Origin of the sequence: Thalassococcus arenae (genome assembly GCF_019104745.1) — a bacterium.
GTDB classification, from domain to species: Bacteria; Pseudomonadota; Alphaproteobacteria; order Rhodobacterales; family Rhodobacteraceae; genus Thalassococcus_B; species Thalassococcus_B arenae.
Genome location: NZ_JAHRWL010000002.1, coordinates 730,188 through 841,095, shown reverse-complemented (window position 1 = coordinate 841,095; position 110,908 = coordinate 730,188). Strand labels below are relative to the sequence as shown.

109 protein-coding genes, 2 tRNA genes and 1 pseudogene (2 of these 112 only partly in view) are annotated in these 110,908 nt (G+C 65.6%); 50 read left to right on the top strand and 62 right to left on the bottom strand.

The genetic code is table 11. The features are described from left to right. On the top strand, positions 1–2,045 hold the 3' portion of the coding sequence (locus tag KUH32_RS15410) for a ComEC/Rec2 family competence protein (protein ID WP_217779488.1). 25 nt of this gene lie to the left of the window's left edge; the window shows 2,045 of its 2,070 coding nt (coding positions 26–2,070); its start codon lies off the left edge, out of view; the stop codon is at positions 2,043–2,045. On the opposite strand, the gene lexA is transcribed toward KUH32_RS15410, so the two are convergent. The 7 genes from lexA to KUH32_RS15375 form a co-directional block, all read right to left on the bottom strand. Next, positions 2,039–2,731 (bottom strand): transcriptional repressor LexA, encoded by a 693-nt coding sequence (gene lexA / locus KUH32_RS15405; protein ID WP_217779487.1) that lies wholly within the window; start codon positions 2,729–2,731, stop codon positions 2,039–2,041. The genes KUH32_RS15410 and lexA overlap by 7 nt on opposite strands. A gap of 83 nt (positions 2,732–2,814) precedes the next feature. After that, on the bottom strand, positions 2,815–3,981 hold the full coding sequence (locus KUH32_RS15400) for a molybdopterin molybdotransferase MoeA (protein WP_217779486.1): 1,167 nt from the start codon (positions 3,979–3,981) through the stop codon (positions 2,815–2,817). Beyond that, positions 3,978–4,454, bottom strand: coding sequence for a cyclic pyranopterin monophosphate synthase MoaC (moaC, locus tag KUH32_RS15395; RefSeq protein WP_217779485.1), 477 nt, complete (start codon positions 4,452–4,454; stop codon positions 3,978–3,980). The genes KUH32_RS15400 and moaC overlap by 4 nt, the downstream gene beginning before the upstream one ends. Continuing rightward, complete coding sequence (gene trpC / locus KUH32_RS15390) at positions 4,451–5,254, bottom strand: indole-3-glycerol phosphate synthase TrpC (protein ID WP_217779484.1); 804 nt, start codon at positions 5,252–5,254, stop codon at positions 4,451–4,453. Before trpC ends, moaC begins: the two co-directional genes overlap by 4 nt. Beyond that, positions 5,251–5,913 (bottom strand): uracil-DNA glycosylase, encoded by a 663-nt coding sequence (locus KUH32_RS15385; RefSeq protein WP_348541126.1) that lies wholly within the window; start codon positions 5,911–5,913, stop codon positions 5,251–5,253. Before KUH32_RS15385 ends, trpC begins: the two co-directional genes overlap by 4 nt. Further along, complete coding sequence (gene trpD, locus KUH32_RS15380; protein ID WP_217779483.1) at positions 5,910–6,929, bottom strand: anthranilate phosphoribosyltransferase; 1,020 nt, start codon at positions 6,927–6,929, stop codon at positions 5,910–5,912. Before trpD ends, KUH32_RS15385 begins: the two co-directional genes overlap by 4 nt. After that, a complete protein-coding gene (locus tag KUH32_RS15375) occupies positions 6,926–7,507 on the bottom strand; it encodes an anthranilate synthase component II (RefSeq protein WP_217779482.1) in 582 nt (193 codons plus the stop codon). The genes trpD and KUH32_RS15375 overlap by 4 nt, the downstream gene beginning before the upstream one ends. Before the next feature lie 109 nt (positions 7,508–7,616). Between KUH32_RS15375 and KUH32_RS18595 the strand changes: the two genes are divergently transcribed. Beyond that, complete coding sequence (locus KUH32_RS18595) at positions 7,617–9,209, top strand: divergent polysaccharide deacetylase family protein (RefSeq protein WP_217779481.1); 1,593 nt, start codon at positions 7,617–7,619, stop codon at positions 9,207–9,209. Position 9,210: 1 nt separating this feature from the next. Here the strand turns inward: KUH32_RS18595 and KUH32_RS15365 are convergent, their stop codons facing one another. From KUH32_RS15365 to KUH32_RS15355, 3 genes are all read right to left on the bottom strand, one after another. Next, positions 9,211–9,861, bottom strand: coding sequence for a DUF1638 domain-containing protein (locus KUH32_RS15365; protein ID WP_217779480.1), 651 nt, complete (start codon positions 9,859–9,861; stop codon positions 9,211–9,213). After that, a complete protein-coding gene (locus KUH32_RS15360) occupies positions 9,842–10,015 on the bottom strand; it encodes a hypothetical protein (protein WP_217779479.1) in 174 nt (57 codons plus the stop codon). The genes KUH32_RS15365 and KUH32_RS15360 overlap by 20 nt, the downstream gene beginning before the upstream one ends. Before the next feature lie 116 nt (positions 10,016–10,131). Further along, positions 10,132–10,833 carry a corrinoid protein gene (locus tag KUH32_RS15355; RefSeq protein WP_217779478.1) on the bottom strand — a complete coding sequence of 234 codons (702 nt, stop codon included), beginning with the start codon at positions 10,831–10,833 and terminating at the stop codon, positions 10,132–10,134. 178 nt (positions 10,834–11,011) lie between these two features. On the opposite strand from KUH32_RS15355, the gene KUH32_RS15350 reads away from it, so the two are divergent. After that, positions 11,012–12,097, top strand: a complete 1,086-nt coding sequence (locus KUH32_RS15350; RefSeq protein WP_217779477.1) for a PA0069 family radical SAM protein — start codon at positions 11,012–11,014, stop codon at positions 12,095–12,097. 70 nt (positions 12,098–12,167) lie between these two features. On the opposite strand, the gene KUH32_RS15345 is transcribed toward KUH32_RS15350, so the two are convergent. The 3 genes from KUH32_RS15345 to guaA form a co-directional block, all read right to left on the bottom strand. Beyond that, complete coding sequence (locus KUH32_RS15345; RefSeq protein ID WP_217779476.1) at positions 12,168–12,398, bottom strand: N-(5'-phosphoribosyl)anthranilate isomerase; 231 nt, start codon at positions 12,396–12,398, stop codon at positions 12,168–12,170. 42 nt (positions 12,399–12,440) lie between these two features. Continuing rightward, complete coding sequence (gene bmt, locus KUH32_RS15340; protein WP_217779475.1) at positions 12,441–13,457, bottom strand: betaine--homocysteine S-methyltransferase; 1,017 nt, start codon at positions 13,455–13,457, stop codon at positions 12,441–12,443. A gap of 161 nt (positions 13,458–13,618) precedes the next feature. Further along, positions 13,619–15,184, bottom strand: coding sequence for a glutamine-hydrolyzing GMP synthase (gene guaA / locus KUH32_RS15335; protein ID WP_217779474.1), 1,566 nt, complete (start codon positions 15,182–15,184; stop codon positions 13,619–13,621). Positions 15,185–15,238: 54 nt separating this feature from the next. Here guaA and KUH32_RS15330 point away from each other — a divergent pair, with 54 nt between their 5' ends. The 3 genes from KUH32_RS15330 (at position 15,239) to KUH32_RS15320 (ending at position 17,835) form a co-directional block, all read left to right on the top strand. Continuing rightward, complete coding sequence (locus tag KUH32_RS15330; RefSeq protein ID WP_217779473.1) at positions 15,239–15,583, top strand: Lin0512 family protein; 345 nt, start codon at positions 15,239–15,241, stop codon at positions 15,581–15,583. Beyond that, positions 15,580–15,951, top strand: a complete 372-nt coding sequence (locus KUH32_RS15325) for a Lin0512 family protein (protein ID WP_217779472.1) — start codon at positions 15,580–15,582, stop codon at positions 15,949–15,951. Before KUH32_RS15330 ends, KUH32_RS15325 begins: the two co-directional genes overlap by 4 nt. Before the next feature lie 339 nt (positions 15,952–16,290). Continuing rightward, positions 16,291–17,835 carry a trimethylamine methyltransferase family protein gene (locus tag KUH32_RS15320; protein WP_217779471.1) on the top strand — a complete coding sequence of 515 codons (1,545 nt, stop codon included), beginning with the start codon at positions 16,291–16,293 and terminating at the stop codon, positions 17,833–17,835. Positions 17,836–17,845: 10 nt separating this feature from the next. Here the strand turns inward: KUH32_RS15320 and KUH32_RS15315 are convergent, their stop codons facing one another. After that, the gene (locus KUH32_RS15315; protein ID WP_217779470.1) at positions 17,846–18,133 is read right to left on the bottom strand and encodes a DUF6477 family protein; all 288 of its coding nucleotides are present in this window, start codon (positions 18,131–18,133) and stop codon (positions 17,846–17,848) included. A gap of 220 nt (positions 18,134–18,353) precedes the next feature. On the opposite strand from KUH32_RS15315, the gene KUH32_RS15310 reads away from it, so the two are divergent. After that, positions 18,354–19,457 carry a DUF6456 domain-containing protein gene (locus KUH32_RS15310; protein WP_217779469.1) on the top strand — a complete coding sequence of 368 codons (1,104 nt, stop codon included), beginning with the start codon at positions 18,354–18,356 and terminating at the stop codon, positions 19,455–19,457. 219 nt (positions 19,458–19,676) lie between these two features. Further along, on the top strand, positions 19,677–20,627 hold the full coding sequence (lipA, locus tag KUH32_RS15305) for a lipoyl synthase (protein WP_217779468.1): 951 nt from the start codon (positions 19,677–19,679) through the stop codon (positions 20,625–20,627). Positions 20,628–20,631: 4 nt separating this feature from the next. On the opposite strand, the gene KUH32_RS15300 is transcribed toward lipA, so the two are convergent. The 3 genes from KUH32_RS15300 to KUH32_RS15290 all read right to left on the bottom strand — a co-directional run bounded on the left by KUH32_RS15300 (position 20,632) and on the right by KUH32_RS15290 (position 22,919). After that, complete coding sequence (locus KUH32_RS15300) at positions 20,632–21,513, bottom strand: c-type cytochrome (RefSeq protein ID WP_217779467.1); 882 nt, start codon at positions 21,511–21,513, stop codon at positions 20,632–20,634. Positions 21,514–21,519: 6 nt separating this feature from the next. Continuing rightward, the gene (locus tag KUH32_RS15295; RefSeq protein ID WP_217779466.1) at positions 21,520–21,978 is read right to left on the bottom strand and encodes a c-type cytochrome; all 459 of its coding nucleotides are present in this window, start codon (positions 21,976–21,978) and stop codon (positions 21,520–21,522) included. A 113-nt stretch (positions 21,979–22,091) separates the two neighbouring features. Next, a complete protein-coding gene (locus KUH32_RS15290; protein ID WP_217779465.1) occupies positions 22,092–22,919 on the bottom strand; it encodes a LytTR family DNA-binding domain-containing protein in 828 nt (275 codons plus the stop codon). 431 nt (positions 22,920–23,350) lie between these two features. Between KUH32_RS15290 and KUH32_RS15285 the strand changes: the two genes are divergently transcribed. Then, positions 23,351–23,427 (top strand) — tRNA-Asp (locus tag KUH32_RS15285). 36 nt (positions 23,428–23,463) lie between these two features. Beyond that, positions 23,464–23,540 (top strand) — tRNA-Asp (locus KUH32_RS15280). A 119-nt stretch (positions 23,541–23,659) separates the two neighbouring features. Here the strand turns inward: KUH32_RS15280 and mepK are convergent. Continuing rightward, positions 23,660–24,226, bottom strand: coding sequence for a peptidoglycan L,D-endopeptidase MepK (mepK, locus tag KUH32_RS15275; protein ID WP_217779464.1), 567 nt, complete (start codon positions 24,224–24,226; stop codon positions 23,660–23,662). 323 nt (positions 24,227–24,549) lie between these two features. Between mepK and KUH32_RS15270 the strand changes: the two genes are divergently transcribed. From KUH32_RS15270 to KUH32_RS15255, 4 genes are read left to right on the top strand one after another with little or no spacing between them, the layout of a single operon-like run. Beyond that, on the top strand, positions 24,550–26,190 hold the full coding sequence (locus KUH32_RS15270) for a L,D-transpeptidase family protein (RefSeq protein ID WP_217779463.1): 1,641 nt from the start codon (positions 24,550–24,552) through the stop codon (positions 26,188–26,190). A gap of 34 nt (positions 26,191–26,224) precedes the next feature. Next, positions 26,225–27,316 (top strand): UDP-3-O-(3-hydroxymyristoyl)glucosamine N-acyltransferase, encoded by a 1,092-nt coding sequence (gene lpxD / locus KUH32_RS15265; RefSeq protein ID WP_217779462.1) that lies wholly within the window; start codon positions 26,225–26,227, stop codon positions 27,314–27,316. A 38-nt stretch (positions 27,317–27,354) separates the two neighbouring features. After that, positions 27,355–27,615, top strand: a complete 261-nt coding sequence (locus KUH32_RS15260) for an acyl carrier protein (protein WP_217779461.1) — start codon at positions 27,355–27,357, stop codon at positions 27,613–27,615. Beyond that, entirely contained in the window at positions 27,612–28,820 is a 1,209-nt protein-coding gene (locus tag KUH32_RS15255) for a beta-ketoacyl-[acyl-carrier-protein] synthase family protein (RefSeq protein ID WP_217779460.1), read from the top strand. The genes KUH32_RS15260 and KUH32_RS15255 overlap by 4 nt, the downstream gene beginning before the upstream one ends. A 264-nt stretch (positions 28,821–29,084) precedes the next feature. On the opposite strand, the gene mnmA is transcribed toward KUH32_RS15255, so the two are convergent. Then, on the bottom strand, positions 29,085–30,221 hold the full coding sequence (mnmA, locus tag KUH32_RS15250) for a tRNA 2-thiouridine(34) synthase MnmA (protein ID WP_217779459.1): 1,137 nt from the start codon (positions 30,219–30,221) through the stop codon (positions 29,085–29,087). A gap of 121 nt (positions 30,222–30,342) precedes the next feature. Here mnmA and sciP point away from each other — a divergent pair, with 121 nt between their 5' ends. The 5 genes from sciP to KUH32_RS18590 all read left to right on the top strand — a co-directional run bounded on the left by sciP (position 30,343) and on the right by KUH32_RS18590 (position 35,921). Beyond that, on the top strand, positions 30,343–30,621 hold the full coding sequence (sciP, locus tag KUH32_RS15245) for a CtrA inhibitor SciP (protein ID WP_217779458.1): 279 nt from the start codon (positions 30,343–30,345) through the stop codon (positions 30,619–30,621). Between the two features lie 97 nt (positions 30,622–30,718). Further along, positions 30,719–31,435 carry a response regulator transcription factor CtrA gene (ctrA, locus tag KUH32_RS15240; RefSeq protein WP_217779457.1) on the top strand — a complete coding sequence of 239 codons (717 nt, stop codon included), beginning with the start codon at positions 30,719–30,721 and terminating at the stop codon, positions 31,433–31,435. A gap of 68 nt (positions 31,436–31,503) precedes the next feature. Further along, positions 31,504–33,615, top strand: a complete 2,112-nt coding sequence (gene ligA, locus KUH32_RS15235; protein WP_217779456.1) for an NAD-dependent DNA ligase LigA — start codon at positions 31,504–31,506, stop codon at positions 33,613–33,615. Further along, positions 33,612–35,702: an ATP-dependent DNA helicase RecG gene (recG, locus tag KUH32_RS15230; protein ID WP_217779455.1), complete on the top strand. Its 2,091-nt coding sequence runs from the start codon at positions 33,612–33,614 to the stop codon at positions 35,700–35,702. The genes ligA and recG overlap by 4 nt, the downstream gene beginning before the upstream one ends. A gap of 96 nt (positions 35,703–35,798) precedes the next feature. Next, on the top strand, positions 35,799–35,921 hold the full coding sequence (locus tag KUH32_RS18590; RefSeq protein ID WP_284438345.1) for a hypothetical protein: 123 nt from the start codon (positions 35,799–35,801) through the stop codon (positions 35,919–35,921). A gap of 173 nt (positions 35,922–36,094) precedes the next feature. Here the strand turns inward: KUH32_RS18590 and KUH32_RS15225 are convergent, their stop codons facing one another. Together KUH32_RS15225 and KUH32_RS15220 are read right to left on the bottom strand one after the other, a co-directional pair. After that, positions 36,095–37,498, bottom strand: coding sequence for a methyl-accepting chemotaxis protein (locus tag KUH32_RS15225; protein WP_217779454.1), 1,404 nt, complete (start codon positions 37,496–37,498; stop codon positions 36,095–36,097). A gap of 64 nt (positions 37,499–37,562) precedes the next feature. Then, a complete protein-coding gene (locus KUH32_RS15220) occupies positions 37,563–38,009 on the bottom strand; it encodes an iron-sulfur cluster assembly scaffold protein (protein ID WP_217779453.1) in 447 nt (148 codons plus the stop codon). Between the two features lie 69 nt (positions 38,010–38,078). Here KUH32_RS15220 and hisI point away from each other — a divergent pair, with 69 nt between their 5' ends. Beyond that, entirely contained in the window at positions 38,079–38,441 is a 363-nt protein-coding gene (gene hisI, locus KUH32_RS15215; RefSeq protein ID WP_217779452.1) for a phosphoribosyl-AMP cyclohydrolase, read from the top strand. 36 nt (positions 38,442–38,477) lie between these two features. Here hisI and gluQRS read toward each other — a convergent pair whose 3' ends face one another. The 3 genes from gluQRS to KUH32_RS15200 all read right to left on the bottom strand — a co-directional run bounded on the left by gluQRS (position 38,478) and on the right by KUH32_RS15200 (position 41,609). Further along, a complete protein-coding gene (gluQRS, locus tag KUH32_RS15210) occupies positions 38,478–39,362 on the bottom strand; it encodes a tRNA glutamyl-Q(34) synthetase GluQRS (protein WP_217779451.1) in 885 nt (294 codons plus the stop codon). A gap of 8 nt (positions 39,363–39,370) precedes the next feature. Continuing rightward, positions 39,371–40,738, bottom strand: a complete 1,368-nt coding sequence (gene trmFO / locus KUH32_RS15205) for a methylenetetrahydrofolate--tRNA-(uracil(54)-C(5))-methyltransferase (FADH(2)-oxidizing) TrmFO (RefSeq protein WP_217779450.1) — start codon at positions 40,736–40,738, stop codon at positions 39,371–39,373. Positions 40,739–40,826: 88 nt separating this feature from the next. Then, positions 40,827–41,609: an enoyl-CoA hydratase gene (locus tag KUH32_RS15200; protein ID WP_217779449.1), complete on the bottom strand. Its 783-nt coding sequence runs from the start codon at positions 41,607–41,609 to the stop codon at positions 40,827–40,829. A 56-nt stretch (positions 41,610–41,665) separates the two neighbouring features. Between KUH32_RS15200 and KUH32_RS15195 the strand changes: the two genes are divergently transcribed. Continuing rightward, entirely contained in the window at positions 41,666–42,088 is a 423-nt protein-coding gene (locus KUH32_RS15195; protein WP_217779448.1) for a PaaI family thioesterase, read from the top strand. 77 nt (positions 42,089–42,165) lie between these two features. On the opposite strand, the gene KUH32_RS15190 is transcribed toward KUH32_RS15195, so the two are convergent. After that, positions 42,166–42,957, bottom strand: coding sequence for a crotonase/enoyl-CoA hydratase family protein (locus KUH32_RS15190; protein ID WP_217779447.1), 792 nt, complete (start codon positions 42,955–42,957; stop codon positions 42,166–42,168). Positions 42,958–43,092: 135 nt separating this feature from the next. Further along, positions 43,093–43,320 carry a DUF1127 domain-containing protein gene (locus KUH32_RS15185; RefSeq protein WP_217779446.1) on the bottom strand — a complete coding sequence of 76 codons (228 nt, stop codon included), beginning with the start codon at positions 43,318–43,320 and terminating at the stop codon, positions 43,093–43,095. 94 nt (positions 43,321–43,414) lie between these two features. Between KUH32_RS15185 and KUH32_RS15180 the strand changes: the two genes are divergently transcribed. The 6 genes from KUH32_RS15180 to KUH32_RS15155 all read left to right on the top strand — a co-directional run bounded on the left by KUH32_RS15180 (position 43,415) and on the right by KUH32_RS15155 (position 48,193). After that, a complete protein-coding gene (locus tag KUH32_RS15180; protein WP_217779445.1) occupies positions 43,415–44,824 on the top strand; it encodes an aminotransferase-like domain-containing protein in 1,410 nt (469 codons plus the stop codon). Beyond that, positions 44,824–45,345 (top strand): GNAT family N-acetyltransferase, encoded by a 522-nt coding sequence (locus KUH32_RS15175; RefSeq protein WP_217779444.1) that lies wholly within the window; start codon positions 44,824–44,826, stop codon positions 45,343–45,345. Before KUH32_RS15180 ends, KUH32_RS15175 begins: the two co-directional genes overlap by 1 nt. Positions 45,346–45,492: 147 nt before the next feature. Continuing rightward, positions 45,493–45,951 (top strand): 50S ribosomal protein L13, encoded by a 459-nt coding sequence (gene rplM, locus KUH32_RS15170; RefSeq protein WP_217779443.1) that lies wholly within the window; start codon positions 45,493–45,495, stop codon positions 45,949–45,951. A gap of 2 nt (positions 45,952–45,953) precedes the next feature. Next, complete coding sequence (gene rpsI / locus KUH32_RS15165; RefSeq protein ID WP_217779442.1) at positions 45,954–46,445, top strand: 30S ribosomal protein S9; 492 nt, start codon at positions 45,954–45,956, stop codon at positions 46,443–46,445. Positions 46,446–46,624: 179 nt separating this feature from the next. After that, complete coding sequence (locus KUH32_RS15160; RefSeq protein ID WP_217779441.1) at positions 46,625–47,026, top strand: hypothetical protein; 402 nt, start codon at positions 46,625–46,627, stop codon at positions 47,024–47,026. A gap of 120 nt (positions 47,027–47,146) precedes the next feature. Next, a complete protein-coding gene (locus KUH32_RS15155) occupies positions 47,147–48,193 on the top strand; it encodes a glycosyltransferase family 2 protein (protein ID WP_217779440.1) in 1,047 nt (348 codons plus the stop codon). Here KUH32_RS15155 and KUH32_RS15150 read toward each other — a convergent pair. The 11 genes from KUH32_RS15150 to KUH32_RS15100 all read right to left on the bottom strand — a co-directional run bounded on the left by KUH32_RS15150 (position 48,180) and on the right by KUH32_RS15100 (position 57,632). Further along, entirely contained in the window at positions 48,180–49,040 is an 861-nt protein-coding gene (locus KUH32_RS15150) for a sulfotransferase family protein (protein WP_217779439.1), read from the bottom strand. The genes KUH32_RS15155 and KUH32_RS15150 overlap by 14 nt on opposite strands. Next, complete coding sequence (locus KUH32_RS15145; RefSeq protein ID WP_217779438.1) at positions 49,037–49,654, bottom strand: TetR/AcrR family transcriptional regulator; 618 nt, start codon at positions 49,652–49,654, stop codon at positions 49,037–49,039. Before KUH32_RS15145 ends, KUH32_RS15150 begins: the two co-directional genes overlap by 4 nt. After that, a complete protein-coding gene (ppk2, locus tag KUH32_RS15140) occupies positions 49,647–50,516 on the bottom strand; it encodes a polyphosphate kinase 2 (protein WP_217779437.1) in 870 nt (289 codons plus the stop codon). Before ppk2 ends, KUH32_RS15145 begins: the two co-directional genes overlap by 8 nt. A 45-nt stretch (positions 50,517–50,561) precedes the next feature. Next, positions 50,562–51,497 carry an alpha/beta fold hydrolase gene (locus KUH32_RS15135; protein WP_254899182.1) on the bottom strand — a complete coding sequence of 312 codons (936 nt, stop codon included), beginning with the start codon at positions 51,495–51,497 and terminating at the stop codon, positions 50,562–50,564. Between the two features lie 15 nt (positions 51,498–51,512). Beyond that, a complete protein-coding gene (locus KUH32_RS15130; RefSeq protein ID WP_217779435.1) occupies positions 51,513–52,463 on the bottom strand; it encodes a homoserine O-succinyltransferase in 951 nt (316 codons plus the stop codon). A 162-nt stretch (positions 52,464–52,625) separates the two neighbouring features. After that, positions 52,626–53,492, bottom strand: coding sequence for an ATPase (locus KUH32_RS15125; RefSeq protein WP_217779434.1), 867 nt, complete (start codon positions 53,490–53,492; stop codon positions 52,626–52,628). Positions 53,493–53,544: 52 nt separating this feature from the next. Next, positions 53,545–54,453, bottom strand: a complete 909-nt coding sequence (locus tag KUH32_RS15120) for a DMT family transporter (RefSeq protein ID WP_217779433.1) — start codon at positions 54,451–54,453, stop codon at positions 53,545–53,547. 109 nt (positions 54,454–54,562) lie between these two features. Further along, complete coding sequence (locus KUH32_RS15115; protein ID WP_217779432.1) at positions 54,563–55,843, bottom strand: OmpP1/FadL family transporter; 1,281 nt, start codon at positions 55,841–55,843, stop codon at positions 54,563–54,565. 120 nt (positions 55,844–55,963) lie between these two features. Continuing rightward, a complete protein-coding gene (locus KUH32_RS15110) occupies positions 55,964–56,848 on the bottom strand; it encodes a DMT family transporter (RefSeq protein ID WP_217779431.1) in 885 nt (294 codons plus the stop codon). 72 nt (positions 56,849–56,920) lie between these two features. After that, complete coding sequence (locus KUH32_RS15105; protein WP_217779430.1) at positions 56,921–57,277, bottom strand: hypothetical protein; 357 nt, start codon at positions 57,275–57,277, stop codon at positions 56,921–56,923. A 40-nt stretch (positions 57,278–57,317) separates the two neighbouring features. After that, positions 57,318–57,632: a DUF1476 domain-containing protein gene (locus KUH32_RS15100; protein WP_217779429.1), complete on the bottom strand. Its 315-nt coding sequence runs from the start codon at positions 57,630–57,632 to the stop codon at positions 57,318–57,320. Positions 57,633–57,802: 170 nt separating this feature from the next. Here KUH32_RS15100 and purC point away from each other — a divergent pair, with 170 nt between their 5' ends. From purC to KUH32_RS15070, 6 genes are all read left to right on the top strand, one after another. Beyond that, complete coding sequence (gene purC, locus KUH32_RS15095; protein WP_217779428.1) at positions 57,803–58,564, top strand: phosphoribosylaminoimidazolesuccinocarboxamide synthase; 762 nt, start codon at positions 57,803–57,805, stop codon at positions 58,562–58,564. A gap of 23 nt (positions 58,565–58,587) precedes the next feature. Beyond that, positions 58,588–58,818 (top strand): phosphoribosylformylglycinamidine synthase subunit PurS, encoded by a 231-nt coding sequence (purS, locus tag KUH32_RS15090; RefSeq protein ID WP_217779427.1) that lies wholly within the window; start codon positions 58,588–58,590, stop codon positions 58,816–58,818. A gap of 4 nt (positions 58,819–58,822) precedes the next feature. Continuing rightward, positions 58,823–59,326, top strand: a complete 504-nt coding sequence (locus tag KUH32_RS15085; protein WP_217779426.1) for a hypothetical protein — start codon at positions 58,823–58,825, stop codon at positions 59,324–59,326. Between the two features lie 395 nt (positions 59,327–59,721). Then, positions 59,722–60,390: a phosphoribosylformylglycinamidine synthase subunit PurQ gene (gene purQ, locus KUH32_RS15080; protein WP_217779425.1), complete on the top strand. Its 669-nt coding sequence runs from the start codon at positions 59,722–59,724 to the stop codon at positions 60,388–60,390. A 35-nt stretch (positions 60,391–60,425) separates the two neighbouring features. Next, positions 60,426–62,207 (top strand): sensor histidine kinase, encoded by a 1,782-nt coding sequence (locus KUH32_RS15075; protein WP_217779424.1) that lies wholly within the window; start codon positions 60,426–60,428, stop codon positions 62,205–62,207. Between the two features lie 4 nt (positions 62,208–62,211). Next, the gene (locus KUH32_RS15070; protein WP_217779423.1) at positions 62,212–63,546 is read left to right on the top strand and encodes a sigma-54-dependent transcriptional regulator; all 1,335 of its coding nucleotides are present in this window, start codon (positions 62,212–62,214) and stop codon (positions 63,544–63,546) included. Positions 63,547–63,752: 206 nt separating this feature from the next. Here KUH32_RS15070 and gap read toward each other — a convergent pair whose 3' ends face one another. Beyond that, positions 63,753–64,757: a type I glyceraldehyde-3-phosphate dehydrogenase gene (gene gap, locus KUH32_RS15065; RefSeq protein ID WP_217779422.1), complete on the bottom strand. Its 1,005-nt coding sequence runs from the start codon at positions 64,755–64,757 to the stop codon at positions 63,753–63,755. Positions 64,758–65,011: 254 nt separating this feature from the next. Between gap and KUH32_RS15060 the strand changes: the two genes are divergently transcribed. Next, positions 65,012–65,983: a DUF808 domain-containing protein gene (locus KUH32_RS15060; protein WP_217779421.1), complete on the top strand. Its 972-nt coding sequence runs from the start codon at positions 65,012–65,014 to the stop codon at positions 65,981–65,983. 91 nt (positions 65,984–66,074) lie between these two features. Here the strand turns inward: KUH32_RS15060 and tkt are convergent, their stop codons facing one another. Beyond that, a complete protein-coding gene (gene tkt, locus KUH32_RS15055) occupies positions 66,075–68,120 on the bottom strand; it encodes a transketolase (RefSeq protein ID WP_217779420.1) in 2,046 nt (681 codons plus the stop codon). Positions 68,121–68,377: 257 nt separating this feature from the next. Between tkt and KUH32_RS15050 the strand changes: the two genes are divergently transcribed. Both KUH32_RS15050 and KUH32_RS15045 read left to right on the top strand, forming a co-directional pair. Continuing rightward, positions 68,378–69,010: a hypothetical protein gene (locus tag KUH32_RS15050; protein ID WP_217779419.1), complete on the top strand. Its 633-nt coding sequence runs from the start codon at positions 68,378–68,380 to the stop codon at positions 69,008–69,010. Then, positions 69,007–69,408 (top strand): cell division protein ZapA, encoded by a 402-nt coding sequence (locus KUH32_RS15045; protein ID WP_217779418.1) that lies wholly within the window; start codon positions 69,007–69,009, stop codon positions 69,406–69,408. Before KUH32_RS15050 ends, KUH32_RS15045 begins: the two co-directional genes overlap by 4 nt. Positions 69,409–69,412: 4 nt before the next feature. On the opposite strand, the gene KUH32_RS15040 is transcribed toward KUH32_RS15045, so the two are convergent. From KUH32_RS15040 to KUH32_RS15005, 8 genes are all read right to left on the bottom strand, one after another. Beyond that, complete coding sequence (locus KUH32_RS15040; protein ID WP_217779417.1) at positions 69,413–70,495, bottom strand: alpha/beta fold hydrolase; 1,083 nt, start codon at positions 70,493–70,495, stop codon at positions 69,413–69,415. Between the two features lie 153 nt (positions 70,496–70,648). Next, entirely contained in the window at positions 70,649–71,008 is a 360-nt protein-coding gene (gene grxD / locus KUH32_RS15035; RefSeq protein ID WP_217779416.1) for a Grx4 family monothiol glutaredoxin, read from the bottom strand. A gap of 128 nt (positions 71,009–71,136) precedes the next feature. Continuing rightward, complete coding sequence (locus KUH32_RS15030) at positions 71,137–71,373, bottom strand: BolA/IbaG family iron-sulfur metabolism protein (protein WP_217779415.1); 237 nt, start codon at positions 71,371–71,373, stop codon at positions 71,137–71,139. A gap of 147 nt (positions 71,374–71,520) precedes the next feature. Continuing rightward, on the bottom strand, positions 71,521–72,525 hold the full coding sequence (locus KUH32_RS15025; RefSeq protein WP_217779414.1) for a GIY-YIG nuclease family protein: 1,005 nt from the start codon (positions 72,523–72,525) through the stop codon (positions 71,521–71,523). 139 nt (positions 72,526–72,664) lie between these two features. After that, positions 72,665–74,824, bottom strand: a complete 2,160-nt coding sequence (gene purL, locus KUH32_RS15020; RefSeq protein WP_217779413.1) for a phosphoribosylformylglycinamidine synthase subunit PurL — start codon at positions 74,822–74,824, stop codon at positions 72,665–72,667. A gap of 60 nt (positions 74,825–74,884) precedes the next feature. Further along, positions 74,885–75,436 carry a DUF6151 family protein gene (locus tag KUH32_RS15015; protein WP_217779412.1) on the bottom strand — a complete coding sequence of 184 codons (552 nt, stop codon included), beginning with the start codon at positions 75,434–75,436 and terminating at the stop codon, positions 74,885–74,887. Positions 75,437–75,454: 18 nt separating this feature from the next. Further along, the gene (locus KUH32_RS15010) at positions 75,455–75,838 is read right to left on the bottom strand and encodes a YbaN family protein (RefSeq protein WP_254899181.1); all 384 of its coding nucleotides are present in this window, start codon (positions 75,836–75,838) and stop codon (positions 75,455–75,457) included. A 345-nt stretch (positions 75,839–76,183) separates the two neighbouring features. Continuing rightward, positions 76,184–77,089: a LysR family transcriptional regulator gene (locus KUH32_RS15005; protein WP_217779411.1), complete on the bottom strand. Its 906-nt coding sequence runs from the start codon at positions 77,087–77,089 to the stop codon at positions 76,184–76,186. Positions 77,090–77,256: 167 nt separating this feature from the next. Here KUH32_RS15005 and KUH32_RS15000 point away from each other — a divergent pair, with 167 nt between their 5' ends. The 5 genes from KUH32_RS15000 to ccmE all read left to right on the top strand — a co-directional run bounded on the left by KUH32_RS15000 (position 77,257) and on the right by ccmE (position 84,203). Then, a complete protein-coding gene (locus tag KUH32_RS15000) occupies positions 77,257–80,673 on the top strand; it encodes an indolepyruvate ferredoxin oxidoreductase family protein (RefSeq protein ID WP_217779410.1) in 3,417 nt (1,138 codons plus the stop codon). An 87-nt stretch (positions 80,674–80,760) separates the two neighbouring features. Then, complete coding sequence (locus KUH32_RS14995; RefSeq protein WP_217779409.1) at positions 80,761–81,666, top strand: lysophospholipid acyltransferase family protein; 906 nt, start codon at positions 80,761–80,763, stop codon at positions 81,664–81,666. An 18-nt stretch (positions 81,667–81,684) separates the two neighbouring features. Next, positions 81,685–82,497, top strand: coding sequence for a glutamate racemase (gene murI, locus KUH32_RS14990; RefSeq protein WP_217779408.1), 813 nt, complete (start codon positions 81,685–81,687; stop codon positions 82,495–82,497). Between the two features lie 46 nt (positions 82,498–82,543). Continuing rightward, positions 82,544–83,572 carry an N-acetyl-gamma-glutamyl-phosphate reductase gene (gene argC, locus KUH32_RS14985; protein WP_217779407.1) on the top strand — a complete coding sequence of 343 codons (1,029 nt, stop codon included), beginning with the start codon at positions 82,544–82,546 and terminating at the stop codon, positions 83,570–83,572. Between the two features lie 181 nt (positions 83,573–83,753). Further along, positions 83,754–84,203 (top strand): cytochrome c maturation protein CcmE, encoded by a 450-nt coding sequence (gene ccmE, locus KUH32_RS14980; RefSeq protein ID WP_217779406.1) that lies wholly within the window; start codon positions 83,754–83,756, stop codon positions 84,201–84,203. Positions 84,204–84,215: 12 nt separating this feature from the next. Here ccmE and KUH32_RS14975 read toward each other — a convergent pair whose 3' ends face one another. From KUH32_RS14975 to KUH32_RS14950, 6 genes are all read right to left on the bottom strand, one after another. After that, positions 84,216–84,374 (bottom strand): hypothetical protein, encoded by a 159-nt coding sequence (locus KUH32_RS14975; RefSeq protein WP_217779405.1) that lies wholly within the window; start codon positions 84,372–84,374, stop codon positions 84,216–84,218. Between the two features lie 179 nt (positions 84,375–84,553). After that, on the bottom strand, positions 84,554–85,828 hold the full coding sequence (eno, locus tag KUH32_RS14970; RefSeq protein WP_217779404.1) for a phosphopyruvate hydratase: 1,275 nt from the start codon (positions 85,826–85,828) through the stop codon (positions 84,554–84,556). Positions 85,829–85,903: 75 nt separating this feature from the next. Then, on the bottom strand, positions 85,904–86,776 hold the full coding sequence (locus KUH32_RS14965; RefSeq protein ID WP_217779403.1) for a DMT family transporter: 873 nt from the start codon (positions 86,774–86,776) through the stop codon (positions 85,904–85,906). A gap of 6 nt (positions 86,777–86,782) precedes the next feature. Then, positions 86,783–88,408, bottom strand: a complete 1,626-nt coding sequence (locus tag KUH32_RS14960; protein ID WP_217779402.1) for an alpha-D-glucose phosphate-specific phosphoglucomutase — start codon at positions 88,406–88,408, stop codon at positions 86,783–86,785. A 77-nt stretch (positions 88,409–88,485) separates the two neighbouring features. Continuing rightward, complete coding sequence (locus KUH32_RS14955; protein ID WP_217779401.1) at positions 88,486–89,454, bottom strand: glucokinase; 969 nt, start codon at positions 89,452–89,454, stop codon at positions 88,486–88,488. 93 nt (positions 89,455–89,547) lie between these two features. Further along, on the bottom strand, positions 89,548–90,573 hold the full coding sequence (locus tag KUH32_RS14950; RefSeq protein ID WP_217779400.1) for a substrate-binding domain-containing protein: 1,026 nt from the start codon (positions 90,571–90,573) through the stop codon (positions 89,548–89,550). Positions 90,574–90,810: 237 nt separating this feature from the next. On the opposite strand from KUH32_RS14950, the gene KUH32_RS14945 reads away from it, so the two are divergent. The 6 genes from KUH32_RS14945 (at position 90,811) to uvrA (ending at position 100,204) form a co-directional block, all read left to right on the top strand. Next, the gene (locus KUH32_RS14945; RefSeq protein WP_217779399.1) at positions 90,811–92,169 is read left to right on the top strand and encodes an ABC transporter substrate-binding protein; all 1,359 of its coding nucleotides are present in this window, start codon (positions 90,811–90,813) and stop codon (positions 92,167–92,169) included. Positions 92,170–92,232: 63 nt separating this feature from the next. Then, positions 92,233–93,234, top strand: coding sequence for a carbohydrate ABC transporter permease (locus tag KUH32_RS14940; protein ID WP_217779398.1), 1,002 nt, complete (start codon positions 92,233–92,235; stop codon positions 93,232–93,234). Positions 93,235–93,247: 13 nt separating this feature from the next. After that, positions 93,248–94,396 (top strand): carbohydrate ABC transporter permease, encoded by a 1,149-nt coding sequence (locus KUH32_RS14935; protein ID WP_217779397.1) that lies wholly within the window; start codon positions 93,248–93,250, stop codon positions 94,394–94,396. Positions 94,397–94,425: 29 nt separating this feature from the next. Beyond that, complete coding sequence (gene bglA, locus KUH32_RS14930; RefSeq protein ID WP_217779396.1) at positions 94,426–96,066, top strand: beta-galactosidase BglA; 1,641 nt, start codon at positions 94,426–94,428, stop codon at positions 96,064–96,066. Between the two features lie 24 nt (positions 96,067–96,090). Then, positions 96,091–97,185, top strand: a complete 1,095-nt coding sequence (locus KUH32_RS14925; protein WP_217779395.1) for an ABC transporter ATP-binding protein — start codon at positions 96,091–96,093, stop codon at positions 97,183–97,185. A 118-nt stretch (positions 97,186–97,303) separates the two neighbouring features. Continuing rightward, entirely contained in the window at positions 97,304–100,204 is a 2,901-nt protein-coding gene (uvrA, locus tag KUH32_RS14920; RefSeq protein WP_217779394.1) for an excinuclease ABC subunit UvrA, read from the top strand. Between the two features lie 173 nt (positions 100,205–100,377). On the opposite strand, the gene KUH32_RS14915 is transcribed toward uvrA, so the two are convergent. From KUH32_RS14915 to KUH32_RS14885, 8 genes and pseudogenes are all read right to left on the bottom strand, one after another. Further along, positions 100,378–100,584: a YgaP family membrane protein gene (locus KUH32_RS14915; RefSeq protein WP_217779393.1), complete on the bottom strand. Its 207-nt coding sequence runs from the start codon at positions 100,582–100,584 to the stop codon at positions 100,378–100,380. 69 nt (positions 100,585–100,653) lie between these two features. Continuing rightward, positions 100,654–101,310 carry a Crp/Fnr family transcriptional regulator gene (locus tag KUH32_RS14910; protein WP_217779392.1) on the bottom strand — a complete coding sequence of 219 codons (657 nt, stop codon included), beginning with the start codon at positions 101,308–101,310 and terminating at the stop codon, positions 100,654–100,656. Continuing rightward, positions 101,307–102,179 (bottom strand): 3-hydroxyisobutyrate dehydrogenase, encoded by an 873-nt coding sequence (mmsB, locus tag KUH32_RS18640; protein ID WP_348541140.1) that lies wholly within the window; start codon positions 102,177–102,179, stop codon positions 101,307–101,309. Before mmsB ends, KUH32_RS14910 begins: the two co-directional genes overlap by 4 nt. Positions 102,180–102,266: 87 nt before the next feature. Next, a pseudogene (locus KUH32_RS18635) lies at positions 102,267–103,220 on the bottom strand (enoyl-CoA hydratase/isomerase family protein); the annotation flags it as partial. Positions 103,221–103,295: 75 nt separating this feature from the next. Further along, positions 103,296–104,435 (bottom strand): acyl-CoA dehydrogenase family protein, encoded by a 1,140-nt coding sequence (locus KUH32_RS14900; protein WP_217779390.1) that lies wholly within the window; start codon positions 104,433–104,435, stop codon positions 103,296–103,298. 130 nt (positions 104,436–104,565) lie between these two features. Further along, positions 104,566–105,699 (bottom strand): glycosyltransferase, encoded by a 1,134-nt coding sequence (locus KUH32_RS14895; RefSeq protein ID WP_217779389.1) that lies wholly within the window; start codon positions 105,697–105,699, stop codon positions 104,566–104,568. 55 nt (positions 105,700–105,754) lie between these two features. After that, positions 105,755–106,873 carry a carboxylate-amine ligase gene (locus KUH32_RS14890; RefSeq protein WP_217779388.1) on the bottom strand — a complete coding sequence of 373 codons (1,119 nt, stop codon included), beginning with the start codon at positions 106,871–106,873 and terminating at the stop codon, positions 105,755–105,757. A 67-nt stretch (positions 106,874–106,940) separates the two neighbouring features. After that, positions 106,941–107,240: a hypothetical protein gene (locus KUH32_RS14885; protein WP_217779387.1), complete on the bottom strand. Its 300-nt coding sequence runs from the start codon at positions 107,238–107,240 to the stop codon at positions 106,941–106,943. Between the two features lie 201 nt (positions 107,241–107,441). Here KUH32_RS14885 and KUH32_RS14880 point away from each other — a divergent pair, with 201 nt between their 5' ends. Then, positions 107,442–107,927, top strand: coding sequence for a hypothetical protein (locus KUH32_RS14880; protein ID WP_217779386.1), 486 nt, complete (start codon positions 107,442–107,444; stop codon positions 107,925–107,927). A 122-nt stretch (positions 107,928–108,049) separates the two neighbouring features. On the opposite strand, the gene KUH32_RS14875 is transcribed toward KUH32_RS14880, so the two are convergent. After that, positions 108,050–109,549: a CoA-acylating methylmalonate-semialdehyde dehydrogenase gene (locus KUH32_RS14875; protein ID WP_217779385.1), complete on the bottom strand. Its 1,500-nt coding sequence runs from the start codon at positions 109,547–109,549 to the stop codon at positions 108,050–108,052. 90 nt (positions 109,550–109,639) lie between these two features. Between KUH32_RS14875 and KUH32_RS14870 the strand changes: the two genes are divergently transcribed. After that, the gene (locus KUH32_RS14870) at positions 109,640–110,584 is read left to right on the top strand and encodes a LysR family transcriptional regulator (protein WP_217779384.1); all 945 of its coding nucleotides are present in this window, start codon (positions 109,640–109,642) and stop codon (positions 110,582–110,584) included. Positions 110,585–110,645: 61 nt separating this feature from the next. After that, a protein-coding gene (locus KUH32_RS14865) for a CBS domain-containing protein (RefSeq protein WP_217779383.1) crosses the window boundary here: on the top strand, positions 110,646–110,908 show its 5' portion. 172 nt of this gene lie beyond the right edge of the window; 263 of the gene's 435 nt are visible here — the first part of the coding sequence; the start codon lies at positions 110,646–110,648; its stop codon lies off the right edge, out of view.

Below are 110,908 nucleotides of genomic sequence, written 5' to 3'. Positions count from 1 at the left end.
CCGCGATATTGCCGGACCAGCGCGGGTTTCTCTTTCCCTGGGCGCCGGTCTGCTTGGCCTGCGGCATCGGCTTTTACTTTGCACTCAGGGTCGAACCGCCGGTCGCGGCGCTGTGGCTGGCGGCGCTGTCCGGAGCGGCGCTGGTCGGGCTGGGCCTGCGGGCCAATGCGGTGGCCGGGCCGTTGCTGATCGCGGCGGGGCTGGTGGCGGCGGGTTTGGCGCTGGCCGGCGCGCGCAGCCACACGGTCGCGGGACCGTTGCTGGATTTCCGCTATTACGGTCCGATCCAGGGCCGGGTCGTCGGGATAGACCGTTCGGCATCCGATGCGGTGCGCCTGACGCTGGACTGGGTGGTGCTGGACCGCATGGCGCCAGCCGACACGCCGGCCCGCGTGCGCGTGGCGTTGCACGGACAGCAGGGATACGCCGATCCCGCGCCCGGCGCCACGGTGATCCTGACCGGACATCTGTCGGCGCCGGGCGGCGCGGCCGAACCCGGCGGCTTCGATTTCCGCCGCCATGCCTGGTTCCTGCGGCTGGGCGCCGTGGGATATACCCGCACGCCCGTCCTGCTGCTCGAGCCGCCGCAGGGCGGGCAATGGGTGTTCCGGGCGCGGATGTGGCTTTCCGAACGGGTCAAGCGGACCCTGCCCGGGGAAACCGGTGCCTTTGCCGCGGCGGTGATGACCGGGGACCGGTCGGGGATGGGGCAGGCCACGCTGGACCAGCTGCGCGACACCAATCTCGCGCATCTGATCGCCATTTCGGGTCTGCATATGGGGCTGCTGGCCGGAACGGTCTTTGCCGCGCTCCGCCTGGGCCTGCTGCTGATCCCGGCGGTGCGGCTGACCTGGCCGGTCAAGAAACTGGCCGCGGCGGGCGCGTTGTTGGCCGCCGCCGGTTACCTTGCCCTGTCGGGCGGCAACGTGGCCACCGAACGCGCCTTCGTCATGGCCGCCGTGGCGCTTCTGGCGGTGATGCTCGACCGGCGCGCGCTCAGCCTGCGGGCGGTGGCGCTGGCCGCGCTGATCATCCTGTCGCTGCGGCCCGAGGCGCTGCTGGGGCCGGGGTTCCAGATGTCGTTCGCCGCCACCACCGCGCTGGTCGCGGTGTTCGAGGCGCTGAGCCGGGCCGACGGTTTGCAGCGTGCGCCGCGCTGGCTGCGCCCCGTTCTGTCGCTCGTGATCTCATCGGCGGTGGCCGGCGCGGCGACGGCGCCCATCGCGATGGCGCATTTCAACCAGGTCGCGCATTACGGCCTGCTGGCCAACCTCGTTTCGGTTCCGGTCATGGGGGCGGTGGTGGTGCCAATGGCGGTTCTGAGCGCGGTGCTGTTGCCCCTGGGTCTGGACTGGATCGCGCTGTGGATCATGGGGCTGGGCCTGGACTGGATCTTGGCCGTGGCGCACCATGTCGCGCAGTGGGACGGCGCGGTGGGCGCGGTCGTGGCGCCGGGCCCGGCAGTTCTGCCGCTGATCGCCGCGGCGGGTCTGATCGCGGCGATCTGGCGGGGCCGGGGTCGGGCCGCGGCCGCGCTTCCGCTTGCGGTCGCTGCGGGCTTGTGGATGTCGGCCGAACGGCCCGCTCTGCTGGTGGCCGAGGATGGCGGGCTGGTCGGAATCCTGACGCCGGAGGGCCGCGCGCTGTCTCGTGACCGGGGGTCGGGATTCGTCGCCGGGATCTGGCTGGAAAACGACGGGCAGGGCGGCGATCAAGCCGGTGCGGCGGCGCGCTGGCCCGGGCAGAATGCCGACCGGATCGCCCGCGCCAGCCTGGGCGGTGTCGAGATCGTCCACCTGCAGGGCAAACGCGCCGCCGCCGCATTCGCGGGCTGCACACCCGGCGCCATCGTGGTCGCAACCGTCGATCTTCCGGCGATGACCGGTTGCACGGTGTTCGATCCGAAAACGCTGAGGGCGACCGGCGCGGTGGCGTTCTGGGACAACAAGGGGGCGCTGCGGTTCGACAGCGTGACGGCGCGCAGCGGCCAGCGACTGTGGCACGGAGCCGGGCCCGCGCCGCTGCGTCTGGCGAAAGCTCAGTAGGTGCGGATCAGCCCGACCAGCTTGCCCTGCACCTTGACCGCCCCGCGCGGCAGCACGCGCGGTTCATAGGCCGGGTTCGCGGCTTCGAGCACGATCATGTCGCCCTTGCGCTTGAAATATTTCAGCGTCGCCTCGTACCCTTCGACCTGGGCCACAACGATATCGCCGTTGTCGGCATCCGATGCCTCGCGGATGACCACGACATCGCCGTCGTTGATCCCGGCGTCGATCATCGAATCGCCCTTGACCTCGAGCGCGTAATGCCGCGCCGAACCGGACAGCATCTGTCCGGGGACGGCGATCTGGGGCGGGTTGTCGGCGATGGATTCGATCGGCACGCCGGCGGCGATCCGGCCCATCAGCGGCAATTCCTGCGCGTGCAACGGGCTGACCGTCATCGCGCGCGACGGCGGGTCGGCGCGGTCGCCCTCGATCACCTGCGGAACGAAACCGGCGGGCGCCGAGCCCAGGCTTTCAGGCAGCTTGACGATTTCCAGAGCGCGGGCCCGATGCGGCAGCCGGCGGATGAAGCCGCGTTCCTCGAGCGCGGTGATCAAACGGTGGATGCCGGATTTCGAACGCAAGTCCAGCGCGTCCTTCATTTCGTCGAAACTGGGCGGCACCCCGTCACGGGTCATCCGCTTGTTGATGAAGTCCAGCAGATCCAGCTGTTTCTTGGTCAGCACGGCATCTCTCCCACAGCGCCTGTCTTTGGTTTGTTCTAGACATGTTCCCGTTTTGTGTCAACGGGCCTGTGGATAAGTGCGGGTCACAGCGGCAGATACGCCACCCTGTCTCCGGCGTTGCGCGCCGGATCGTTTGGTGGCCGCACGACCAGCGCGTTCGAGGCCGCCAGCAAGCTGAGCAGGCTCGAATCCTGGTTCGCGGCGATCCGGATGCCATCGGGGCCAAGCGTGGCGCGCATGTAATGCTCGCGCGGGCCGTTGGCGGGGGCCACGTCGGCCAGCGGTGCGGTCCGGCGCGCAGCCGGATGCGCGCCGAGGCCCAGCATCGCCCGAACCACCGGCGCAAGAAAGACATGGCCGCATACCATGGCCGAAACCGGGTTGCCCGGCAGGCCGACCATCATCGCATCGCCCAGCCGCCCCGACATCAGCGGCTTGCCCGGGCGCATGGCGACCTTGTGAAAGGCCCGCTCCAGCCCCATTTCACCCGCCACCTGCGCCACCAGATCGTGATCGCCGACCGAAGCGCCGCCGATCGTGACCACCAGGTCGGCATCGTCGACAAGACCCAGGACAAAGCGCAGGCTGTCGGGATTGTCCCGGGCGATGGGCAGGATGCGGGGCGACGCGCCCAGATCGCGCAGCAAGGCGTGCAGGCCAAACGTGTTCGACGCGACGATCTGGTCGGGGCCGGGGTCTTCGCCCGGCTGCACCAGTTCGTCGCCGGTCGAGATCAACGCGACCACCGGCCGCCGCGTGACCGGCAAGGTGGCGTGGTTCATCGCAGCCAGCAGCGCGATGTCCTGCGGAACGAGCCGTTTCGGCGCGGCGAAGGTGAAATCCCGGCCGAAATCGCCGCCGGCGGGGCGGATATGGGTGCCCTGGTCCAGGGTTTCGCCCAGCGTGATCGTGTCGCCGTCGCGGGTGACGTCCTCTTGAATGACGATGCGGGTCGCACCGTGCGGGACGGGCGCGCCGGTGAAGATGCGCACGGCTTGGCCGTCTGCAACCGGGCCGTCGAACCCGCTGCCCGCCGCGGCCTCACCGATCACGGTCAACGTCGCGCCGGGCGTGGCGTCGGTCACGGCATAGCCGTCCATGGCCGAGGCGGAAAAGGGCGGCTGCGTGCGGCGGGTGAGCATGGGATGGGCCAGCACCCGTCCCGCGGCTTCGACCAGCGGCACATCCTCGGACGGCAAGACGGGCGCGAGTGCGAACAGGCGGTCGAGGGCCTCGGCGACGGAAATCATGTCGCCTCGTAGCGCCCTGATTTTCCACCATCCTTCAGGATCACGCGGATGCCGCCGATCTCCATTGCCTTGTCCACGGCCTTGGCCATGTCATGCACCGTCAGCGCGGCCGTCGACACGGCGGTGAGCGCTTCCATCTCGACGCCGGTCTGGCCGGTGGTCTTGACGGTGGCCTCGATGCGCAGGCCGGGCAGATCGGGATCGGGGGTGATTTCGACCGACACCTTGGTGATCGGCAGCGGATGACACAGCGGGATCAGCTCGGCGGTCTTCTTGGCGCCCATGATGCCGGCCAGTCGCGCGATGCCGATAACGTCGCCTTTCTTGGCGCGCCCTTCGATAATGATGTCATAGGTTTGGCGCGCCATCTTCACCCAGCCTTCGGCGATGGCGATGCGCGCCGTGACGGCCTTGTCCGAGACATCGACCATATGTGCCGCGCCCTGGTCGTCGAAATGAGTGAGCCCGCTCATGCCGGCACCGGGTTCTCGAGGATGGCGCGGGTCGCGGCCGCGACATCGCCCTGCCGCATCAGGCTTTCGCCGATCAGGAAGGCGCGGGCGCCGTGCGCGGCCATGTTGGCCAGGTCGGCCGGTGTGTTCAGGCCCGATTCCGAGATCAGCATCCGGTCGGACGGCACCCGCGCCGAAAGATCCCGGGTTGTCTGCAGGCTGGTCTCGAAGGTCTTGAGGTTTCGGTTGTTCACCCCGATCAGCGGCGATTTCAGGCGCAGCGCGCGGTCCAGTTCCGGGCCGTCATGAACCTCGATCAGCACGTCCATGCCCCAGCCGAGCGCCGCGTCCTCGAGTTCGGCCGCCTGTATGTCTGACACGCTGGCCATGATGATCAGGATGCAATCGGCGCCCAACGCGCGCGCCTCGGCGACCTGGTAGGGGTCGTACATGAAATCCTTGCGCAACGCAGGCAGCGCGGTCGCAGCGCGGGCTTGCGTGAGAAACGGTTTGGCCCCCTGGAAGGACGGCGTGTCTGTCAGCACCGAAAGGCAGGTGGCGCCCCCGGCCTGATAGGCGCGGGCCAGTGTCGCGGGGTCGAAATCGGCGCGGATCAGCCCCTTGGAGGGCGAGGCCTTCTTGATCTCGGCGATCAGGCCGTAGCCGGTTTTCGCCGCACGCCGCAAAGCCTTGGCGAAGCCCCGGACGGGATCGGCTTCGCGCGCCTCGGCCTCGATCTCGGCAAGCGGTTTGGCGGCCTTGTCGGCGGCGACTTCTTCGAGCTTGTAGGCCTTGATCTTGTCGAGGATCGTGTCGGTCATGGCGTCGTCCAGTTGATCGGCGTGTCCCCCTTGGCTTTAAGCCAGTCGTTGACGCGGGAAAAGGGGCGCGAGCCGAAAAACCCCCTGCGCGCGGACAGCGGCGAAGGATGGGCGCTGCGCAGGATCAGGTGTTCGGGGCCGGCGATGTGATGGGCCAGGCCCTGCGCATGGCCGCCCCACAGGACGAAGGCGCGCGGTGCGTCCGACAGGCGGTGCAGGACCTCGGTCGTCAGTTTCCACCAGCCCAGCTTGGCATGCCCGCCCGCATCGCCCGCCGGGACGGTCAGCGCAGTGTTGAGCAGCAGCACGCCCTGCGCCGCCCAGAACCGCAGATCACCGTTCGGGGGCGCGGCGCCAAGATCGTCCTGCATCTCTCTGAAGATATTCGACAAAGATCGGGGAAGGGGTTTGACATCGGGAGCCACGGAAAAGGCAAAGCCATGGGCGTGCCCCGGCGTCGGATAGGGGTCCTGGCCCAGGATCACGACACGGGTGGCATCGGGTGGGCAGGCGGCAAGCGCGGCGAAGACTTGGTCGGCGGGCGGCAGAACGGGCCGTGTCTCGGCCTGCAGCGCCAGCGAGATCACCAACCAGTCGCGCCGGAAGAACGGCAGATCGTGCCAGCCAGCGGGCGGGATGGCAAAGGGCGGTTGGCTCACGCCGCTTGCGTCGCGGCGGCCAGTCCTTCGACCTTGGCCCGGGCCGCGCCGCTGTCGATGCTGTCGCGCGCAAGCGCTACGCCGTTGCGCAGATCGTCGACCTTGCCGGCCACGACCAGCGCCGCTGCCGCGTTGAGCAGAACCGCGTCGCGATAGGCCGACGGCGCACCGTCCAGCAGGGCGCGGAACGCGGTGGCGTTTTGTTCGGGCGTGCCGCCCAGCAAGTCATCGAATGCGTGCACGGGCAGGCCGGCGTCTTCGGGGTGCAGCTCGGCCTCGCGGATGCTGCCGTCTTCTTCCAGCGCGGCGATCCAGCTGACGCCGGCGATCGACAGCTCGTCGGTGCCGTCGCCGCCATGCACCAGCCAGGCGCGTTCGGACCCAAGCGCGCCCAGCGTTTCGGCCATCGGGCGGATCAGGTCGCGGGAAAAGGCGCCGGTCAACTGGCGCTTGACACCGGCGGGATTCGTCAGCGGGCCGAGAATGTTGAAGATCGTGCGCGTGCCCAGTTCCGTGCGCACCGGCATGACATGTTTCATCGCCGGATGATGCATGGGCGCCATCATGAAGCATATACCAACGCTTTTGAGTGCCTTTTCAACGGCTTCCGAGCCGATCATCACGTTGATGCCAAGCTGACCCAACGCATCCGCAGCGCCTGATTTCGACGACAGGTTGCGGTTGCCATGCTTGGCCACGGTCACGCCGGCACCGGCCACGACAAAGGCCGTGGCGGTCGAGATATTCAGCGTGCCCTTGCCGTCGCCGCCGGTGCCGACGATGTCCATCGCACCGGCGGGCGCGGCGACCTTGTGGCACTTGGCGCGCATCACCGCGGCGGCCGCGGCGTATTCGTCCACCGTTTCGCCGCGGGTACGCAAGGCCATCAGCAGGCCGCCCATCTGCGCCGGCGTCGCCTCGCCCTCGAACAGCACCTCGAAGGCGGCTTCGGCTTCGGCGCGGCTCAGCGGGCGGTCGGCGGCGGCGCCGATCAGCGGTTTCAGTCGGTCGCTCATGCCGGGGCTTTCATGGTGTCGAGGAAATTGCGGATCAGCGCGTGACCGTGTTCCGAGGCGATGGATTCGGGATGAAACTGCACGCCGTGGATCGGCAGCGTCTTGTGGCGCAGGCCCATGACCGTGCCGTCCTCGAGCCAGGCGTTGACCTGCAGGCAATCCGGCACGCTGTCGCGGTCGACCACAAGCGAATGATACCGCGTGGCCGAAAAGGGCGAGGGCAGCCCGGCGAAGACCCCGCTGCCGTCATGGTGCATCGTGCCCATCTTGCCGTGCACGATTTCGGAATGGCGCACAACGGTGCCGCCGAATGCCTGACCGATGGTCTGGTGGCCGAGGCAGACGCCGAAAAGCGGTGTGCCGGTTTCGGCCGCGGCCTGCGTCAGGGCCAGGCAGATGCCCGCCTGATCGGGGTCACAGGGGCCGGGCGACAGCAGGATTCCGGCGGGATTCAGGCCCATCGCCTCTTGCACGTTCAGCGCATCGTTGCGGCGCACGACGACCTCGCATCCCAGCTCGCCGACATAGTGGACGAGGTTATAGGTGAAGCTGTCGTAGTTATCTATCAGCAGAAGCATGGCTTTTGTCGTCTCGGGGCTGGAAGCGGCGGGTCGCCTCGCGGTATACATGCACAAGGGAAAAGACCAGCGTCAAGGGCGCGGCGGCAGAGCAGCAAGGGGGTGGGCCATGGCTCGGGGATTTCTGGCAGGCGCGATCTGGGGCACGGCGGTGGCCGCGGTGGGGCTGGGAACCGTGTCGGTCATGACCGGGACGCCGCGCACAGCACCAATGCCGGACAAGCCCGCGGCAGAGGTTGCGCCGCCCGTAGCGGCCGATCCGGCGCCGTCGCCGACCGCGACTCAAGAGGCGGTCGCGCAAGACGCCGCCGAAGAACCGGTACCCGCCACCACGACAGACGAGCCGGCACCCGCCGATACTGCGCCAACCCCGGTCGAAACCGCCGAGCGACCCGCCCCCAAGGCACCGGCCGAGCCTTTGTCGAAACCCGATCCGGGTGTCGTTCTTCCCGGGGCCGGCGCGCTGGCGCAACCGCAGGACGGCAGCAGCCCGCCGCTGGACACCGCGACCGGCCCGACCCCCGAGGTTTCGACGGACATCGCCGCCTTGCCCGAGGCCAAGGACGATGGCCAGGCCGCGTCGGTGCCTGCTGCGGTCGATGCGACCCCGCGTGCCGAGCCGCTGCCGGGGCCCGTATCGCCGGTACCGGAAACCACCCCGACCGGCATTTCCACCGAACCCGCGCAGCCTCCGGCTCCTGACCTGCCCGGCGACGACAGTGCCTTTGGGATGGCAAGCGAACCGGCAACCGAGGCCGAACCCGACGTCGCGGCGGACGACGGACCGGCGACGGCGGACATCGGGGCGGAACCCGGGGTCGACGATACCGCTCCGCGCCAACCGGCACTGCCCAGCCTCGCAGGGGACGACAACGAAACGGAGACGCCCCTGCGGCCGCAGATCGGCGAACCCGCCGTGTCGTTGCTGAATCGCGAACAGGCGGTGCCGACGCGGCGGATCGGGCAGGACGAGGAAAATCCCGAGGCCGCGACGGACGACACCGAAACCGACGCCGCCGCGCAGCCACCGCTGATCCGCTACGCCGCCCCCAGCAGCGCTGCGGCGACCCTTCCGCGGCTCGCGGTCGTGCTGATCGACGACGGCAGCGGCCCGTTGGGCCCGGCGGTTTTCAAGGCGTTTCCGTTTCCGATCAGCATTGCCATCGACCCGTCTCACCCCGACGCGGCGGGTGCCGCGGCTGCCTACCGCGCCGCGGGGCTGGAAGTGCTGGCGGTGGCGCGGGTGCCGCAAGGTGCGACGGCCACCGATGTCGAGATTGCCCTGGCCGGGGTGATCGACGCCGTGCCCGAAGCCGTCGCTGTCATCGAAGATCCCGCCGGCGGGATGCCCGGGGATCGCGCGGTGTCAGACCAGGTTGCCGCTTTTCTCAAGGCGTCGGGTCATGGGTTGCTGATGCAGGCCCGGGGTTTGAACACCGCGCAGCAGCTTGCGGCGCGCGCGGGCGTTCCGTCGGCCCCGCTGTTCCGCGATATCGACGGGCAGGGCGAAAACGCCGCGGCGATCCGCCGGGTCCTGGACCAGGCGGCGTTCAAGGCCCGCCAGGATGGTGCGGTGACGTTGCTGGGCCGCTTGCGGGCGGATACGGTATCGGCCCTGGTGCAATGGGGTTTGCAGGACCGGTCGGGCGAAATCGCGCTGGTGCCCGCGTCGCTGATCTTGCGGGAATCGGTATCGGAATAGATCAGACGGGCGCGGCGGCCCAACCGGCCAGCGTTGTCTCCAGATCGCCGTACCCGGTCATCCTGCGTTCAAAGCGCAGCCGCAGCCGCGCCGCCTGTTCGCGGGCCTTTTCCGTCAGCGCCGGGTCGTCGGTCTGGGCCAGATAGACCAGCGTTTCGTAATGCCCGAAATACAGGTCGCGCAGATCGGGGTGCCGATCCAGGCCCAGCGGTTTCCAGACGAAGGCGTCGAATTGCCGGACCAGGAAATCGGTCAGGTAGAAGGCCGTGATGTCGTCGCGCGTCTCGAACCGGGCGAGGCCGTCGAAGAAGGCATAGCAATGCGGCCCCGCGACCATCTCGACTCCCATCTCGGCGCAGGCGGCCTGCAACAAGCCACCGGTGCCGCAATCGGCATAGACGACATGGATCGCATCGTAGTTGTCGCGGTGTTTGACGACGGCGTCGCGGACAGCGCCAGTGATCTTTTCGGGATGGTTGTGCAGAATGGCCGGAAGGCAGGCCAGATCGATGTGATCCCAGCGATTGCGCGCCTTGAGGTCGAGGATCTCGCGCGCCAGGGCGCCGCAGGCCAGCAGCAGGATGGTCCCGCGCCCCGCAGGCGCGACGCCTTCGGCAGTCAGGCGGTCCGGATCAGGGTTTTGCGTCGTCATGCGGCACGTGCGCCAGACCCCAACGGGCCAGAAGCGCCAGCACCGCCAGCAGTGGCAGCATGGTCACGGACCCCCAGCTGCTGAAACCCCAAACGGTTAACGCCGCGGCGGCCAGAACGCCAACCACCAAAAGGGCGAAGGATGTCACAGGCATACCGAACTCCTCTCGCCTCCAATATGGGGCAGATTCGGGTAAAGAAAAAGGGGCCATGCATGGCACGACCCCCTGAAAATGCCTGATGGCGCGCGGCTTTGCGCGACAATAGTGCGTTACCCCGCGGCAAGTTGGTTGTGCTTGCGCGCGATGAAGTCCTTGGCGGTCTCGACCGCGACGGCGGCATCGCGGCAATAGGCATCGGCGCCGATGGCGCGACCGAATTCCTCGTTCAGCGGTGCGCCGCCCACCAGCACGATGTAATCGTCGCGGATGCCCAGTTCGACCATCGTGTCGATCACCACCTTCATGTAGGGCATCGTGGTGGTCAGCAGCGCCGACATGCCCAGGATGTCGGGTTCTTCGGTTTTCAGCGCCTCGAGATAGTTCTCGACGGGGTTGTTGATGCCCAGGTCGACCACTTCGAAGCCGGCCCCTTCCATCATCATCGACACCAGGTTCTTGCCGATGTCGTGGATGTCGCCCTTGACGGTGCCGATGACCATCTTGCCCATGCGCGGCGCGCCGGTTTCGGCCAGCAGCGGCTTGAGAATGGCCATGCCCGCCTTCATCGCGTTGGCGGCCAGAAGCACCTCGGGGACGAACAGAATCCCGTCCCGGAAATCCTTGCCGACGATGGTCATGCCGCCGACCAGCGCCTCGGTCAGGACACGGTAGGGCGCCCAGCCCCGTTCGAGCAGGATGTTCACGCCTTCCTCGATCTCCTCCTTGAGACCGTCGTAAAGGTCGTCGAACATCTGTTGGACGAGTTCCTCGTCGTCGAGTTCGGACAGGATGATGTCGTCTTCGTCGGACATGGGCATGTTCCTTGTGTGGCCCGTACCGGCGGGCCGCGGTTTTTGTTGATTACTAATCGAATGTTTGCGCCTGACCCACTAGGCCGATTGCGACATGGCGCAAAGCGCAACCGACGCAGGCGCCGGTTCCCCACAGCGCGCCCTTGTCGATGTTCCCGATGTGTTCTAGTTTCGCGTCATGCGCCCAGGAGCCCGATATGTCGACCCCGAGAACCGGCGCGGACGCGGCGCGGCAAGCCGCGAAACCGGCCGGTTCGAACGCTATGCGCATGTCGATGCCGATGATGGTTGGGGCATCGCACCGGACATCGCGCCGCTGCGCACCGAGGTGACCGAAGAACGACCGCGCAGCATGATCAACTTCGTGCGGTCGCCCGACCTGCCATTCGATCGGACCCTGAACCCCTATCGCGGCTGCGAACATGGCTGCATCTATTGCTTTGCCAGGCCGACCCATGCCTGGCTGGGCCTGTCGCCGGGCCTGGATTTCGAAACCAGGCTGGTGGCCCGGCCGGACGCGCCCGCGGTGCTGCAACGCGAATTGCGTGCGCCGCGTTACCGGGTCGCGCCGATCGCCATCGGCACCAACACCGATCCGTATCAGCCGGTGGAACGCGACCGCGGTATCATGCGCGGCTGCCTGCAGGTGCTGCACGATTGCGACCATCCGGTCGGGATCGTGACGAAAGGCACGCTGATCGAACGCGACATCGACATCCTGTCGCCGATGGCGGCAAAAGGGCTGGTGCGCGTCGGCATAACGGTGACGACGCTGGATGCGGATCTGTCGCGCCGGATGGAGCCGCGCGTGCCGCTGCCGGCCCGCCGGTTGCAAACGATCCGGCGCCTGAGCGAGGCCGGGATCGAGGTGCGGTTGATGGTGTCCCCGGTCATTCCGGCGCTGACCGATCCGGAGCTGGAACGCATTCTCGAAGCGGGGGCCGAAGCCGGCGCGACGGCCGCCAGCTGGATCATGTTGCGCCTGCCGCTCGAGGTTTCGCCGCTGTGGCAGGATTGGCTGGCCGAGCATTATCCCGATCGCGCCAGACGCATCATGGCGCGGCTGCGCGAGATGCATGGCGGACGGGATTACGACGCGCGCTGGCACCACCGGATGCGTGGCGAGGGCCACTATGCGACCCTGATCGCGCACCGATTCCGCCGAGCGACGCGAAAGCTTGGGCTGGATCGGACGCTGCCGGAGCTGCGCCGCGATCTGTTCCGCCCACCGGCTCTTCCCGGTGATCAACTCGCGCTGTTCTGAAAGCTGCGGGGCAAATCTCTGGTCAGAGATTTGCATATTCCTGGCCAGGAATTTGCGGCCCGCGGCGATGTCAGCGCAGGACGCGGATCGGTTCGCGATTGCAGAAGATGATCGTCTGGCCGCCGTTTTCGACCGCACGATATCCGCGCCGGTCCAGTTCGGCCAGGAACCGCGCGCGACCGACGAAACGGTCGATATCGGCGGATTTCCGGCGCACGACACCGCCTTCGGCCGCGGCGCGCGAGGCGAAGATACGGCGAATCCAGTCTTCGGGACGACAAGGCAATTCGGCATGGGGCATGGCGCGATCAGGTCGCGAAAGGGTTGCAATCGGGTTAGTGTCTCATGCGCGGCGCCGTCCGCGCCGCGCCCGGACAGGAGCACCGCCGCCGCCTCCGGTGCCGTCGCTTTCGGACGAGAACCCGCCCAGGGTCTCGGCGATCCGGTCCAGCGTCGGTGCGGCGCCGCGCGGCCGGGTTTCCAGCGCCGCGCGCATCGCATGCAGATGCTCGGGCATGGTGCCGCAACAGCCGCCGATGATCCGCGCGCCGCAATCGCGCGCCATCACCGCGTATTCGGCCATCAGCTGCGGGGTGCCGTCATAGTGGATATGGCCGTCGACATATTTCGGAATGCCGGCATTGCCCTTGGCGATGATCGGCCGTTCGGTGCCCTGCGCGACGAAACCCAGTACCGTTCTCAACAGGTCGGACGCACCGACACCGCAATTGGCGCCGAAGGCGATCGGCGGGTTCGGCAGGCTTTCGACCAGGCCGATCATGTCCGCGGACGTGACACCCATCATCGTCCGGCCGGCCGTGTCGAAGCTCATGGTGCCGCACCAGGGCGCGCCGATGTTTCCAAAGGCTTCGGCCGCGGCCTTGTATTCCTCTGGCGCGCTGATGGTTTCCAGCCAGAGCACGTCTGCGCCGCCATCCATCAAACCCTTGCCGGTTTCCTCGAACATCGCCACGGCGTCTGCGTGCGACAGCGTTCCGACCGCGCCCATGATCTCGCCCGTGGGCCCGACCGACCCTGCGACGATCACCGGACGTCCCGCCGCGTCGGCCACCTCGCGACCCAGTTCGGCGGCCAGCTTGGACAGGTCATAGGCTCTGTGGGCGGCGTCGTGCAGTTTCAGCCGTGACGGGTTGGCGCCGAAAGAATTGGTGAGGAACAGGTCCGACCCCGCCTCGACCGCGCCGCGATAGAGCGCGCGGATCTTGTCCGGTGCGGTCTCGTTCCAGAACTCGGGCGCGTCGCCGCTGGTCAGACCCATGTTGAACAGGTTGGTGCCGGTGGCGCCATCGGCGAGCACCCAGTCACGGTCGGCCAGCATCCTGGTCAGCGCGTCGGTCATCATCCTGCCCTTTGTCGTTCGGCCATCGTCTGCCATACGCGAATGGGTGAAGCAAATTCATAATGTGCATGTTTTTCATGAAGCGCGCACAAGAACAGGCCGCGCGCGGGTGCTTGGCCGGTGGCCGCGTATTTTTCAAAGAGAAGAAGACCGGGCCGATCCTATTCCCATTCGATCGTGCCCGGCGGTTTGCTGGTCACGTCATAGGTCACGCGGTTGATGCCCTTGACTTCGTTGATGATCCGCGTCGCGGTTTCGCCCAGGAATTCGTGGCTGAACGGGTAATAGTCCGCGGTCATTCCGTCGACCGAAGTCACTGCGCGCAGGGCGCAGGCGTAGTCGTAGGTGCGCCCGTCGCCCATCACGCCCACGGTGCGCACCGGCAGGATGGCGACGAAAGCCTGCCAGATCTCGTCGTAGAGACCGTGCTTGCGGATCTGGTCGATATAGACCGCATCCGCCTTGCGCAGGATGTCGAGCTTTTCGCGGGTGATCTCGCCCGGGCAGCGGATGGCGAGGCCGGGACCGGGGAAGGGGTGGCGACCGATGAAATGGTCGGGCAGGCCCAGTTCGCGGCCAAGCGCGCGCACCTCGTCCTTGAACAGTTCGCGCAGCGGCTCGACCAGTTTCAGGCCCATCTTCTCTGGCAGGCCGCCGACATTGTGGTGGCTCTTGATCGTCACCGAAGGGCCGCCGGAAAACGACACCGACTCGATCACGTCGGGGTAAAGCGTGCCCTGGGCGAGATACTCGGCGCCGTCGATCCGGTCGGCGTATTTCTGGAACACCTCGATGAAGAGCCGCCCGATGATCTTGCGCTTGGTTTCCGGATCGCCGACGCCCTCGAGTTGGCCAAGGAACAATTCCTGTTCCTGGGCATGGATCACCTGCAGGTTCATGTGGTCGCGGAACATCGCCACCACCTCGTCGGCCTCGTTCAGCCGCAACAGGCCGTGATCGACGAAGACGCAGGTCAGCTGGTCGCCCACGGCCTCGTGGATCAGCGCCGCAGCGACCGAGCTGTCGACGCCGCCCGACAGGGCGCAGATGACCTTCTTGTCGCCGACCTGGTCGCGAATGCGCGCAACGGCTTCTTCGCGGTAGGCGCCCATGGTCCAGTCGCCCTGGAAGCCGGCCATCCGGACAAAGTTCTGATACAGCCGTTTGCCGTTCGGGGTGTGATGGACTTCGGGGTGGAACTGCACCGCGTAAAAGCGGCGGGATTCGTCTGCGGTGATGGCAAAGGGCGCGCCGGGCGATGTGCCCAGAACCTCGAAACCCGGTGCGATTTCAGCGACATGATCGCCATGGCTCATCCAGACCTGTTCGCGCCCCTCGGCGAACCAGCCCGCCAGCAGCGCCGATTTCGCTGCCGCGGGCGTCACATAGGCGCGGCCGAATTCCGCGGTGGCCTGTTCGCCCGCTTCGACGCGGCCACCGAGGTCTTGCATCATCACCTGCTGGCCATAGCAGATGCCCAGGATCGGCACGCCCAGGTCGTAGGCGGCTTTGGGCGGGCGGGGCGAGCCGTCGCGCATGACCGAATCCGGACCGCCGGAAAAGACGATGGCGCGGGGGGCGAAATCGCGCAGCCATTCATCGGTAACGGCCTGGTAGGGGTGGATTTCGCAATAGACGTTCAGTTCGCGCAGGCGCCGCGCGATCAGCTGCGTCACCTGGCTGCCGAAATCGATGATGAGAAGGCGGTCATGCTGGGCTTGGGTCATGCGTCCTGATAGGCACGGGTTTGAAAAAGTGCAACGGCTGTTGGAGGGTTGGAAATGCGCATCCTGACCGAGTTCGGCATGGGCACGTCGCTGCGGCGCGGCGATTACACGGGCGCTGCGCGGCGGGCGATCGAGGACGCCCTGTGGCGCAACTCGATCAACGCCGCCGAGTTGTTCGGCTTCGACAAGACCGACATGCGGCTGACCGTCGAGATCGGCGTGCAGCAGCCGGACGACGTGGATGCGGATACCCTGGCGTCGGTCTTTCCCTATGGCCGGCCGACAATCCGCGTCGTCACCGGCGGGTTGGATATCCCGAGGCCCGACGGAACGGGCAACCCCACGATCATCGCCAATGCCGCGATTTCGGTGTCCTTCGACATGGAGCCCGCGACATGAGCCTGCAGCGACTGATCATCGAAATGGGCATGGGTGTCGATCTGCACGGCCAGGACCACACAAAGGCTGCCAGACGCGCTGTCGAGGATGCGCTGCGCCATTCCTCGATGCCGGTGCTGCGCGCTATCGACGGGCTCAAGGCCCAGGCGCGGGTCAAGGTCACGATCGGCGTGCCGCGGCCCGATGCCGTCGACCGCGAGGCAGTGGCGTGCGTCTTGCCGCATGATGGGGTCGAAATCGTCGTGGTCGAGGGTGGGCTGAGCGTCGCCGACGCGGCCTATGGCGGCGCGCATGTCATCGCCAGCGCCGCGGTGGAGCTGTTCCTGCCGCGGCAACATGGCTGGCGGCTCGGTCGGTCGGAAGTCTGACGATCCGCGCGCCTGTGTTCCAGATGCGCAGGACCGGGGTGATCGACGTGCCAAGGCGGGAAAAAACCGCGAACGATTCCGACCACGGCGGCAAAGACGCCCGATCCGCCGACCGGCTGCATCCATTGGCGCCTGCGATTGCCGCGTTTCAAGTTTGCCGCCCTTTGCCTTGCGTCGCATGTCGCCGGACTTGCCTTCACCGGTCGCAAGGCAGGCCGGTCCGATGTCGCTTTCGCGATCCACGCGCCGGATTCCGCAAACGCGCGTCGCGGGACGCAGGCTAGAACGGGGCGAGTTGTGGGGCGCCGCGCGCCCCTTGCATGCATGAGGGCTGAGGTCATGGCAGAAGCAGAAACCCGCAGACGTGCCCGCGGGGGCGGTGGTGCGGCCCGGCGCGCCGAGCGCAGCGCGGTAAGCGTCGAGACGGCGAAATACATCCGACGCAATATTCCCAACCTCGACATCCTCAACGACGAGGCGCTCGAGATCATCGAGGCCAATGCCGAAACGGTCTTGCAGGAAATCGGGGTCAACTTCGCCAACAATCCCGGCGCCCTGGCGCTGTGGCGCGATGCCGGCGCCGATGTCGACGGCGAACGGGTGCGCATCCCCAAGGGCCTGGCGCGCAAGTTGTGCAGCACGGCGCCGTCCACCTACACCCAACATGCGCGCAATCCCGACCGTTCGGTCGAGATCGGCGGCCGCAACCTGGTACTGGCGCCGGTCTACGGCCCGCCTTTCGTGCACGATCTGGAAACCGGCCGGCGCTATGCCACGATGGCCGATTTCCGCAATTTCGTGAAGCTGGGCTACATGTCGAAATGGCTGCACCATTCCGGCGGCACGGTTTGCGAACCCACCGACGTTCCGGTAAACAAGCGCCACCTGGACATGCTGTTGGCGCATATGACGCTGTCGGACAAGCCGTTCATGGGCTCGGTCACCGAACCCAGCCGCGCCCAGGACAGCGTCGAGATGTGCGAGATCCTGTTCGGCAAGGATTTCGTCCAGCAGAACACGGTGATGACTTCGCTCATCAACATCAACTCGCCGTTGACCTTCGACGACGTGATGATGGGCGCGATGGAGGTCTATGCCCGCAACAACCAGGCCTCGATCATCTCGCCCTTCATCGTGGGCGGTGCGATGGCGCCGGTTTCGGTGGCCGGCACGCTGACCCAGGTTCTGGCCGAGGTTCTGGCCGGGATCGCCTATTCCCAGCTGGTCCGGCCCGGCGCGCCGGTCATCATGGGCGCCTTTGTCACCTCGATCGACATGAACTCCGGCGCGCCCACCTTCGGCACGCCCGAGGCCGCGCATATCACCTATGGCGTGGGGCAACTGGCGCGCCGGATGAACCTGCCATACCGGTCGGCCGGGTCGTTCTGCGGCTCGAAACTCCCTGATGCCCAGGCCGCTTACGAGACGGCGAACAGCCTGAACATGGGGCTGTTGTCAGGGGTGAACTTCATGTTGCATGCCTGCGGTTGGCTGGAAGGCGGGCTGGTGTCGTCCTACGAGAAATTCGTCATGGATGCCGACCAGCTGGGCGCGCTGCACAAGATGGCCGAAGGCATCGCGATGGATGAAAACGGCCAGGCGATGGACGCGATCCGCGAAGTGGGCCCCGGCGGGCATTATCTGGGCTGCGCGCACACCCAGGCGAATTTCAAGTCCGCCTTCTGGCGCACCGACCTGTTCGACTACAAACCCTACGAAACCTGGGCCGAAGAGGGCGCGCGCGACACGGTTGCCCTGGCGCGCAACCGGGTGAAAAGGCTTTTGGACACGTACCAGCAGCCGCAGTTGGACCCGGGTATTTCCGAGGCTCTTTCGGACTACGTCGCCAGGAAAAAGGCGTCTATGCCCGACGCCTTCGGCTGAACAGACGCAGTCAGCGCGGTGCGTTGCGCAGCAATTGCGCCTCGCCCATCATCGCCATCAGAACCTCGACATGCCGGCTGACGGAATAGCCGGCATCGTCGTTGCGGCGCTTTTCGTCTAGATCGGCCTCGACTTCGATCAGGCGCATGAGCGCGGCGCCGGATCGCGGCAGGCTGGAATAGCCCAACAGCCGGTGCAGATGCGTGTCGCGGCGGTAATTGACCGCACCGATGCGGGCCGCGCGGATCAGCAGACGTGGGCGGCGCAGATGGGCCAACAGCCCCAAGATATCCCTCATGACAAGTCCCTCTGGTTGATTCCAGTGGACCATGACACGGCGCCGATGGCTGTTGCCCGCTGCCGCCGAGCGCCGCGCGCTGCCTAAAGAACTGTTTATCAAATACAAACAATCATCCTTGCACGGTTCTTCTGTTAACCCACCGGTAACAAACACACGGATAGGTTGCGCTGCCTGTGGAAAAGACTGTGAACAAGACTGGCACGAAGGGGACGGGACGATGGCACCGAGCGCGTATCACTCGGGATCGGAAAACTTGCCGGGCTGGGTTCCGGAAGCGGCACGGCTGTATCTCGCACATACCGAAAATGGCCGGCCGATCCGCGCGTTGGCACGCGAACTCGGATGCCACGCGTCAACCGTCTTGCGCAAGGTGCGCAAGATCGAGACCCGCCGCGACGATCCGTTGGTCGACGCCGCGCTGCGGCAGCTTTGCCTTCCGCCGGATCCCAACGGCAAGAAGGAATGCGAGATGACCAGGCATAACCAGACCGACGCGGTCGCGCTTGACGAGGCCACATTGCTGCGAGAAGCGCGCCGGGTCTTGCATCGACTTTGCGAGAGCGGCGCGATGCTGGCAGTGGCCGCGGATATGGAAAAGGCGGTTGTGGTCCGCGACAACGGCGAAGGCTCGACCATGCGCACCGCCGTTGTGGATGCGCCCGTCGCCGAGGCGATGGCGTTGAAGGCGTGGATTCACTGTGATGCTCCGGGGCGCATCTCGCGCTACCGCATCACCGCATCGGGCCGGGCGGCGTTCAACAGGATCGTGGCGGAAAAGGAAAGCCGGATCCGCGGGTTCGCGGAATCCCAGGCGGGGTTCGAAAACAGCCGCGCGGTCGAACAGGCGCTGGACGACATGGAACGCGATCCCGCGACGCGCCGGGGACGGTCGGGCGCCGCCGAAAGCCCGCTGGCGATCTTGTCGCGCCGTCGCGACAAGACCGGCAAACCGTTCCTCGAGGAAGCCCTGGTTGCGGCGGGTGAACGGCTGCGCGAGGACTACGAACTGGCGCAAGTCGGTTTCGACGAAGACGAAAGCTGGGCAGAGCTTGTCGCCGGCGATCGCTGGACGGACGCCGCGGCAGCACAACCGGGATCGGCGCGGGCCCGCGAACGGATGCTGTCTGCACTGCGCGACCTCGGCCCCGGTCTGGGCGATGTCGCGCTGCGCTGCTGTTGCTATCTCGAGGGGCTCGAGACCACGGAAAAGCGCATGGGTTGGTCGGCGCGTTCGGGCAAGATCGTCCTTCGCATCGCGCTGCAACGCCTGCGCCGCCACTATGCCGAACGCGCCAAGGACGGTGGCGACCTGATCGGCTGACGCTTTGTCGCAGCGCCAAACGATGCCCGATTTGCAGTGAACCCCCCGGAGAAACCGCACTTCTCCGGGGGTAACTTTTTGAACACAAGCAATAAAGTGCGCAGGGGCACTCGCTAACTTGGGGATACGCTGCCGCAGGACAGCTATGCGTTACTCGCAATTCCCCCTGCGCTTCCCTATGGTAAAAGGATCGAAATCCGACTTCGCGGGGAATAACCGATGCGCGACCTCAAAATGCCCGATCAGCGTCATCCCGAAAAGGCGCACCGGCCGGACAATGCCCAGCCGAAAAAGCCCAGCTGGATCCGGGTCAAGGCGCCGGGCGGCGAGGGTTACAACACCACGCGCCGCATCCTGCGAGAACACAAGCTGGTCACCGTCTGCGAAGAGGCGGGCTGCCCGAACGCCGGCGAGTGCTGGAATGCCGGCCACGCCACGATGATGATCATGGGCGAGATCTGCACGCGCGGCTGCACCTTCTGCAACGTCGCCACCGGCCGGCCCGACGCGCTTGACGTGTTCGAACCGGGCCGGGTCGCGGATGCGGTCAAGAAGCTGTCTCTGAACCATGTCGTCATCACCTCGGTCGACCGCGACGACCTCGACGATGGCGGCGCCGAGCATTTCGCCCAGACGATCCGTGCCGTGCGGCACCGCTCGCCCGACACGACGATCGAGATCCTGACACCGGATTTCCTGAAATGCGGCCCCGACGCGCTGGAAATCGTGGTCGCGGCCAAGCCGGACGTGTTCAACCACAATCTCGAGACGGTTCCGGGTCTGTATCCCACCGTGCGTCCCGGCGCGCGTTATTTCCATTCGCTGCGCCTGTTGCAGCGGGTCAAGGAAATCGACCCGTCGATCTTCACCAAGTCGGGCATCATGGTCGGCCTGGGCGAGGACCGGCAGGCGGTGCAACAGGTGATGGACGACATGCGCGCCGCGGACGTGGATTTCCTGACCATCGGGCAATATCTGCAGCCGACGCCCAAACATCACCGCGTCGACCGCTTCGTCGATCCCGAGGAATTCGCGGGATACGAAAAGGCGGCCTACGGCAAGGGGTTCCTGATGGTGTCGGCCACGCCGCTGACGCGGTCGTCCTATCATGCGGGTGACGATTTCGCCCGCCTGCGCGCCGCTCGCGAGGCCAAGCTGGCGCAGACGTGACGGTTCAGGGTGCCGGCAGCGCCTTGAGATAGGCCGCGACGGCCTGTCGGTCGCTGGCGGGCAGCTTGGCGAAATTGTCGATCACCGCGACCATGTGCCCCCCGGCACTGTCGAAATCCGGCGTGAACCCGGTTTCGAGATAATAGGCGATATCGGTAGCCGACCAGGTGAACTTGTCGGGCGTCAGCGGCGGGATGGTTCCGGTGCCGGACGGATTCGGCGCACCACGCAGCCAGCGCGCCCGGTCCAGCCCGCCAAGCATGTCCCGCGGCGTGTGGCATTCGCCGCAATGGCCCAGGGCCTCGACCAGGTAGCGTCCGCGCTCGGCCTCGGGGCCAGGCGCGGTCTCGAGCACCCAGTCGGGATCGCGGTAGAGCAGCTTCCAGCCTCCGACAGCGCGGCGTATGTTGAAGGGAAATCCCACCTCGTGTGGCTGGCTGGGTTCGGAAGAGGGCGGCAAGCTGCGCAGAAAGGCCCACAGATCGGCCAGGTCGCCCGGCGTCATCTTCTCGTAGGCGGTATAGGGGAAGGCGGGGAAATAGTGTTGCCCGTCCGGCGACACGCCGCGCATCACCGCGTTCGCGAAATCGGTCAGATCCCAGCCGCCGATGCCGTGATCGGGATCGGGCGAGATGTTGGGGGCGACGAAGGTGCCGAAATCCGACGGAAACCGCTGTCCTCCGGCAAGAACGGTCTTGTCCTCGGCTTCGGGCGCATGGTGACACGAACCGCAGCCGGCGGCCGCGAATACCAGTGCGCCCCGGGTGGCATCCCCGGCATCGATCGGGGTTTCGGCCGCGGACAGCCGATCGGGACCGGTGACGAGCCAACCGATGAGAGCGGCGGCGAAGATCGCCGCCGCAAGGATTGTCGCCAACCGGCGCATCACCGTTTAGTTGGCCGGCGCGCGATAGGTGTCGTGGCAGGACTTGCAGGCATCGCCGAGCTGTCCGAGGGCCGGCCCAAGTGCCGCCTGGCCTTCGCCCGCGGCGGCCTGAATCACCTTGGCGGCGTCACCGAGCGCACCCCATTTGGTCATGACATCCGGCAGGTTTTCCCAGATGTTCGGCTGCGCGCGGGTGCCGTCGATCGACATGTTGTCCGACCCGGCCGGCCAGAGCGGCGCCTGGCTGACCATCGAAACGGCGACGATCGAGTCGGCGGCGGCTTGTGCGGATTCGGCGTCATACGCGATTTCGCCTTTCGCCATGCCACCCAGGATGCCGACATTGATGGCGAGAATGCGGAATTGACCCTGACGGGCTTTCAGCTCGGCACTGAAATCCTGCGCCATGACGGCGGTCGCCAGAACGGCGGTGGCAGATGTGGCGACAATGAAGGCACGGAACATGAAGGTTCTCCTGGTTGGCGGACGTCGGGGTCCGAAACGTCTTTTACGTAGGGGAAGTCTGTCACAGCACGAGGCGCGCGCCTATCCGGCCTCACGCGCTCGTGAGCAGTGGATCAAAGGGCTGTCGGCAGGTATGCGCTCAACCACGCCCGCACGTCATCGAGACGCGTCCGCGCCACGGGAACACGGGTGCCGCAACCCAGCCGCAAGACGAAACGCCCGCCATCGCGTTCCAGGCGGTCCGCCGCGTGGCGGGCGACCCACCAGGACCGATGCGGCTGCAGACCGTCCTCGGCCCGCGTCTGTGCAACGATATCGGACAACCTTGCACGATGCGTGAGCGGGCCGCTGTCGGTGACCACGTTCACGCGGTGTTCCTGCGCCTCGATATAATGCACGGCGTCCAGCGGCACCTGTTCCGCGCCGATCAGCAGGGCCCGGCCGGGTTCGGGAACCGATGCGGCCGGTTCTTCGGCCAAGGGCCGCACATAGCGCAGGAACAGCGTCTCGAACACCTGCGCCGTCAGGAAGAACAGCAGCAAGCGCTCCGGGATTTCGGGCGGCCGGCTGCCGTTGCTGAGATAAACGATGACATACTCGCAAAACACGATGGTCGGAAACAACGACAGGAAACTGAGCAGGGGCAGGGGCACCGGGAATGATCGAAAACGCAATTGCACCCATGCCGTCAACAGCAGCAAGGCGACGATACCGGCAAGAAACAGGAACAGTGCGAGACACCAGATCGCGATCAACTGTGCCGTGCTGATATGCCCGATCAGACGCGGCGGGTCGGTTGTCGCAAGACCGACCAACACCAGGAAAAGATACCCCTTGCCCGGCCGGCTGGTGAGAAGGGCAAGAAACTCCGTGACGGAAAAGTCGACGGGCTTGCCCAGCAAGTCCAGCACCAGCGGCCGGTATGTCAGAGCTGTCTGCATCGCGTGCGCTGCCCTTCCCTGTGCCACGACCCTTCGCCGTTAAACGGTATCGCACGGCGGACCGCAATCAAGGAGCGACCGTCGATATTGCGGACCCGCACCATGCGGCGGCCGATCGTACCGAGACCGCCGCGTGCCCGGGCGCATCGGCGAAGGCCGTGCATCCTTTCTGTGTGGCACGGCATTCGGGGCTCGGGCGAACGGGACCCCGGCTGCAGGAAAAGCCCATCACGATGCACCGCATCCGTCCGGCCGGCCTATGGCGATTCCCTGCGCTGTCGGGTGTTTCCGGTGGTCGTGACCGGCGTGCCACGGTTTTGCGACATGGCGCCGAAAAATGCCGGGGGCGGACGGGGGAAAGCGCTTGACGGGGCAGGGAGCCGGCCATACAAGGCCTCTCACGCCGGCGGCCAAGCCCCGGATGGCAGTGAGCGGTTGTAGCTCAGTTGGTTAGAGTACCGGCCTGTCACGCCGGGGGTCGCGGGTTCGAGCCCCGTCAACCGCGCCACCACTGCCACCGACGGGACGGGTCCGACGCGACAACGCGGTTGTAGCTCAGTTGGTTAGAGTACCGGCCTGTCACGCCGGGGGTCGCGGGTTCGAGCCCCGTCAACCGCGCCATTTTCCCTGACATCACGCACGAAAAAGCCGCCCCTCGGGCGGCATGTCACGTTCGGGTCATGTTCTGAACCGGCACCCGCCGGCCCTGCCGGTATTGCGCCGTCCTGGCGTTCGGCCGGTCAGCGGCCCCAGGACCGGACCGGGCCGCAATCCATGTGCACGAAGTTCGACGACGAATAGCGCCCGACGCCGCCCGCCCGGCACGAGGCCGCTGCGCGCGCGATCTGGCTGACGGAACGCGAACTGAGCCGCAGATCCGCCGCCTCGCCCCGCAGGTGACGCGAGTTCTTGGCGACACCGCTGGAGCGCGACCGCAGCATCGCGTTGGTCTGCGGGCTGCGATAGCCCGAGATCAGCAGATAGGGTTCCGAGCTGTCCAGAAGGTTGTGCGCGGCCGTCATGATGTCGATGGTCCGCGTGTCGATCGACTTGACGCTGTCGTTGCGCCAGTCGCGCATGAAATAGTTCACTTCCTTGACCGCGTCGGCAATGTATTGCCCTTCGATCCAGTAGATCATGTCGAGATGTTCGCCGGTGCGTGCCGAATACATCCGGATGCGCCGGATATCGCCACCGCCGCGCAGGAAACCCGCCGCGTTCGAATAGGTGGGGGCCGCTGTCACCAAGGTTGCGGCGAATGCACCAAGAAGGCCGCGCCGCGTGAGGCTGCTGGAGGAATCCGTCATGAAAGAACTGCCTGTCCCGTAGTCCCGATTTACCTGTCGCGCCCGCATCGTTGTGCAGGCCTGCCATCTCCCCAGATGCAGGGGTTCTATGGCACGAATCGGTTACTGCCGAAAGAACGAACTGGCCGATCTACCCCCAAGCAAGGGTTTTGGGCGAGAATTCGCTCAAATCGCGCTTTCTTTCGCCGGTGCTGCAAAGCGGTCACAGAAATGCGTCTTTCGACCCGGCCAGCGGGCTTGGAAAAACTCTGGAGCGTTTGTGAATGGACAGCGCCAACCCCATGTTCGACAAAGGACTTGTCGAACAGTTCACGATAACGGGTATGTTCATGTCGATTGCGACGTCGTTCATTTCGAAAATGCGTGCCGGGATTTCGGGGCTTGCCGTGGCCGCGCTGCTGGCAGGCGCTGCGCCGGCGATGGAATCCGATCTGGCTGCGCTCAAGCTCACGGCCTACAAGCAGGCGCTGGCCGAAGGTCTTGCCGCCGAAGACGTCGCGATCGCGGAGTTCTACCGAAGCCGCGATTTCGCGCCGATCTGGACCGGCGCCAGCGATGCCGACCGGGCACGGCGCGCGGCTCTGCTCGATGCCTTTTCGATGGCCGGCGATCACGGACTCCCGGAACGCCGGTTCGATGCCGATGCCGTGATGCGCGATCTGGCGGCCGCGCGCACCGGACGCGACCGTGGCGCGCTCGAGATCCGGCTTTCGAAGCTCTACATCGACTTCGCCAACGCGCTGCAATCGGGCCTGATCGATCCGCGCGGCAAGGTCGAGGGCGTCAAGCGCAGCCCGCCGCGGCGCGATGCGTCGCAACTGCTGGCCCGGCTGGTGCAGGACGACCCGCAGGCGGCATTCCGCGGCCTGGCGCCGACCAGCCCCGAATACACCCGCCTCGTACGCGTCAAGCTCATGCTGGAGCGCACCCTGGCGCAGGGTGGTTGGGGTCCGACCGTGCCCGGAACCAAGATCGAGCCCGGCGAAACCGGGCCTGCGGTCGTGGCATTGCGCAATCGCCTGATGGCGATGGGATATCTGGGAACATCGCTCAGCGCCGATTACGACGATGCGCTGCGCAACGCGGTGATGGCGTTCCAGGCCTCGCATGGACTGGAACAGGACGGGGTCGCGGGCGGTGCCACGCTGGCTGCGATCAACGTCGAGCCGGAGGCGCGCCTCAAGTCGATCATCGTCGCGATGGAACGCGAACGGTGGCTGAACCTGCCCGACGGTCTGGGCCAGCGGCATATCCGCGTCAATCTCACCGATTTCCACGCCGAGATCATCGATGATGGCAAGCTGACCTTCCAGACGCGGTCGGTCGTCGGTCACGCCGATGTCGATCGCCGCACGCCCGAGTTTTCCGACCAGATGGAATTCATGGTCATCAATCCGTCGTGGTACGTACCGCGATCGATCGTGGTGAAGGAATACCTGCCGCTGCTGCGCCGCAATCCCAACGCGGTCGGGCACCTGCAGATCCTGGGCCGCAACGGGCCCGTCAGCCGGGCCCGCGGCTTTTCACAATATACCGCGGCGTCCTTTCCCTATGGCATGCGCCAGCCGCCGGGGCCGAAAAACGCCCTCGGGACGGTCAAGTTCATGTTCCCCAACCAGTACAACATCTACCTGCACGACACGCCGTCCAAGCATCTCTTCGCCCGCGAGGTTCGAACCTACAGCCACGGCTGCGTGCGCCTGAGCGATCCGCACGATTTCGCCTATGCGCTGCTGGCGAAACAGAGCGACGATCCGCAGGGGCTGTTCCAGTCGATCCTGCGCACCGGCAGCGAACGCCGGGTGAATCTGGACCAGCCGGTGCCGGTGCACCTGATCTACCGCACCGCGTTCACCCGGGCGAAGGGCCCCGTGCAGTTCCGTGACGACGTCTATGGCCGCGATGCGCTGGTCTGGGCGTTGCTGGAACGCGAAGGGGTGGCGCTGCGCCGGTCCGGAGGCTAAATCGCTCGCGGGAAGAAAGCCGCGAGGGAAGATCATGTCCTACACGATTGCCGAGATCGCGGCAGCACTTGGCCTGAGAGCCGAGGGCGAAACCGACATCGCCGTTTCCTGCCTGGCCGAGCCGGCGGATTGCCCCGCCGACGGGCTCGCCCTGGCGATGAAGCCGGAATATGCACAGCAGATCGGGCAGGGCGCCGCCCGCGCTGCGATGCTGTGGGACGGCGCGGATTGGCGGAGCCTCGGCTTGCGCGCCGCGATCCTCGCGGTCCGGCCGCGCTATGCGATGGCGGGTCTTTCGGCGATGATGGATGCAGGCCAGGGCTATGCGGCCGGCATCCATCCAAGCGCGGTGATCGACCCCTCGGCGCAACTGGGCGACGGCGTTTCGGTCGGTCCGCTGGCGGTGATCGGGGCGCAGGCGCGGATCGGTTCGGGCAGCGTGATCGGTCCGCATTGCCAGATCGGATGGCAGGCCGAGATCGGGTCGGGCGCGCTGCTGCATGCGGGTGTGCGGATCGGCGCGCGGGTGCGCATCGGCGCCCGGTTCATCGCGCAGCCCGGCGCGGTGGTGGGTGCGGACGGGTTTTCCTTTGTCACCCCGGAACCGTCCGGCGTCGAAAAGGCCCGCGCCTCGCTGGGCGGCGAAGGCACCGAGGCGCCGCAGGCCTGGGCGCGCATCCATTCGCTGGGCGGCGTGCGGATCGGCGACGATGTCGAGCTGGGCGTCAATTCGTGCATCGATCGCGGCACCGTGCGCGACACCGAGGTGGGCGACGGCTGCAAGTTCGACAACCTCGTGCAGATCGGACACAACGTGCGCATCGGCCGCGATTGCCTGATCTGCGCTCAGGTCGGCGTGGCGGGGTCGACCGTGATCGGTGACAACGTCGTGCTGGGCGGACAATCGGGCGTGTCCGACAACCTGGTGATCGGCGACCGGGTGATCCTGGGCGGCGCGACGGTGGTGCTGTCCAACGTGCCGGCGGGGCGGGTGATGCTGGGCTATCCGGCGATGAAGATGGATGCCCATATCGAAAGCTACAAGGCGCTCCGGCGGCTGCCACGGCTCTTCCGTGACGTCGCATTCCTCAAGAAAGCGGTTTCCAATCCGGGGTCGAATGACTAAATCTCCGCCCGAATGCGAAACAGGAGCGGGCCGGTCCCATGGATGTCCAAAGCAAGGTGATCGAAATCCTGGCCGAGCAGGCGCTGCTTGAGCCTTCGGACGTGACCCCGGACAGCACGCCGGAAGAGCTCGGCATCGACAGCCTCGGCCTCGTCGAGTCGATCTTCGCCATCGAAGAGGCGTTCGACATCTCGATTCCCTTCAACGCGAACGAGCCGCAGAATTCGGATTTCGACATCTCGTCGGTGGCAAAGATCATCGCCGGCATCGAACGATTGATCGCCGAGAAGGCCGCGTGACGCGCGTCGTCATCACGGGTGCCGGCACGATCAACGCCCTGGGCCATGACGTGGCCAAGACGCTCGAAGCGATGCGCGAAGGCCGCTGCGGTATCGGTCCGCTCGAGATGCGCGACGTCGACCGCCTGTCGATCCGCATCGGTGGCCAGGTGCGCGACTACGAGGCCGAAAGCGTTTTCAACCGCCAGCAACTGGCCCTCTACGACCGGTTCACCCAGTTCACCCTGCTGGCCGCACGCGAGGCGGTGGCGCAGGCGGGGCTCAGTTTCGCCGGCGAACTGGCCAACCGGTCCGGCGTGGTGCTGGGCACCTCGGGCGGCGGGCTGACCACGCAGGATGAAAATTACCGAGCGGTCTATGAAGAGGGCAAGAACCGGGTGCATCCGTTCATCGTGCCCAAGCTGATGAACAACGCCGCCGCCAGCCATGTCAGCATGGAATTCAACCTCAAGGGGCCCAGTTTCACCGTCGCCACCGCCTGCGCCAGTTCGAACCACGCCATGGGGCAGGCCTTTCAGATGATCCGCTCGGGGCTGTGCACCGCGATGATCACCGGCGGGTCGGAATCGATGCTGTGCTTCGGCGGGATCAAGGCCTGGGAAGGTCTGCGGGTGATGTCCAAGGACGCCTGCCGCCCGTTCAGCGCGACCCGCAACGGCATGGTGCAGGGCGAAGGTGCGGGGGTCTTCGTTTTCGAATCCTACGACCACGCCAGGGCCCGCGGCGCGGAAATTCTTGCCGAGATCCTGGGATTCGCCATGACTTCGGACGCCGCCGATATCGTGATGCCCAGCAAGCAGGGCGCCGCGCGGGCGATCTCGGGCGCGCTCAAGGACGGCGCCATCGCCAGGGAACGCGTCGGCTACATCAACGCCCACGGCACCGGCACGGCGGCCAACGACAAGACGGAATGCGCCGCGGTCGCGGATGTGTTCGGCACCCATGCCGACAAGCTGATGATCTCGTCGACCAAGTCGATGCATGGCCACCTGATCGGCGGCACCGGCGCGGTCGAGCTGCTGGCCTGCATCATGGCGCTGCGCGAGGGAGTGATCGCGCCCACCATCGGTTACGAGGAACCCGACCCGGAATGCGCGCTCGACGTGGTGCCGAACGAGGCCCGCGAAGCCGAGGTCGATGTCGTCCTGTCCAATGCGTTTGCCTTCGGCGGCCTGAACGCCGTTCTGGCCCTGGGCCGGGTCTGATCCAAAGGCGCGCCTGCGGCGCACAGGATATCTCGGCTGTGCCTCGCCGCCCGTGTCGGCGCGCCGCATCGTCCGACCGCCCGAGACTGTGAGTTGCGGCGGGAGCCTCCGGCGGAAGTTTATCTGGCAAGATGAAGATGCAGGGGTTCCCGGCCATATCCGGCGCGCGCGCCGCTTTGGCCCTTCATCTTGCCCGTAAACTCCGGGGAGTGTGAGGGGCTGGCCCCTCACGTCGAGACGGTCCCCAAAGCGTTTCCAGGAAGATCAGCGCCCCCGCCAGATCCAGCCGCCGCCGAAGATGCGGCTGCTGGCCGGGTCGTAGAAGACGCAGGCCTGGCCCGGGCTGACGCCTTCTTCGGGGCTCAGCAGTTCGATCTCGGCCTCGGTCGGCGACAGCGGTCGGATGATCGCCTCGCGCGGCGGGCGGGTCGAGCGGACCTTGACGGATAGCGGCCATTCGGTGCGGCTGTCGAAGGGCGCATCGCCCAGCCAGTTGATTTCGCGCACCGGGATGGTGCGGGTGGCGAGCATGTCCTTGGGGCCGACCACGACGCGTCGGCTGTCGACATCGAGGCGGACGACATAAAGCGGCTCGTCCAGCCCGCCGATACCCAGGCCGCGGCGCTGGCCGATCGTGTAATGGATCACACCCCGATGGGTGCCCAGCACCCGGCCATCGGCATGCACGATCTCGCCCGGTTCGGCCGACCCGGGGCGCAGCTTCTCGATCACCGCGGCGTAGTTGCCGTCGGGAACGAAACAGATGTCCTGGCTGTCGGGCTTGTCGGCCACCGCGAGCCCGTATTTCGCCGCAAGGTCTCGGGTTGCCGCCTTGCTGGCCAGGTGACCCAGCGGGAAGCGCAGGAAATCCAGCTGCTCCGGCGTGGTCGAGAACAGGAAATAGCTCTGGTCCCGGGCGGCATCGGCGGCGCAATGCAGTTCGGCGCCGTGCTTGCCCATCTTTCGCTGGATGTAATGCCCTGTGGCCATGCAATCGGCCTCCAGGTCGCGGGCTGTTTCCAGCAGATCCTTGAACTTGACCCGTTCGTTGCAGCGGATGCAGGGCACCGGCGTGGCGCCGCCCAGGTAGCTGTCTGCGAATTCCTCGATCACCGCGTCGCGAAAGATGTTCTCGTAATCCAGAACGTAATGCGGGAACCCCATGTCCTCGGCCACGCGGCGCGCGTCGTGGATGTCGATACCGGCACAGCAGGCGCCCTTCTTGGCCAGCGCCGCGCCGTGATCGTAGAGCTGCAGCGTGACGCCCACGACGTCATAGCCTTCGTCCTTGAGCATTGCGGCCACGACCGAGCTGTCGACGCCGCCGGACATGGCGACGACGACCCGCGTATCCGCAGGCGCCTTGGGCAGCCCAAGCGAGTTCAGCCTGGCATCGAGCATCGGGGTCTCCTTCAGGAACCGCCGCAATATAGGAAAATCCGAAACACTCTCAAGGGGCGGTTTTATCCACCGTTAAGCGCGCCCGGGTTTCATGGCGACGGTACAAGTGAGGGTGACGGCTATGTATCTGAGGAAAATCGACGGCCCGCGCGCCGTGACCTTGCCAGACGGTCAGGTCATGACCCGCGCCGACCTTCCCCCGGTCGACACGACGCGATGGGTGGCGTCGCGCAAGGCGGCAGTCGTCCGCGCGGTGCGCCACGGCCTGTTGTCGGCGGCCCAGGCGCAGGATCGCTACGGGTTGAGCGAAGAAGAACTGGAATTGTGGATGAACGCGGTCGAGCGTCATGGAGAAACCGCGCTCAAGACGACACTGATTCAGCGCTTTCGGCAACCTTAGGTTGCGCCGGTCGCACGCTTATCTATGGTAATGGGGCGTTAACTAATTTCGGACAGTTTGCGCAGGACGAGTTTTGAAACAAGTGGAGTGTCCCGCGATGCGTGTCCTTCTGGTGGAAGACGACCCGACAACCTCCAAGAGCATCGAACTGATGCTGAACCATGCCAATCTGAATGTCTACGCCACCGACATGGGCGAAGAAGGCATCGATCTCGCCAAGTTGTATGATTACGACCTGATCCTGCTCGATCTCAACCTTCCCGACATGAACGGACACGACGTGCTGCGCCAATTGCGCCTGGCGCGGGTCGAAACGCCGATCCTGATCCTGTCGGGCGCCGACGATACCGAGAACAAGATCAAGGGTTTCGGGTTCGGCGCCGATGATTACCTGACCAAGCCGTTTCACCGCGATGAACTGGTCGCCCGCATCCACGCGATCATCCGCCGGTCCAAGGGGCATTCGCAATCGGTGATCCAGACCGGCAAGGTCTCGGTCAACCTCGATGCCAAGACGGTCGAAGTCGACGGCAAGCCGGTGCATCTGACCGGCAAGGAATACCAGATGCTCGAATTGCTGTCGCTGCGCAAGGGCACGACCCTGACCAAGGAGATGTTCCTCAACCATCTCTACGGTGGCATGGACGAACCGGAACTCAAGATCATCGACGTCTTCATCTGCAAGTTGCGCAAGAAGCTCAGCGAAGCGACCGGCGACAGCAATTACATCGAAACCGTTTGGGGGCGCGGATACGTCCTGCGCGATCCCGCGCCCAAAGCCACCTCCGACGCCGCCATGGCCGCCAGCGCCTGACCGCTCTGGACCAAGGCGCGCCGCCCCCCTATCACTGGACGCGGAACCGGTGAAGCGGGGGGGCGCGCGTGGCGGAAAAATCGGTCGCATCGCTGGACAAGGCCGAGGCAAGGGCCGAACTGGCGCGTCTCACTCAACTGTTGGACCGGGCCAACACCGCGTATCACGCCGAGGATGCGCCGGAAATTTCCGATGCCGAATACGACCGGCTGAAACGCCGCAACGCCGAGATCGAGGCGCGGTTTCCCGATCTCAAACGGCCCGACAGCCCCAGCGACAAGGTCGGCGCCGCGCCTTCCGAAGGGTTTGCCAAGGTGCGGCACGCGGTGCGGATGCTGTCGCTGTCCAACGCCTTCGACGATGTCGATGTGGCCGATTTCGTCGAGGGAATCCGCCGCTATCTCGGACTGCCTGACGACGCGGCGCTGGACTTTACCGCCGAACCCAAGATCGACGGTCTGTCGCTGTCGCTGCGTTATGAAAACGGCCAATTGGTCAGCGCGGCGACACGGGGGGATGGCGAGGTCGGGGAAAACGTCACCGCCAATGCCCGCACGATCGCCGATATTCCTGAAACGATCGACGGTGCGCCGGACCTGCTCGAGGTGCGCGGCGAGGTCTACATGAGCCATGCCGACTTTGCGGATTTGAACGCGCGCCAGTCGCGGCAAGGCGGCAAGACCTTCGCCAACCCCCGAAACGCCGCCGCCGGATCGCTGCGCCAACTGGATCCCGCGATCACGAAGTCCCGGCCGCTGCGCTTTTTCGCCTATGCCTGGGGGGCGCTTTCCGCGCCTTTGGCCGCAACCCAGCACGAGGCCATAGCCCGGCTTGCGGCCTTCGGGTTTCCGACCAATCCGCTGACCGAGTTGTGCCGCGGTCTGGATGCCTTGCTTGCCCATTACCGCGCGATCGAGGCGCAGCGCGCGACCCTGGGCTATGACATCGACGGGGTGGTCTACAAGGTCGACGACCTTGCCCTGCAGGACCGGCTCGGGTTCCGCTCGACCACGCCCCGCTGGGCCATCGCGCACAAGTTTCCGGCCGAACTGGCCTGGACCCGGCTCGATGCCATCGACATTCAGGTCGGCCGAACCGGGGCGCTTTCGCCGGTGGCGCGCCTGTCGCCGGTGACCGTCGGCGGCGTCGTGGTTTCGAATGCGACGTTGCACAACGAGGACTACATCGCCGGGCGCGATTCGAACGGAAACCCGATCCGCGACGGCAAGGACATCCGCGTCGGCGACTGGGTGCAGGTCTACCGCGCCGGCGACGTGATCCCCAAGGTGGCCGATGTCGACCTGTCCAAACGGCCGTCGGACGCGCAGCCCTTTGTCTTTCCGCAAACCTGCCCGGAATGCGGTTCGGACGCGATCCGCGAACCGGGCGATGCGGTGCGCCGCTGCAGTGGCGGTATGATCTGCCCGGCACAAGCCGTTGAAAAGCTGAAACATCTCGTATCCCGCGCGGCCTTCGACATCGAGGGGCTGGGCGCCAAGCAGGTCGAACAATTCCACCGCGACGGCTGGATCCGCGAACCCGCCGACATCTTCACCCTGCAGGACCGCTATGGCAGCGGAATGCAACAGCTGAAGAACCGCGAGGGCTGGGGCGAGAAAAGCGCCGCCAACCTCTTCGCCGCCATAGACGAGCGCCGCCGCATCCCGCTGGCCCGGCTGATCTTTGCCCTTGGCATCCGGCATGTCGGGGAACAGGTCTCGACCCTTCTGGCGCGCCATTACGGCAGTTGGGCGGCGTTCGAACAGGCCATGGTCGCGGCCGCGCCGATGTCGGGTGAGGCCTGGGACGACCTGATGGCGATCGACGGCGTCGGTGCGGTGCTCGCGCAATCGCTGGTCTCGGCCATGAACCAGACGGCCGAACGTGCCTCGATCGACCGGTTGGTGGCCCATCTGGACGTGCAGGATGCCGAACGGCCGGCCTCGGAAAGCCCGGTCGCGGGCAAGACCGTCGTCTTCACCGGCACGTTGGAAAAGATGACCCGCGCCGAGGCCAAGGCGCGTGCCGAAGCCCTGGGCGCCAAGGTGTCGGGCTCGGTCTCGGCCAAGACCGATATCGTGGTGGCCGGGCCGGGCGCGGGCAGCAAGGAAAAGAAAGCCCGCGAACTGGGGGTCACCTTGATGGACGAAGAGGCCTGGTTGGCCCTGATCGGCGGATGAGCGGACGGCCCGAAGCGCTCTGGCCGCTGTTTTCGGCCCTGACCGGGCTGGACGGGATCGGCCCCAAGACCGCGCAGGCGCTCGAGGCGCTGCACGTCACGGCGCCGCGCGATCTGCTGATGACACTGCCGCATTCCGGAATCGCCCGGCAAAAGCGGCCCAGCGTCCGCGGCGCGGTCTTGCCCGACACGCTGACCGTCGAAGTCGTGATCGGCCAGCATCGCCCACCGCGCAAACGCGGCGCGCCTTACCGGATCGAGGTCGACGATGCCGAAACCCGGTTCCAGCTGGTCTATTTCCACGCCCGCGACGACTATCTCGCGCGGCTTCTGCCGACCGGTCAGCGCCGCGTCGTGTCTGGCCGGGTGGAACTGTTCGACGGTGTGCCGCAGATGGTGCATCCCGACCACGTCCTGCCGCCCGACGAGGCCGGCACGCTGCCGGCCTTCGAACCGGTCTATCCGCTGACTTCGGGTGTCACGCAAAAGCTGATGGCGCGGGCCGTCGCCGATGCGCTGACGCGGCTGCCGGACCTGCCGGAGTGGATCGATCCGGCCCTGAAGGCGCAGGAAGACTGGCCCGGATTCGGCGATGCGCTGCGTGCCGCCCATGCGCCGCAATCCGCCGCCGATCTCGCGCCCAATGCGCCCGCGCGGCGGCGGCTGGCCTATGACGAATTCTTTGCCCACCAGATCACCCTGGCGCTTGCGCGCGCCGACCGCCGTCGCGGCAAGGGGCGCGAAACCCGCGGCGACGGGGCATTGCGGCGCAGGGTGCTCGACGCCTTGCCCTATGCGCTGACAGGCGCGCAGGCCCGCGCGGTCGACGAAATCGCGGCCGACATGAAGGCGCCCGAGCGGATGAACCGGCTGTTGCAGGGCGATGTAGGCGCCGGCAAGACGCTGGTGGCGTTCCTGGCGCTGCTGATCGCGGTCGAGGCGGGCGGGCAGGGAGTGATGATGGCGCCGACCGAAATCCTTGCCCGCCAGCATCTGGAGGGGCTTCGGCCGCTGGCCGAGCAGGCGGGCGTGGTGCTGGAACTGCTCACGGGCCGCGACAAGGGATCCGAACGCAAGGCCAAGCTGGCGGCCCTGGCGCGCGGCGACATCCAGGTTCTTGTCGGCACGCACGCGGTGTTCCAGGCCGATGTCGACTTTGCCGATCTGCGCCTGGCCATCGTCGACGAACAGCACCGGTTCGGGGTGCGGCAACGGCTGGAACTGGCCAAGAAGGGATATCGCGCGGACGTCCTGGTGATGACGGCGACGCCGATCCCGCGGTCGCTGGCACTGGCCAGCTATGGCGACATGGACGTGTCGGTGCTGGACGAAAAACCGCCCGGCAGGCAGCCGATCAAGACCGCGCTCGTGTCGTCGGCGCGGCTGGATGAGGTTCTGGATCACCTGCGCAAGGCCGTGGCGGACGGCCGTCAGGCCTATTGGGTTTGTCCGCTGGTCGAGGAAAGCGAGGCCGTCGACCTGACGGCGGCCGAGGACCGGTTCAAACACCTGCGCGCGGCCTTGGGCGAGGGGGTCGTCGGCCTTGTTCACGGGCAGATGCCGGGCGACGAAAAGGACGCCGCGATGGCGCGCTTCGTGGCCGGCGAAACGGCGGTTCTGGTCGCCACGACCGTGATCGAAGTGGGCGTCAACGTGCCCAACGCCACGATCATGGTGATCGAGCGCGCGGAAAGCTTCGGCCTTGCGCAACTGCACCAGTTGCGCGGCCGGGTCGGCCGGGGCGAAGGCGCGTCGACCTGCCTGCTGATGTATCAACCGCCGCTTTCGGAAACCGGTGAAAAGCGACTGACCATCCTGCGCGAGACCGAGGACGGGTTTCGCATCGCCGAGGCCGATCTGGAAATGCGCGGGGCAGGTGATCTGATCGGCACCGCGCAATCCGGCGTTCCACGGTTCCGCATCGCCGATCTCGAGCATCAGGCAGCACTCATGGCGATTGCGCAAAGCGATGCGCGGCTGCTGTTGTCCGAGGATTCGGCGCTAAGATCGCCACGCGGTCAGGCGGCGCGGTTGCTGCTGTGGCTGATGCGCCAGGACGAGGCGATCCGGCTGATTTCCGTGGGTTGACCCGCTTTGTTCCGCTTTGTTCTCAAAAAGTTCTTTACATGTCGTTAATCATGTGAGAACAAAGAGGCAACAGATAGCCAAGACGGAGACGCCGCCATGTATGACATCGTCAAATCCGCCCTGATCCGGGCCGAGGCCACCCTGGTCCAGGATGCCATCGGCGCCGTCTCGCTTGCCGTGATCCTCGTGGGGGCGCTGCACCTGCCTGCCATGATCTGAGTTTCTGCCTGCGTGACTTCCGAGCGGCCCGCCTTGCCCGTATCCCCTGTCCCGATACGGCCTGCCTGTCCCCTCCGGTCCACCTGACCTCCGGAGAATTCGCGAGCGGGCCCGACCCGACCGGAACACGCCACTTTCCGCCGCCTCCCGATCGGAGTGCGGCGGTTTTTTTGTCAGAACCGGTAGGCCAGGCGCAGCCCGCCCCAATGCCTGCCGCGCACAGTGATCGGCGCCGACAGGTCCTTCATCATCGCAAAGGTCCCGCCGCCCATGTCGCGGCGGTAGACCTGCAGCAGGAATGGCCGTGTGTTGCGCCCCGCCTTCAGCCCGACCCGATCGTCGAAGATGCGCCGATTGCGGCAATGCGCGGTATTCCAGACCGGGTCGTCGCCCTGGGGTTGGGAAAACTTGCGGTTATGCGTGGGCAGATACCCGTTCCGGTCCACCGCGGCGCAGAATACCACGCGGTCGTCGGTTTGCAGGACGGGTTCCTGGATGGCCGGCAACAGCGCATCGGTCAGGCGGGTGAAGGCGGTCAGCACCTGTTGCGGGTTCGAGCCCGGGATCGGCTGGTAGCGCGTATCGAACAGCGCGTTCCAGCCGATGTCGCCACGGGTCAGCGCCGCTTCGAAAGCCTCGGCGATCTGGCCGGCACGATCCTGAACCAGCGTGATCATCGCCGCGTCCTCGCCCGTGCCGCCAAGGGCGACGGCGTGTTGCAGGATGCCTTCCGAGGTGTCGACCAGGACCGTGCAGCGGCGGTTGGCTTCGCCGACGCCGCTGGCCACCGCGTCGACCGAACGGCGCATGTCCTGCACGGCCGGGCGCAGCTGCGCGACGGCGGCATTGGTGGTCGCGACGTCCTTTTCGATCCCGGTCGCATCGACCTGCAGCGCCTTGGCCCGGGTTTCTATCGAACTGAGCGCCGCATCTGTGGCCGACCCGCTGTCCAGCAACTGCGCTGCCGTGTCCGAGGTTTCCATGGCGCCGGAATTCAGTGCCTGAAGCCAGGTCGTCATCCGGCCGATCGAAACGGCGATCTGCGAAGCCGCGACCGATGTCTGGCGGCTGAGGGCGTTGATCTCTTCGGCCACGACGGCGAAGCCGCGACCGGCATCGCCGGCGCGGGCGGCCTCGATCTTGGCGTTGATGGCCAGGATGTTCACCTGCGAGGCGATCGACGAGATCTGAGCGGTGCTGGCGTTGACATCGCCCAGCATGTCTTCGACCTGGGTGCTGTCGCGATGCACCGACTGCACCCATTCCGCCAGCGCGCGGGCGTTGTCCGTGCTGGCGGCCAGATGCGCGGTGCTGTCCTGCAGATGCGCTAGGGTATCGGCGGCGTGGCGGGCCATCTCGCGCACCGTATCCAGGGCCCGGGCATTGGCGGCGGCGACGTTTTCGGTGCCTTGATGCGCTTCGGTCAGTGCGGCCTGCTGTTCGCGGCACTGGTGGTCGAGCCCTGCCAGAAACGCATCGACATCCACCGTTTCCCGCCCCAGACCGGTGGCGGCCCGGGTCAGATCGGCCAGTATCCGGTTGTGATCGGGGGCGGAAAGTTCGCGATCGTGCTGCATGTGGTTCGTCCTGCGGATTTCCTCCGCGGTAGCACGCGGTCCGCGAACAAACCGTTAAGTGCGGTCAGGCGCTTTGCACCGCGGCGGCCTGCTCGGCGGCCTCTGTCGCCGCGTCGAGCGCCAGCAGGATCGAGGCGTGTCGGTTCTTGTAGGCCGCGGCGGGGCGCAGAACCTCGAGCCCGTCGAACGGCGCAGGCGGGGTCGGGCCGTCCTCTTTCAGCATGCGCCGCAGCGCATCACGCGCGTCGGCGATCTGGGCAGGGGTGCAGCCGACGATGGCGCCGCCCACGACCGACGCCGCCGCCTGGCCAAGCGCGCAGGCCTTAACGTCCTGTCCGTATTCGGCCACCGCGCCATCGCGCATGCTCAGGTCTACCGTCACGGTCGATCCACAAAGCGGCGAACGTTTCTTGACCGTCGCATCGGGCGCTTCGAGCCGGTCGGTCCGGGGAATGTCCGCCGCAAGCGCCAGGATGCGCTGCGAATAGAGCTTGATCAGATCTTCGGACATGGCTTTCCCTTTCCACCCGTGATCCCTATTTAGGGGCGCATCCCAGCCGATCCAAAGGATTTCTGCACCATGGCCTTCGATCCTGCGACCTTGGTCTATGACGACCGCGGCCTGATCCCCTGCATTGCGCAGGATGCCGTCAGCGGCGACGTGCTGATGATGGCCTGGATGAATTCCGACGCGGTGGCGAAAACACTGGAGACGGGCCGCGTGACCTATTGGTCGCGTTCGCGCCGGTCCTTCTGGGTCAAGGGCGAGACGTCGGGCCATGTGCAGGAACTGGTCGATCTGCGTGTCGATTGCGACCGGGATTGCCTGCTGGCCGTGGTGCGGCAGACCGGCCCGGCCTGCCACACCAACCGGCGGGTCTGTTTCTATACCTCGGTTGTCGATGGCGAAGAGACCGAATTGATGGCGCCTTTGGCTGGCTGAGGGAGCGAGGGGCCAGCCCCTCGCGCTCCCCGGAGTTTATCCGGCAAGATGAAGCGGCGGGAGGTTCACCAGGCGGCGGATATCGTCCGGGGTGGCCCCTTCGGCGCGGTAGGTGGCAATGGCGCGGGCATCGTCGCGCTTGGCCAGGCGCTTGCCGGCATCGTCGCGGATCAGGCGGTGGTGGTGGTAGCGCGGGGTCGACAGGCCCAGCAGCCGTTGCAGGACCACGTGGATGGCGGTTGCCGAGAACAGGTCGTTGCCGCGCACCACGTCGGTGATGCCTTGCGCCGCATCGTCGACCACGACCGACAGGTGGTAGGAGGCGGGGAATTCCCGCCGAGACAGGACGACGTCGCCGACATGGTCGATCAGCGTCGCCGCGGATGCGGCGATAGCGCCGGTTTGGCCTTCTGGCCCGGAACCGGTTTCGGCAAACACGACATTTTCGTCAAGCTGTTGCAGGGCGCGGTTCATGTCCAGACGCAATGCGCTGCCGTCGGGGATCGCTCCGGTGGGCGGTGTGTCGGGCCGGCAGGTGCCGGGATAGATCAGCCCGTCGGGGCCGATCATCGGCGCGCCTTCCTGTGGCGCCGCAGCCGCAGCGGCGATATCGCGCCGGTTGCAGGTGCAGGGGTAAAGCAGGCCCTTGGCCCAGAGTCGCTGCAGCGCGGCCTCGTAATCGGCGATGTGATCGGATTGGCGGCGCACCGGCTCGGGCCAATGCAGCCCCAGCCAGCGCAGGTCGTCAAGGATCTGGGCCTCCCATTGCTGCCGCGACCGGGTGCGGTCGATATCCTCGATCCGCAACAGGAAGGTGCCGCCGGTCGCTTGCGCCATATCATGTGCCAGCAGCGCGGAATAGGCATGGCCCAGATGCAGCGGCCCGGTCGGGGACGGGGCAAAGCGGGTGACGAAGGCCATCGGCCCGCCTATTGCGCGGCGTGAGGCGCCGAGGCCTGCGCCGCCAGCCAGGTTTGCCAGGCGGCCTTGGCCCGGTCGGTATAGGCCTTGTAGCGGTCCCGCCGCCCGCGGCGCCCGCCCTTGAGCCCGTCGACCGGACGGAACAGGCCGAAATTGACGTTCATCGGCTGAAAGGTCTTGGCCTCGGCGCCGCCGGTGATGTGGTGGATCAGCGCGCCGTGGGCGCTGTCCTGCGGCACCTCCGGCAGCCGCCGCCCGAGGATGTCGGCTGCGGCCATGCGACCCGCCAGCAGCCCCATGGCAGCGGATTCGACATAGCCCTCGACGCCGGTAATCTGCCCGGCAAACCGGATATGCGGGCGCGAGCGCAGGCGCATCTGCGCGTCCAGCAGCGTCGGGCTGTTCAGGAACGTGTTGCGGTGGATGCCGCCGAGGCGCGCGAAACTTGCCTTTTCCAAACCGGGAATCATCGTGAAAACAGACTTTTGCGCGCCATACTTCATCTTGGTCTGGAAGCCGACGATGTTGTAGAGCGTGCCGAGCGCGTTGTCGCGGCGCAGCTGTACCACGGCATGGGGCTTCACATCCGGCGCATGCGGATTGGTCAGGCCCACCGGCTTCATCGGGCCGTGGCGCAGGGTTTCGCGGCCGCGTTCGGCCATCACCTCGATCGGCAGGCAGCCGTCGAAATAGCCGGCGGTTTCGCCTTCGTGGAACTCGGTCTTGTCGGCGGTGAGCAGGGCGTCGATGAAGATATCGTATTGTGCGCGGTCCATCGGGCAGTTGATATAGGCTTTCTGTTCTTCCTCGGTCTCGCCCTTGTCATAGCGCGACTGCAGCCAGGCCTTGGACATGTCGATGCTGTCGGCATGCACGATGGGGGCGATGGCGTCGAAAAAGGCCAGCCGGTCAGCGCCGGTCTCGGCCTGGATCGCAGCGCCGAGCGCGTCCGAAGTCAGCGGACCGGTGGCGAAAATCCACTGCCCGCTGTCGGGGAGAGACGTTATTTCCTCTTTTGAAATCGATACGTTGGGATGCGATGCTAACGCTGCTGTTATGGCATCCGAAAACGCCTCGCGATCCACTGCCAGCGCTCCGCCGGCGGGCAGTCGGTGGGCATAGCCGGTCTGCATCACCAGACTGCCGGCCTGCAGCATTTCCCAATGCAGCAGGCCCACGGCATTCTGTTCGTGATCGTCCGAGCGAAACGAGTTCGAACAGACCATTTCCCCAAGTTTGTCAGTTTGATGCGCGAAGGTCTTGATGTTGGGCCGCATCTCGTGGATGACCACGCGAACGCCGGACTGCGCGGCCTGCCAGGCGGCTTCGGAACCGGCCATGCCGCCGCCGACGATGTGGAGTGTGCTGTCTGTCATGATGCCGATTTAATCCAGCCGGAGCGTGCTGCCAAGCCGCGGCAGCCCACCAATCCGTCCTGTTTTGCCCGATTTCGGGACGGATCGCTCAGGACCAGTCCGGAGGGCGTTTTTCGAGAAAGGCGCTGATGCCTTCCTCGGTGTCGCGCCACAGCATGTTTTCCACCATCACCTCGCCGGTAAAGGCATAGGCCTGGTCCAGCGGCATCTGGGCCTGGTCGTAAAAGGCGCGTTTGCCGATCTTGACGGCGGCGGACAATTTGGCGGCAACGGTTTCGGCCAGGGCGCGGGTTTCCGAGCCGAGGGCGTCGGGCGCGACGACGCGGTTCACAAGGCCCAGCCGTTCGGCCTCGTCGGCCTCGACAAAGCTGCCGGTGGTCAGCATCTCGAAGGCGCGCTTGCGCGGGATGTTGCGTGAAAGCGCCACCATCGGCGTCGAGCAGAACAGCCCGATATTCACCCCGTTCACCCCGAACCGCGTGCCCTGCGCCGCAACCGCCATGTCGCAGGTCGCCACCAACTGGCAACCCGCCGCGGTGGCGATGCCGTGCACCTGCGCGATCACCGGCTGGGGCAGGGCTTGCAGGCCCATCATCACCCGCGCGCAGCGGGCGAACAGATCGGCGAAATAGGCCTTGCCGCCATCTTCGGCCTGCCGCCCGGCCTGCATCTGTTTCAGATCGTGCCCGGCGCAGAACGCCTTGCCCGCGCCGGACAGGATCACCACGCGGGTGTCGCGGTCTTCGGCCAGCGCGTCGATCTGGGCCTGCAAAGCGGCCAGCATCTCGTCCGACAGGGCGTTCAGCCGTTCGGGCGCGTTCATGTGCAGATGCGCGATGCCGCCCGTGTCGTTGCGTTCCAGCAAATCCATCTTGTCCTCCCCGCGATGCCGGGCCAGCTTAGCGTCCGGGAATTGCGGAGGAAAGCATGAGCATCGTGGTGGGCAAGGACGAGATGGCGGCGTTCCTGGCGGAGGTCTTTCCGCAGGTCGACGGCATGTTCACCATCGAACGGCTGGAGAATGATCTGACGGTGATGCGCCTGCACGCCCATGATCGCCACCTGCGCCCCGGCGGCACGGTGTCGGGCCCGGCGATGTTTTCGCTGGCCGATGTGGCGGCCTATGTCGCCACCATGTCGCGGATCGGCCGCGAGGCGCTGACGGTGACCACGCATTGTTCCATCGATTTCATGCGCAAGCCCGAGGCGGGCCGCGACGTGCTGGCCCATGCGCGGCTGCTCAAGCTGGGCCGGTCGCTGAGCGTGACGGATGTGCTGCTGTTCTCGGACGGGTCGGACAAGCCGGTGGCCCATGCCAGCCTGACCTATTCGATCCCGCCGAAGGGGTAGGGGCGCGGGGTTCGATCCGCGTTCCGCCCGGCGGCGCGCCGGGCCGCGCCGACCCGCGGTTCAGCGCGCGCCTTTTGTTACTTGAACACCGGCGCGCGTTTCTGAACGTTGGCCATGATCGCCTCGATCTGGTTGGCGCTGCCGATGATCGTCGATTGCAGCTCGGCCTCGAGCCGCAGCCCGGTCGCACGATCGACGGCCCAGCCTTCGCGCAGCAGGCGCTTGTTGGCGCGGATCGCGGCGGGGTTCTTCGACGCGATGACCTCGGCCAGCGCCCGTGCCTCGGCCAGCGGATCGGCGGCGATGCGCGTCACCAGCCCCAGCGACGCGGCCTCGTCGGCCTCGACCACGCGGCCGGTGCAGGCCAGCTCCAGCGCGACGTCGGCGCGCACCAGTCGGGGCAGGGCGCTGGTGATCCCCATATCCGGGATCAGGCCCCATTTGATTTCCATGATCGCCATGCGCAGATCCGGCGCCCCGATGCGGATATCGGCGCCAAGCGCGATCTGGAAACCCGCGCCATAGGTCACGCCGCGCAGGGCCGCGATCACCGGCACGGGCACGTCCTGCCACACGGTGCAGGGTTTCTGGAACAGGTTGGCACCATCGTCGCCGGGCGCGCGGATCTGGTCGATCAGCGCCTGCGGGTTCGGGTTGGCCAGGAACAGCGCCGTGTCGATGCCGGAGCAGAAATGATCGCCCGCGCCGGTCAGGATCACCGCGCGCAGGGTGTCGTCGCCGCGCAGGCTGTCGCCGATCCGGGCCAGACCTTCGAACACCGACACATCGACGGCGTTGCGTTTTTCCGGGCGGTTGATCGTGACGGTGGCGATGGCACCGTCGCGGGTCAGGGTCACGCTGTCGGTCATGGGGTCCTCCGGCTTTGGCCAGAGGCTAGGCGCAAGCGGCGCGGTGCGAAAGATGTGACGCTGCGCCAGAGCGGGGCGTCTGTGCCAAAAAGGGGGCGCGACAAGGCGCGCCCCAGTCGACTGGCGGGACGGGGATCAGCCCAGCCAGAAGGGACGCCGCGCCTCGGCCCGGGCGATTTCGGGTTCGATACCGATATCGCGCAGCATATGCGCATCGAGATCGGCCAGCGCGATGCGGGTTCGGCGGCGCTGCGACCAGACAGCCAGCACGACCGCAACACGCAGAGCGATCCCGGCGAGCACGGGCAGCGGGCGGGTGGCCTCGAGCGTGGCGAGAGCGGAGCGGTATGCGATCTGTGTCATGGTCTGTCCTTTCGATTGTATTGACACAAAGTGATATCGTCTGACACATTTATCGATACAAAGCGGAACGAGTCGGGTCGAGAGAAAGATTGTTATGGATACAATTCAGGATCTTTATGCCCGCGAAACGTCCGGTCCGAAATATCGCGCGCTGGCATCGGCGATCCGGCAGGCGGTGACCGGGGGCGCCATGGCGCCCGGCGACAGGCTGCCGCCGGTGCGCGACCTGGCCTGGCGGTTGCAGATCACGCCGGGCACGGTGGCGCGGGCCTATACGATCCTGACCGACGAGGGCGCGCTGGTGGCCGAGGTGGGCCGCGGCACCTTTGTCGCCGCCGCCGCCGAGCCGACCCGTCCGCTGACCGGGATCGAGGTGGATGCCGTGCGCCACAACCAGGGCGGCGACACGCACGAGGTCAACCTGGTGTCGCCGCATCTGCCGGATGTGGGGCAGGTGGCGTTGATCCGGGCGCTGTTGGCGCAGATCGCGCAGGATCCGCCTTCGGGTGTGATGCACTACCCCGGCCACGCCTCGGGGCGCGCGGCGCGGCAGGCGGTGGTGGGGTATCTGGCGGACACGATGCTGGCGCGGCTGGATGCCGAGGATATCGTGCTGGCGCATGGCGCGCAGAACGCGGTGATGATGGTGATGCAGGCGGTGCTGACCGGCCGCCGCCCCGTCGTGCTGGTCGAGGAGCTGGCCTATCCCGGCTATCGCCGCGCCGCCGATTTGTTGCGCGCCGACGTGGTGCCGGTGCCGATGGACGCGCATGGCGTCATCCCCGAGGCGCTGGAAGCGATCGCGCGGCAGCACCAGGCGCAGTTGCTGTGCCTGTCGGCCGAGGTGCAGAACCCGTTGCTGATGGCGATGCCGACCGAACGGCGCGAGGCGGTGGCCGAGATCGCCCGGCGCACCGATCTGCAGATCGTCGAGGATGATTGTTACCGCATCGGCCCGCCCAGCGGCCCGTCCTTTCGCGCGCTGGCGCCGGAACGCGGCTGGTATGTCGCGTCGATCTCGAAACGGCTGACGCCGGCCCTGCGGTTCGGCTTTGCCGTCGCGCCCGAAGGCCGGGCGGCGGCGTTGCGGCGCACCGCCGAGGGCGGGTTCTTTGGTCTGGCCACGCCGATCACCGACCTGGCCGCGGCGCTGCTGACCCATCCCCGTTTGCCCGCGCTTCAGCAGGCCCTGCGCGAGACGGTGGCCGATCACGTGCGGGCCATCGTCAATGCCCTGGGCCGCTACGATCTGAAATGGCGCGAGGATGCGTTGTATGTCTGGCTGAACCTGCCGCCGGGCTGGCGGGCCAGCGCCTTTGCCCGCGCAGCCGAAGCGCAAGGCGTGCAGATCCGCACCGCCGAGGATTACGCCGACCGCAACGCCAACACGCCCCATGCCGTGCGCATCGCCGTCAATGCCGGGGTCAGCCGCCGCAGTTTCGATGCCGCCCTGGACCGGCTGCGCCACCTGCTGGACAACCCGCCCGAAAGGATCGCCGTATGATGAACCGTCAACCCGTGCTGATCGGCAGCGCGTTGCGGCTGGACCCGCTGACCGAGACCGACCGCGAGGGGCTGTTTGCCGCCGCGTCCGACCCGCTGATCTGGGAACAGCATCCGGCGAAGACGCGCCACCAGCGCGCGGCCTATGATCCCTATTTCGACGGGCTGCTGCGTTCGGGCGGGACGCTGGCGGTGCGCGAGATCGCGACGGACCGGATCGTCGGCACATCGACCTACTACTCGCCGCAGGACGAGCCCGGCGGCATCGCCATCGGCTTTACCTTTCTGACCCGCGACCACTGGGGCGGCGCATCGAACCGCGAGATGAAGGCGCTGATGCTGGGCCATGCCTTTGCCGAACATGACGCCGTCTGGTTCCATATCGGGCCGGACAACATCCGGTCGCAGCGCGCCACGGCCAAGCTGGGGGCCGAACACGTGGCGACGGGCCCGGTGGAGATCTTTGGCGTCACCGCGCCCTACCAGAGCTGGAAATTGCAGCGCGAAATATGGGGTAAATAGATACCGTAATTTCAAGCCATTGAAAACGCGTATCTTTTGGCGAAACATCCCGCTTGACCGGCAAAAAAAGCCGCGTATAACCCACGCATCGGATATCGGGCCGGGCGGTGACGCGCGGCCCTTGCCTTTCGACAAACGGACGGACACATGAAAACCTTTTCTGCGACCCCGGCAGACATCGACAAGAAATGGATCCTGATCGACGCCGAGGGCGTCGTTCTGGGCCGTCTTGCCTCGATCGTCGCCATGCGCCTGCGCGGCAAGCACAAGCCCAGCTTCACCCCCCATATGGACATGGGCGACAATGTCATCATCATCAACGCCGACAAGGTGCAGATGACCGGCAAGAAGCGCGAAGAAAACTTCTACTGGCATACCGGCCATCCCGGCGGGATCAAGAGCCGCACCAAGGCCGAGATCCTGGAAGGCGCCCATCCCGAGCGCGTCGTGACCCAGGCGGTCAAGCGCATGCTGCCGGGCAACCGCCTGAGCCGCAAGCAGATGACCAATCTGCGCGTCTATGCCGGCAGCCAGCACCCCCACGAGGCGCAAAGCCCCGAAGTGCTGGACGTCAAGTCGATGAACAAGAAGAACACGCGGGTGTAATCATGGCAGACCAGATCAATTCTCTCGAAGAGCTGGGCGCCGCAGCAGGCATCGAAGCCGCCGCCCCCGAAGTTGTCGTCGCTCCGGTCGAGCCGGTCCGCGACGCGCTTGGCCGGTCCTACGCCACCGGCAAGCGCAAGGACGCGGTCGCCCGCGTCTGGATCAAGCCGGGCTCGGGCAAGGTCACGGTGAACGGCAAGGAAATGGGCACCTATTTCGCCCGTCCGGTGCTGCAGATGATCCTGCGCCAGCCGTTCTCGGTGGCCGGTGTGGAAGACCAGTTCGACGTGATGGCCACCGTCAAGGGCGGCGGCCTGTCGGGCCAGGCCGGCGCGGTCAAGCACGGCATCTCGAAGGCGCTGCAGCTGTATGACCCGTCCTTGCGCTCGGCGCTCAAGGCCGCGGGCTTCCTGACCCGCGACAGCCGCGTGGTGGAACGCAAGAAGTTCGGCAAGCGCAAGGCGCGCCGGAGCTTCCAGTTCTCCAAGCGCTGACCGGACGACAAACGGTTCACGGACAGGCCGCCCTCCGGGGCGGCCTTTCTCTTTTCCCGGCGATAATGCCTTGCGCGGGAACGATATTTCTCTGCCACAACTTCAGCGGCAGCGGGTTTTCGGGCTTTGTGGTATCATGGGGGTCTTTTCAGAAACCCATTTTTTCCAAGGAGCATTCCATGTTTGACCTTGAACGCCTTGATTCATTCGTCGCGGCCGGACTGGCCGGTCATCCGCTGGCCGAGGCGCGCGAACACTTCATGACGGTGGCCAGGACCGGCGTTTCCATGTTCGAGAAGGAAACCGGCTACAAGCTGGATGGCGACAAGATCGTCATTTCGGATTTCAAGCTGACGCTGTCGGGCCAGCACGGCAAGACCAAGGAACCCCTGCCGCCGGTCAGCCTGGCGCGGTCGCGGCTGGTGCCGCCGCATCACGGACCTTTCCCGTTCCCGCACGATCACGCCTATTGGGAAATCTGCTGGCCGCGCGAGATCGTCATCTTTGAGTGGGTGATTTCGTGGGAGGAATGCCTGACGATCTGTTATCCGAAGGACGTCAAGTGGCCCTGGCCGTTCTGAGACGGGCCACGCGTTCGTCGGTCACGGATGGGCCCATCTTGTATCGCGGATTGTCCCGGTGCAGGGTTGCGCCGGCGCTTCCCGAGCGTCGGGAACGGCAACGGACAGGGCAGGCGGGCGATGCAGGAATTCGGTCTGGATGATGGCGAAAAGACCATCCGTGCGGTGCATGGCGACCCCGATCCGTCCAAGCGGACGGTCTTTGTGCCGGTCAAGAACGAGATGGGGTTTCTGCCCGCGTTCCTTGCGCATTACCGCGCCATCGGGTTCGAGCAATTCCTGGTCTATGACGACAAGTCCGACGACGGCACGACGGAATACCTGATCGCGCAGCCCGATTGCGTCGTTGTGCACACCAATCTCGATTTCGGCGACGAGCTGTTCGCCGACATCGCGGGCAAGCGCAAGCGCATGCGCTTTGGCACCTATGCCAAGATCGCCTTGCCGCAGCATTTCTTCGACGACAGTTTCGTCGCGTATTTCGATGCCGACGAATTCCTGTTGCTGCCGCCGGGCGTGAGCAGCATCGTGCCGGTGATCGAACGGCTGACGAGGCAGGGCGCGTCCAGCCTGTTGACCTCGGTGGTCGAGTTCTTTCCCGAAACGCTGGCCGGGCTGGAGGGGCCGCTGCCGCAAAGCCTGGAGGGGCTGCTGGCGGCCTATCCGTATTTCCAGGCCGAGGCGGTGGTCGATCCGGACGAGGATGTCGCGCTGCACGGCAAGCGGACCTTTCCCAACCCGTCCAAGACGATGCGGCTGTTCGAAAGCTTCGACGTGCATCCGCGCATCGAACGGCGCGGGTTCGAACGGATCTACATGTCGCGGCGCAAGAAGGAATCGCAGATGTTCCAGCGCTCGGCCCGCCACAAGACGCCGCTGGTGCTGCGCAACGCGGACAGTTTCGCCACCAGCTGCCACGACGCCCATCCCGCGCCGCCATCCGACGTTCTGCTGACCATCGCGCATTTCGTCTTTACCTCGCAATTCGCCCAGAAGATCGACAATGCCCGCAAATGGCGGGCTCATGCCGGGGGCGCTGCGAAATATCGCTATTACGCCGAACTGCTGGACAAGATGCAGGCCAAGGGCGGGTCGTTCCTGGATGCGCGGTCGCAGAGATACACCGGGCCCGAGCAGTTGATTCAAGCCGGGCTCATGCGTTGGTAGGAACGAAGCGCGCCGAGGGCCAGAGCGTGGCGATCTGCGGCAGGCGCCGGGCGACGGCGCGGTAGACCGGCGCGTAATGCGCGGTGATTTCGGCGGTCAGGTCATCGGGCAGGGCGTTGCCGCCGGAATGGCGCGCGTTCACCTGCCGCGCCCCGGCCGCGGGATCGGCGGGCACGCCGCAGAACGCGGCGAAAGCGGCGATCCCGGCGGGGGTGAACAGCTCTTCGAACAGGCAGACGAAGCGGTGGTCGGGGTCGAAGACCTGTTCCAGCGCGTCCAGCGTCCGGTCATAGCGCATCCGCGCGGCGGCTTCCTCGGACTTGAAAAAGCCGCGCAGGTCGGCGGATTCGTCGCCGCTGGCGGGGCGATAGCCCTTCTGCTGGTCCATGCGCAGATGCGAGCGCAGCCGCGCCACCGGGTCGCGCATCGAAAACAGCGCCTTGACCGCGACGCCGCGGGTGGCAAAGCCGTCGCGGATCTGGGCCAGTGTCTGCGCGGGCAAGGCGGCGTAGGACGGGGTGATATCGCCGGTGCGGATCACATCAGGTTTGGCCAGCAAGCCGTTGAAATACCGAAAATAGGCGTCGCGATTCGTCTGCATCCGCCAGCGCAGGCTGTTTTTCGGCTCGGCCAGGCCCAGACCGCGCTTGGCGGCGCCGCGCAGCCTTTGCAGGGGCGAGGGTTCGACCACGCGGTAGCGTGCGAACGGCCCGCCCAGGTCGGCCTCCCAGATCTGGTATTCGCCCAGGCGGCCGAAATCCGATCCCGGCTGGCGCGCCAGGTAGGCTTGCATCCAGCTGGACCCGCATTTCTGGCCGCCGAGGCCCAGAAAGAACGTACCGCTCATTTGTCGGGCGGGATCAGGCCGAGCCCGCGCAGGTAGACGCCGATGGCGCTCTCGAGCAGGTCTTCGGGCGGATAGGGCGATTGCCGACCGGGCGAGTTGCGGGCGAACAGTTCCACCACGCCGTGGCTGAGCGCCCAGATATGGGCGGAAAACATCGATGGCGGCGGTCGGCGATCGGGCGGCAGGGTTTGCGACAATTGTTCGGCGGCCTTTTCCAGAACGCTCCAGGCGCGCGACGACACCGCGGCCAGTTCCGGCGAATGGTTCACGCTGATGCCCGATTCGAACATCGCGATGTAATGGCCGGGATGGCGGCGGGCAAAGGCCAGGTAGGCACGGCCGGTCGCCTCGAACGCCGCCAGCGCCGAGGGCTGGCCGGTCTGGTAGGCGTATTCCATCAATTCGACGAAGATCTCGTAGCCCTGACGTGCGGCTTCGGCGATCAGGTCTTCGCGGCCGGCGAAATGGCGGTAGACGGCGGCAGGGGTCACCCCGGCCTGTTTGGCGGCCTCGGACAGGGTAAACCCGGTGGGGCCCTTTTCCTCGATCAGCGTCAGAGCCGAATCGACAAGGGCCTGTCGCAGGTTGCCGTGGTGATAGCCGCGCTTAGGCATCCCAGATTTCGGGGCCGCCAAGGATTTTCGCATCCGGAGTGCCGACGGCCCTGGCATCCTTGCGGTCGTAATCGAGATGGCTGAGCACATGGCGGATGGCGGCGAGACGCGCGCGTTTCTTGTCGTCGGCCCGGATCACCGTCCACGGCGCCATGGCCGAGTGGCTGCGGTTCAGCGTTTCCTGGATCGCCGCCGAATAGGCATCCCATTTCGGCAGGCCCGCGACATCGATCGACGACAGTTTCCACTGTTTGAGCAGGTCGCCTTCGCGTTTGAGAAAGCGCCGGAGCTGTTCGGCCCGTCCCACGTTCAGCCAGAACTTGAACAGGTGGATGCCTTCGTCCACCAGCATCTTCTCGAAATCCGGGACCTGGTGAAAGAAACGTTCGCGCTGTTCCTGGGTGCAGAAGCCGAAGACATGTTCGACCACGCCGCGGTTGTACCAGGATCGGTCGAAGAACACGATTTCACCCGCCGAGGGCAGGTGGTCGATGTAACGCTGGAAATACCATTGCGTGGCTTCGGTGTCGGACGGTTTGGGCAGCGCCACGACGCGGGCGCCACGCGGATTCAGGTTCATCCGGAACCGGGCGATGGTGCCGCCCTTGCCCGCGGCGTCGCGCCCCTCGAAGACCATCGCGACGCGATGCCCGCTGTCGCGCGCCCAGGCCTGCATCTTGACCAGTTCGATCTGGAGTTTTTCCAACTCCTTTTCGTAGGTCTTGCGCTTCATCTGTTCGGAATAGGGATAGCTGGACGACAGGATGTCGTCCTTGTCGGCGCGGTCGATGGCCAAGCGCACGGGCTTGGGCGCGTCGTTGTCGTAAAAGGCGCTGATCGCACCGTCAAAGGGCAGGGTCATGGGGATTCCATCCGCTTTGCGCCGCACTATGAGATGTTAACGGGGTTAACGCAAACCCGCCCGCGACGCCGCGCGGTCGATGGCCGCCAGCGTCGCGTCGCGGGCGACATGGTGCGGCATGTGTCCGATGCCGGGCAGGGCATCGAGCGCAGCGCCGTCGAGCCGTTCGGCCAGCGGCGCGGAATGGATTCGCAGGCCCACGGTGGTATCGGCATCGCCGTGCACCAGTTCTATGGGCGCGGTGATATCCTCGTATCGGCGATTGAGGTCCACGATCTCGGCCAGCAGATTGGCGCGCTGCACCGCATTGGCGCGCAGCGCACTGCGGCGCAGGGTCAGGGGCGCACCGACAAAATCGGCATAGCCGTCGGGCGCGGATTGCGGGGCAAAGACGCCCTGGATGGCATTCTGCACGTAGCTTTCGGGCACCCAGGCGGCCAGCAGCGGCACGGTGAGGCGGCTGAGCACGGGGTGGGAATTGACCTTGTAGAGCGTCGAGAGGTCGCTGGACCAGGGCAGCGAGGGCGCGCCCAGCAGCACAAGGGCGGCAACGCTGTCGGGCTGCGTCACCCCCCAGGCCAGCGCCACGGCGCCGCCATAGGACTGGCCGACGACGAGCGGCTTGTCGGCGCCAAGGGTCGCTGCGGCCTGCGCCAGCAGCGCGGCCTGGGCGGTGATCGACATGTCGTCGGTCGGCGGTGTGTGACCCAGGCCGGGCCGGTCGAAGGCGATAACGCGATAGTCCCGCGCCAGCGTTTCGGCCAGGGCGAAGGTCATGTCGCGCAGGTTGCCCGAGGCGCCGTGGATCAGCACCAGGTCGGGCCCGCTGCCGGTGACGGTGTAGTGCACGGCCTGTCCGTCAACTTCGACGAAGTCGCCCAGCGGCGGGTATTCGGCCACTGCGCGGGCTTCGTTCGCCTGCGCCCGCCACAGCGTCAGGCCGGAAAAGCCCAGGGCCGCAATCGCGATATATGTCAACATCTTGCGCGCCATCCTTCACCGTCTTTGGGTGCGCAGATCGGCGATTTCCCTGCCGATCTTCGCGGGGTCGAACGGGGTGGTCTGGTAGATCTCGTTGATCCAGTTGCCGTAGAGCAGGTGCGCGTGGCTGCGCCAGCGGTTCTGCGGCATGCGGGCGGGATCGTCGCCGGGATAGTAATTGGCCGGCACGTTGATCGGCTGACCGGCTTGAACATCGCGGTCGTATTCCTGTTTCAGCGTGTCGCTGTCATATTCGAAATGGTTGAACACATAGAGCGCGCGATGGGCCGGATCCTCGACCAGGCAGGGGCCGGTTTCGTCGCTGTCGATGAGGATCGGCAGGCCGGCGGCCTGGATTTCCTCGCGCTTCAGTTCCGTCCAGCGCGAGACCGGAATGACCATGTCGTCGGAAAACCCGCGCAGATAGGGCGAAGCGGGCGCCAGGTTGCGGTGGCGCACGCAGCCGAACGCCTTGTGGTCCAGCATGTGCTTGGGCACGCCGTGGAAATGGTGGATCATCGCCATGCCGCCCCAGCAGATGCCGAAGGTGGAATGGACGTTGGTCTGCGTCCAGTCGAAGACCTGGGTCAGTTCGTCCCAATAGGTCACTTCCTCGTAGGGCAGGTGTTCGATGGGCGCGCCGGTGATCAGCAGCCCGTCGAAGGTTTCGCCGGTTTCGGCGACCTCGGAGAACGGACGGTAGAAGGTTTCCATGTGTTCCGCGGCGGTGTTGCGGGTCTGGTGTTCGGACATCCGGATCAGCGACAGTTCGATCTGCAGGGGCGTGGCGCCGATCAGCCGGGCGAATTGGTTTTCGGTCTGGATCTTCTTGGGCATCAGGTTCAGCAGGCCGATGCGCAGGGGCCGGATATCCTGCCGGGCCGCCGCGTCTTCGGACATGACCATGACGCCCTCGCGGGAGAGGACGTCATAGGCGGGCAGGTCCGCGGGCAGTTTGATCGGCATGGTCCGGCTCCTTTCGGTCGGCAAGAGATAGGGCAGGCGGGCAGGGCGCACAAGCGGGTGGGGCCTGCGCCGCGGACCGAATGGCGCTGCAGGCGACGGAGCCTCGCGGCCGTCTGAGCCGCCGGGCCGCCGGTTTGCCGCCGTGGGCGCCGACCCGGCTGTTCAGCCGTTCCGCCGGTTCAGCGCCGCGGCGATGATGTCGGTGAAATCACCCTGGTCGCGCACGCGGGCCATGTCGGCGGCCGCGACGGTGACGCCCCACTTGTCCGCCATCGCCTCGTAGATCGGCTGGCGGTGCGCCAGGGCGCGCGCATAGGTCCAGCGGATGAAGGCGTCGGGGTCGACCTGCGCTTCGGCCAGGCCCTGTTCGGCCAGGTATTCCGACCAGCAGGCGGCCAGGAAATCCGGCCGGTAGGCCATCGGCTTGGGCGCCTTGTCGAACCGCCGGATCAGTTCGGCGGTGTGATCCTCGGACCCCTTGATCCAGACCATCAGCGCGACGCGGCTCAGCTCGCGCAGGATGGGATCATCGGGATTGGTCGGATCGACCCATTCGCAGATCGAACCGCCGGTGTCGCAGACGAAATGCGGATAGCCGTAAAGGTCCTGCGCCCGGTCGATGAAGTAACCCGTGTCCAGCAGCGCCTGTTCTTCGGCCCGCGCGAACTGGTCCTGCCGGCGCTGGTATTCGGCCATCGGCAGGCCACCCCGGGCGGGATCGCCCGGCTTGCCCAGATAGGCCGAGACCGGGGTCAGGTTGTGAAAGCTGAGATTGGCGCCGAGATAGATCGAATCCGACATCAGCAGATCGCGCAGGAACGGCACCTTCATCGCCTCGCGCTTGGCGTTGTCGGCGATGTATTCGCCCATGTAACGCGTCCCGATGCGGTAATCGACCGAGTAGTGGAACCAGCCGCCGCCATCGCGCAGCAGGGTCGAGACATGGGTCTTGCCCAGCCCCGACATGGCGAACAGGACCACGCGCTTGTTCGGCGCTTGCCGCCAGTCCTGTTCCGAGGCGTAGAGCATCGCCCGCATCCTTGTCCTGCCTGCCGCTGGATAGCCTGCGGTTGGGATCAGGTCAAACCGGCTTGCGGGTGCGTCCGGCGCGACGGGAATTCATCACCATCAGGCCCGCGGCGATCAGCGCGAACCCGGCCAGCGCAAGCGGCGCCAGGCGTTCGTCGCGGATCCAGGCGCCCAGCCCGATCGCGACGGGCGGGATGACCAGGGTGACCAGCATCAGGTTGCCCGCTCCGGCCATCGCCAGAACGCGGTAGTAGAGCAGGTAGGCAAAGGCGGTGGCGGCCAGCGCGTAATAGAGGATGCCGCCCCAGGTGGCCGCACCGAGCGCCAGGCTGGGCAGACCTTCGGCGATCACCGTGACCGGCGCCACCAGGATCGTCGCGCCGGTCAGCATCCCCGCCGCCGCCATGACGGGATGCAGCCCGCCCAGCCGCGCGCGGCCCCAGGCCGAGGCGCAGGCATAGCTGACGGTGCCCGCGATCACCGCCAGTTGCGCCAGCGAGGTGAGGTCGAACCCGCCAAGCGCATCCGGCCCGATGGCCAGCACAACGCCGGCAAAGCCCAGACTGACCCCGCCCAGGCGGCGCGGGGTGAGGCGTTCGTCGGCAAAGACCAGCGCCGCGACAAGCACGCCGAAGATCGCCGTGGCGGCGTTCAGGATCGCGGTCAGGCCGGTTTCGATATGCAACTGCCCCCAGGCCATCAGCGAAAACGGGATGACGTTGTTGAGCAGCCCCATGACCGCCAGCGCGCCCCATAGGCGCATGTCGCGCGGCACCGCGATGCCGCGTGCCAGCACCACCAGCCACAATGCCGCCGCCCCCAGCCCGGTGCGGAACAGCACCACGGTCAGGGGGCCGATTTCGTCCAGCGCGATCCGGATGGCCAGGAACGACCCGCCCCAGATCAGGCCGAGCAGCAAAAGTTCGGCCCAGGCACGGGCTGAAAGAGATGTCTGGGTCATGCCAGACGTCTAGAGCGCCTTTCCGGTCGGCGCGATCCGGAAATTGCGCAAAGAAAAACCGCCCGCGGCAGGCGCGGGCGGTTTCGGCAGTCGTATCGGTCGTTCTGGATCAGAACGCGAATTCGGCGCGGATGCCGAAGGCGACCGAGTGGTTGTTCTCGAAGTCTGCCGCGGCTACGCCGCCGACTTCGGGCTTGGCATTCCCGAGCCAGGAATAGTTGATGCCGCCCGACAGCTTGACATTGTCCTTGGTGTACTGGCCGCCGATAGACAGGCCCCAGAGACCGTTGGTCGGCCCCAGCGGCGAGACAAGTTCGTCGCCTTCGGGTTCGTAAGAAATCACCGCCGACCCGGACAGGTTGGGGTTGAAGCGGCGCCCGATGCCAAGCGTGTAGCGCTCGCCATCGTTCAGGTTGACAAGGTCCGACCCCAGTGCGGTCGGCACCACGTCGACGGCGGAGAACTCGGTCCAGCGGTAGGTCGCCAGCAACAGCGTGTCCGGTGCGATGCCGGTCTGGAATTCGATGTTCACCGATTGCGGGGTCACGTATTCCACGTCGCCGGTCACGGTAGCGCCGAAGATGTCTTCGGTGGTGTCGGCCTTGTGTTCGATCTCGGGCGAATAGGTCAGCGCCAGGCGAAAGGCGATTTCCGGGATCTCGTAGGCCGCGCCGATCACGTAGCCGATGCGCCGGTCGGTATCCATGCTGAACTTGTAGCCGTCATTGGCGGCAAAGCTGCCGGCCTGGGTCGCGATCTGGCCGCCGAGTGCGGCCGTGGTGCCTGCACCGTAGGTCGTGTCGATCGCGGTGGCGGCGGGGACGCTGCCCGCTGCCGCGGCGCCCAGAAGCGATGCATCCAGAGCGGGTGTTCCGCCGGGCCGCGTGGCGTTGAAGCCGCGGGTGACCGCCGAGGTCGAGATCGCGTTGCGATAGGCGATACCGTTCAGCGCCACGTCGGCGCGCACCTGTTCGAGCTTGATGCCGCCGAACACGCTGATGCGGTCCGAGATCTGGTACTTGCCGACGAAGGTCAGCGCCTCGGACGACAGGTCGGCACCGGTGCCGCCAAGCGCCGAGGTCAGCGGCGAGTTGTTGTAGGTCACGTTCGCCCCATAGGGCTGATCGAAGATGACCGAATAGGAAATCTGTTCGTTGATCGCGTTTGTATAGCTCAGCCCGATCACCGAATAGGCGTCGCCGACGTCATAGTCGTTGCCCAGATCGTCCTTGCCCGTGACACTGGGCATGACGTAGCCGAAGCTCAGATTGGCGGTGTTGTCGTCGGCGAAGATGGCCATCACGCTCTGCCCCGAACGGTCAAGCCCCGCGGCATGGGCCGCACCGACGGAAAGCGCCAGCGCCGAAGCGCCCAGCAGTACTGATTTCATGATTTGTCCCTCATCCCTAGCGGGTGTCTCCTCGGCTCAACCGTAGTGAGAGGGGGGGCTTTCGGTCAATCTTTGACGGAACGTCAGCCTGACGTGACGCGACGCAGCGTCACGATTCGGTCACACCTTGCGGGGCGCGCCGGCGGGGCGGGTTCGGGTCTCGCTCCAGATGTTGAAATAGTTGGCCGCGAAGATGACCAGGGCGCCCAGCAGGACGGCCGGTTCGAACGGTTCGGCGTATAGCAGCATGCCCACGACGACGATCACCGGCAGTCGGGTGAAATCGATGGGCATCACCACCGTCGCGGGCGCCAGGCGCAATGCCGATGTCAGGCAGAAATGCGCGACCAGCCCGGCCACCGCGATCAGCGCGACCCAGGGCCAGCTGGCGGCGGCGGGCAGGGCGATGTCGCCGTCGATCCCGGCACAGAGCAGCCCGAACGCCGCCTGCATCACCGTCAGCCAGAACAGGATGCTGGTGATCGTCTCGGTCCGGGTCAATCTGCGCGTGAACACCGCCGATCCGGCGAACCCGATGGCGGCCAGCGCCGCGGCCAGCACCCCGGCATTCAGGCTTTCGGGGCTGGGGCGGGTGATGATCAGGATGCCCGCGAAACCGATCACCGCCGCCAGCACCCGCGGCCGCGTCAGCCGTTCGCCCAGCACCAGCGGCGACAGCAGCATCGCCCAGATCGGCGAGGTGAATTCCAGCGCGAACACCTGCGCCAGCGGGATCACGGTGATGGCGTAGAACCACAGGTTCTGCCCGGCGAAATGGCTGATGTTGCGCATCCCGTGCAGGCCCAGACGCTGCGCCCGGATCTGGCGCCGGGTGCCCGCCAGGCTGCTGACCGCCAGCACCAGCACGATACCGATCAGTGACCGGAACAGCATGATCTCGAACGTATCCAGGTCGAGGCTGACCGCGCGCCCGGCCACCGCCATCGAGGTGAAGGACACGATGGCGCCGATCATCCAGGCACAGGCTTTGAGAGTGTCGGACATGCTGGACCCCGGGTTTCCGCCGCCCGGTTTCGTCCACCGCGGCGCGCTTGGCAAGCCCCGCGTCACGACATGTCAGCGCAACGGACGGCAGCAGCCCGACAGCAGGATCGGCGTGGTGCCCCGCTGGGTCAGCAACAGCGCCTCGAACGGGGCGTCCCCGCAGGTCCGCGGCGTCAGGATCACGATGCCGCTGTCGCGCATGCCCACCAGCGTCAGCGCGCGCGGCCAGTCTCGGTTCTCGGCGGCGGCCTCGTGCGGGATGTCCATTTCCGTACGGATGCCGAAATCCAGCACGGCCGTCGTGCCGTCCAGCACCAGTTGCCAGGCGGGATCGTCGCCGCGACAGGACAAGTCCGGCGTGGGATCGCCGCCCGCGGCGCCGGTGGCCAGCGCGGCAAGCAGCGGGGCGGTGCGGATGACGGGGCGCATCGAAACGGCCGGCCCCCCGAAGGTCGGGGCGCGCGGACGGTCAGCTTTCTTTCAGAAGCTGGCCCTTGGCCACGATCAGCAATTCATCCATCTTGGCGCGGATCTGGTCAGGGGTCGACTTGTCGCCCAGATCGCCGGCGACCTTGCGCACGACGTCCTCGTGGCCGGCCTCTTCGAAATCGGCCTTCACGACTTCGCGCGCATAGGCGGCGGCGTCATCGCCGGACTTGCCCAGCAGCTCGGCGGCCCAGAGGCCCAGCAGCTTGTTGCGGCGCGCTTCGGCTTTGAATTTCATCTCTTCGTCGTGGGCGAACTTGTTCTCGAACGCGCTTTCGCGGTCGTCAAAGGTGGTCATGGCGGCCTCCCTGGGGTGTTGCTACGTCTTCCTTGCATATGCGGCAGCGGTGCGGCGCGCGCAAGTCCCGGGCGGCGCTTGCGACAAAGCCCCCCATGCCGTAAGAGGGCGCCACTTCGGGGCCGTTCTTGACGCGCGCCCCGAGTCCCCCTGAGCGAAAGGCCCGACCCATGGCGCGGCGCAAGAAAATCTACGAAGGCAAGGCCAAGATCCTGTATGAAGGCCCCGAACCGGGCACCATCGTTCAGTATTTCAAGGACGACGCCACCGCGTTCAACGCCCAGAAAAAGGACGTGATCGACGGCAAGGGCGTGCTGAACAACCGGCTGAGCGAATATTTCATGACCGGCCTGAACGCGATCGGGGTGCCCACGCATTTCATCAAGCGGCTGAACATGCGCGAACAGCTGGTCCGCGCCTGCGAGATCATTCCGCTCGAGGTGGTGGTGCGCAACTACGCCGCCGGGTCGATGTCCAAGCGGCTGGGCATCGAGGAGGGCACGGCGCTGCCGCGGCCGATCGTCGAATACTACTACAAGGACGACAAGCTGGGCGATCCGCTGGTCACCGAGGAACACATCGCCGCCTTCGGCTGGGCCGGCCAGCAGGACATGGACGACATCCTGAGCCTGGCGCTGCGGGTCAACGATTACCTGTCCGGCCTGATGTACGGCGTCGGAATCCGGCTGGTGGATTTCAAGATCGAGATCGGCCGCATCTATGACGGCGATTTCCAGCGCCTGGTCGTCGCCGACGAAATCAGCCCCGACAGTTGCCGGCTGTGGGACATCGAATCCGGCCGCAAGCTGGACAAGGACGTGTTCCGCCGCGATCTGGGCAACCTGACCGATGCCTATACCGAGGTGGCGCGGCGGCTGGGCGTGATGCCGAAACAGGCGACCCATCTTTCCAAGCCGAAACTGATAAACTGAAAATACCCTGCGGAGACAAGGCCATGAAGGCAAGAGTTCACGTGATGCTCAAGGACGGCGTGCTGGACCCGCAGGGCGAGGCCGTGCGCCACGCGCTTGGCAGTCTCGGTTTTGGCGGCGTGCAAGGCGTGCGTCAGGGCAAGGTGATCGAACTGGACCTGGCCGAGGGCACGACGGAAGACACCGTCCGGCAGATGTGTGAAAAGCTGCTGGCCAATACCGTGATCGAAAGCTACCGGATCGAAATGGCCTGACGCGGTGCGCGGTTGGATCGACCGGGTCTTTCCGACCGAAAACGGGCCCTGGCCATGGCGCAGGGCACCCCGGCGCGCGGTCAGCTGGCAGGGTTGGGTTCTGCTGTGGCTGCTGCCCGCGGGCTTCGTGCTGGGCGGTTTGGCCGAACTGGGCCTGCAGGCGCTGGATCATGCGCGGGCCACCCGCGTCACCGGCACGGTGGTTCGGGTCTATGACTGGCCGAACAACGCGCCCTTCGCCTCGGGCCGCATCTATGCACCGGTGTTTTCCTATCCCGACGGCGATGGCCTGGCCGGGGCGTCGTCCAACATGGCCGCGGCAGAACTGGATTTTCCGGTGGGCAGCACGCACGACATCCTGGTCTTTCCAGGCTCCGACCGCGACGTGATCGTGCCGGGCCGGCACAATTGGCTGGCCGGGCAGATCGTGCTGGGCATCGGCCTGGTGCTGATCCTGCCGGCGCTGGTCGTTCACGCCGGCATTTTGCGCTGGCTACGGGCAGGGTGACGGCTGGCTTTCGCGGGGCGGGACAACCGATCGCGTAGCGCAGGGACATGACGATGAATGGCCGGTTCGAGCCCGGAGCGGACGGTGAAGGCCGGAGCAACGTAGGGCCGCGCCCTCCCTCGGGTGGGCGCTCTCGACGGCTGTTGTCGCCGGTTTATGGTCCCACCAACCTCCCGCGGTTGTGCGGGTGTGCGGCGTCGCGAATGCGCCCTCCCAAGGGGGAGCGAGGGCGCGGCCCGGCGGGCTTCGCCCTTGATTCCGGGCCAAGGCACGCCTTTGGCCGACCGTCCCCTTCGTCCCGCACAGCGGACACCCAAGGTCGAAGCGGGCGAACCCTTGCAATAATGCGCGAAGGCGGTCACAAGCGGGCCATGCAGCGACAGGAGTGTGTGCCGATGAAAGCCGCCGTCATCGTGTTTCCCGGATCCAATTGCGACCGCGACATGGCCGTCGCCTTCGAGCGTGCGGGGCTGCAGGTGGACATGGTCTGGCACAAGGATACCGCGCTGCCCGCCGGTGTCGACATCGTCGGGCTGCCGGGCGGCTTTTCCTTTGGCGATTACCTGCGCTGCGGCGCCATCGCCGCGAATTCGCCGATCTGCCGCGAAGTGGCCGCCCATGCCGCGCGCGGCGGTTATGTTCTGGGGGTCTGCAACGGTTTCCAGGTGCTGACCGAAACCAAGATCCTGCCCGGTGCGCTGCTGCGCAATGCCGGGTTGAAATACATCTGCCGGACCGTCGGCCTGGAAGTGGCCGAAACGCAGAGCGTGTTCACCCGCGCCTATGCGGCTGGCGAGCGGATCGCGCTGCCCATCGCGCACCATGACGGCAACTACACCGCCGACGCCGCGACGCTGGACCGGCTGGAAGGCGACGGGCGCGTGGCGTTTCGATACACCGACAATCCCAACGGCGCCGACCGCGACATCGCCGGCATCCTGTCCGACAACCGCCGCGTTCTGGGCATGATGCCGCATCCCGAGCGGGCCTCGGAACCGGCCCATGGCAACACCGATGGTGCGCGCGTTTTCGCCGATCTTGCGGCAGCGCTGACGGCCGCGTGACTTGAGCCGGCCCGCGCCGCGCCTTAGGTTCGGGCATGGCCAGGGCTTCTGACACCCGAACTTCGGACAAGGCGAGCGACGACCGTCGCAGCGGCCCGCTGAGCTGGCGGGTGCGCGCGGCGCTGATCGCTCTGGTCGCGCTGGCGGTGGCGACGGTGTGGATCACCAACAGCCTGCTGACCGACCGCTTTACCGAGACGACCCGCAATCGCGCCGAACTGCGGCTGGCGCTGTATTCCGGCAACCTGGTGTCCGAATTGCGCCGCAACGCCATCGTGCCGCAACTATTGTCGCGGGATCCGGCGCTGATCGGGGCGCTGAACGCCGCGGATTATTCGCAAAGCTCGCAGCGTCTGATTTCCTATGTCGACGAGATCGGCGCGGCTTCGTTGATGTTGCTTGATCGCGATGGCCGCACCGTCGCCGCGACCGACCGGAACCGGCTGGGCGAACAGCATCGCGCGCAGCCCTATTTCATTGATGCATTGCGGTCGAATGCCACGGTCTTCACCGCGATCGCACGCGAGGCCGGGGGGTTCAGCTTTACCTATTCGCGGCGGATGGAAAGCCAGGGCACCGCCATCGGCGTGATCGTCGTCGAGGTCGACCTTGCCAAGTTCGAACGGGCCTGGGCGGGGATTTCGGACGCGGTGCTGGTGACCAATTCGCAAGGCACGATCATCCTGGCGACCGAACCGCGCTGGCGCGGCCTGACCGTGCAGGAGGCCTTGCAACGCGAGCCGCCCGACACCGCGATCGAACGCGCCATCCAGGCCACCGCCGACTGGACCACCACGCCGGGGGATGCCTATCTGCAGGGTGAAGCAGTGATGCGCATCGACGGCCGCATCCCGTTCCGCGGCTGGAACATGGCGACCTTCACCACCTATGCCAGCGTCCGCGAACGGGTGAACAGCGTGCTGGCACTGGAAATCATGGCCTTTGCCCTGTTGCTGGCGCTGGCCTTCTACGCGCTCAGCCGCAAGACGGCGCTGCGCATGGCGTTCTTCCAGAGGGAATCGGCGGAATTGCGGGCGCTGAACGCGCGGTTGCAGCAGGAAATCGCCGAACGCGAGCGGGTTCAGGAAAACCTTGCCGTGGCGGAACAGACGCTGGCGCAAAGCTCAAAGCTGGCCGCTCTGGGCGAGATGTCGGCCGCCGTCAGCCACGAGTTGAACCAGCCGCTGGCGGCGATGAAGACCTATCTCGCCGGCGCCCGGCTGCTGCTGCGCCGCAACCGCCCCGACGAGGCCCTGACCGCCTTCGCCCGGATCGATGGGCTGATCGAACGCATGGGCGCGATCACCCAGCAGCTGAAATCCTATGCCCGCAAGGGCCAGCAGGAACTCAGCCCGGTCGACATGGCCGAAGCGCTGGCCTCGGCGCTGTCGATGATGGAGCCGCAACTCAAGGCGCGGCGGGTCAAGATCGCCCGGATCCTGCCGGACCGGCCGGTCAAGGTGATGGGCGACCGGATGCGCATCGAACAGGTGCTGGTGAACCTGCTGCGCAACGCGCTGGATGCGACCAAGTCGGTCGAGGATCCGCGCGTCGAGATCATCCTGGCCAGCGGCGAGACCGCGACGCTGAGCGTGCGCGACAACGGTCACGGGATCGAGGATCTCGATAACCTGTTCGAACCGTTCTATACCACCAAGCAACCCGGCGACGGGGTGGGGCTGGGCCTTGCCATTTCGTCGGGTATCGTCAACGACCTGGGCGGCCGGCTGACGGCGCGCAACGGCGAACGCGGCGGCGCCGTGTTCGAGATGCAATTGCCCATATTGATAGAGACCCCAAAGGAAGCGGCGGAGTAAGCAGATGTCTAACGCCATGAAGATCGCCATCGTCGACGACGAAAAGGACATGCGCCAATCCATCAGCCAGTGGCTGGCGCTGTCGGGCTACGACACGGAAACCTTCGCCAGCGCAGAAGAGGCGCTTGGCACGCTGGGGGCCGATTATCCCGGCATCGTGATCTCGGATATCAAGATGCCCGGCATGGACGGCATCCAGTTCCTCAAGAAGCTGATGGGCTCGGACAGCGCGCTGCCGGTCATCATGATCACCGGCCATGGCGACGTGCCCATGGCGGTCGAGGCGATGCGCATCGGCGCCTTCGATTTCCTGGAAAAGCCGTTCAACCCGGACCGGATGTCGGAACTGGCCAAGAAGGCCACCAATGCCCGGCGCCTGACGCTGGACAACCGCGCCCTGCGCAAGGAACTGGGCGACGGTGGCCAGCTGATGCGCAAGCTGATCGGCGCAAGCCCGGCCATGGAGCGGCTGCGCGAGGATATCCTGGACCTGGGCCAGGCCGACGGTCACGTGCTGATCGACGGCGAGACCGGCACCGGCAAGACGCTGGTGGCCCATGCGCTGCATGCCGTGGGGTCGCGGGCGGGCAAGAAATTCGTGCTGATTTCCTGCGCGGCCTTCGACGAGGACGCGCTGATGAAGCGGCTGTTCGGCCCGATGTTGCCCGAGGACAGCCGACTGCCGGCGATCGAGGAAGCCCGCGGCGGCACGTTGGTGCTGGAGGATATCGAGGCGCTGTCGGACAGCGCGCAGGGCCGGCTTTTGTCGGTCATCAACGAACAGGGCACCCCGCCGGAGACGCGCATCGTGGCCATCTGCAACCTGCAGGACGAAGGGCGCACCTGCGAAAGCGCGCTGCGCAGCGATCTTTATTACCGGCTGGCGGCGCTCAAGATCACCGTGCCGCCATTGCGGTCGCGCGGAGAGGACATCCTGACGCTGTTCACCCGGTTGTCGGATCAATTCGCCGAGGAATATGGCTGCGACGCGCCGCAGGTATCGGCGCAGGAGGCGGCGCAGCTGCTGCAGGCGCCGTGGCCCGGCAATATCCGCCAGCTCATCAACCTGGCCGAACGCGCGGTGCTGCAATCGCGGCGCGGGCAGGGCACCATCGCGTCGCTGCTGATGTCCGATCACGACCAGATGCAACCGGTGATGACGACCGAAGGCAAGCCGCTGAAGGAATATGTCGAGGCGTTCGAACGGATGCTGATCGACAACACGATGCGCCGGCACAAGGGCGCGATTTCGGCGGTGATGGAAGAACTGTGCCTGCCGCGCCGGACGCTGAACGAGAAGATGGCCAAATACGGGCTGCAGCGGTCGGACTACCTGTAAGGCGGACGCGCTGCGCGCGGCAGGTCATCTCGTCCGCCGCCTTTGGCGGCGTCCTCGGGCATGAGGGGCCAACCCCTCAAACTCCCCGGGATATTTTGAAACCAGAGAAGGGTAGGGCGCGGTCCAATCCTTCTCTGGTTCAAAAATATCCCGGGGGAGTCGCCGCTTGCGGCGACGGGGGCAGCGCCCCCGATCCAACCTTGGTGTCAGTGCAGCGTGCGGCCCATCGCGGCGGCGACATCGGCCATACGCGCCGAGAACCCCCATTCGTTGTCATACCAGGCCAGAACGCGCACCAGCCGCTTGCCGGTGACCTTGGTCTGGTCGGGGGCGAAGATCGAGGAATGCGTGGTGTGGTTGAAATCGATGGAAACCTTCGGCTCGGGATCGTAGGCCAGAACCGCACCCATGCGGCCGGCGGCGGCCTCGGCCACCACGTCGTTCACATCCGCCACGGTGACATCGCGCCCGGCATAGAAGGTCAGGTCGACGGCGCTGACATTCGGGGTGGGCACGCGCATCGCGGTGCCGTCGAGCTTGCCGCGCAGGTTCGGCAGCACCTCGCCCAGGGCCTTGGCCGCGCCGGTCGAGGTGGGGATCATCGCCATCGCGGCCGCACGCGCGCGGTAGAGATCGTCATGCCGGCGGTCCAGCGTCGGCTGGTCGCCGGTATAGGAATGGATCGTCGTCATGATGCCGGATTCGATGCCGATCCTTTCGTCCAGCACCTTGGCCAAGGGCGCGAGGCAATTGGTTGTGCACGACCCGTTCGAGATCATCGTGTCGCCCGCGGTCAGGTCGCGGTGGTTGACGCCGTAGACGATGGTCTTCTGCACGTTCTTCGCCGGGGCCGAGATCAGCACCGATTTCGCGCCCTGGCGGATGTGTTGCGCGGCCTTGTCGCCGTCGTTGAACTTGCCCGTGCATTCAAGCACCACGTCGCAGCCCGACCAGTCCAGCGCGCCCATGTCGTAGCTCGACATCACGTCGATCGGCCCGCGGCCCAGGTCGATGGTGTTGCCGCTGGTGCGGATCTGACCGGGAAAACGCCCGTGAACGCTGTCGTAGCGCAGCAGATGGGCGGCGGTTTCGATCGGGCCGGTGGCGTTGATCTTGACCACCTGCACATCGTTGCGCGCTGATTCCGCGATATGGGACAAGGTGCAGCGGCCGATCCGGCCAAACCCGTTGATGCCGATCGTGACGGTCATGCGATAGACTCCGAAATGCTTTCTTGCCCCGCGGTATACGAAGGCATGCCGCAAGTGCAAAGTGATAAAGTGTTGCAAAGCAACGTGTTAGCGATAAACCCGGGCGTTATCCGGATGATGGCGCTAACGCGTCCCGACAGTGTAGCAGACGTTTGCGATAACAGCCGGGCGCATCCTCGCCGAGACGGAGAATCGTTTCGCCTTGCACCACGGGACCGGGCGGCTAGGTTGCGCGCAATTACCCGGAGTGCCTCATGAGCGGATTGCTTGCCCTTCTCGACGACGTCGCCGCCATCGCCAAGCTGGCCGCGGCCTCGGTCGACGACATCTCGGCCGCGACGGCCAAGGCCAGTTCCAAGGCCGCCGGAATCGTGATCGACGATGCCGCCGTTACGCCGAAATACGTCACCGGGTTCGAGCCGGCGCGCGAATTGCCGATCATCTGGCGCATCGCCAGGGGATCCTTCGTCAACAAGCTGGTGTTCCTGCTGCCGGTGGCGCTGCTTCTGTCGGCCTTCGCGCCCTGGGTGATCCCGCCCTTGCTGATCCTCGGCGGTTGCTACCTGTGTTTCGAAGGGGCCGAGAAGATCGTGCATGTGCTGATGCCGCATGACGACCATTCCGGCGGGCCGGACGGCAGCCACGATGTCGGCGATCCCGCGCATCTGGAAGAAGAGAAAGTCAAAGGCGCGATCAAGACCGACTTCATCCTGTCGGCCGAGATCATGGTGCTGACGCTGTCGACCATCGACAGCGACAACGTGCTGTTCCAGGCGGTCGTTCTGGCGGTGGTCGGCATCCTGATCACCATCGGCGTCTACGGCGTGGTGGCGATCATCGTGAAGATGGACGATATCGGGCTTTGGATGAGCCGTGTCGGCCGCACCGGGCTGGTGCGCGGTCTGGGCCGCGCCATCGTCGCGGGCATGCCGTGGTTCCTGCGGTTGCTGACCATTGTCGGCACCGCGGCGATGCTGTGGGTCGGCGGGTCGATCATCGTGCATTCGCTGCACCAGATGGGCTGGCACTGGCCCGAGGACACGATCAAGGACACGGCCTATGCGCTTGGTGCCACGGATGGTTTCGCCGGATGGGGTGCGGTGGCGTTCATGGATTTCGTCCTGGGTTTCGTGATCGGGCTGATCCTGATCCCGATCGGCACCAGGATCGTCGCACCGCTCTGGGCGGCCTTGTTCGGGGAAAAAGGAAAAACCGCCGCCCATTGAGGCGACGGTTCGTCCTTCATCTTGCCCGGAAAACTCCGGGGTGAATGCGCGCTTGCGCGCAGAGGGGCTGGCCCCTCATCCACCGGTGCGGTCAGACCGTCATGTCGGCCTGCCAGCGCCCTTCGACGATGTCGCGGGCCTTTTGTGCCACCGCCGCCGGCGTGATGCCGAATTTCTCGTACAGCACCTCGGCCGGGGCCGATGCGCCGAAGCCGTGCATCCCGACGAACCCGGATTTCTCGCGGCGGCCGCGTTCGCCGTAAAGCCAGCGATCCCAGCCGAACCGCACACCGGCCTCGACCGCGACGCGGACCGGCCCGGCGGGCAGGACGCGCTTGCGATAGGTTTCGTCCTGTTGTTCGAACAGTTCCCAGCAGGGCATCGAGACGACACGCGTGCCGATCCCTTGCGCCTGCAGGGTATCGCGTGCGGCCATGGCAATGGACACTTCCGACCCGGTCGCCATCAGGATCACCTGGCGCTTGCCATCGGCCTCGGCCAGTACATAGGCGCCCTTCTCGACCAGGTTGGCGGTCTTGTGCTCGCGGCGCAGCGTCGGCAGGTTCTGTCGGGTCAGAGACAGCACCGATGGCGTCGATGTCTGGCGCAGCGCGATTTCCCAGGCCTCGGCGGTTTCCACCGTGTCACAGGGGCGGAAGACCAGCGTGTTGGGCGTGGCGCGGCTGATCGCCAGATGTTCGACCGGCTGATGGGTCGGGCCATCTTCGCCCAGGCCGATGCTGTCATGGGTCATGACATAGACCACCGGCTGCTTCATCAGCGCCGACAAACGCATCGCCGGGCGGGCGTAGTCGGTGAAACACATGAAGGTGCCGCCATAGGGGCGGATGCCGCCATGCAGGGCCATGCCGTTCATCGCGCTGGCCATGCCGTGTTCGCGGATACCCCAGTAGACGTAGCGGCCCTTGCGGTTGTCCACGTCGAAGACACCCAGATCGCCGGTCAGGGTGTTGTTCGATCCGGTCAGGTCGGCCGAACCGCCGATGGTTTCGCGCATCACCGGGTTGACCACTTCGAGCACCATTTCCGAGCTCTTGCGGGTCGCCACCTTGGGGGCGCTTTCCGAGATCTGTTTCTTCAGCGCGCGGATCGTTCCGGCCAGTTTCCTGGGCGGCTCGCCCGCCATGACGCGCGCGAACTCGGCCTGGCGATTGGCAGACAGGCCGGCAAGGCGGCTTTCCCATTCGGTGCGCTCGGCGGCGCCGCGGCGGCCCGCCTGTTCCCACCAGGTCTTGATGTCGGCGGGCACGTCGAAGGGCGCCGATTTCCAGCCCCAGCCGGCCTTGGCGGCATCGTTCTGTTCGACATTGGTCAGCGCGCCATGGCCCTTGGAGGTGTCCTGCGCGGCATGGCCAAGCGCGATATGGGTCTTGCAGGCGATCATCGACGGCGCCTTGGTCTTCTTCGCCGCTTCGATGGCCGCGTCGATGGCGTCGGGATCGTGGCCGTCGATTTCCTGCACGTGCCAGCCGCTGGCACGGAAACGCTTGATCTGGTCGGTGCGATCCGACAGCGACACCTTGCCGTCGATGGTGATGCCGTTGTTGTCCCAGAACACGATCAGCCGGCCCAGCCCGTATCGGCCTGCAAGACCGATCGCTTCGTGGCTGACGCCTTCCATCAGACAGCCGTCGCCGGCGATGACATAGGTGTGGTGGTCGACCACCTTCCTGCCGAAGCGGGCGCGCAGCATTTCCTCGGCCATGGCGAACCCGACGGAATTGGCGATGCCCTGGCCCAGCGGGCCGGTCGTCGTCTCGATCGCCTGGGCGAGGAAGTTTTCGGGGTGGCCCGCGGTCTTGCTGCCCCACTGGCGGAAATTCTTGACCTGGTCCAGCGTGATCTCGGGGTCGCCGGACAAATAGAGCAGGGCGTAAAGCAGCATCGAGCCGTGGCCGGCCGAAAGGATGAACCGGTCGCGATCCGGCCAATCGGGATGCGCGGCGTCGAATTTCAGGTGCTTGCCGAACAGCACGGTGGCGACATCGGCCATGCCGATCGGCATGCCGGAATGGCCGGAATTCGCCGCCGCGACGGCGTCCAGCGCCAGGGCGCGGATGGCGGTGGCGCGCATCCAGTGATCGGGGTTCTTGCTGCGAAGCGCGGTGATGTCCACGGTCTGCCGTCCTTGTCCTGTCAAAGCGAGCTTGAGGCTGAATAGCAGCGTCAGGCGGAAGATCAAGCGAGAGCGTGGCCGCAGCGGGAACCGAGGGTGAAGGCCGCGCCGTAAGGCCTTGGAACATATGGGGCGCAATTTGTCCCTGCGCTTGCTAAACTGGACCGAAACAGACCCGGGCCGATTCGGAATGGATGGCCTGTCGCGCGCTTCGGCGCCGCATTGGATCGCTAGTTGGGGCATCAGGGGGGCAGACCATGACCCAGATCGACGAATTGCAAAGCCGGATTGCCCGCGCGCTGGAACGGATCGGCAAGGGGCTGGAAGGCCTGCCCGACGCCGCATCCCTGAGAGCCGCGCTGGCCGAAGCTGCCGATTTCCGGCAGAACGCCGACGCCACGCCAACGCGCGCCGACAGCGCCCCGGCGGTCGAGATCGACGCGGTGATCGACGATGTCGCGGCGGAACCCGAGATGGCCCAGGCGCCGGTCGATGCCGACGAACTGGCGCAGCTGCGTGCCGCGCTGGATGACGAACGGGTCGCGAATGCCCAGCTGGAAGAGCGCCTGAGGCGCCTGAAGGCGCAGCAGGACGCGGCGCCGCCCGACCTGTCGCAACAGATCGCCGACCAGAAAAAGGCCATCGCGACCCTGGACGAGGAATTGCAGCGCCTGCGCCGCGCCAACCAGATGTTGATGGACAACAACTCGGCCCTGCGCGAGGCCATGAGCGAAGGAGTGAGCGAACCGCACCTGATCAACAAGGCGATGTTGGTGGAGCTGGAAAGTATCCGCGCCACCCGTGCCGCCGAGGCCGCCGAAACGCGGCTTCTGCATGACACCCTCGCGCCGCTGGTCACGGCAGCGCAAAGCCGGGAGGCCGGACAATGAGCCAGATCGAGGTCGAGATCCAGATCGGCGGGCGCAGCTTCGAGGTCGCCTGCCAGGAAGGCGAGGAACAGTATCTGCGCACCGCCGCCAAGATGCTGGACACCGAAGCCCAGGTGCTGGTCACGCAAATCGGCCGGATGCCCGAGGCGCGGATGCTGCTGATGGCGGGGCTGATGCTGGCCGACAAGACCGCCGGGTTGGAAGAACGGCTGCGCGAGGCCGAGGACCGGCTGGGCGCGCTGACCCAGGAAGTGCAGGAACTGCGCGCCGCGCCCCTTCCGCCGCCGGAACGCGTCGAAGTCGCGGTGATCCCCGAGGCGGTGACGGAATCGCTGGCCGAACTGGCCGCCCAGGCCGAGTCACTGGCCGCCGAGATCGAGGAAAAGGCGCGGGCCTGATCGCTCAGGCGCAATCCGCCAGAGACACCGTTCCAGTCAGAACATCCCGGGTCAGAATGGTCCGAAACCGCTGGGGTTCCTCGAAAAGCGGGCTGTGGGCGGACCGTGCAAAGCTGTAGAACCCTTTGACCGGCGCGTCGAGCCGCGCGAAATAGCGCTGTGCCAGCGGATAGGACACCGTGTGGTCGTGCACGCCGTGCAGCAGATACACCGGCAGGTTCAGACGCGGCACGTCCCGCGTCAGGTCGCGGCCGAGGATATCGTTCCAGATCGGATAGCCCAGCATCGCCTTGCCGCGCCACATCCGCAGCTTTTCGGCCATGGTGAATTCGCGGTTGCGCAAAGACCGCAGGAACAGGCCCCTGCCGACCGAGCGGATCTCGCGCATCGTGCCGACGCCCAGCCTGTGCATCGCCTTGTCGCGGATCGCCATCCAGTCATCGGGCAGGGGAATGCGATCCAGCGGCGGCACGCGTTCCAGACGCCGGGCCATGCGGCGGTGGCCGGACGCGCGGCAGGCCGCCAGCATGAAATCGCGCGCCAGCGCTTCGGACCGCAACTGGTCGGTGATCTGCGCGACGCCGATATAGGCGTGAAACAACTCCGGTTCCCGACAGGCGGCCAGGGCACCGATGACCGTGCCGCCGGAATGACCCATGAGATAGATGCGCTCTTGTCCGAACCGGTCACACAGGTCACGCGCCAGACGCAGTGCATCGTCGACCAATTGTTCGGTGCTGACCGCGTCGGCCGTCATGCCCGCCCGGAAGGACAGTCCCGCGCCACGCTGGTCCCACCAGACGACGGTGAAATGACGCTCCATCCCGGTGGGGAAATCCTGGGTCAGGAAATAGTCCGGCATGCCGCCGTGCAGGTAGAGCAGTAGCGGGTTCCCGCGATCGTGGCTTTTGATGATCAGCCATTGATCGACGCCGTTCAGGACGACAGGGCGCTTTTCGGCTAGGCCTTGTGGAGACGGCTGCCCGGCTTCGTCGACGACCGGACGCAGGGTTCCCGGGCTCCATATCCACAGCAGCAGCGTCGCCGCGGCGACACTCCCGAGGAACACGGCCAGCACTGCAACCATCGCCCGCACATCCTGTCCGCAAGCTCCCGCGATAAGGCTGCTTCGGCAGCCCGGTCGATCTTGTCACGCCACGCGACAAGGGCCGTGACCCGCATCAGCGCCACCACGCAGCGCCCGGAAGGGCGCAGTCGCGTTACAGCAAAGCGCAGCCGGTCAGGCGTTGGCTTCGCGGATCTTTTCGGCGGCGTCCTTGTCGTAGGTCACGCCGTTCTGGTCGAACAACGCGTCCAGTTCCCCGGACAACGTCATCTCGGTGACGATATCGCAGCCGCCGACGAACTCGCCCTTGACGTAAAGCTGCGGGATGGTCGGCCAGTCGGAATAATCCTTGATCCCCTGGCGCAGCGCCTCGTCTGCCAGCACGTTCACGTCCTTGAATTCGACACCCATGTAGTTCAGCACGCCGGCGACGCGGCTGGAAAACCCGCATTGCGGCATTTCCTTGGTGCCTTTCATGAACAACACCACGTCATTGGCGGCGACGGTATCCTTGATCTGGTCCTTTGCGGACATGCGCGTTTCCTTTCATGGCCCGGGGGCGGCCCCGGAGTTGTTCATGTTTTCGGCGGGTTTGCGCCTTGCGGTCGTCCTAGCCGCTTGGCCCGCACGCCCACCTTGACAATTGTCACGCGGGCCGCGCGTCAGTCCGGCGCCCGTGTGGTCAGGGCAAGGGCGTGCAGTTCGCCGTTCGACCCGTCCATCTTGCCCTTGAGCGCGGCATAGACGGCGCGCTGCTGCTGGACGCGGTTCATGCCGCGAAAGCTTTCGTCGACGACCATGGCCGACATGTGCACGCCGTCATCCCCTTCGACGACGATCTTGGCGTCGGGAAAGCTGGCGCGGATCAGCGTTTCGATTTCATGGGCCGACATCGGCATTGGCGATCCCCTCCTGTGTTGGTCAGAAGGTAGGGCGGGGCGCGGTCGGGTGCAAGCTGATGGATGGGGTTTGCAGCGGCATTTGCGGGCGCGGCACGCACCCGGTCCACCGGCACCAAGCGCGCGCGGTCACCGCGCCGGACGGCGCTAGTTGACGACGACGCGTTTGACGATTTCCAGCGTCCCGACCTCTGCCGGACGGTTCTGGTCGATCAGGCGAAAGAGCAGTTCGTATTCGCCCGGGTTTTGCAGCGGAAAGCCCGTGACCACCCCGGTTCCGAAATAATCGTCGCGGATCGGCACGCTGTGCACCGGCTGGCCGGTGAACCGCATCGCATCGTCCTGGCGTCCAAGCACCGTGCCGTTGGTGTCGCGCACCTCGATATCCAGCCGGATTTCATACGAGGCCAGCGGCGTGCCGGCCAGGTCGCGGCCGACATGGTCAAGAACGGCGTGCAGCATGATCATCTCGCCCGGCGCAAAGGTCGTGCCGCCTTCGCGGATCTGGGCGCGGCGCTCGGTCTGCCAGATTTCCGGGACGATGAAATCCGCCGTGGCCAGGGACATGGCGGGCATCGCTGCCTGCACCGCCAGGGCATCCGCGTCGATGGCGATCTGCTTGGGCGCCACGGGCTGGTAGTCCTGCGGGTTTTCAAGCACCTGAGCGATGAAGGCGCCGTAGCAGGCGCTGCGTTCGGGGGTGCCGTCCACGACGGCGATATAGTGTATCGGGCCTTCGGTCGTGTCGGCGCTGCGGATCACCCGGCACAGCGGTCCGTTCAGCACGAATTCGGCCCCGGCGAACTGACCGGAGGTGTCGTTTTCCAGCAGATTGTCGAGCAGGATGTCGAATTGGGCCGCCTGGTCCGGTCGCAGGTTGACGGCGAACAGCCATGCGAACGGCGCGTCACCCTCGACGCTGGCGGCAACCTCGTGCACGCGCTTCATCATCTCGGGGTCGCGGTCGATCTTCCAGTAGACCCGTTCGGACGCCTGCGCGACAGCGGCGCGCCAATCCGCTTCGTCGAAATCGAACGCGCCGCCCTGGTTCTTGAGGGCGAAATACGCCGAAGGCATGCTTTGCCGCTGGGTGTCCTGCGCGTGAAGTGGCAGGGCGAACAGGGCCGGGATAAGGAAAAGGGTGCGTATCATCGCCCGACTAAACCCGCCTTGGCCGGTCCGAGCAAGTGGCCCATGCGGGCGCACGCACCGGTCGGCGAATTTCCCCCATCGCGCGGGGCGTCCCGTATTCGACCGCGAATTCATCCGGACGGCCGGACCGTTTCGCGCCCTAGCCGAACAATCCGCCGAACGTGCCACGATAAAGCGCCGACAGCTCGGCCAGCGGCGCTTCGGAATTGCCGAAGCGCACGGTGTCGCCGTGGAATCGCCCGACGCTTTGGATCGGCACGCCGGCCTGGCCGGCCGCCACCATGAGCGCCTCGGCCGAATCGAAATTGCAGGCGATCAGATACCGGCCCTGGTCTTCGCCGAACAACGCCGCGGTGTCATCGCTGTCCAGGTGAACGCCCACGCCGGACGCTTCGGCCATCTCGAATGCCGCGAGGGCCAGCCCGCCATCGGACAGATCCGTGCAGCACTTGATCAGGTCGCGATTGGCACGGATGAATTCGCCGTTGCGGCGTTCGGCCATCAGGTCGACCGCGGGCGCGTCGCCGTCTTCGCGGTTGAACACCTCGTAGAGCAGGGCGGACTGGCCGAGATGGCCCGTGGTTTCGCCGACGACAAGGGCCACGTGACCGTCGCGGGCGTAACCCAGGATCGGCTCTTCGTCGGCCGCGATCAGACCCACCGCGCCGATGGTGGGCGTGGGCAGGATCGCCTGGCCGTCGGTTTCGTTGTAGAGCGACACGTTGCCCGACACGATGGGCATGTCGAGCGCCGCGCAGGCCTCGCCGATGCCGCGGATGGCGCCGACGAACTGGCCCATGATCGCGGGTTTCTCGGGGTTGCCGAAATTCAGGTTGTCGGTCGTAGCAAGCGGCCGCGCACCGACGGCGCAAAGGTTGCGGAACGCTTCGGCCACCGCCTGCTTGCCGCCTTCGACGGGGTTGGCGCGCACGTAGCGCGGCGTCACGTCCGAGGTAAAGGCCAGCTTCTTGTCGGTGCCGTGCACGCGGATCACCCCGGCGCCAAAGCCCGGAATGCGCACTGTGTCGGCCATGACCTGGCTGTCGTATTGTTCGTAAACCCATTCGCGCGAACAGTAATTCGGGCTGGAAACGAGCGCCTTGAGGGCATCGGCCGGATCGATCTGCGGCACATCGGCCAGCGGTTCGGCGGGGGGCGTCGGCTCCCACGGGCGGTCGTATTCCGGGGCGGATGAGCTGAGTTTTGACAGCGGCAGATCGGCCTTCACCTCGCCGTTATGGACGATCAGAAAGCGGTCTTCGGGGATGGTTTCGCCGACGATGGCGAAATCCAGATCCCATTTCTCGAACACCGCGCGGGCCTCGGCCTCCTTGGCGGGGTCCAGAACCATCAGCATGCGTTCCTGGCTTTCCGACAGCATCATTTCATAGGCTGTCATCTGCGCCTCGCGCTGCGGCACGTTTTCCAGGTCGAGGCGCACGCCCAAACCGCCCTTGTCGCCCATCTCGACCGCCGAACAGGTCAGGCCCGCCGCGCCCATGTCCTGGATCGAGATCACCGCGCCGGTCTGCATCAGTTCGAGACAGGCTTCCATCAGGCGCTTTTCGGTGAACGGGTCGCCGACCTGTACGGTGGGGCGCTTTTCCTCGATGGTTTCGTCGAACTCGGCGCTGGCCATCGTCGCGCCGCCGACGCCGTCGCGCCCCGTCTTGGCGCCCAGATAGACCACCGGGCGGCCGACGCCCGACGCGGCCGAGTAGAAGATCTTGTCGGCATCCGCCAGACCGGCGGCAAAGGCATTGACCAGGCAATTGCCGTTATAGGCGGGGTGAAAGCGCACTTCGCCCCCAACGGTCGGCACGCCAAAGCAATTGCCGTATCCGCCCACGCCCTCGACCACGCCATGCACCAGTTGCCGGGTCTTGGGGTGATCCTTTTCGCCGAAGGACAGCGCGTTCATCGCCGCAATGGGCCGCGCGCCCATGGTGAAGACGTCGCGCAGGATGCCGCCGACACCGGTCGCGGCGCCCTGGTAGGGTTCGATATACGACGGGTGGTTGTGGCTTTCCATCTTGAAGACCACCGCCTGGCCGTCGCCGATATCAACGACGCCGGCGTTCTCGCCGGGGCCGCAGATCACCTGCGGGCCGGTGGTGGGCAGGGTGCGCAGATGGATCTTGGACGACTTGTAGGAACAATGTTCGTTCCACATGGCCGAGAAGATGCCCAATTCGGTGAAGGTGGGTTCGCGGTTCAGGATCTGCAGGATACGGGCATATTCGTCGGGCTTGATCCCATGCGCTTCGATAAGCTCTTCGGTGATCGCCGGGTCCTGCATCTTGTGTCCTTTCCTCGCGCCTGCGCCCTATTACGCAATGCCCGGGCCGGGGAAAAGGGGTTAGCGCGGACGCGCGGCGTTGCGTTCGTCCAGCGTCAGGACCAGCGGGTCGCGCACCGGGTGGCCGTCGTCGAAGAACAGCGAACCGCGCCGCCCGGTCAGATACGCGGCCAGCGTGCGGCCCAGGATCGCGAATACCGCGCCCATCGCACCGCTTTGCCGTTGCGGCGAATGTGCGGCGGCGGTGTTGAGATGCGCCGTGACCGGTCCGAAGCCCGGCGCACCGGGGGGCAGGATGACGCCGACGAAGGGCAGCGAGGCGCGCGGCAGGGTGGTGGCGAGGGGCGTTCCGCAACAGCCCGCATACCAGCGCAACAGGCCATTGGGGGACAATCGCAGCAGGGCCAGATGTTCCATCCCGGCATCGATGGCGATATTGGCGGGCAGGGTCTGAAAGATCTCGGTGCCGCCATTGGTCAGGTAGTCGGGCTTGCCCAGATGGTTGGCGAAGGTCTGGCAATCGGCGCAGTAGCAGGCGACATGCGTGCCGCCGGCGCGGTCATCGACATGCCAGCGCATCGCGCCGCAGGAACAGGACAAGGCTCTGGGCATCGGCGTCTTCTTTCGCGGTCACGGGGCGTCGGGTCTGGTCCAGACATACCAGCCGGCGCCGGACAGGCAAACCGCCTGGATCGCCAGGACCGGCCAGGGCAACGCGACCGCGAGGCTGACGAGCCAGGTGGCCCCCATCATGGTCACGGCAAGCCGCTTGTGCGCTGGCGCGATGGCGCCGCTTTCTTCCCATTGCCGGATCGGTTCCCCGAACGCCGGATGGGTGTCGAGCCAGAGCCGCAGCCGTGGCGAGCCCTTGCCGAAACAAAAGGCCGCCAGAAGCACAAGCGGCGTCGTCGGCAGGACAGGCAGCATGACCCCCAGCAGCCCGAGCGCAAGGCTGAGAGCCCCTAAGGCCACCCAGACAGGGCGGGCCAGAATGGATGCGGCGCGTTTCGTCATGACGCGGTCAAGCCTCCGGATACCCTGCCAGATGGGGGTCGCGGACCGACGAAGCAAGAAAAAAGGCCGAGCACAAGGCTCGGCCGAAGTCCAACAGGGAGGTATGAAGATGATGCGCCGTTAGGCGTTTCATCGTCCATGAATCCAATTAGACATCACTTTTCGTACGATCAAGCTCTGATGTGTCGCGCGTGCAGCATTTCCGTCATGCGTGTGACGCATAGCACACAGTATTGTGCCTGGTTCTTGTGCAATGACCAGACCCGCGATCCGCCTGACCGCATTCCCGGTAGGGTTGAAAGCGGGTTCTTCGAATCGCCCTTCATGCTTCCCGCCGCGATCGGTTCAATCAGCGCCCATGGCCTTGAGCGAGCGCCGGTGAGCGATGATTTCCTCTTGCACGAAATCGCGGAAGGCCGCGATGCGCTTGGATTGCCGCAGTTCTTCGGGGTAGGCCAGAAAGACCGGAACCTCGACGGATTCCACGTCCGGCAGCACCCGCACGACGTTCGGAAAGTCTTCGATGATGTAATCGGGCAGAACGCCGATGCCGAGATTGCTGATGACCGCCTGCAGCACGCCGAAATAATTGTTCACCGTCAGCGTCGAACGGATGTCGAAGGTCAAAAGCTGCTGCACCAGGTTCAGACCGGCCGAAACCTGAGCCGCCCGGGTGTTCTGGCAGATCAGGCGGTGTTTGGACATGTCCTCGATGGTTTTCGGTTCGCCGAATGCCGACAGGTATTCCGGCGACGCATAAAGCCGCATCCGGATCGACATCAGCCGCTTGCGAATGAGGTCGGCCTGGCTGGGTTCCTTCATGCGGATCGCCACGTCGGCCTCGCGCATGGGCAGGTCCAGCACGCGTTCCTCGAGCATCAGGTCGATGTTCAGGTCGGGATATTTCTCGTAAAGCTTGGTCAGGCGCGGCGCCAGCCACAGCGCGCCGAAGCCGAAGGTGGTGGTGACGCGCAATTCGCCGAACACCTCTTCTTCGCTGTCGCGGATGCGCGCGGTCGCGGCATCGATGCGCTTGGACATCGATCGGGTGGCGTCGAACAGCAATTCCCCCTGTTCGGTCAGAATCAGTCCGCGCGCATGGCGGTGGAACAGGGTGGTGTTCAGCGATTCCTCAAGCGCGCGAATCTGCCTGGACACGGCCGATTGCGACAGGTGCAAGGCATCGCCGGCATGGGTCAGGCTGCCCGCGTCCGCGACCGCGTGAAATATTCTGAGCTTGTCCCAATCCATGGCCGCAACTTCTTTGATCCGTGATGCCCCTTACACGACATAATGCCCTATATTAAGTCTTGCATGTCGTAAGCGGTGAAAATCACGAAAAATTCCCTAGTCAGGTCAGTGTTGGTGACCTAAAATATCGCTATCGGCACGACCATCGGCGTGGGGAGGCGCGGGTCATGAGCAAGCACCAAATATCGCTGAACGACCGTTTCGACCTGACCAAGGATCAGGTTCTGCTGAACGGCACGCAGGCGCTGGTCCGTCTGATGCTGACGCAAAAGGCGCGCGACACCGCCGCGGGGCTGAACACCGCGGGTTACGTAACCGGCTATCGCGGCTCGCCCCTGGGGGCGGTGGACTTGCAGATGACGCGCGCCGCCAAGTTCCTGAAAGAAGCCGATATCCTGTTCAAGGAAGGTCTGAACGAAGACCTGGCAGCGACCGCGCTGTGGGGCAGCCAGCAGGCGGAACTGCGGGGTGAGGGAAAATTCGACGGGGTGTTCGGGCTTTGGTACGGCAAGGGGCCGGGCGTCGATCGCACCGGCGACGTGTTCCGCCACGCCAACATGGCCGGCACGTCGAAACATGGCGGCGTTCTGGTGGCGATGGGCGACGATCACACCGGTGAATCCTCGACCGTGCTGCATCAATCCGAATGGGCGCTGATCGATGCGTATTTCCCCATCGTGTCTCCGGCCGGCGTGCAGGAAATCCTGGATTACGGCATCTATGGCTATGCCTTGTCGCGATTCTCGGGGCTCTGGGTTGGCCTGAAAACCATGAAGGACACGGTCGAGGCGACGGCCGTCGTCGATGGCCGGGTCGACCGGATGGCGTTGACGGTGCCGGATTTCGACATGCCCGAGGGCGGGCTGAACATCCGTCTGATCGACACCCCGCACGCGCAAGAGGCGCGGATGATCGACTACAAGCGCTTCGCGGCCGAGGCGTTCTCGCATGCCAACAAGATGGACAAGCGGGTCTGGGGCAAACCCGGCGCCAAGATCGGCTTTGTCGCGGCGGGCAAGAACTGGCTGGACCTGGTCCATGCGCTCAGCCTGCTGGGCATCGACGCGCCCGAGGCCGAGCGTCTGGGCATCACCACCTACAAGGTCGGCCAGACATTCCCGCTGGACATGCGGGGCTTCCACGACTGGGCCGAAGGGCTGGACCTGATCGTGGTGGTCGAGGAAAAGCGCAAGCTGATCGAGGTGCAGATCAAGGAGGCGCTGTTCGACGACAACCGCTATCGCGTCTGGGGCTGGTACAAGGGCGGCGCAGGCGGGCTGCACCGCGAGGAACTGTTCCCCACCCGCGGCGCGCTGGACCCGATCTGGATCGCCCGCAAGCTGGGCGAAATCCTGGTTGAGGAAGGCCGCGGTACCGACCGCGTCAAGGCCGGGTTGCACGCGCTGGACGAGGCCACCAAGGCGGACAATGCCGAAGAGATCGCCGCACGCATTCCCTATTTCTGCTCGGGCTGTCCGCATAACAGCTCGACCAAGGTGCCCGAAGGCAGCCGCGCCTATGCCGGCATCGGCTGCCACTACATGGTGCAGTGGATGGACCGCGATACGCTCGGCTTCACCCATATGGGTGGCGAGGGCGCGAACTGGATCGGCGAGGCACCGTTTTCCAGGCGCGGCCACGTGTTCCAGAACCTGGGCGACGGCACCTACAACCATTCCGGCATCCAGGCGATCCGCGCGGCATTGGCCGCGGGCACCACGATCACCTACAAGATCCTGTTCAACGACGCCGTCGCGATGACCGGCGGGCAAAAGAACGAAGGCGGGCTGAGCCCGCAGCGCATCGTCGCCGAATTGAAGGCGATGGGCGTGCGCGATGTCTTCGTCGTCTATGACGAAAAGGAAGATGTCGACTTCAAATCCATGCCGCAAGGCATTGAAATCCATGAGCGATCAGAGCTGAAGACGGTGCAGGAGCGCTGCACCAGGATCGAAGGTGTCAGCGCCATCGTCTATATCCAGACCTGCGCGGCCGAGAAACGCCGCCGGCGCAAGCGCGGCCAGTTTCCCGATCCCGACAAGCGGGTCTTCATCAACACCGATGTCTGCGAGGGTTGCGGCGATTGCGGCGTGCAGTCGAACTGCGTGTCGATCGTGCCGGTGGAAACCGAACTGGGCCGCAAGCGCGCCATCGATCAGTCGTCCTGCAACAAGGATTTCAGCTGCCTCAAGGGCTTTTGCCCCAGCTTCGTGACGCTCAAGGGCACGAGCGTCCGCAAGGCGCAGACCGCATCGCTGGACCTGCCGCACCTGCCGTTGCCCGCGCTGCCCGGAATCCAGGGCACCCACAACATCGTCGTCACCGGGGTCGGGGGCACGGGTGTCGTGACCATCGGCGCGGTGCTGGCTCAGGCTGCACAGATCGACGGCAAGGGCGCGGCCATGATGGAAATGGCGGGCCTGGCGCAAAAGGGCGGCGCGGTTCACATCCATCTTCGCCTGGCCAACAAGCCCGAAGATATCAGCGCGGTGCGCGTCGCCACCGGCGAAGCCGACGCGCTGATCGGCGGCGACCTGGTGGTCAGCGCCGGGGCCAAGACGCTGGGCCTGACCAAGACGGGGCGGACCGGCGCGGTGGTCAACAGCCACGAGATCATCACCGGCGATTTCACCCGCAATACCGAGTTTTCGCTGCCCACCGACCGATTGCAGGTGGCGTTGCAGGCGCGGTTGCGCGACCGGCTTGATCTGTTCGACGCGTCGGAACTGGCGCGCGCCACGATGGGCGATTCGATCTTTTCCAACATGATGATCCTGGGCGGGGCCTGGCAGCGCGGCCTGATACCCCTGAGCCATGACTCGATCCTGACGGCGATCAACCTGAACGGCGCGGCGGTCGACAAGAACCAGCGCGCCTTCGAGATCGGCCGCTGGGCGGTGCTGCATCCAGACGAGGCCGCCGCACTGATCGCACCCAACGTGGTCCAGTTGCCCAAGTCGCTCGAGGACAGGATCGCCTTCCGCGCCGATCACCTCGTGCAGTTCCAGTCCAGGCGGCTGGCCAAGCGCTATCGCCGGATGGTCGACGGCATCGGCGACCCCCGGCTCAAGGAGGCGGTCGCCAAGGGCTATCACAAGCTGTTGGCCTACAAGGACGAATACGAGGTGGCGCGGCTGCTGCTGCAGACCCGTGAAAAGGCCGCCGAGCAGTTCGATGGCGATTTCGAGATGACGTTCCACCTTGCCCCGCCGTCCAGCAGCAAGATCGGGCCCGACGGTCGGCCGGTGAAAAAGGAATACGGCGCATCCATGCTGAAATGGTTCCGCCTGCTGACCCGGTTGAAAATCCTGCGCGGCACGCCGTTCGATCCGTTCGGCCGGCACCCCGAACGCAAGATGGAACGCGCCCTGATCCGGCAATACGAGGCCGACATGCGGGAATGGTTGCCCAAGGCCGACGATCAGCGGATGGATGCGCTGGTGGCGCTGGCCGAACTGCCGTTGCAGATCCGCGGCTTTGGCCCGGTCAAGACCGCGAACGAGGCCAAGGCCGCCAAGCGGCGCGAGGAATTGCTGTCGGTTCTGCGCAACCCCGGAGCGGCGACGCGGCAAGCGGCCGAGTGACACGAAACAGTCACGACCGTGCTACAGTCTCTGGAAAGCGGGCCCAAAGCCCAGTAAAAGGCGTGCAGTCTTTGGAGGGCAGAGGTGATGCCGAACCGGCGTCATGCGGCGCGTGACATTTCCTATGCCTATTCCGCCACCACGCGGGGCGGACGGGCGATGATCCGGTTGATGGAGAACGCGACCGGGCGCCTGGGCCTGATCAGGCGCGCCGATGGTTACGAGGTCGAAGTCGCGCAGGGCCGGGATTTCTGGCAGGTCATGGTCGAACGCTACGGGCTGGGGCTCGAGGTGATCGGCGGCAGCCTCGACAACCTGCCCAAGGACGGCCCGCTGATCGTCATCGCCAACCATCCCTACGGCATCCTGGACGGGATGATGATGGGCCACATCCTGTCGGTGGTGCGCGGCGATTTCCGGATCCTCGCGAACCACGTCTTCCGCAAGGCCGAGGAACTGAACCGGATCATCCTGCCGGTCAATTTCGACGGGTCCAAGGAAGCGATGCAGGAAAACATCGAGACCCGAAAGGAAGCGCTGGCCTATCTTGCTGCGGGCGGCTGCATCGGCGTCTTTCCCGGCGGCACGGTGGCCACCTCGGCGCGGCCGTTTTCCAAGCCGATGGATCCGGGCTGGCGGACCTTCACCGCCAAGATGATCGTGAAATCGCAGGCCACCGTGGTGCCGATCTATTTCGACGGCCATACCTCGCGCTTGTTCCAGCTGGCCAGCCACCTGCACACGACGTTGCGGATGGGCCTGCTGATCAAGGAATTCCGCAAACGCGTCGATACGCCCGTGCGCGTCGCCATCGGCCAGCCCATCCCGCAGGAAGAAATCGCCACACGGGCCAAGGACGCGCGGTCGATGATGGATTTCCTGCGCAAAGCGACGTATGAGCTGTCTCCGATACCGGTGAAATCGGACGATTACGGGTTCGAGTTCGAAGAAAAACACCTGCGCGAGGACGCGCGGCAAAAGCGGATCTACTGATCCCGAAGGACGAGGCAGATGGCGGTAGGCGTGTTCGATTCCGGTCTGGGCGGGCTGACGGTGCTGGACGCCGTGACCAGAAAACTGCCCGACGTGCCCTTTGTCTATTTCGCCGACAGCAAACACGCGCCCTATGGCGTGCGCGATGCCGATGACATCTTTGCGCTGACCTGCGCCGCGGTCGAACGGCTTTGGGCCGAAGGCTGCGATCTTGTGATCCTGGCCTGCAATACCGCCAGCGCGGCGGCCCTGCGGCGAATGCAGGAAACCTGGGTGCCGCGCGACAAGCGGGTGCTGGGCGTCTTCGTGCCGCTGATCGAGGCGCTGACCGAACGCCGGTGGGGCGACAATTCTCCGCCGCGCGAAGTGGCGGTCAAGCATGTGGCGCTGTTCGCCACGCCTGCCACCGTGCGTTCGCGCGCATTCCAGCGCGAACTGGCTTTTCGCGCGATCGGCGTCGATGTCGAGGCGCAGGCCTGCGGCGGCATCGTCGACGCGATCGAAGATGGCGACATGATCCTGGCCGAAGCGCTGGTGCGGTCCCATGTCGATGCGCTCAAGCGCAAGATGCCCGAACCCGAGGCCGCGATCCTGGGCTGCACGCATTACCCGCTGATGCAGGAGGCCTTTCAGGAAGCGTTGGGGCCGGATGTGGCGGTCTACAGCCAGGCGAACCTGGTGGCCGATGCGCTGGCCGATTACCTGCAACGCCATCCGGCCATGCTGGGCACGGGCACGCAATCCGGTTTTCTGACCACGGGCGATCCCAAGCGCGTGTCCGACCGTGCGACGCAGTTCCTGCGACGACAGATCACCTTTTCTGCTGCCTGATCTCCAGTTTTCCGCGCCGTGGCGCGACCTTCCGAAAGACCGACACATGACCCAATCCCTCGCCATCATTGGTGCCTCCGGCTATACCGGCGCCGAACTGATCCGGCTTCTTGCCACGCACCCTTCGTTTGAAATCAGGGCCTTGGCGGCCAATTCCAAGGCCGGTCAGCCGCTGGCCGCTGTCTTTCCGCATCTGCGTCATCTTGCGCTGCCCGATCTCGTGACCTGGGAAGAGATCGATTTCGCCGGGATCGATCTGTGCTTTTGCGCGCTGCCGCACAAAACCAGCCAGGAGGTCATCGCGCAGCTGCCGCGGCATCTCAAGATCGTCGATCTGTCCGCCGATTTCCGGCTGCGCGATCCCGCCGACTACCAGAAATGGTATGGCAATCCCCATGCCGCGCCCGACATGCAGAAAGAGGCGGTCTACGGCCTGACCGAGTTCTATCGTGACGACATCGCCGCGGCCCGGCTGGTTGCCGGCACCGGCTGCAATGCGGCCACCGGGCAATACATCTTGCGGCCGCTGATTTCGGCGGGCGTGATCGACCTGGACGAAATCATCCTGGACCTGGCTTGCGGCGTCAGCGGAGCGGGGCGCAGTCTCAAGGAAAACCTGCTGCATGCCGAACTGTCCGAGGGCACCAACGCCTATTCGGTCGGCGGCACGCACCGGCATCTGGGCGAGTTCGACCAGGAATTCAGCGCACTGGCCGGCCGGCCGGTGCAGATCCAGTTCACCCCGCACCTTGCGCCGTTCAACCGCGGCATCCTGGCCACCGCCTATCTGCGCGGCGACGCGGCGGCGGTGCACGGCGCGCTCAAGGCCGCCTATGCCGACGAGCCGTTCCTGACCGTCCTGCCGATGGGCGAGACACCGTCGACCCACCATGTGCGCGGCTCGAATTTCTGCCATATCGGCGTGGTCGCGGACCGGTTGGCGGGGCGTTGCATCGTGGTGGCGGCCCTGGACAACCTGACCAAGGGCTCGTCGGGCCAGGCGTTGCAGAACGCCAACCTGATGCTGGGGGTCGAGGAAACCGCCGGGCTGATGCTGGCTCCTTGCTTTCCCTAGGCCCCAGGGCCAGGCGATAGAGGCGGTGAGGGGCCAGCCCTCACCCGTCCCGGAGACCGGCGGGTGGAATGAAGAAGCTGCGGCTTCTTGACTTAAGTCCTACACGAACGGCCCACGCTGCCTTATATCCGATTCGAACAGTCGGATTACCGGGGACCGCGTAACAGGCGCGGAAAACGTCATGGCTCTGAAATCGCTCAAGAAACAACGCCGGATCCAGGTGATCGCCCTGGCCGCGCTGGCACTGGTCATCTCGACCGCGATGATCGGCTACGCGATGCGCGACGGCATCAACTTCTTCCGCTCACCCAGCCAGATCGCCGAAGAACCGCCAAGCCCGACCGAAGTGTTCCGCATCGGCGGGCTGGTCGAGGAAGGCTCGTTGATGCGCGGGCAGGGGCAGGAAATCACCTTTTCGGTCACCGATGGCGGCGCCAGCGTTCCGGTCGTCTTTGCCGGCGTGCTGCCGGATCTCTTCGCCGAGAACCAGGGCATGGTCGGCACCGGGCGCTATGTGGACGGCGTTTTCCAGGCGACCGAAATCCTGGCCAAGCACGACGAGACCTACATGCCCAAGGAAGTGGTGGACGCGCTGAAGGAACAGGGCGTCTACAAGGAACCCGAAAGCTGAGCCCCAGCCAGCCTACTGTATCGGCGCCACGCAATCCGCGGCATCCATGTCCGTGACCGGATCGTCCGGGCCACATTCCTGCCCCGTGATCGGGTAGCGGTCCTGCGGCGGTTCGCAAGCCGCAAGCAGGAAGGCGGAACAGAATAGGGCGAAAAGGGCAGTGACTTTCATGGCGTATCCTTTCTTGCCGACCGGGACGCGCCCGGCGGTGGATACCGCCTATCAGATGCCGAAAGCGCGCCGATTGACGCGGCGCAATCGCAAAGCCGCCGGACCGGAAAACGCGTCAGCCGGTCGCAGGACGGGGCAGGCGGGTCCGTGAAGGCACGGTCCCGCCAGTATCCGCAGGATCAGCGCAGGATGCTGCGCCCGGCATATTCCGCCGTCTCGCCCAGCATTTCCTCGATCCGGATCAGCTGGTTGTACTTGGCCAAACGGTCGGACCGTGCCAGCGAACCGGTCTTGATCTGACCGCAGTTGGTGGCGACCGCCAGATCGGCGATGGTCGCATCCTCGGTTTCGCCCGAGCGATGCGACATCACGTTGGTCATCCGCGCGCGATGCGCCATGTCCACCGCCTTGAGCGTTTCGGTCAGCGACCCGATCTGGTTCACCTTGACCAGCATCGAGTTCGCGCAGCCGCGCTCGATCCCCATCGCAAGGCGGGCCGGGTTGGTGACGAACAAATCGTCGCCCACCAGCTGGCAGCGCCCGCCGATCGTGTCGGTCAGCAGCTTCCAGCCGTCCCAGTCATCCTCGGAGCAGCCATCCTCGATCGAGATGATCGGATAGTCGTTCACCAGCGCCTCGAGATAGGCCACGTTTTCGGCCGGCGTCAGGGTTTTTCCTTCACCGGCAAACACATAATTGCCGTCCTTGAAGTATTCCGTCGCGGCGCAATCAAGCGCGAGGTAGATGTCTTCGCCCGGTTTGTAGCCGGCCTTCTCGATGCTTTTCAGGATGAAATCCAGCGCATCGCGGGTCGAACTGAGGTTGGGGGCAAAGCCACCCTCGTCGCCGATGCCGGTGGACAGGCCCGCCGCCGACAATTCCTTTTTCAGGGTGTGGAACACCTCCGAACCCATGCGCACCGCCTCGCGGATGTTGTCGGCGGCGACCGGCATGATCATGAATTCCTGGATGTCGATCGGGTTGTCGGCATGTTCGCCGCCATTGATGATGTTCATCATCGGTACCGGCAGGACGCGTGCGGCGGCACCGCCGACATAGCGGTAAAGCGGCTGCGCGGTGTATTCGGCCGCGGCCTTGGCAACCGCCAGCGACACGCCCAGGATCGCGTTGGCGCCCAGACGGCCCTTGTTGTCGGTCCCGTCCAGTTCACACATGGCCAGGTCGATGGCGACCTGTTCGGTGGCATCGAAGCCGACGATGGCCTCGGCGATCTCGCCGTTCACCGCCGCCACGGCCTCGAGCACGCCCTTGCCCATGTAGCGCGCCTTGTCGCCATCGCGCTTTTCCACCGCCTCGTAGGCACCGGTCGATGCGCCCGAAGGCACGGCGGCGCGGCCCAGCGTGCCGTCCTCCAGAGTGATGTCGACCTCGACGGTGGGATTGCCGCGGCTGTCGAGGATCTCGCGGGCATGGATGTCGATGATGGTGCTCATGGGTCGTCCTTCGGATGGCAGGTTCAGGCGCTGTCATAGCACCGCCTGCAAATAAGTAAACAGGGACTGATAGCGCTAACGCTTACTCTGCGTCATCACCCGTCTTTCACGCATGAAGGTGTAGAGGCCGGAACCGATGACCAGCACCGCGCCCAGATAGGTCAGCGCGTCGGGCCGTTCGCCGAAAACCGTCATCCCGACCAATAGCGCGAAGATCAGGCGCGAATACCGGAACGGCGTCACCACCGACACGTCCCCTGTGCGCGAGGCCGTGGTGATGGCATAGTATCCCGCCACGCCCACGGCGACCGCAAGCGCGATCAGCGCCCAGGTGTCCGGCGTCGGTGGCGACCACGGTGCACCGAACAGCAGCAGCACGGCACCAGTGGGGATCAGCATCAGGAACCCGTAGGCGGCCAGTTGCACGTTGGGAATGGCGCGCGGCACGGCGCGCGCGGCCAGGTCGCGCCCGGCCAGGCCCAGCACGCCCAGAACGGCGAACAGCGCATAGGGGTCGAACCCGGCGAGGCCGGGGCGGATGATGACCAGCACGCCGGCAAAGCCGATGCCGATGGCGCTCCAGCGCCGCCAGCCCACCGGTTCGGCAAAGATCAGCGCCGCACCCATCGTCATGACCAGTGGCGTCGCCTGGAGGACTGCCGACGCGGTGGACAGCGGGATCGTCGTGATCGCGGTCACGAAACCCAGCGTGCCGATCATTTCGGTCAGGTTGCGGATCATCACCGGGCCCGACAGCAGGACCGGCGACAGCAACCGCAAACCGCGCAGCCGGGCGATGGCCGCGAAAAAGGCACCGCCGCCAAGACCCAGCAGCATGAGGATCTGACCTGCCGGAATGTCTGCGGCGGCCTGCTTGATCAGCGCGTCCTCGATGGCGAACAGTGCCATGGCCAGCACCATCCAGCCGATGCCCCGCAGGTTGTCCATGGGCGCTCAGGTGACGACGTCGGGGGCGGTCCGCCCGGTGCGACTGGCGATCCCGGCCAGCGCTTCGGCCGCCGCAATCACCGGGGCCAAGGCGAACTGCGTCTCGTAATCCAGCGTCTGCGCATCGTGGCGTTCCAGATAAACCCGCAAGGTCGCACCGACCGTTCCCGTGCCCGAAAGGCGGAACACCGCGCGGGCGCCGTTTTCGAACCAGATCCGCAGGCCCTGCGCCTCGGCGCGCGAACCGTCCACCGGATCTTCATAGGCGAATTCGTCGGCGCCCCGCACGATCAGACCCGCGGCGTCGGTTCCCGGCAGATCGGGCAGTCGGGCGCGCAAGTCGTCCATCAGCGCATTGGCCAGATCGGCGTTCAGCGCTTCGTAGTCGTGGCGGGAATAATAGGTGCGTCCGTAGCGCTGCCAGTGGTCGGCCATGACCCGGGCCACCGGCACCCGCCGCCGGGCGAGGATGTTGAGCCAGAACAGGACCGCCCACAGCCCATCCTTTTCGCGCAGGTGATCCGATCCGGTGCCCGCACTCTCTTCGCCGCAAAGCGTCACCAGCCCGGCATCCAGCAGGCTGCCGAAATACTTCCAGCCCGTGGGCGTTTCGTGGCAGGCGATGCCAAGCGCTTCGGCAACCCGGTCGACCGCCTGCGACGTGGGCATCGACCGCGCGACGCCGGCCAGCCCGCCACGGCAGGCCGGGATCAGAGTCGCGTTGGCGGCCAGCACCGCGAGGCTGTCGGACGGGGCGACATAGCAGTTGCGGCCCACGATCATGTTGCGATCGCCGTCGCCATCCGAGGCCGCACCGAAATCAGGTGCGTCCGGGCCGGACATCGCGGCCATCAATTCATGCGCCCAGATCGGGTTGGGATCGGGGTGACCGCCGCCGAAATCGGGCAGGGGGGTGGCATTGACGACGCTGCCGGGCGCCGCACCCAGCCTGTCCTGAAGGATCGCCGCCGCATAGGGCCCGGTCACCGCGTGCATGGCGTCGAAGCGCAGCGTGAAGCCGCTGGCGAACAGGCCGGCAATGGCGTCGAAATCGAACAACCGCTCCATCAGCGCGGCGTAGTCGGCCACCGGGTCCACGACCTCGACCACCATGTCGCCCAGCCGGCTTTCACCGAGGACCGAAAGATCGACATCCTGCGACTCGACGATTGCGTATTCCGTTATCGACCGGCTTGCCGAAAAGATCGCCGATGTCACGGCTTCGGGCGCGGGGCCACCATTGGCGATGTTGAACTTGACGCCGAAATCGCCATCCGGCCCGCCGGGATTGTGGCTGGCGGACAGGATCACCCCGCCATCGGCGCCACGCGACCGGATCAGATGCGAGGCCGCGGGGGTCGACAACAGCCCGTCGCGCCCCACGATCACGCGCGCCGCCCCCGAAGCGGCAGCCATCCGCAACACGACCTGTGCCGCGCGGTCGTTGAAATAGCGCCCGTCACCGCCCAGAATCAGGGTCTTGCCCGCCAGGCCGCCGATGCCGGTCCAGATGCTCTGGACGAAATTTTCCAGGAAATGCGGCGCCATGAATTCGGGTGTCGTCTTGCGCAGACCGGACGTGCCCGGTTTCTGACCGGCGATCGGTTGGGTGGAAACGGTCGTGGCGCGCATGAAATCCCCGCGATGCAATCCTCGGCCTCCGGTCTATGCCAGTCGCAGCCGCGGCCGCAAGTAAAGCGGTGCCGCGCTCAGGCGCCTTGTTCCAGCGTTTCCACCAGATGCGCGGCGCATCCGGTCAGCGCGGCGAAATCGTCGGTGACCACGTGCACCGGGAACTGGCCCATGAACTCGGCGAACCGCCCCTTGTCGCGGAACGCCTCGGCAAAGCCCGCGCGCAGCAGATGCGGAGCGAAATGCCGGGTGACGCCGCCACACAGGTAGATGCCGCCGAACGGCAGCATGATCAGCGCCAGGTTGCCAGCAACCCGGCCCAGCATCCGGGTAAAGATCGACACCGCCTCGCCGGCCAGCAGATCGCTGTCGAGCGTGTCCATGATCGCACCGGCATCCTTGGGTGTGCCGCCCCTTTCGGCGCAGAGCCAGGCATAGACCCGCTCGAAGCCGCGCCCCGACAGGATGTCCTCGACCCCAGGCTGGCCGTGTTGCGCGGCGATGAAATCCTTCAGTCGCAATTCGTCCTGGCTTTGCAGGGGCAGGGTGATGTGGCCCGCCTCCGAGGGCGGCACCAAGGTCTGGCCGTTCAGGCGGAAGACCGGCGCGACATTCATGCCCGTGCCGACGCCGACGACCAGTTTCGCCGCCTGCAGGCTGGCTGGCAGGCCGGGCAGCAGCACCTCGGTCGCGCCCGCGCCCAGATGGGCCAGGGCGTGGCCCTGGGCCTGCAGATCGTTCAACACCGCGACGTGCCCGGCCTTGGAGGCGCTGCGCACCACCTCGCGGTCGATGGTCCAGTCGAGGTTGGTCAGTGTTCCGCGGCTGTCGCGAACCGGCCCGGCCATGGCGACGGATGCGGCCTGCGGTGCAGCGCCGGTTTCGGCCAGGTACATCCGCAGGACCGAGGCGATGCCGTCATGGTCGGCATTGCGATAGCGGCGGATGCTGCCTGTATCGACGACACGGCCGCGGCTGATGGCGACACGGGTGTTGGTGCCGCCGATATCGGCGACCACCGCGATCAGGCTGGACATGTCGGCCATGGAACTCTCACTTTGGGCGGGCAGGGGCGTGGTAAAAGCCTTTGGCGGGTCAATCAAGCGGATTGCCCGCAGCGAGAGGTCGCGCAACCCGTGTCATGCCGGCGCGGGGCCGGTCGACGCCCCGATGATCAGGTCGGCTTCCATCAATTCGTGTATCGGTCCCGAACCGGGATTGGCGATCAAAGACAGCAGCATTTCGGCCACGCGCCGCCCCGCTTCGCGCACCGAAGACCGCGTGGCGGTGAAGATCGGCACTTCGGTCGTGTTCTTCAGGTAACCCAAATCGTCGTCATGGGTCAGCACCGACACGTCGCGTCCCATCACCAGCCCGCGGTCGTGCAGGGCGCGACGGATGCCGATGGCGGTGATCATCGACGACGCCAGGAACGCGGTGGGCGGGTCGGCGCCATCGAGCATCTCGCTGGCTGACCGGAAGCCATAGGATTCGGTCATCTCGTCGCTGCGCATCAGCGCCGGATCGACGCTCAGGCCGCGGTTGCGCAAGACGTCGGTATAGGCTTCGCGGCGGCGATGGGCGAAGTCCATCCGCTCGAGCCCGTTGACCAGCGCGATCCGGCGGTGGCCGAGATCCAGCAGGAATTCCGTTGCGCGCCGAAACGCCCGGCCGTTGTTGATGTCCAGCCAGGAATAGGGCGCGGTCACGTTCGAGGCACGGCCATGCACGACAAAGGGCAGGCCCAGTTCGCTCAGCAGGGCGATCCGGGCGTCGTCCATACGCGGGCCGTGCACGATGATGCCATCGACCGACCCGCGCGCGCGGATCTTGCGATAGAGCGCCGTTTCGTCCTTGTCGTCGACGAGGCTGAGCAGCATGTCATAGCCCGACGCTGCATAGGTCTCACCGGCGCCCGCGATGAAATCGCCGAAGACCGGGTTGACCATCTCGTGCCGGGTCGAGACCGGGATCACGTGGCCGATCGCCAGCGCACGCCCGGTGGCCAGCCCCTTGGCGCGGGCATTCGGGCTGTAGTTCATGTCTCGCGCCGCGGCGATGACCCGGGCGCGGGTCTTTTCGCTCACCTCCGGAAAGCCGTTCAGCGCCCGGCTGACCGTGGTCTGCGACAGTTTCAGATGTTCCGCGAGCTCTTTCAGGTTCATCGGAAGTAAGTCCGCATTCAAAGCGCCTTCAATTTCTCTTGGTTATACGGGAAACTGCCGTCGGGGAAAGAGGGATTCGTTTAGCTGCGCCGCAGCATCGATTCACGCCGGCCAGGCGGAGGAATATCGTTGACAGCCGGACGAAGATCGGATCAATGTACGATGTCCAAAGCGCTTTGACAAATTCGCGCACTGGTTGTTTTCATACAGTATGTCGCGTCTCAGGGAGGATCCAATATGAAACGCACCATTCTTACAGGCGTGGCCGCGGCCGCGCTTTTCGCAGGTCAGGCGCCGGCCGGCGGCCACCTTGCCTTTGCGCCCGGCGACGGCCCGTTCAACTGGGACAGCTACAATGCCTGGGCCGATTCGGCGCCCGATCTCAGCGGGCAGACGATCACCATCGCGGGCCCCTGGCTGACACCGGAAGACGGCTTTCTGGAAAACATGCTGGCCTATTTCGAAGAGGCCACCGGCGCCGACGTGATCTATACCGGTTCGGACAGCTTCGAGCAGCAAATCCTGATCGACGCCGAAGCCGGCTCGCCGCCGAACATCGCCGTCTTCCCGCAACCGGGCCTGGCTGCCGGAATGGCCGCCAAGGGCCAGCTTTCTCCGCTGGCCGACGGCATGGGCGACTGGGTCGCGGAAAACTATGCCGCGGGTCAATCCTGGGTCGATCTGGGCACTTACCCGGATGCCAGCGGCAACCCGCAGATGTACGGCTTTTTCTTCAACGTGAACGTCAAGTCGCTGGTCTGGTACAACCCCGAGAATTTCGAGGATGCGGGCTATGAGGTTCCGACCACGATGGAAGAGCTCAAGGCGCTGACCGAACAGATCGTCGCCGATGGCGAAACGCCCTGGTGCATCGGCCTGGGTTCGGGTGCCGCGACCGGCTGGCCGGCGACCGACTGGGTCGAGGACCTGATGCTGCGCACCCAGTCGCCGGATGTCTACGACCAGTGGACACGCAACGAGATCCCGTTCGACGATCCGCGCGTGATCGCCGCGATCGAGGAATTCGGCTGGTTCGCGCGCGACGACGCCAAGGTCTCGGGCGGCGCCGGCGCGGTGGCCACCACCGACTTCCGTGAAAGCCCCAACGGTTTGTTCACGTCGCCGCCGCAATGCTACATGCACCGCCAGGCATCGTTCGTGCCGGCCTTCTTCCCCGAGGATGTGGAATTCGGCGTCGACACCGATTTCTTCTACATGCCGGCCTTCGCCGACAAGGACCTGGGCAACCCGGTTCTGGGTGGTGGCACGCTGATGGCGATCACCGATCCGTCGGATGGCGCGACGGCGCTGATGGAATTCCTCAAGCAGCCCATCGCGCATGAGATCATGATGGCGCAGACCGGATTCCTGACCCCGCACAAAGGCGTGAACCTCGACGCCTACAAGGACGACACGCTGCGCGGCCTGGGTGAGATCCTGCTGGGCGCGACCACCTTCCGCTTCGACGGCTCGGACCTGATGCCGGGCGCCGTCGGACAGGGGTCGTTCTGGACCGGCATGGTGGACTATGTCGGCGGCAAGGACGCCGCCGCCGTGGCTGCCGAAATCCAGGCATCCTGGGACGCCGCTAAGTAACCGGCGGAAGACACTGCGGGCCTCCCGGTCGACCGGGGGGCCCTTTCGGACGGGGGAAACGCCATGCATCCAGCCATTCTGGGACTGACGACCATCGTATTGGGCGTGGGCGGCTGCCTTGCCTATTTTTACCTGTCGAACCAGTTTCTCGACAAGGTTCTGTTCCCCGCAAGCGGGCCGCATGCGGGGCGCAACATCAACCGCGCCAACATGATCCGGCCCTGGCTGTTCCTGTTTCCCGCGATCTTCGCGCTTGGGCTCTACCTGGCCTATCCGGTGTTCGAGACACTGCGCCTGTCGCTGACCGACCGCGACGAGGGTGGCGCCTTCATCGGGTTGGCGAACTACTCCCAGATGATGAGCGAGCCGAAATTCTGGGAAGCGATGCGCAACAACATGCTGTGGCTGGTCGTGGTGCCCGCCGCATCGACCGCGCTTGGCCTGCTGGTCGCGCAGCTGACCGACCGTATCAGGTGGGGCAACTTCGCCAAGTCGCTGATCTTCATGCCGATGGCGATCTCGTTCGTCGGGGCTGCGGTGATCTGGAAGCTGGTCTATGACGCCCGCCCTGAAGGCACCGACCAGATCGGCATGCTGAATGCGCTCTACATCTTCTTTGGTGGCGACATGCCGCAAACCTGGCTGACCATTCCGTTCTGGAACAACTTTTTCCTGATGGTGGTCCTGGTCTGGATCCAGACCGGTTTCGCCATGGTGATCCTGTCGGCGGCGCTGCGCGGCATCCCCGAGGAAACGATCGAGGCGGCCATCGTCGACGGCGCGAACCCGTTCCAGATCTTCTTCAAGATCAAGGTGCCCCAGATCATGGGCACGATCGTGGTGGTCTGGACAACGATCACCATCACCGTGCTCAAGGTCTTCGACATCGTCTTTGCAATGACCAACGGGCAATGGGAAACGCAGGTCCTGGCCAACTACATGTACGACAAGCTGTTCCGCGCCAATGACTGGGGCGTCGGGTCGGCCGCGGCCATGGTCATCATGCTGCTGGTGACGCCGATCCTGGTCTGGAACGTCTACAACGCCCGCAAAGAAATGCGCTGAGGAGAAACGGATCATGGACAACATAGCCGGTTCGAAATCCAGCCTGACCTGGGCAGTGCATATCTCGGTGGCGTTTCTCGTCCTGCTGTGGCTGACGCCAACCCTGGGGCTGTTCGTCTCATCCTTCCGCACGGTCGACCAGATCCAGGCCTCGGGATGGTGGAAGGCACCCTTTGCCACCGAACAGAACCTGACCCTGCGCACGGCCAGCCCGGACACCGCCGTCCGGCAGGGCGACCTGTTCATCATCGAAGGCAACGTCTTTGACGAAGACGCACGCGGCGAAATCGCGTCCTGGGGGATCAGTTCGCGCGATATCAACGCCTTTCAACCGGGGGAAACCGCCGATCTGCGCCGAGAGGGTCGGGTGACCTTGCAGGCCAATGGCGATTATCGCCTGGAAAACGACGGTCCGTTCGAAGGCAGCCGCGGTGTCCGCCTGTTCGCGACCGCCGAGGTTCCGCCCGAACTGACGCTTGAGAACTACGAGACCGTGCTGAGCTCGGGCCGCGGCAACGACAACATGGCCAAGGCGTTCTTCAACACGCTGACCGTGACCATCCCCGCCACGATCATCCCGATCGTCGTGGCGGCTTTTGCCGCCTTCGCGCTGGCCTGGATGGATTTCCCCGGCCGCGCGATCCTGATCGCCTGCGTGGTCGGGCTGCTGGTCGTGCCGCTGCAACTGGCGCTGATCCCGCTGCTCAAGCTTCACCTGGGAATCGGCATCGGCAAGGGCTATCTCGGCGTCTGGCTGGCGCATACCGGGTTCGGCCTGCCGCTGGCAATCTACCTGTTGCGCAATTACATGGTCGGTCTGCCGCGCGACATCATCGAAAACGCCCGCGTCGACGGTGCGACCGACTTTCAGATCTTCACCAAGATCATCCTGCCGCTGTCCTTTCCGGCGCTGGCCAGCTTTGCCATCTTCCAGTTCCTCTGGACATGGAATGACCTGCTGGTGGCCAAGGTGTTCCTGATCGACAGCACCGGGCAGACCACCGTGATGACCAACCAGATCGTCGAGCTTCTGGGCACCCGCGGCGGCAACTGGGAAATTCTGGCCACGGCGGCCTTCGTGTCCATCGCGGTGCCGCTGCTGGTCTTCTTCGCAATGCAGAAATACCTCGTGCGCGGCCTGCTGGCCGGCTCGGTGAAATAAGGGCTATGATTGTGAACAAGCAGGTGAAAATGGCAACGGCCGTCGCGCAGGCCGTGGACAAGGATTGGTGGCGCGGGGCGGTGATCTACCAGATCTATCCGCGCAGCTTCCAGGACAGCAATGGCGACGGGATCGGTGATCTGAAGGGCATCACCCAGCGGCTGCCCTATGTCGCCTCACTGGGCGTGGATGCGATCTGGATATCGCCCTTCTTCACCTCGCCGATGGAGGATTTCGGCTATGACGTCAGCGATTATTGCGACGTCGACCCGATGTTCGGCACGCTGTCGGATTTCGATGTGCTGCTGGACACCGCCCACAAGCTGGGTCTCAAGGTGATGATCGATCTCGTGCTGTCCCATACCTCGGACAAGCACCCCTGGTTCGCGGAAAGTCGCGCCAGCCGGGACAACCCCAAGGCCGACTGGTATGTCTGGGCCGACCCCAAGCCCGATGGAACACCGCCCAACAACTGGCTGTCGATCTTCGGCGGGCCGGCCTGGCAATGGGACGGCCGGCGCGAACAGTATTACCTGCACAACTTCCTGACCTCGCAGCCCGATCTGAATTTTCACAATCCGGACGTGCAGGACGCACTGCTGGACGTCGTGCGGTTCTGGCTGGATCGCGGCGTCGACGGATTCCGCCTGGATACGATCAATTTCTATTTCGCCGACAAGCAGTTGCGCGACAATCCTCCACTCCCGGTCGAGATGCGCGATTCCTCGATCGCGCCGCGGGTGAACCCCTACAACCACCAGCATCACATCCATTCCAAGAACCAGCCGGAAAACCTGGAATTCCTGCGCCGGTTCCGCGCGGTGCTGGATGAATATCCCGCCGCCACGGCCGTGGGCGAGGTTGGCGATGCGCAGCGCGGCCTCGAGATCATGGGCGAATACACCGCCGGGGACGACAAGGTGCACATGTGCTATTCCTTCGAGTTCCTGTCCGGCCACGCGCCGACCGCGGATCGGTTCTCCGAGGTCATGGCACGTGTGGACGAAGTGGTTTCCGAGGGCTGGGCCTGTTGGGCGTTCTCGAACCATGACGTGATCCGCCATGCTTCCCGTTGGGATCTGACGCCGGCGGCGCAGCGCGCACTGGCGACGCTGATGATGTGCTTGCGCGGGTCGATCTGCATCTACCAGGGCGAAGAACTGGGCCTGCCCGAGGCCGATGTCGCCTTCGAAGACCTGCAGGATCCCTACGGCATCGAATTCTGGCCGGAATTCAAGGGCCGGGACGGCTGCCGCACGCCGATGGTCTGGGAGAACAGCAATCAGAACGGCGGCTTTTCCGAGGGCCGCCCGTGGCTGCCTGTCAGCCACGCGCATCTGCCGCTGTCCGTCGCCGCGCAGGAATCCAACCCGGCGGCGCTGCTGCATCATTACCGGCGGGCGATCGCGTTCCGCAAGGCGCATCCGAGCCTGGTCAAGGGCGCGCATTCGCCGATGAAACGGGTCGGCACCGCGGTGACCTTCACGCGAAGCCACGACGACGAGACGCTGTTCTGCGCAGTGAACCTGAGCGTCGATCCCTGCATCGTCGACATGCCCGAAGGCGTCTGGCATCAGGTCGGGCAGGAATTGGGCAGTGCCGGGCCGGGTCCGGACGGAAAGCTGCATCTGGGGCCGTGGCAACCGGCCCTTTTGTTGCGCGGACGCTGACGCGCAACCGGGGAGGAGAGAAACATGGCGGACCTGAAGCTGACGGATGTCGGCAAGACCTATGGCGGCACTGTCGAGGTGCTCAAGGACATCAACCTGGACATCAAGACCGGCGAACTGATCGTGTTCGTCGGCCCGTCTGGTTGCGGCAAGTCCACGCTTCTGCGGATGATCGCGGGGCTGGAAAAGATCACCGGCGGCACCCTGGAGATCGACGGGACCGTGGTCAACGACGTGCCCCCGGCGCAGCGCGGCATCGCCATGGTGTTCCAGTCCTACGCGCTTTACCCGCACATGACGGTGCGCGAGAACATGTCGTTCGCCCTGAAGATCGCCAAGAAATCAAAGGCCGAGATCGACGCAGCGGTGGACCGGGCGGCCAAGATGCTGCAACTCGACCCCTATCTCGACCGCCTGCCCAAGGCCTTGTCGGGCGGCCAGCGCCAACGCGTCGCAATCGGCAGGTCGATCGTGCGCGATCCCAAGGTCTACCTGTTCGACGAACCGCTGTCGAACCTCGACGCGGCGCTGCGCGTCGCCACACGGATCGAGATCGCGCAACTCAAGGAACAGATGCCTGACTCGACGATGATCTACGTCACCCACGACCAGGTCGAGGCGATGACGCTGGCGTCCCGCATCGTCGTGCTGGCCAACAAGGGCGTGGCCCAGGTCGGCAGCCCGCTCGAGTTGTACGAACGGCCCAACGGCGAATTCGTGGCGCAGTTCATCGGCAGTCCGGCGATGAACCTGATCCCCGGCGAAGTCGTGCAGACCGGTCAGCAGACCCGTGTGAAGCTTGCCGGGGGCGGCGAAGCGCTGTCGAACTATCCCACGACCGATACCGACATGGGCCTGAAGGTCAATGTCGGGGTGCGACCCGAAGATTGCATCGAGGTGGAAGGCGAAGGGCCCTGGTTCTACGAAGGGCTGGTCAACATCACCGAAGCGCTCGGCGAGGTGACGCTTTTGTATTTCGCACCCGAACCGGGGCGCGACGCAGTGATCGCCAAGCTGCCCGGTATCCATGTCGACGTGCGTGGCAAGACCGTGCGCCTGGGGGCGGACGCCTCGAAGGTCCACCTCTTCGCTGACGGTCGGTCCTTGCTGTATCGGTGATCGATCGGCGCCGCCATGCGCAACGCAGCATCCGGTGTTCGCTTCTTGTTCTCATATTTTCGTTGGCTCTGCCGGCGATCTCGCCTATGTCTGTGACAGGCCAAAGCGTGGGGGCGTGATGCCGGACCTGAAACAGATCGAGGTGCGCGGCGCGCGCGAACACAACCTCAAGAACATCGACGTGGATATTCCGCGCGACCAGTTGGTGGTGATCACCGGCTTGTCGGGATCGGGCAAGTCGTCGCTGGCCTTCGACACCATCTATGCCGAAGGCCAGCGCCGCTATGTCGAGTCGCTGTCGGCCTACGCGCGGCAGTTCCTGGACATGATGGAAAAGCCCGATGTCGATCATATCGCCGGCCTTAGCCCCGCGATTTCCATCGAACAGAAGACCACGTCCAAGAACCCCCGGTCGACCGTCGGCACCGTGACCGAAATCTACGATTACCTGCGGCTGCTCTTCGCGCGCGTCGGCACGCCCTATTCGCCGGCCACCGGTCAGCCGATCGAGGCACAACAGGTGCAGGACATGGTCGATCGCGTGATGGCGATGGAGGAGGGCACGCGCGCCTACCTGCTGGCGCCCATCGTGCGCGACCGCAAGGGCGAGTACCGCAAGGAATTCCTCGAACTGCGCAAGCAGGGTTTCCAGCGGGTCAAGGTCAACGGCACGTTCCACGATCTGGACGAGCCCCCGGTTCTGGACAAGAAATTCCGCCACGACATCGACGTGGTGGTCGACCGCATCGTCGTGCGCGAGGGGATGGAGACGCGTCTGGCCGACAGTTTCCGCACCGCGCTGGACCTGGCGGACGGAATCGCCATCCTGGAGACCGCCCCGGCTGCGGGTGACGACGGCTCGGCACCCGAGCCCGAGCGCATCACGTTCAGCGAAAACTTTGCCTGTCCGGTCAGCGGCTTCACCATCCCGGAAATCGAACCGCGGCTGTTTTCCTTCAACGCACCCTTCGGTGCCTGCCCGGATTGCGACGGTCTGGGGGTCGAGCTGTTTTTTGACGAACGGCTGGTGGTGCCGGACGTAACGCTCAAGATCAGCGATGGCGCACTGGCGCCCTGGCGCAAGGGCAAGAGCCCGTATTTCCTGCAGACGATCGAGGCCATCGCCAAGCATTACGAGTTCGACAAGAACGCCCGCTGGAAGGACCTGCCGGCGCATGTGCAGCAGGTATTCCTTTACGGTTCGGGCGATGACGAGATCCCCTTCCGTTATGACGAGGGCGGGCGCGTCTACCAGGTCACGCGCAGCTTCGAAGGCGTTATTCCCAACATGGAACGTCGCTATCGCGAGACCGACAGTTCCTGGATCCGCGAGGAATTCGAACGCTACCAGAACAATCGCCCCTGCGGCAGCTGCGGCGGTTACCGGCTGCGGCAAGAGGCCCTGGCGGTCAAGATCGGCCCGGCCAGGGGCAAAGCCGAGGACCGGCTGCATGTCGGCCAGGTCGTTCAGATGTCGATCCGCGAGGCCTATGCCTGGACCAAGACCGTGCCGGACAACCTAAGCGCTCAGCGCAACGAGATCGCCCGGGCGATCCTGAAGGAAATCCGCGAACGGCTGGGTTTCCTGAACAATGTCGGGCTGGAATACCTGACGCTGTCGCGCAATGCCGGCACGCTGTCGGGCGGTGAAAGCCAGCGCATCCGGCTGGCCAGCCAGATCGGATCGGGTTTGACCGGGGTGCTCTACGTGCTGGACGAGCCCAGCATCGGCCTGCACCAGCGCGACAATTCCCGTCTGCTGGATACGCTCAAGAACCTGCGCGATCAGGGCAACACCGTGCTGGTGGTCGAACATGACGAGGAAGCGATCCGCGAGGCCGATTACGTCTTCGATATCGGCCCGGGCGCCGGGGTCCATGGTGGCCAGATCGTGGCCCAGGGCACGCCAGACCAGGTGGCCGCGGACCCCGCCAGTCTGACCGGGCAATACCTGTCCGGCACGCGCGAGATCCCCGTTCCGGCCGAGCGGCGCAAGGGCAACGGCAAGACGGTGACCGTGGTCAAGGCCACCGGCAACAACCTGCGCGAGGTGACCGCCGATTTCCCGTTGGGCAAGTTCGTCTGCGTGACCGGCGTTTCGGGCGGCGGCAAGTCGACCCTGACCATCGAGACGTTGTTCAAGACCGCCTCGATGGCGCTGAACGGCGCGCGTCAGACGCCCGCACCCTGCGAGACGATCAAGGGGCTGCAATATCTCGACAAGGTGATCGACATCGATCAGCGGCCGATTGGCAGAACTCCGCGTTCGAATCCGGCAACGTACACGGGTGCCTTCACCCCGATCCGCGACTGGTTCGCCGGTCTGCCCGAGGCCAAAGCCCGCGGCTACAAGCCGGGTCGCTTCAGCTTCAACGTCAAGGGCGGGCGCTGCGAGGCCTGCCAGGGCGATGGCGTGATCAAGATCGAGATGCATTTCCTGCCCGATGTCTACGTCACCTGCGAGACCTGCAAGGGCAAGCGTTATAACCGCGAAACCCTGGAAATCCGCTTCAAGGGCAAGAGCATAGCGGACGTTCTTGATATGACGGTCGAGGACGCGCAGGACTTTTTCAAGGCGGTGCCGTCGATCCGGGAAAAGATGGACGCGCTGATGCAGGTCGGGCTTGGGTACATCAAGGTCGGCCAGCAGGCGACCACGCTATCGGGCGGCGAGGCGCAACGGGTGAAGCTGTCGAAGGAACTGGCGAAACGTTCGACCGGGCGGACGCTCTACATCCTCGACGAACCCACGACGGGGCTGCATTTCGAGGATGTGCGCAAGCTGCTCGAAGTGCTCCACGAACTGGTCGAACAGGGCAACACGGTCGTGGTGATCGAACACAACCTGGATGTCATCAAGACCGCCGACTGGATCATCGATATCGGCCCCGAGGGCGGCGATGGCGGCGGCGAGATCGTCGCGACCGGCACGCCCGAAGACGTGGCCGAGGTCGAGCGCAGCCATACCGGCCGCTATCTCGGCCCGATGCTCAAGGCGCGCAAGGTCGCAGCCGAGTAGCCGCGCACGCCTGCCGGTCCGGTTGGGACGGGCGAAAGCCATGCCTTGCCTCAGCGCAGGTCAAGACCCGCGGCAGAGGCACGACAATGCCCGTTCGTTGGCATCTCGGCCAACGAACCGGTCACGTCGTGCAGTGGCGGGCCGGATCGGCGACATGGCCCGGCCCACGACGCTCAGTTCTTGAGCTTGCAGGTATTGATGCCCAGCAACGCGTAGGGCGGGCAGGTGCCCAGGGCCGCGGTGCCCAGCATGACCACGCCAATGATGCCGGCGATCCAGGCCAGCGTCCCGCTCAGCGAAGTGAAGGCGAGCGCCAGAAGCACGATGCCAACGATGGCGCGGATGGTGCGGTCTGTGGTTCCGACGTTTTTCTTGAGCATGTCTTGATCCTCCGATTCGATCCATTGAGGACAGGATAGAGGATGAGACCGGGCGCGTCGGTGACGTGGTCACACTTGCCCGGATTCGGCCAACGCGACCAGCGCGGTGCGATCGCGCAGGATGACCGCGCCACGTTCCAGCGCCACGACGCCGCGCCGTTCCAGCGCATCCAGCCGACGCGAGACCACCTCGCGCGCCGAACCGATGGCCACGGCGAGTTCCGCATGGGTGGCGGCCACGCGACCGTCCTTGGCGCGTTCGAGCAAGGCGCCCGCCAGCCGCGCCTCGACCCGGGTGAAGGCGACCCGCTCCAACACCTGCATCGTCGCCTGCATCCGCGCCGCGAAGGCCCGAAAGACGAAACCGCGAAAGGCCGCGTCATCGTTCATCAGCGCAAGGAACGTGTCGCGCGGGATCAGCACCACGCGGCACGCGGTGCGGGTGACGGCCTCGCCGGAATAGGCCTCGCCACCCAACAGTCCAAGCGTCGATTGCACGCAGCTTTCGCCGGGCTCCACCGCGTAAAGCAGGATGTCGCGACCGGTGGGGCCGGTCAGGAACACCTCGATCCGGCCTGCCAGCACCACGACAAAGCCGCGCACCGCGTCACCGGGATGAAACAGCGCGGTGCCGGCGGGTACGTCCTGCACCGGCAAGCGCTCCAGCCGCGCCCGGCTTTGTTCGTCGAGCGTCGGCAGCTCGGCCTGGTCGAACCAGCCGGTCACGACCGGCCGCGTTTCTCGAATCGCGGCAGCATGGCGCTGAAATCCCGGCCCTTGCCGTCCTCTTCCTCGACGAATTGCCTGTACAGCGCGAGGGCCTGCGCGCCCATCGGCGTGTCGGCATCCGCGGCCTCCGCCGCTTGCTGCGCCAGCCCCAGGTCCTTGACCATGAGTTCGGATGCGAATCCCGGCTTGTAGTCGTTGTCGGCAGGTGATTTCGGCCCGATCCCCGGCGCCGGGCAGTAGGCGTTGAGCGACCAGGAATACCCCGACGAGGTCGACACCACGTCGAACATCGCCTGTCGTGACAGGCCCAGCTTGTCGGCCAGCGCAAAGGCTTCGCAGGTGGCGATCATCGTCACACCCAGGATCATGTTGTTGCAGATCTTGGCGGCCTGTCCGTTGCCGGCGGGGCCGCAATGCACGGCCTTCTGGCCCATGACGTCGAACAACGGCTGCGCCTTGGCGAATGCCGCCTCGGACCCGCCCACCATGAAGGTCAGCGTGCCCGCCGCGGCGCCGCCGATCCCGCCGGAAACCGGCGCATCGAGCGCGGCCAATCCCGCGGCATCGGCCTGTTCGGCCACTGCGCGGGCGCTTTCCACGTCGACGGTGGAACAATCCAGCAAGACAGCGCCCGGTGGCATGACCGGGATCACTTCGGCGGCAACGGCGCGCAGGATGGCGCCGTTGGGCAGCATGGTGATCACGATATCGGCGCCCCGGGCTGCCTCGCCGGCGCTGGCGGCTTGCGCCGCGCCCTCGACCGTCACACCGGCGACGTCGAAACCGCTGACCTCGTGCCCGGCCTTGATCAGGTTGGCCGCCATCGGGGCGCCCATGTTGCCCAGTCCGATGAAACCGATCTTCATGCCTCTCTCCTTGAAACTCAGTGACAGCTTGCCAAGCGGCATCAGCATTCGCGACACGTCCACCGCGGGCACGTTGTCCAGATCATGGCGCCATTTCGGGGATTTGTCCTTGTCGATGATTGCCGCGCGAATGCCTTCCAGAAAGTCGCCGTGTTCCATGATCCTGTGCGAAACGCGGTATTCCATTTCCAGCGCCTTGCGGATGTTCAGCGACGGGCCGCGCAGCCGGTGCAACATCTCCAGCGTCACCGCCATCGACAGCGGCGCGTTTCGGGACATGGCCGCCAGCGCCTGCGCGGCGACATCGCCGCCATCGCTGCGCAGCGCGTTCAGCACATCGCGCAGCGCCTCGCCGGCGAACAGCGCGTCGATCTGCGCCTGTTGCGCCGCCAGCGGGCTGTCCGGGGCAGGGGCCATCGCCGCATCCAGCCCGGTCACGTCGCCGGTCTCAACCAGCGCCTGCTTGAGCGCCTCCCAGCCGTCGCGCGGTACATAGGCGTCGGCGAAGCCGGCATGGATCGCGTCGCCCGGTCCCATGCGCGCCGCCGTCAAGCCCAGATATTCGCCCAGCCGACCGGGAGCCCGCGCCAGCAGGTAGGATCCGCCCACGTCCGGAACGAAACCGATGCCGCATTCGGGCATCGCGATCCGCGTATCGTCGCAGACGATGCGATGGCTGCAATGCCCTCCCAGCCCGACGCCACCGCCCATGACGAAGCCGTGCAGAAAGCTGACGATGGGCTTGGGGTATTCGGCCAACTTGGCGTTCAGGCGGTATTCGTCGCGCCAAAAGCGCCGTCCATAGTCGAAATCGCCCGCACTGCCGGTGGCGTACATCTCGGCGATGTCGCCGCCGGCACAGAAGGCGCGATCACCCTCGGCATCCAGCAGGACCAGATCGATGGCGGGGTCGTCGCGCCAGCGGTCGAGCGCCTCTTCGACCGCCAGGCACATGGCATAGGTCAGCGCATTCAACGCCTTGGGCCGGTTCAGCGTTATGCGGCCGGCGCGGCCCTGGTTGCGGATGTCGATATCGGACATGGCGTTCGGTCCTGGAGCAGGCAAAACTCTCTGCAAGAGTTTTGCAAATTTCTGGCAAGAAATTTGTGTCGCCGGTCAGCGGGCCAGCATCTGGCGGGCCACGATCAGGCGCATGATTTCGTTCGTGCCTTCGAGGATCTGGTGCACGCGCAGGTCACGGACCAGTTTCTCGATGCCGTAATCGGCCAGATATCCGTAACCGCCGTGCAATTGCAGGCATTGATCGACGATGCGCGAGCCGGCTTCGGTGACGAATTTCTTGGCCATGGCGCAGAACTTGGTGGCGTCCGGCGCCTGCGTGTCGAGCTTCCAGGCCGCCTGGCGCAGGAAGGTGCGTGCCGCCTGCAGCTCGATCTCCATGTCGGCCAGGCGGAATTGCAGCGCCTGGAACTGGTCGATGCTCTGCCCAAACGCCTTGCGTTCGGCCATATAGGCCAACGTCCGCGTCAGCCCGGTCTGCGCGGCACCCAGCGAACAGGCGGCGATGTTGAGCCGCCCGCCGTCGAGCCCCGCCATGGCATAGCGAAACCCCTGACCTTCCTCGCCGATCAGCGCGTCATGCGGCACCAGGCAATCGTCGAACTGCACCTGCGCGGTGGGCTGCGACCGCCAGCCCATCTTGTCCTCGAGCCCGCCGAAGGACAGTCCCGGCGACCCATCGCCGACGATCACGGTCGAAATGCCCTTGGGGCCGTCGCCGCCGGTGCGGCACATCACGACATAGGCATCCGAATAACCGCCGCCGGAAATGAATGCCTTGGTGCCGGTCAGCCGGTATCCTTCATTGGTCTTCTCCGCGCGGGTGCGCAAAGCCGCGGCGTCCGAACCCGATCCCGGTTCGGTCAGGCAATAGGACAGCACCGTTTCCATCGTGAGGACACGCGGCAACCAGCGCGCCTTGAGATCGTCCGAGCCGAAGGCGTCGATCATCTTGGCGCACATGTTGTGGATCGACAGGAAGGCCGCGACCGATGGGCAGGCCATGCTGAGCGCCTCGAAGACCAGCGTGGCGTCGAGCCGGGTCAGCCCCGATCCGCCGCTGTCCTCAGACACGTAGAGCCCGGCGAAGCCCAGCTCGGCCAGTTTCGGCCAAAGTGATTTGGGGATCGTGCCCTGTGCTTCCCATTCGCGGGCATGCGGCGCGATATGCTCCTGGCCGAACGCATGGGCCATGTCGAAGATGGCGGTTTGTTCCTCGGACAGCGCGAAATCCATGGCCGGCCTCCTTCGGTCGATGAATTGAACATGTGTTCATAATTGCCGCGAAAGGTGCCGGATGGCAAGCCCGTCGCCTGTGTCCGGCGTCGGATTGCGTATTTTCGAAAGAGAAGAAGAGCGGACCGGTTCAGCGCGCGATCGTCCGGCGGATGACGTCCTCGACCTTGGTCAGCAGGCGGGCATTGTCGAAACGGTCGACCGCGGTCTGCCGTGCGGCGCGGGTCATGGCGCTGCGATCGGCCATGTCGAGCACGCGGGCGATGCGATCGGCGAAACCTGCCTCGTCCCATTCCGGCACCAGCATGCCGTTTACCCCGTCCTCGACCGCCTCGGGGATGCCGGCATGGATCGTCGAGATCGTGATGCAACCGGCGGCCAGCGCCTCCTGGATGGCCGTCGGCAAGCCTTCGGTATTGCCGTCCCGGGCGGTGACCGAATGCTGAAGGAACACTTCGGTGCGGGCGAGATGGTCGCGCACCGCATCATGGGGCAGGGCGCCGGTGAACGTCACTTGCCCGGCGATGCCGAGATCCCGGGCCAGGACCCGGGAGGGCTCCAGCAGCGGCCCGTCGCCGATGAAGGTCAGGTGCGCGTCGCGGTCCCGCGCGGCCCTGGCAAAGGCGCGCAAGGTGATCTGCGGCGCCTTCTTTTCCACCATGCGGCCCACCGCAAGGAAGCTGCCAGGTTGCTTTTCGCCCGGTGTAAAGCGGCGGATGTCCACGCCCGAGGGCACCACATGCGCGTTGGGATGGGTCACGCCCTGCGCGGCGAGGTTGTTGAGCAGGAACCGGCTGACCGAAAACATCCCCGCCAGGCGCGGCATCATCAGCCGGTAGGAGCGCACCCTCTGGCGCGACCGCAGGGCCCGGCTGGCGTCGGTGCCGCGCCAATAGCTGAAGACCGGGATGCCCAGGTCGTTGCCGATCTTGGCCACAACCAGCGCCTGGGTGCCGAATTCGGCCAGGATCACGTCGACCTGCTGGTCGCGCAGGAACGCCGCCAGCGCCGCACGGCCTGCGCCGAAGGGCAGGCGGGACGTGCCGTGGAATGCGGCGCCCCAAAGCGCGGCGATGGGCGCGGCGATCTTGTCGGGCAGGCTGAGCGGGGCGCGGCGCACGAACAGCGGCTTGCCAAACGGATCCTGACCGTTGAAGCGGCCGCAGATCACGCAGGTATTGCCACCGAACATGTGTTCGATATGGCGGTTGATGAACGTCTCGCCCATCACGAAATAATCCGACGTGGCGATTGCGACCTTCATCCGCACCCCCTAGATTGCGGCGGGTTATCGCCGCGTGCGGCCCGCACCGCAAGGGTCAAAGTCCGACGTGGAAATCCTCGACAAGGTGCTTCACCACGGCGCGCATCCGGTCGTCGTCGCTGCCGGCGGTGTCGTGGTAGATCCGGCGCTGGCGCTGCGCCGAATTGCCCTTGGCCACGACCTCGCGGACATGCTCCAGTTCCGGCAGGCAACGCAGGATACCGGCATCTTCCTCGACCAGGGCGATCAGTTCCTCGGCCAGTTCGGCAAAGGGCACAACCGCCTTGCGGCCGAAATCGATAAGCCCCTCGGACACGCCATAGCGTTGCGCCCGCCAGCGGTTTTCGCCGATCAGGAACCGGTCGTAGATCCGCCAGCGCTGGTTTCGCACCCGCAACCGCCACAGCATCCGCAACAGGCACTGGTTCAGTGCTGCCAGCATCAGGGTATCCTCGATGCGCGGCTGGACATCCATGATCCGGGTTTCCAGCGTGGGAAAGCGGGCCGAAGGTCGCAGATCCCACCAGATTTTCGACGAATCCTCGATCAGCCCCAGGTCGATCAGGATCGAGACGGACCGTTCGTAATCCTGCCAGCTTTCGAATTGCGGCGGCAGGCCGGTGCGCGGCAGGTTGTCGAAGACCGAAATGCGATAGGACGCCATTTCGGTATCCTGGCCCATCCAGAACGGTGACGAGGCCGACAGCGCCAGCAGATGCGGCAGGAAATACGACATCTGCCGCATCAGGTCGGCGCGCAGGGCATCTTCGCCCAGGCCCACATGCACATGCATCCCGCAGATCAGCATGCGCCGCACCACGCCGCCCAGGTCGCGGCTCAGGTCGTTGTAGCGCTGCTTGTCCGTGTGGTGCTGGGTTTTCCAGTCGGCGAAGGGATGGCACGAGGCGGCGATCGGCGCCATGCCGAACTTGCGCGCCTGGCGGGCGACGGAACTGCGCAGACGCTTGAGATCCTCGCGCGCCTCGGCGATGTCGCGGCACGGCTTGGTGCCGATCTCGATCTGGCATTGCAGGAATTCGGGGCTGACCTGGTCTTCGAGTTCGGATGCGCAGGCCTCCATCAAGGCTTCGGGCGCCTCGGCCAGAGCGCAGCTCTCGAGATCGACCAGCAGGTATTCTTCCTCGATGCCGATGGTGAATTCGGGTTCGTTCATGGCCCAGCCTCCCTGACCACAGGAAAACAAAGCCGTGACCGGCGGGCAAGCGATTTGCGAAGCCGCTTCAGGCGCTTCGGCGCGTCGCCTCACCGAACAATCCGAACCGGCCGACGAGGTCGAGGTCCAGGAACCGGGCGGCGGCGCCGAAATCCTCAAAGATGTGAATGTCGTGCGGAAGGTTGCCATCGGCCAGCGACTGGAACATCCGCGCGACGCCGAAAGACAGCTCGGATGGGGCCAAAAGGGCGGCCTTGGTGGAAACGCCCGGTTCGAAATGGGCCGCCATCCGGTTGACCAGACCCAGCATCTGCACGAAGTCCAGCGCATAATCTGTCACGTCGGTCAGGTCGACGATATGATTCATTTCCGGTCCGTATTCCGGATGCGCGACACTATTCCTGAAAGACGCGTAATAATCGGCAGCCGTCAGGCTGTTGCAGCAATACACGGCGACCAGGTTCAGATCGGAACGGACAAAATGGTGCACAGACATGCAAATAGTGAATGTCGTGTAAATAAACCTTTTTCAAGAGTGACCCTACGGAAGCCGCACGCATAAGTTGTTATGCGATTTTTCGATCACACTCTTTATTTCCAGGTTTCAAGAGGTTTGGGCCAAGGCCCTCAATTCGGCGAGCGTTGTCTGCGGCACACCCAGCAACTGCAGGGCATCGGCCTCGTTTCTTTGGACAAGCGGCACGACGAAAGGCGTGCAATCCCAGGGCCGGACGATCAATTCGGCCATTTTCAAACCGATATCCGTCGGGGCATAAACGACAAGCATGGTTTCGGGGTCGTTTCCGACGAAAACCTCGGTCGCCTTTGCCTGAAATGCCATCGCTCGGGTGTAATCCCGGTCGAAACCCGTCACTCCGGACAGATCGAGCAGCTGTTTCTGGCCAGGCCGATAATCGGGATGTTTCCTGTAGTTTTCGAATGCCGTTTCCGTTTCGGCAAGTTCCGCGAAACCGGAAAAGCGCACGACGACAAGGCCCAGACGGGGCAGAATACCGAATTTCACCGTCACGACAGCGCCCCCGAAACCGTTTGAAATGGCGGAAGCGACGAACGCGCCCCGCGTTTCGCAACTCATATCGAAAATTCGGAAGGTGTAAAAGCCCCGGACCGGATCTGTCTAGAACCGGACCGGGGGGGGGTGCGATGGAAACGCGGTCAGTCCATGGCCTTGAAGTTGAACTCGCCGCCCTCCTTGATGCCCGATGGCCAGCGTGCAGTGACCGTCTTGGTGCGCGTGTAGAACCGGAAGGCGTCCGGGCCGTGCTGGTTGAGATCGCCAAAGCCGGATTTCTTCCAACCGCCGAAGGTGTGATAGGCCAGCGGCACCGGGATCGGCACGTTGATCCCAACCATGCCGATATTGATCCGGCTGGCGAAGTCACGCGCGGCGTCGCCGTCGCGGGTAAAGATCGCGGTGCCGTTGCCGTATTCGTGGTCCATCGCCAGGCCGATCGCTTCTTCGTAGCTGCCGGCGCGGACGGTGGACAGGACCGGGCCGAAAATCTCCTTGCGGTAGATGTCCATGTCCGGGGTCACGCGGTCGAACAGGTGCGGGCCGACGAAAAAGCCGTCCTCATAGCCCTGCAGCTTGAAATCGCGCCCGTCGACGACCAGTTCGGCACCCTGCGCGATGCCCGATTCGACCAGACGCAGGATGTTCTGCTTGGCCGCTGCGGTCACGACCGGGCCGTAATCGATGTCGTTTCCGGCCGTGTAGGGGCCGACCTTGAGTTTTTCGATCCGCGGCACCAGCGCCGCGATCAGCCGGTCGGCGGTTTCCTCGCCCACCGGAACCGCCACCGAAATCGCCATGCAGCGTTCGCCCGCTGCGCCATAGCCCGCACCCACCAGCGCATCGGCCGCCTGGTCCATATCGGCGTCGGGCATGACGATCATGTGGTTCTTGGCGCCGCCGAAACACTGCACCCGTTTGCCGTTTTCACATCCCTTGGCATAGATGTATTGCGCGATCGGGGTCGATCCGACGAAACCCACGGCCATCACGGTCTGGTTCTCGAGGATCGCATCCACGGCTTCCTTGTCGCCGTTCACGACCTGCAGCACGCCATCTGGCAGACCGGCCTCCTGAAAGATCTCGGCCAGCATCAGCGGCACCGAGGGATCGCGTTCGGACGGCTTGAGGATGAAGGCGTTGCCGCAGGCCAGCGCCGGGCCCATCTTCCACAGCGGGATCATGGCGGGGAAGTTGAACGGCGTGATTCCGGCAACGACCCCAAGGGGTTGGCGCATGGAATACATGTCGATCCCGGGGCCGGCGCTGTCGGTGTATTCACCCTTGAGCAGATGCGGCGCGCCGATGCAGAACTCGATCACCTCAAGCCCGCGCTGCACATCGCCCTTGGCGTCGGGAATGGTCTTGCCGTGTTCGCGGCTCAGCGCCTCGGCCAGCTTGTCCATGTCGCGGTTGAGCAGCTCGACGACCTTCATCATCACCCGCGCGCGGCGCTGCGGATTGGTCGCGCCCCAGGCGGGTTGGGCCTCGGCGGCGCGGGCGACGGCGGCATCGACTTCCGCCTTCGACGCCAGCGGCAACTTGGCTTGAACCTCTCCGGTGGCGGGGTTGAAGACATCGGCGAAACGGCCCGACGTGCCGGGCACGCGTTTGCCGTCGATCCAGTGGGACAATTCCTGCATGGCTCACTCCTTTGGCTGGGTGCAGCATAGCCTTGCAAAAACGCGGGTAGGAGAGGTAAGTCAGCAAAAAGGTTTTGCAGGATTGCAAAGGTGACGCCAGCCTGGGACGATCTGAAGGTGTTTCTTGCGGTCGCGCGCGGCGAAAGCCTGTCGGCGGCCGGGCGCGGCCTCCGGATGGATGCGGCGACGGTGGGGCGCCGCGTGGCGCGGCTGGAACAGGCGCTTGGTACGGCGCTGTTCGCCAAATCACCCGTGGGCTACGCCCTGACCGAGGCAGGCGCCCGCCTGGTCCCCCATGCCGAAGCAGCCGAACAGGCGATGAGCCTGGCTGCCGAGGCGGTGCAGGGCCGATCCGAAGGGTTGTCCGGCCAGATCCGCATCGGCGCGCCCGACGGCTGCGCGAATTTCCTGCTGCCACAGGTCTGCGCGGCGATCTCCGCCGACAACCCCGATCTCGACGTCCAGATCGTGGCGCTGCCGCGCGTCGTCAACCTCAGTCGGCGCGAGGCCGATCTTGCCGTCGCGGTGTCGCCGCCGACCGCTGGCCGCCTGACCGTGCAGAAGATCACCGATTACCGCCTGAGCCTGGCGGCGTCGCGGGTCTATCTGGACAAGGCTGCGCCGATCCGCGCCCGCGCCGACCTGCGGGACCATCGCATCGTCGGCTATGTTCCCGACATGATCTTCGACCGCGAACTGGACTACCTGGCCGAGATCGGGATCGACCGCGTGCGGCTGGCGTCCAACTCGGTCGCCGTGCAATTCCAGTGGATCCGCGCGGGGGCCGGGATCGGCATCGTGCACGATTTCGCGCTGCCCGCCGCGCCAGGCATCAGCCGGGTTCTGCCTGACGAGGTGCACCTGATACGCAGCTTCTACCTCGTGCGTCACGCCGACGACCGCCGCCTGACCCGGATCACCCGTTTCGCCGAGGCGCTGGCACAGGGTCTGCGCCACGAAGTCGCCCGTCTGGAACATGCCGTCGACGGCGCTCCGGGTTGGGGCGCAGAGACGCAGCATCAAGCAAACCCTTGACAGCACTGGGCCGACGGGAGGACGCTGGGACCATCACGAAACTGTCAGATAGAGGTCCGGCATGCAGGTTCTGAATATCCTCAAGAGCAAGGGAACCGACGGTGTGGTCACCGTTAAGCCGGGTACGCTGGTGTCGGAAGCCGCCAAGGTCCTTGCGGAGAAGCGCATCGGGACGGTGGTGATCTCGGCCGACGGCGAAACCGCCGACGGCATCCTGTCGGAACGCGACATCGTGCGCGTTCTGGCCGCGCGCGGAGCGTCCTGCCTCGAGGACACGGTGGATTCGATGATGACGTCGAAACTGGTCACCTGCAAACGCACCGA

What these genes read in the sequence shown, in the direction of transcription:
- KUH32_RS15290 (WP_217779465.1), bottom strand. Translation starts at nt 22,919, where the DNA reads ATGCAGACAGCTCTGACATACCGGCCGCTGGTGCTGGACTTGCTGGGC.
- KUH32_RS15060 (WP_217779421.1), top strand. Translation starts at nt 65,012, where the DNA reads ATGAGCGGATTGCTTGCCCTTCTCGACGACGTCGCCGCCATCGCCAAG.
- moaC (WP_217779485.1), bottom strand. Translation starts at nt 4,454, where the DNA reads ATGAGCGGGCTCACTCATTTCGACGACCAGGGCGCGGCACATATGGTC.
- KUH32_RS15350 (WP_217779477.1), top strand. Translation starts at nt 11,012, where the DNA reads ATGCGCCCAGGAGCCCGATATGTCGACCCCGAGAACCGGCGCGGACGC.
- KUH32_RS15185 (WP_217779446.1), bottom strand. Translation starts at nt 43,320, where the DNA reads ATGACACAGATCGCATACCGCTCCGCTCTCGCCACGCTCGAGGCCACC.
- KUH32_RS14885 (WP_217779387.1), bottom strand. Translation starts at nt 107,240, where the DNA reads ATGAATCATATCGTCGACCTGACCGACGTGACAGATTATGCGCTGGAC.
- rpsI (WP_217779442.1), top strand. Translation starts at nt 45,954, where the DNA reads ATGGCAGACCAGATCAATTCTCTCGAAGAGCTGGGCGCCGCAGCAGGC.
- recG (WP_217779455.1), top strand. Translation starts at nt 33,612, where the DNA reads ATGAGCGGACGGCCCGAAGCGCTCTGGCCGCTGTTTTCGGCCCTGACC.
- KUH32_RS15050 (WP_217779419.1), top strand. Translation starts at nt 68,378, where the DNA reads ATGACCCAGATCGACGAATTGCAAAGCCGGATTGCCCGCGCGCTGGAA.
- mepK (WP_217779464.1), bottom strand. Translation starts at nt 24,226, where the DNA reads ATGACGGATTCCTCCAGCAGCCTCACGCGGCGCGGCCTTCTTGGTGCA.
- KUH32_RS14915 (WP_217779393.1), bottom strand. Translation starts at nt 100,584, where the DNA reads ATGCTCAAGAAAAACGTCGGAACCACAGACCGCACCATCCGCGCCATC.
- KUH32_RS18590 (WP_284438345.1), top strand. Translation starts at nt 35,799, where the DNA reads ATGTATGACATCGTCAAATCCGCCCTGATCCGGGCCGAGGCCACCCTG.
- trpD (WP_217779483.1), bottom strand. Translation starts at nt 6,929, where the DNA reads ATGAGCGACCGACTGAAACCGCTGATCGGCGCCGCCGCCGACCGCCCG.
- KUH32_RS15310 (WP_217779469.1), top strand. Translation starts at nt 18,354, where the DNA reads ATGGCACCGAGCGCGTATCACTCGGGATCGGAAAACTTGCCGGGCTGG.
- KUH32_RS15175 (WP_217779444.1), top strand. Translation starts at nt 44,824, where the DNA reads ATGAACCGTCAACCCGTGCTGATCGGCAGCGCGTTGCGGCTGGACCCG.
- KUH32_RS15400 (WP_217779486.1), bottom strand. Translation starts at nt 3,981, where the DNA reads ATGATTTCCGTCGCCGAGGCCCTCGACCGCCTGTTCGCACTCGCGCCC.
- KUH32_RS14935 (WP_217779397.1), top strand. Translation starts at nt 93,248, where the DNA reads ATGGACAACATAGCCGGTTCGAAATCCAGCCTGACCTGGGCAGTGCAT.
- purL (WP_217779413.1), bottom strand. Translation starts at nt 74,824, where the DNA reads ATGCAGGACCCGGCGATCACCGAAGAGCTTATCGAAGCGCATGGGATC.
- murI (WP_217779408.1), top strand. Translation starts at nt 81,685, where the DNA reads ATGGCGGTAGGCGTGTTCGATTCCGGTCTGGGCGGGCTGACGGTGCTG.
- KUH32_RS14965 (WP_217779403.1), bottom strand. Translation starts at nt 86,776, where the DNA reads ATGGACAACCTGCGGGGCATCGGCTGGATGGTGCTGGCCATGGCACTG.
- KUH32_RS15180 (WP_217779445.1), top strand. Translation starts at nt 43,415, where the DNA reads ATGGATACAATTCAGGATCTTTATGCCCGCGAAACGTCCGGTCCGAAA.
- KUH32_RS15270 (WP_217779463.1), top strand. Translation starts at nt 24,550, where the DNA reads ATGTTCATGTCGATTGCGACGTCGTTCATTTCGAAAATGCGTGCCGGG.
- KUH32_RS14995 (WP_217779409.1), top strand. Translation starts at nt 80,761, where the DNA reads ATGCCGAACCGGCGTCATGCGGCGCGTGACATTTCCTATGCCTATTCC.
- KUH32_RS14895 (WP_217779389.1), bottom strand. Translation starts at nt 105,699, where the DNA reads ATGAAGGTCGCAATCGCCACGTCGGATTATTTCGTGATGGGCGAGACG.
- KUH32_RS15130 (WP_217779435.1), bottom strand. Translation starts at nt 52,463, where the DNA reads ATGCCGATCAAACTGCCCGCGGACCTGCCCGCCTATGACGTCCTCTCC.
- lipA (WP_217779468.1), top strand. Translation starts at nt 19,677, where the DNA reads ATGCGCGACCTCAAAATGCCCGATCAGCGTCATCCCGAAAAGGCGCAC.
- KUH32_RS15030 (WP_217779415.1), bottom strand. Translation starts at nt 71,373, where the DNA reads ATGCCGATGTCGGCCCATGAAATCGAAACGCTGATCCGCGCCAGCTTT.
- trmFO (WP_217779450.1), bottom strand. Translation starts at nt 40,738, where the DNA reads ATGACAGACAGCACACTCCACATCGTCGGCGGCGGCATGGCCGGTTCC.
- mmsB (WP_348541140.1), bottom strand. Translation starts at nt 102,179, where the DNA reads ATGAAGATCGGTTTCATCGGACTGGGCAACATGGGCGCCCCGATGGCG.
- ccmE (WP_217779406.1), top strand. Translation starts at nt 83,754, where the DNA reads ATGGCTCTGAAATCGCTCAAGAAACAACGCCGGATCCAGGTGATCGCC.
- KUH32_RS15365 (WP_217779480.1), bottom strand. Translation starts at nt 9,861, where the DNA reads ATGACGACGCAAAACCCTGATCCGGACCGCCTGACTGCCGAAGGCGTC.
- KUH32_RS15125 (WP_217779434.1), bottom strand. Translation starts at nt 53,492, where the DNA reads ATGCTCTACGCCTCGGAACAGGACTGGCGGCAAGCGCCGAACAAGCGC.
- KUH32_RS15075 (WP_217779424.1), top strand. Translation starts at nt 60,426, where the DNA reads ATGGCCAGGGCTTCTGACACCCGAACTTCGGACAAGGCGAGCGACGAC.
- KUH32_RS14890 (WP_217779388.1), bottom strand. Translation starts at nt 106,873, where the DNA reads ATGAACGAACCCGAATTCACCATCGGCATCGAGGAAGAATACCTGCTG.
- KUH32_RS15220 (WP_217779453.1), bottom strand. Translation starts at nt 38,009, where the DNA reads ATGTCCGAAGATCTGATCAAGCTCTATTCGCAGCGCATCCTGGCGCTT.
- grxD (WP_217779416.1), bottom strand. Translation starts at nt 71,008, where the DNA reads ATGTCCGCAAAGGACCAGATCAAGGATACCGTCGCCGCCAATGACGTG.
- argC (WP_217779407.1), top strand. Translation starts at nt 82,544, where the DNA reads ATGACCCAATCCCTCGCCATCATTGGTGCCTCCGGCTATACCGGCGCC.
- KUH32_RS15100 (WP_217779429.1), bottom strand. Translation starts at nt 57,632, where the DNA reads ATGACCACCTTTGACGACCGCGAAAGCGCGTTCGAGAACAAGTTCGCC.
- KUH32_RS15015 (WP_217779412.1), bottom strand. Translation starts at nt 75,436, where the DNA reads ATGCCCAGAGCCTTGTCCTGTTCCTGCGGCGCGATGCGCTGGCATGTC.
- KUH32_RS15000 (WP_217779410.1), top strand. Translation starts at nt 77,257, where the DNA reads ATGAGCAAGCACCAAATATCGCTGAACGACCGTTTCGACCTGACCAAG.
- trpC (WP_217779484.1), bottom strand. Translation starts at nt 5,254, where the DNA reads ATGACCGACACGATCCTCGACAAGATCAAGGCCTACAAGCTCGAAGAA.
- KUH32_RS15120 (WP_217779433.1), bottom strand. Translation starts at nt 54,453, where the DNA reads ATGACCCAGACATCTCTTTCAGCCCGTGCCTGGGCCGAACTTTTGCTG.
- KUH32_RS15155 (WP_217779440.1), top strand. Translation starts at nt 47,147, where the DNA reads ATGCAGGAATTCGGTCTGGATGATGGCGAAAAGACCATCCGTGCGGTG.
- gluQRS (WP_217779451.1), bottom strand. Translation starts at nt 39,362, where the DNA reads ATGGCCTTCGTCACCCGCTTTGCCCCGTCCCCGACCGGGCCGCTGCAT.
- KUH32_RS15200 (WP_217779449.1), bottom strand. Translation starts at nt 41,609, where the DNA reads ATGGATTTGCTGGAACGCAACGACACGGGCGGCATCGCGCATCTGCAC.
- ctrA (WP_217779457.1), top strand. Translation starts at nt 30,719, where the DNA reads ATGCGTGTCCTTCTGGTGGAAGACGACCCGACAACCTCCAAGAGCATC.
- purQ (WP_217779425.1), top strand. Translation starts at nt 59,722, where the DNA reads ATGAAAGCCGCCGTCATCGTGTTTCCCGGATCCAATTGCGACCGCGAC.
- KUH32_RS15150 (WP_217779439.1), bottom strand. Translation starts at nt 49,040, where the DNA reads ATGAGCGGTACGTTCTTTCTGGGCCTCGGCGGCCAGAAATGCGGGTCC.
- KUH32_RS15005 (WP_217779411.1), bottom strand. Translation starts at nt 77,089, where the DNA reads ATGGATTGGGACAAGCTCAGAATATTTCACGCGGTCGCGGACGCGGGC.
- KUH32_RS15345 (WP_217779476.1), bottom strand. Translation starts at nt 12,398, where the DNA reads ATGCCCCATGCCGAATTGCCTTGTCGTCCCGAAGACTGGATTCGCCGT.
- eno (WP_217779404.1), bottom strand. Translation starts at nt 85,828, where the DNA reads ATGAGCACCATCATCGACATCCATGCCCGCGAGATCCTCGACAGCCGC.
- KUH32_RS15145 (WP_217779438.1), bottom strand. Translation starts at nt 49,654, where the DNA reads ATGCCTAAGCGCGGCTATCACCACGGCAACCTGCGACAGGCCCTTGTC.
- bglA (WP_217779396.1), top strand. Translation starts at nt 94,426, where the DNA reads ATGGCAACGGCCGTCGCGCAGGCCGTGGACAAGGATTGGTGGCGCGGG.
- KUH32_RS15320 (WP_217779471.1), top strand. Translation starts at nt 16,291, where the DNA reads ATGGCAGAAGCAGAAACCCGCAGACGTGCCCGCGGGGGCGGTGGTGCG.
- KUH32_RS15025 (WP_217779414.1), bottom strand. Translation starts at nt 72,525, where the DNA reads ATGATACGCACCCTTTTCCTTATCCCGGCCCTGTTCGCCCTGCCACTT.
- KUH32_RS15315 (WP_217779470.1), bottom strand. Translation starts at nt 18,133, where the DNA reads ATGAGGGATATCTTGGGGCTGTTGGCCCATCTGCGCCGCCCACGTCTG.
- KUH32_RS14955 (WP_217779401.1), bottom strand. Translation starts at nt 89,454, where the DNA reads ATGGCCGACATGTCCAGCCTGATCGCGGTGGTCGCCGATATCGGCGGC.
- gap (WP_217779422.1), bottom strand. Translation starts at nt 64,757, where the DNA reads ATGACCGTCACGATCGGCATCAACGGGTTTGGCCGGATCGGCCGCTGC.
- KUH32_RS15160 (WP_217779441.1), top strand. Translation starts at nt 46,625, where the DNA reads ATGTTTGACCTTGAACGCCTTGATTCATTCGTCGCGGCCGGACTGGCC.
- KUH32_RS15375 (WP_217779482.1), bottom strand. Translation starts at nt 7,507, where the DNA reads ATGCTTCTGCTGATAGATAACTACGACAGCTTCACCTATAACCTCGTC.
- KUH32_RS14875 (WP_217779385.1), bottom strand. Translation starts at nt 109,549, where the DNA reads ATGCAGGAATTGTCCCACTGGATCGACGGCAAACGCGTGCCCGGCACG.
- bmt (WP_217779475.1), bottom strand. Translation starts at nt 13,457, where the DNA reads ATGACCGACGCGCTGACCAGGATGCTGGCCGACCGTGACTGGGTGCTC.
- ppk2 (WP_217779437.1), bottom strand. Translation starts at nt 50,516, where the DNA reads ATGACCCTGCCCTTTGACGGTGCGATCAGCGCCTTTTACGACAACGAC.
- KUH32_RS15225 (WP_217779454.1), bottom strand. Translation starts at nt 37,498, where the DNA reads ATGCAGCACGATCGCGAACTTTCCGCCCCCGATCACAACCGGATACTG.
- KUH32_RS15135 (WP_254899182.1), bottom strand. Translation starts at nt 51,497, where the DNA reads ATGTTGACATATATCGCGATTGCGGCCCTGGGCTTTTCCGGCCTGACG.
- KUH32_RS15115 (WP_217779432.1), bottom strand. Translation starts at nt 55,843, where the DNA reads ATGAAATCAGTACTGCTGGGCGCTTCGGCGCTGGCGCTTTCCGTCGGT.
- KUH32_RS15105 (WP_217779430.1), bottom strand. Translation starts at nt 57,277, where the DNA reads ATGCGCCCCGTCATCCGCACCGCCCCGCTGCTTGCCGCGCTGGCCACC.
- KUH32_RS15260 (WP_217779461.1), top strand. Translation starts at nt 27,355, where the DNA reads ATGGATGTCCAAAGCAAGGTGATCGAAATCCTGGCCGAGCAGGCGCTG.
- lpxD (WP_217779462.1), top strand. Translation starts at nt 26,225, where the DNA reads ATGTCCTACACGATTGCCGAGATCGCGGCAGCACTTGGCCTGAGAGCC.
- KUH32_RS14925 (WP_217779395.1), top strand. Translation starts at nt 96,091, where the DNA reads ATGGCGGACCTGAAGCTGACGGATGTCGGCAAGACCTATGGCGGCACT.
- KUH32_RS18595 (WP_217779481.1), top strand. Translation starts at nt 7,617, where the DNA reads ATGGCTCGGGGATTTCTGGCAGGCGCGATCTGGGGCACGGCGGTGGCC.
- uvrA (WP_217779394.1), top strand. Translation starts at nt 97,304, where the DNA reads ATGCCGGACCTGAAACAGATCGAGGTGCGCGGCGCGCGCGAACACAAC.
- KUH32_RS14950 (WP_217779400.1), bottom strand. Translation starts at nt 90,573, where the DNA reads ATGAACCTGAAAGAGCTCGCGGAACATCTGAAACTGTCGCAGACCACG.
- KUH32_RS14940 (WP_217779398.1), top strand. Translation starts at nt 92,233, where the DNA reads ATGCATCCAGCCATTCTGGGACTGACGACCATCGTATTGGGCGTGGGC.
- KUH32_RS15070 (WP_217779423.1), top strand. Translation starts at nt 62,212, where the DNA reads ATGTCTAACGCCATGAAGATCGCCATCGTCGACGACGAAAAGGACATG.
- KUH32_RS14880 (WP_217779386.1), top strand. Translation starts at nt 107,442, where the DNA reads ATGCGATTTTTCGATCACACTCTTTATTTCCAGGTTTCAAGAGGTTTG.
- KUH32_RS15300 (WP_217779467.1), bottom strand. Translation starts at nt 21,513, where the DNA reads ATGCGCCGGTTGGCGACAATCCTTGCGGCGGCGATCTTCGCCGCCGCT.
- KUH32_RS15110 (WP_217779431.1), bottom strand. Translation starts at nt 56,848, where the DNA reads ATGTCCGACACTCTCAAAGCCTGTGCCTGGATGATCGGCGCCATCGTG.
- KUH32_RS15040 (WP_217779417.1), bottom strand. Translation starts at nt 70,495, where the DNA reads ATGGTTGCAGTGCTGGCCGTGTTCCTCGGGAGTGTCGCCGCGGCGACG.
- purC (WP_217779428.1), top strand. Translation starts at nt 57,803, where the DNA reads ATGGCGCGGCGCAAGAAAATCTACGAAGGCAAGGCCAAGATCCTGTAT.
- KUH32_RS15355 (WP_217779478.1), bottom strand. Translation starts at nt 10,833, where the DNA reads ATGTCCGACGAAGACGACATCATCCTGTCCGAACTCGACGACGAGGAA.
- KUH32_RS14960 (WP_217779402.1), bottom strand. Translation starts at nt 88,408, where the DNA reads ATGCGCGCCACGACCGTTTCCACCCAACCGATCGCCGGTCAGAAACCG.
- hisI (WP_217779452.1), top strand. Translation starts at nt 38,079, where the DNA reads ATGGCCTTCGATCCTGCGACCTTGGTCTATGACGACCGCGGCCTGATC.
- KUH32_RS15195 (WP_217779448.1), top strand. Translation starts at nt 41,666, where the DNA reads ATGAGCATCGTGGTGGGCAAGGACGAGATGGCGGCGTTCCTGGCGGAG.
- guaA (WP_217779474.1), bottom strand. Translation starts at nt 15,184, where the DNA reads ATGACCCAAGCCCAGCATGACCGCCTTCTCATCATCGATTTCGGCAGC.
- KUH32_RS14900 (WP_217779390.1), bottom strand. Translation starts at nt 104,435, where the DNA reads ATGGATTTCGCGCTGTCCGAGGAACAAACCGCCATCTTCGACATGGCC.
- KUH32_RS15010 (WP_254899181.1), bottom strand. Translation starts at nt 75,838, where the DNA reads ATGACGAAACGCGCCGCATCCATTCTGGCCCGCCCTGTCTGGGTGGCC.
- sciP (WP_217779458.1), top strand. Translation starts at nt 30,343, where the DNA reads ATGTATCTGAGGAAAATCGACGGCCCGCGCGCCGTGACCTTGCCAGAC.
- KUH32_RS15325 (WP_217779472.1), top strand. Translation starts at nt 15,580, where the DNA reads ATGAGCCTGCAGCGACTGATCATCGAAATGGGCATGGGTGTCGATCTG.
- KUH32_RS15190 (WP_217779447.1), bottom strand. Translation starts at nt 42,957, where the DNA reads ATGACCGACAGCGTGACCCTGACCCGCGACGGTGCCATCGCCACCGTC.
- mnmA (WP_217779459.1), bottom strand. Translation starts at nt 30,221, where the DNA reads ATGCTCGATGCCAGGCTGAACTCGCTTGGGCTGCCCAAGGCGCCTGCG.
- KUH32_RS15360 (WP_217779479.1), bottom strand. Translation starts at nt 10,015, where the DNA reads ATGCCTGTGACATCCTTCGCCCTTTTGGTGGTTGGCGTTCTGGCCGCC.
- purS (WP_217779427.1), top strand. Translation starts at nt 58,588, where the DNA reads ATGAAGGCAAGAGTTCACGTGATGCTCAAGGACGGCGTGCTGGACCCG.
- KUH32_RS15295 (WP_217779466.1), bottom strand. Translation starts at nt 21,978, where the DNA reads ATGTTCCGTGCCTTCATTGTCGCCACATCTGCCACCGCCGTTCTGGCG.
- rplM (WP_217779443.1), top strand. Translation starts at nt 45,493, where the DNA reads ATGAAAACCTTTTCTGCGACCCCGGCAGACATCGACAAGAAATGGATC.
- KUH32_RS14945 (WP_217779399.1), top strand. Translation starts at nt 90,811, where the DNA reads ATGAAACGCACCATTCTTACAGGCGTGGCCGCGGCCGCGCTTTTCGCA.
- KUH32_RS15330 (WP_217779473.1), top strand. Translation starts at nt 15,239, where the DNA reads ATGCGCATCCTGACCGAGTTCGGCATGGGCACGTCGCTGCGGCGCGGC.
- KUH32_RS15045 (WP_217779418.1), top strand. Translation starts at nt 69,007, where the DNA reads ATGAGCCAGATCGAGGTCGAGATCCAGATCGGCGGGCGCAGCTTCGAG.
- KUH32_RS14975 (WP_217779405.1), bottom strand. Translation starts at nt 84,374, where the DNA reads ATGAAAGTCACTGCCCTTTTCGCCCTATTCTGTTCCGCCTTCCTGCTT.